Raw genomic sequence first — 113,841 nt, 5'->3', positions numbered from 1 at the left:
AGGAGTGGAACGCCGCTGAAACCGAGAACCGTTCACTGGAAGATTACCAGGCATTATTGGGTAATGATAAATAAACACCCATTGTCGTTTACTGCGGATTCGTAAAATGTACCCGCAGCCACAATGCCGTCATCTGGGCGAAAAAACTCGGGTTTAACAACGTCTACCGCTACCCGGGCGGCATTTATGCCTGGCAGGGCGCAGGCTACCCCATTGTCAGTAAATAATTAAGACCTGATCCGCGATGGTATCGGCTGTCTGCACAGTACTGCTATCAGCCTGTGCCAAGCGTGGTCGGTTAGAAGTACCCGTTTCTAACGGATATTAGCACTGACTATGGGCTAAATGGACGTAGATTGATCGTTTTTAAAAAACACCTCAGCCCTTCTCGCTCGTGGGATTGTACGTCATATAAAAGTCAGTGGAAGAATAATTGGGTTTGCCTTTAACTGACGATATTTATTTGATACTTTAGTGCAAATTTTCTGTCAGCCACGGTTAACTGCATCGTATAAATAATAATCATAAAAGTTGTTGCTGAGCTATTTCATACCCTGCTCACGGATGTCAGTAAAAGGCAGAAGTACAAGTGACGGGCGGTAGCGTGCTTTTTCAGTGATCAATAGAGTTTACTCTGTATCGATAGGGCTTCTTGCTCCGTATTGGTGCTTGCCTAAAACATGGGTATCAATCTGAGTGTTGTAACATCCTCACGGAAATTGCACACAACGCCTGGTTTGAGTTGATGCTGATACTTTTCGGTGGACTGCCAGATAAGTAAGAAACTATTCAACTTCATTCTCCCTCATATATTTTGGGTGCTGTTTATTGTGAAAATGGATGAAAAAGCGTATCCAATATAAATACGTTTTTTCGGTTCTGTAGCTGTACTGTCTGGTTCGAATGCAATGTTGAATAGACTCAATAAACGGTGATTTAAGCATGATGATTTCTATTTCTGACAATTGTATTTAAATGCAGTTCTTATGATAAACCAGAAAATTGCGAATTCTCAGCGCTGAAAAGCGCACTAATAATTCTCGATAAATACTGCCTGCCTCGCTAGTCCATTGTTTTTAATATATAAAAAATCTCTTATGAGATTTTATCGAGAATTAAAATTCTCGATAAATATTGATTCTCGCTTTGATACAGGCTTGATAGTTAATTGATGAATTTTTTAATTTAAAGAGCCTTGTTTTGCAATAATTTAGCAAATGTAAGCTGAAGAAAATTGAGCGAATGTTCCAGCTTGTAAAGGGAATTCGCACTAATAAGCGTTATATTCAACTATGAGTAATCCCAAGAATCACCATTATATTCCCCAGTCTTATCAGCTTCTATTCTCGCTAGATGGACAGAACCTGTTTTACCTGGATAAAAAGGGCTCAAGAATTCTTGGGCCAGCTGGTCCTAGGAACTTCTGCTCTGAAAACTTTCTTTACTCTTTAACGGGAGAAGCGGCAAAGGCATCTGGCTCACCTACATTGATCGAAAATCCAATGCTATCAACCATTGATGGTGCCTTCGCAGCTGAAGTGGGAAAGTTGATATCAGATAATCCCGACAAAACCGATGTCAGTTTATATAACCTATCAAGGTTCTTTGGATTTTTATCCGCAAGACATCCAAGTCTTATCAATGAGTTTAAAGATGGGTTTGATCGGTCGCTTATAAGAGAAATATTAAAACATGCAAAGGCTGATGAAACCGCCCAAGAAAAGGCGAAAGAAATGGGTTTAGACCTGAATGACGACAGCCTTTTTGAGGGGGTATCATTTTCAGAGTCACGTAATATGACGCTTGTTAAGATGATTGAGAATGCGCAAGAAAATGCAGCTTGTATCGGGTGCTCTCTCAATTTGATAACTGACTCATAGGTTAGCTTCAACCTTTCCAGTCATGAACTCAGACCAAAGTTGTTCCCAGCGCCCCTTACTCTGGATCAGTGCTCTTGTTGTCAAAAGCACTTCCGCTCCTGTTGCTTTCCACCTCATTCCAGAACCACATAATCGTTGCTTTACCAGAGTCTTACAAGCCGCTTCAGTAACTCCTGAACCTATTGGCCAATGGCGTTTAAGCGCCTGATGATAATTCATTAACTGGTGATTGTTTGTAAAATAGCTCACAGCTTTGTAGCGCTTCTCTGTCAGTGCGATTGTCTTTTTCGGGAGCTCGGCTGATTCAATTTCCTGAAGGATTTTTTTGGCTGCTCCACGCTTGTTTTTCAAACTATGTAGCCTGTCTTCAAGCCACTGGTGTCGCTTCGCCTTACTGGTTGGAAACAGTGCTTCCGCTGCTCCAGCTAAATATTCAGATGCATGATAAAAATCGAGTATCTGCCCAGAGGTATGTTGTTTCAAATAACTCCAGTTTTCTCTAGCCCCGTCAGCTACCCCGATGTATGTGGCATTTGGGTAGAGTCGTTTTAGATCTGCAATCTCCTCGTCGAGCTTGCTCATAAAGCTTTGTTTACCATACTCTGGCGAACTGGCTGTATATATCGTGTGGAGCCTGTCTCCATCTGCAGAATATAGGCTCAATGTCCCACACATGGCTTCCCTCCAGCCTTCTTCACAAAGCAGCATGCAGGTTCCATCCAGACCAATGGCTATTGTTTCAACAGGCTCTTTTAGTGGAGGAAGGTGGTAGTGAGTGTCTTGCTGGTCTTCAATTAATGCACCTACTCTGTCCGATAAATGCTTGATATAAGAATTTGAAAGCGTCCTTTGATGGTTGGTCTCAAAATCTTCTTTTACCGCAGGCGCTGGCATCTGGCTGTATTTCCAGGCGATAGACTTGGCAAATTTGGGGGTAGCTGAACCAATAATACCGGCACGAAGATCAAGTGCTGCCAGAGTACTGCCACCTCTGACACCCTGATATACGGAGCGCTCCAAAGGTATACGACCGTATAAGGTTTCATAGTGCTTAAGAACCTTTCCTTTGTAGTTCCACTTCTGCTGATTAACGACGATAGGTTCTTTATTGGGTGATTCAAATAGCCCCAATAACTCTTTTGTTCCAAGCTGCCCGGCTTCATTGAGTGCACGCTGTAAACTATCTTCAAGATTCAGCATGTTGCCTGAATCTATAGAAACTTCAATTTGCAAAACGATGCTTTTGGTAGAGCTGGAAATAACAGAAGCGGGCATGACAGTTAACTATTATGAGTGGTGTTCCCATAGTAGCTGTGAAAATAGAGCACTATTGTTTCAATCATTCAGAGAGAGCACCCCTTGTATCCATGACTCCATGGGCTGGATATTTCTTTATTCATTCGAAGCCGATGTTCTTCTTTGTGATCAACCTTTCATTATAAAAGACGATCCAATTGTAATAGATCAATTATTCAGCGATAGAGATGAATACATTATTCTTATCCCTCTGTCTCGGCAGTTATGTCTGGCTCTATCGTCAGTTAAGTCGGATATTAAACATACACACATCAATTCGAGTCAGGCGATGGCAATAAATGACTTAATAATAAACAATGCTGAAAGGTGGGTGATCGGGCCCACTAAAGAGTCTATCCATGACTAAAGAATATAACAAACGCAGGCACGGCGACGGCTTTTCCGTTGCGGCTTCGCCTTCACTACAAAGCCGCGCGTGCTGCGGGCGTTAAGCGCACCAAGGATAGACACGATGATACTAGAGACTTCTCGGCTGAGAATAAGAGAAATATCAGAATCTGATTTAGATAATCTCTCCGAAATGCTTGCTGATGAAAGAGTGATGGAATTCTCTGTTAATGGGCCCATGAGTAAACCACAAGAATATATAAAAGAATATATAAAGGACACCCATAAATAATTTGACCAGCCAGACAACTTGTCTATTTTTATTCCGGTAACCATAAAGTAAACCGGAGCAACAATGACCACCGCCCGTAAAAACCTGATCGATACAACCAGCACACCTTACTACCACTGTATGGCTCGTTGTGTTCGTCGGGCTTTTCTCTGTGGCGAAGATACATTCAGTGGCAAAAACTATGAGCATCGCAGGGAATGGGTGGTTGACCGGCTGAAAGCGCTGTCCGGAGTCTTTGCTATTGAAGTGTGCGCCTATGCCGTGATGTCGAATCATTACCATGTGGTTGTCTTCATCAATCGTGAGTCTGGGGAGAGCTGGGACACCAAGACCGTGTTACAACGCTGGACAAGGCTGTTTACTGGGCCTCTGCTGGTACAGCGTTTTCTTTCCGGGGTATCACTGGATAAAGCGGAGTTGCTGCGGGTAGAGGAGTTTGCTGAAGAATACCGCTCCCGCTTACTGGACATAAGCTGGTTTATGCGCTGCCTTAATGAGCATCTGGCAAGGGAAGCGAATAAAGAAGATGGTTGCAAAGGACGATTCTGGGAAGGTCGCTACAAAAGCCAGGCTTTATTGGATGAAGCGGCATTGCTGACCTGTATGGCGTATGTTGACCTTAATCCTATCAGGGCAAAAATGGCCAGAACGCCGGAAACTTCAGATTATACTTCCATAAAAGAGCGGGCTACAAAAGCCAGTGGTGGTCGGCTCAGAAAACAGCATGCTCACCTCAAACCCTTGCGTTCACAAGGACAGAACCCGGAAACGGCTATTCCTTTTGCCCTGAGCAGTTATCTGGAGTTGGTAGACTGGACGGGGCGTATAGTTCGGCAGGATAAGAGAGGTTCTATTCCGGAGAATCTCCCATCCATTCTCGACAGATTGAAAATCGATCCGGATGAATGGCTGAAAACCATGAGTTGGAATAACCGTTTCCGTCGTGTGGTTGGCAGGCTGGGTGCTTTGAAAGCCTATGCAAAACAGAGTGGCAAACGGTGGCTTCATGGCATGTGCTGCAGTCAATCTCTGTATCTGCAATAGCAATAAGGCTGGAGCGTCTTCAAATTACTTTACTCAGGCTGATCTTAGCCTGAAACGTTTGACAGGATTTGACGTTCACCTTTTCGCACCGACGTTAATTTAATCCTTTGACAAAATAATATTCGAGCCTGGCTGCATGGGGTGATGTTTCGTCATGTGTTGAGCATCTGGGAATAAACTCGATTTTCTTATGTGTTTGTTCTCTGTACTTAATAGACCCTCTTTTTCTTTGGTCATTGTGACTCCGGCATTATTTATAGTTTCGAGAGTAAAGTTAAATTGGCTGTATTAATGGTCAAATAATTTATGGGTGTCCTTTATAGATTCTTTATAGATTATGGGTGTCCTTTATAGATTTCTCTTTATAGATTTCTTTATAGTACGTCAGTGCCAACACCTAGCATCACGATAACGTGTAAAAAATAATAAAGATGATTTCTAAAAAAACAAGTGAAACATGGAAAAGCATTCAATCGGAACTTATATCAGCACAGGATAAAATTAATAGAAAATTTTTAATATCAAAAAATCATCAAGAATTCTTAAGGTTTCTAAGAAACGATATTGAGAAATTGAATATATTGAAAGTTGATTTTCTTGACCAGAATTATTCTCGCTATGGGAAAATTATTACTACAAAAACAATAATACCAGAAAATGGAAGGCTATATTTTGAGACAGTATATTATCCTTTGTCAAAGAAATGCTTTCGGATGAAAAGAATAGCAATTTTAAATGGTTTTGTTTATAGCAAGCACTATATGGAGAGATTGATCGAAAGAAAAAGCACAAATTCAATGAAGAAAATAAAAGAAGAAATACTAGAAAGGTTCATTGAGATAGAAAATTACAAATTCACTCAAGAAATTGGTGGCTTAGATATATCAAATGATTTTATATTAGTGTATAAAAACTCAATTTCATTTTGTGTTTTAGAAATTCAAGATAATGATATTTTCGAAGCTGTAATGAAAACCGTGATAACAGAAAATGAATTGACATCCAACCAAAGAATGATGATTGACTATATACTAGGAAAAACAAATTCCGATTCATGCTTCTTAGCTGCTTATGATATGCCAAGAACCTTCAATGAAGCTGATAATGTCATTGAGGATACGAAAAAACGAACTTCTGGATCAAAAAGGGGGTACGTAGGAGATAAAATACATGAAAAAGTTGGCGATGCTAAATTTAAACGGGATAAAAAGGTAATTAAAGCCTTTGCCAATTATCTGGAAGCATATGACCCTGAATCACCTAAATTCCAGTTCTCATAATAGTCGAATGAGGCCCTCTTAATCCTTGAAGGCACCTAACAAAAATTTCCAGTTCTTTCCGGGGCTTCGTCCCTCCAACCGAGGTGTCTGGCTGCGCGTGGCTGAAATTGGCGTTACATGCTCGAGTTACCCACGAATACCAAAAACTTATTATTGAGTTTTATTAAAGATATCAACAATAGGCGTCCAGTTTTTGTAGGCAACACCATTTATATGCTGAATATATTCACAATGAAGTCTGTGTAAGGCAGAAAATGAAATCCTGTTTTAATAACGTAAGGGACACCAATGACTGACCAATACCAATTTATCGGTAACGAAAGCAATGGGCTGTTATTAAAAGGCTCGATTCCTGCCGGTAAAGCCATTGAATTGGCCGGAAAGGACTTCCATTTTGCCACGTCAAACATGGAAGGTTGTGTTCGCTGTGCCCTAATGGTCGTGCAGATTGACGATATTACCCCCTGGAAACTCCGCCTGTTCAAAACTTCATACCCAGAAGCCGTCTGGTTACTGGATTTTGGTAACGGTGAATTTATGGCGGTAAAAGCACATACCATTCCCCGTATGGTCAACATCCTGAGGCTTTTCGATAATTACAATACGGTCTCTGGGCAGATGGCATTGTCAAAAGAGGGGGATCGCGCTACGGTTAATATCTCTTCAAAGGACGGTCGCTTTAACGTTGAGCTTAATGGCTCAATACCGGGGGATACTACGCTGATTAATAAACTGTGGACTCGCAATAAAAAAGGGAAGTATTACCGTATTCCATGGGGAACATCCGATTGTGAGGTTATTTCGCGAATGAACTGTGAGGTCACCAGCGGTGATTTGGGTGCACAGGTGTTTGGCGATCAGGTCGTGTGGGATAACGACGCAGTCTATTTCACTAATCGTACTCACTTATGTGGCCCATCCTACGCTCAGGAGCCTCTGTAGTCGTCTAATTGTTAATACAGGCGAAGGTCTCTCTTCTGAATGCGGTACGTCAATCACAAGCCAGACATCACCAGTGATTGCGCTGATTCAAACTCATCCCCCTATACCCTCTACCAAGCGTTAGCTCCTGCCTGATGTAATACCCATTGCACTTTCTAACTCCCTGTTGCGCTGATGGCCTGAAGCGTAATCCTGCGTTAAAGTTCCTCGCCATAGCTATGGCTATGACTCGTCGCTTCACCTTTATGCCCTTTCGGGTATTGTTTTACTCTCTCGTCCCTCATGCTCATTACGGGTTTAGAACGTTTAATGGGTATAACGTCTACAACAGTCTGATTTTTTATTACCGCTTTGATGACAAACTCACTCAATGCAAGAACCGCTTCGGGCTCAGGCATTTTGGTGCTTCTACTGATAACCGCTCTGTCCAGGTAACTTCGCTGTAAGGTATAGATAATTCCGGCGGTGTGAACCGTATCCATTTCCCGGTCAAATACGTTGTGGGCGATGCCGTCCTTGAGGATTGCCATGATCCGGCTGCGCCAGCGGCGTCGAAGTCGGCGAAATAGTGGCTGATAGCGTGTTAAGGTTTCGGTGTCACCGATGAGCAGTGTCTGTAAAACGGGCTTATTGCGCAGAATATCAAATGGCGCGCAGATCAGGCTTTGCAGATCCGCCATCGGGTCGTCCTTATGGGTAGCAATGTGTGCGCTTTCTTCCAGCCATTGCGATAGCTCCCTGCGTAACGTGGCTTCATAGAGTGCCTGTTTGTTTTTATAGAAGCGGTAAATCAGTCCTTTCGATACTCCAGCATCCTGTGCAATGTCATCCATGGATGCACTCTGGTAACCGAAACGGGCAAACCGATGGCTGGCGGCCTGCAAAATGCGCTGATGACGGATTTCACTCTGCTGCTGTCGTTTGTTCATGACACGGTTCTTCTCTCTTCTCTCTTCTCTCTTCTCTCTTCTCTCTTCTCTCTTCTCCTTCCCACATCCTTTGGCTATCAACCTGAAGAACGCCTCACGGTACCTCGAACCGGCGCTGGAGTATAGGTTCAGGCTTTCAATCGCGCCTGGAAAGTAAGCACACGGTAATATCGGCCTCTGACCCTTTGTAGCCCCTATACTTTGTGTGGTTACCACATCACATTATTGATGTATGGAGGTCAGATATGCCTGAGAATCCCTACCTTACCGGTAACTACGCCCCCGTTGATGATGAATTAACGACATTTGACCTTAACGTTACCGGTTCTATTCCCCCAGAGTTGAATGGCTGCTTATTGCGTATTGGCCCAAACCCGATAAACCCTGATCCTGATGATTACTTCTGGTTTCTCGGTAATGGCATGGTTCATGGTTTATGCCTTCAGGAAGGGCGGGCAACGTGGTATCGCAGCCGATATGTGCGGGATGACCAGGTTGTGGCAGCCAAACAATGGCCACCGGTGGCTGGGCCGGATAATCCTTTACAATTACTCGGTGGCATTGTGAACACCAATATCATGGCTCATGCCGGAAGGTTATGGGCACTGATTGAAGCGGGTAACCTGCCGGTCGAACTGGATAGTGAGCTTGAAACCGTAGGCAGAACGAATATGGACGGCACGCTGCCCGGTGGTTTTACTGCTCATCCTCACCTTGATCCAGAGACGGGTGAGCTGCATGCTGTCGTTTATTCCCTGTTCTGGACGCATATTCAGTACCTGGTCGTTGGTACGAATGGCTGTGTACGAAAATCCGTCAATATCCAGTTGCCGGGTTTGCCCATGATTCACGACTGCATGTTCACAAAGCACTACGTCATTCTGCTCGACCTGCCGGTGGTGGCTGATGAATCCATACCAGCAAGCAGTGGTGAGCTGCCATTTCGATGGACACCCGGCTATGGTGCCAGAGTCGGCTTGCTTCCCAGAGAGGGGACGCCGGAGCAGATATCCTGGCATGAGCTTGAGCCCTGTTATGTGTTCCATATCATGAACGGTTTCGAGGATGATCAGGGCCGAGTCATACTGGATGTGGTTCGTCACAGCAGCTTTTTGGATTTAAGTACCCAGGGAGAGGGGAGTGGTAAACCGCCGACTCTGGTGCGCTGGACCGTCGACCCTCAACAGACAACCGTTCAGGAACAGTGCCTGGATGATCGCCCCCAGGAGTTCCCAAGGATTGATGAACGTCTGACTGGAAAACCCTACCGTTATGGTTACACCTCACCATTGCCTACCGTTCCTGAAATCGGATTGACAAAATACGATTTGAAGACGGGCCGTTCTGAAACTCACCTTGAAGGCAGGCACCGGACCTTTCTTGAGCCGGTATTTGTTCCCTGTGCTCCCGATGCCGCTGAAGATGATGGCTGGGTTATGGCGTTTGTTTACGATCAGGAAAAAAACAGCAGTGATGTGGTGATTATCCAGGCCCGGGGCTTTGCCGCTGAGCCGGTGGCCATCATCCACCTTCCACGACGTGTACCTTTTGGCTTCCATGGGAACTGGGTACCTTCGTCGTCTTTCGGGTAGCCTTTCCTTCGGTTTCGCTGACTTTTCAATATTTCATAGTCACTGAGTGCCATTTACTATCGATCGTGCTGCCCGGCATGGTTCCGGGTATTGGCATGGACAATAAATGGAGGTGGGTATGGGACAGTGGACAAAAGAACATCTTCTTGATGCCTGGCAGCACTACGAAGCGGTGGTGGAGCGGTGTGGTAAAAGCAATGACTGGAACGACTACGCAGACCTGTTTACGGAAGATGGCCGTTATGTGGACGATGTCGACCCTGATCGAAACAGCCGGGAAGAAATCCGGGACTGGATTAACGGTATTTACACCAATCCGGTTGCCAGGGCAGTCAGAACCTTTGTGACCAAGTGGTTTATTGTGGATGAAGAAAGAGGCTGGGTGATAGCGGAGTTTGACAATATTTGGGACGATCCGGGTAATGGTCAGGTGTTCAGTTTCCGTAACTATACGCTGATGAAATACGCCGGTGATTATCAATGGTGCTTTCAGGAGGATCAGTACAACCCTCAAAAGCGAATGGAAGCCGGTATGGGGTGGATGCAGGCACGTCAGGCGTTGAAAAAGAGTGTGAAGGAAACGGTTTAACTAAGGGCTTTTTATTGTCGATTGATCCTTTTAATGAACATTCTTTCCTTACGCCGGTCTTAACCAAATAGCGACTTCTTAAGAATAACGAGGGAGGCAGTAACCAGCAAATAGCGTGTTTGCTGCTATAACTTTGTAATAAGTCTTGGTTAGACCCTATTGATGAGGAAAGAATGTCTGACAAAAAAGTGATGGTAAGTGCCTGTTTGCTGGGTGAAAAATGCCGGTTTGATGGTGGTACCTGTACGAATCAGCTACTAAAGGACGACCTTGAGGATGTTCAGCTGATTCCGGTCTGCCCGGAAGAGATGGGCGGGCTGTCCACGCCACGGCCCAGGGCCAGGATTGTTGGCAGGGAAGGTAATGCTGATGGAGCGGATGTACTTGGCGGTGAGGCTCAAGTTCTGACCCATGAGGGGAAGGATGTTTCCGATGCCTATATTCGAGGCGGCATCAAAACACTGGATCTGGCCAGGTCATCCGGAGTCGAACTGGCGATTTTAAAAAGCAACAGCCCATCCTGTGGGTGCGGTCAGGTGTTTACTGAAGACTTTCAGAATCTTAAATCAGGTGATGGCACCACCACCGCCATTCTGAAAAAAGCGGGCATTCAGGTCGTTAATGACGCTGATTACCATCAGGCGTTGAATGACTACAAAAAGAAGTAGTTCTCTTACCCAAATAGCTTCTGCCCCACTACTTTTCCAATAACACCAGGTGTCATAAGTACTGCCGGGCTTTTTAAAAAAGAGAAGGCGTTAATAAAGCGTTGATGAATATCCTCGTCTTTACCAGCCAGTTTCATAACGGCTTTGGTATATCCATTTATGATTCCAATGCCCAGCGGCTTTTTCCCCGTTGTTCCTGTATGCATAAAGTCTGGACTGGCAGCCATCAGCCATGGCAAAAGTTTTGACTGACTGATCTTTCTCTGTAACTGCCCAATGTGTCTGGCAGTTGGGTTGATCTCCCTCTGCTTAAGAAAAAGCTCAAGCTTTTTCAGGTCAAACAGCATCATGGTGATACCCTGGCCGTAGATTGGGTTAAAACTGCAGACGGCATCGCCTATCACCAGAAAGTTATCTGGCCACGGTTTAATATGGTCGAATCTACGCCATAAACTGCCGGGGCACCGGTAGTTCATTGTTTCACTGACAGCAGTGGCCTGTTGTAAAACGTCATACAGGTCTGGCTGAGGAAGCGATTGCGCGTACTCCATGAAACCATCCATATCGATGGGAGCCGCTTCACCATTGATACCGATTAATGTTGCCATCCATTCACCATTACTAATGGGATAGATCAGGCCTCCTCTGGAGGTCAGCGGTGGCTCGGGATAAATGGCAAGTACTTTCCAGTCCAGAGTCTTTATCAGGCTGTCTGGAAGTTTGAAGCGCGATGTAGTGTATGAAAGCTGAGCACGGACCTCGTCTTCTCTGATATGGGTGATATTTGCTTCACTGAGCCATTTGGGGGTATGGGTTCCCCGGCCAGAGGCATCAATGATCAGGTCAGCTTCCAATGCATTTATTTCCTTTTTATCCGTGCCAGTCTGGTAACGTACACCGCTGATGTGGCTGCCTTCTTCAGCCACCATAAGCCCAATAACACGAGATTTGCTGTTCAACAGAATGTTGTCGACCGAGAGCACGTCCTGACGAACACGCCACTCAAACTGTGAACGTTGACACCAGCCCATATTCACACCGGAGTGAAACCGCTTTTTCCAGACGCCAAACTGAAACCATTTCAGGTCTTCAGCCGCATCTGCCGGATAGATGCCATATTCCCGAGGGTTGAGTTCAGGGGAGTCTAAGAGCTGTTTCAGTATTTCCATACCACTGGGCAATAGAACGTGAGAGTGTGGCCCCTGGCCAACCCCTTTATGGAGGCCGTTCTCGCTGTTGAGCGTATCCTTTTCCAGAATGACCACTTCCCGGAAAAAGGGTGACAGGGTTTTCGCTGTCATCAAACCCGCGATACTTCCACCAATCACCACTGCTCTTTGCATAAGCCCTGTCTCACTATCTCCCGAATGGTTCTATTACCATGATGCATAACGGTAAAAAATCAAGCCGCTGTTTTTTATTGACCGGCATGGTTTTGAATCTTTTCCCTTAGCCACTGGTGAGCAGGACTGTAGTCCGTTCTTGAATGCCAGATCATCACGTGCTCAATCGGCAGGGTTTCAAAGGGTTGCTCAATAACCTGCAGATTAAACAGTGGGGCGTACCGGCTGGCCAGGCTCCGCGATGTGCTGCCGATGCTGTCTGAGCTGGAAACCAGTGCCAGCATGGACATCAGGGAGTCGCATTCGGCGCTGATTTTCCGGGGTTTCAGTGGTGTTTTGGTGAAGTAGTCAGCGGCGTACATATTACTTCTACGTAAACGGATAGTGACGTGTTTTTCCTGGTAGTACTGTTGCTCAGTCAGTGCCCTGTTTATTCGCGGATGATCTTTTCTGGCAACGATGACGATTTCATCCTGAATGATGGGATGACTTTTATAGGACAGGCTCTGGTGGCCTTTCACATCCAGAGCCAGATCGGCTTTCTGCATGCTCAGGGCCTGTAACATCTCTTCTTCATGACTGGGAGCGATGACAAATTCAACACTAACGTTGCCCATGGTGGTGTCATGCTCAATCTCCGGGTGAAAGTGCAGAAGCGCCATTTCGTTACAGAGCACTTTGAAGGTGCGAGGCTGCTGCGGATCGAACTGTTTTATATTGCTGATGGCGTTACTGACATTGTTCAGGGCCGGTGAGATCTCACTGGCCAGCTGAACGGCAATATGAGTAGGGGATATCCCACGGCCTTCCCTGACAAACAGCTCTGCGCCTAACTGCTGCTGCAGGCGTTTAAGGGCTCCACTGACACCAGGCTGTGTCATCTCCAGGGCATCGGCTGCCAGCGTAATAGAGCCCAGACGATAGACTTCAAGGAAAACCGAAAGCAGGTTCAGATCAAGGGAAGCGGCTGTTTTTGTAATCACAATACATAACCATTCGTGATGTTTTGAATAAACATTACTTTATTTTTTGTTATGAGTATTGCCCATAAACTGGCTTCAACAAAACGACAGATGATTTAAAGAATATACCCAAAGGATTTCAAGTTGCTACGCGACGGCAAGAGAGCGAATCCCCGTGAGCGAATGCTGCCAACAAAGTAGCAGCTTGAAAGGCGAAGGGTAACAGTTGGAGAGACAGTTATGAAAACCCAGACTCAAACCAAATTCACCGCACTTGCCCTGGCTATGTCCATTGCGCTGCCAGCAGGAGCCGCCGGTCATCACTATCATGACCACGTTCATGGTGATCTTACCGTTCACGGAAAGCCCGCCAGTGTGCACACGCTAGCCGCTAACAAAGCGTTGAGTGAACAACTGAACTGGCAAGACCGTGATGCCTTTGAGCGTAATGAAAAAGGGCTGATCGTTCCCCTGGATTTCAGAACCGCCAACATCATGAGAAACAGTTATGACTTTATCAGTCAGGATGAGATAGCCGACACTGTTAATCCATCACTGTATAGACAGGCTCAGGTAAATAATACGGCGGCAGGTCTCTATGAGGTGCGCGATGGCATTTACCAGGTGCGGGGAACAGACCTTTCAAATATTACCTTTATCCGGGGTGAGACTGGCTGGATTGTTTACGATGTTCTGGTGACCCGGCAGGCGGCGGAACTCTCTACAAAGTTTTTCCTGGAAAATATACCGGAAGGTGGCGACCTGCCCATTGTGGCGATGATCTATTCCCACAGCCATGCAGACCACTTTGGCGGCGCCCGTGCGATTCAGGATATGTTTCCCGATGTGAAGGTTTATGGCTCCCATAACATCACCAAGGAAGTGGTGGATGAAAATGTGCTGGCTGGCAATGCCATGTCCCGACGGACGTCTTACCAGTATGGTTCCACGCTCGGGGCTCATGAACACGGGATCGTCGATGCGGGTCTGGGAAAATCAACGTCGACCAGTTCGCCTGAGTATGGTAAGGGCGAAATCACGTATGTGGTGCCGGATTACACCTTCAACGGCCAGGGAAAGTATGAGCATTACCGTATCGATGGCCTTGAGATGATTTTTATGGACATCTCCGGTACTGAGGCGCCTTCTGGCATGGTGACGTACATTCCATCGATGGATGCCCTGTGGACCGGCGAAATAATGTATCACGGTATGCACAATATCTACACGCTGCGCGGTGCCAAGGTGCGTGATTCGCTGAAATGGTCCAAAGACATCAATGAGATGATCAATGAATGGGGCAGTGATATTGATGTGCTGTTTGGCTCCCACTCATCACCCATCTGGGGCAATGATGAAGTCCTCGATTTCATGAAGCTGCAGCGGGATAACTATGGCTTTGTCCACAACCAGACGCTGCGTCTGGCGAACAATGGCGTGGTGATGCAGGACATTGGTGATGCAGTGGTTGAGGCGCTCCCTGATACCCTGGAAAAGGCATGGCATACCAATGGCTATCACGGTTCTTACAGCCATAACGCCAAAGCCGTTTACAACATGTACCTGGGCTATTTCGATATGAATCCGGCGAACCTGAATCCACTGCCAGTGAAGCAGGAGGCCTCCAGAATGGTGGACTACATGGGTGGAAGTGAGGCCGTGTTCAAGCTGGCCCAGGCGGATTATGAAAAGGGAGAGTACCGTTTTGTTGCCACGGTCATGAATAAGGTGGTGCAGGCTGAACCCGATAATAAAGCGGCCCGTCAGTTACTGGCCGACACCTATGAACAGCTGGGGTATCAGGCGGAAAATATGGGGTGGCGAAACACCTACCTGACCGGTGCCCAGGAATTGCGTGTGGGCACTTTGCCTGGAACACCCAAGACGGCATCACCGGATGTATTGTCTGAAATGTCCATCACCAACCTGTTGGATTACATGGCCGTGAAGGTGGACTCAACCATTGCACAACATGTGCCTTTTACCATGAATGTGGTGGTTCCGGATATTGATGAAGTGCACTTTGTGGAGATGTCCAACGGTAACCTGAATAACGGCCTGGTGGATAAAGCCCGTGACGCGGATGCCACACTGTTTATCAATAAGTCCGATGTGACTCAGATCCTGCTTGGCAAAACAACGCTGGCTGAGTTGTTTGAAAGTCGTCAGGCCGGACTGGAAGGGGACGCCTCTGTAATGGATAAGCTGAAGCAGGCTTCTGTTGAGTTCGACCCTTCATTTGAAATCGTGCCCCGTCCTGTGAAAGGGCAGACCGTAGACGCCCACCTCTACAACCTGGGTTAACCGTTCACATTTTTCCTTTCAGTGGGGAGCCTGGTGCTCCCCTTTTTTTACGCTTTTTCTGAGAATACGTCATGTCTACAAAAATGCAGTGGGCTGCTTTTGCTTTGCCATTTTTTCTGTTGGGGGTATCGCTTCCACATTCCGTGAAAGCTCAGGAGTCGGACGAGGTTCAGGATATGTCGGATCCCATGGCGGTTTACACGCAGGCCGGGGCGGGTCTGAGTAACGAGGGGTTAAACCTGAAAATTGGTCACGCTTATGACACCGGGAATCCTGACACCATGGCGATGAACCTGATTGAACTGAAGGGGTTTCTGGGGGACACGCTGGGGCTGGATGGGAATGATTCCGTGAATACGTTTCGCTATCGACATTTTTCCCTGGATACAACCACCGGCCGGGGAGCCCAGATTGATATCAACTGGAACTTTAATAACGACATGGGCAGTGCATCGTACAGTTTCATCCAGGCGTTGCCTGAGATGGGCGTCGTGCAATTTTATCCACTGGCCGGTGTCGGTATTACGGTGAGGGATACCGGAAAAATAGTGGATCAGAAAGATCCGGACTTTGGCAGTGTCGGTTATGCCATTCCTTCCAGTTTTGCCGTGATCGGTACCTACACAGCGATTGAGATCAGTGAGAAGGTCTGGCTTAACTACAACCCGATGTATGTAAAAACGATCAATGACAATACCCGAATGAGTGATTTGTCCGATGGCTTTCATCATGAGCTGGCGGTTAGCTATCAGTTGAATCCTCGGCAGAATGTGCGCTGGTTTGCCAACTATAACGATACTGAGGTGAATATTGAGAATGACTGGGACTGGCGGCTGGAGTTTAATCACCAGTTTTAGGCCCTGTATACCCGTCGTCTTTCAAGTTGCTACTTTGTTGGCTACTCTCGCTCACTGGAGCGCCAGTCCGGCATGGTCACATAGTATTTCTATGCTCCCATGGATTCGCTCATTTGCCGCCGCGCAGCAACTTGAAATCCATTGGGTATAAATGAAGGCTGTACATATGCCCGGCCTTCTTATATGATGCACGCCGCTGACGAGAGCTGGTTTGCCGATGTAAACCTTTCTGCCAGTGAGTTGAACGATTGTTGTTGACTCCTGCAGGAAATTGAGTATGATTCGCCCTCGTTGACGTAACGCGCTCGTAGCTCAGCTGGATAGAGTACCTGGCTACGAACCAGGCGGTCGGAGGTTCGAATCCTCCCGAGCGCGCCATATCAGAAAAGCCCATCTCGATGAGATGGGCTTTTTTTATGCCTGTAAAACTAGCGTTCAACTTCTTCCAGACTGTTAATGAAAAGACTCTTTGTTTCTGGGGAGAGGGAGTACGTAAGATAAGAACTAAGGGACAGCACTATTCATCACTGTCCCTTTTTTGAAATGCGATTAAGCGTTGGCAGCGGCCATCGTCAGGCCTGGCTGTTGAGTGGTGCCCAGCTGCTCTTCAGTCTGCTGTGCCAGGTAAAGATCGCGATAGTGCCCTTCCTGTTGCAGCAGTTCCTCATGGGTTCCACGCTGCACAATCCGTCCTTTATCCATCACCAGAATCTGGTCGGCATCCTGAATCGTGGAAAGACGGTGAGCCACCGCGATGGTGGTCCGGTTTTCCCGCAGAGTAATCAGTGCCTCTTTAATATGATGTTCTGTTTCACCATCGATATTGGCAGTGGCTTCATCCAGCAACAGAATTTTTGGATTCTGGGCAATGGTTCTGGCAAACGACAATAGCTGTCTTTCACCCGTGGACAACGCTTTGCCTCCGGGGCCAGGCTTGTGTTCATAGCCGTCATCCAGCCCCTGGATAAACGGATCGGCGTGTACTTTTCTGGCTGCTGCCTGAACGTGCTCATCAGTGATCTGGTGATGGTTCAGACTGATGTTCTCAGCCATTGTTCCACTGAAAATATAGGGTTCCTGGAACACCAGACCTAAACCCTGACGCAATGTGTCTTCCTTCAGGCTGGTCAACGGCTGGTTGTCAATCAGAATCTGGCCTTCCTGATGCTGGTAAAAACGCATCAACAGATTGATTACGGAGCTCTTGCCGCTGCCACTGTGGCCCACAATGGCGACAAACTGCCCTGGCTCAACGGTGAAGCTGACATTATCCAGCGCCCGATTTTTGGAGTCATAAGACAGTGTTACGTTATTGAATTCCAGCTTGCCGCTGTGGATCTCAGCACTGTCAGTCTGGTTTTTACTCTGGCCATGCTGACTGTCTTCTGTCTCTTCATTCAATACCTGGAACAGTCTTTCGGAGGCAACCAAGGATTGCTGCAGGCTGCTCATCTGCATGGTGATCTGCCTGAACGGTTCAAAGAAACGGCCCAGGTAATTAATAAAGGCGTAGAGTGTACCGACTTCGACCAGCGAAAAACCGGACTGGTAGCCAAACCAGCCCACCACAACCGCCAGGGCAATACCATTCAGCAGGTGAGTGAAAGGCATCAACAGCAGGCTGTCGATATTGATGTTCTTGCGCTTGAGCTGGCTCCACTCTTCATTGTCCTTGTCAAACTGCTGTTGCAGGTGTGCTTCCTGCCCCATGGCCTGGATGATGCGCATGCCATTCAGGGACTCATTGACGCGGGTATTAATGTTGGCCAGCTGACTGCGTACTCCGTGAATCACGGGGTGACTGATTTTCTGGTAGAGGTGAATCGCCAGCAGCATGACGGGAATCAGCATCGCGGTCATGAACATCAGGCGGACATCCAGCAGGGCCATGGCGATAAAGATACCCACCACCCGAAAAAAGGCCTGAAGAATTGCCGGGATCACGCCCACAAACATCTGCCGCAGAACTTCAGAGTCATTGGTGATACGGGACACCAGACGACCAGTAGGCTCACTGTCGAAGTAGCTCATGGGCAGTCTCAGAACATGGGCAAACAGCATGCGTCGGATGTCATGAACCACCTTAAGTGCATTTTCCTGAAACTTCACATTCTGGATGTATTGAAGGATGGCCGAGCCCAGGTAGGTGCCGAACAGGGCAGAGCCCATCATGGCCAGGCCCATCGTATCATTCACTCCAGGGGCGATGTGTTCATCCAGAATGATCTTCATCAGCCACGGTGCCAGCATTTCCAGGCTGGTGGCCAGCAGCAGGATCAGAAAGGCACCCAGAAACTGCCATTGATAGGGTTTGGCGTAACGAACCAGCCTGGCCAGTCCACGGTAGCCTGATGTTTTTTTCTCGTCGTTTGCTAACACTGCATTGTTCCTCAGGCTACATCGGGCCGTTTAATCACGGCGTCTGGTTTCACTTCCAGAGGGTGCAGCAGTGTTCTGGCCTGCTGTCGGAAGATTTTTGCATACCAGTGTTCGGTCGTATTCTCTTCAGGCTGGTCAGAAGACATCAGTCGATCATGGTTGCCCTGCTCGATAATGCGGCCGCGATCCAGTACCAGAATATGGTCAGCAGTAATCAGCTCCGGTAGCCGCTGAGTGACCAGAATGATGGTTTTCTTACCTTTCATGGCCATCAGGTTCTTCAGAATACGGGCCTCGGTTTTCATATCCAGGGCACTGAAGGCATCGTCCAGCAACAGGATTTCAGCGTCAGCCAGCAGGGCACGGGCCAGTGCCAGGCGTTGCTTCTGGCCTCCGGACAGGTTGATGCCGTTCTCACCCAGCAGGGTGTCGTAGCCATCCTTAAAACCCATGATCTCTTCATCGATAGCCGCCAGTTTTGCTGCTTTTTCAACCGCTTCCAGACTGGCATCCGGTGCGGAAAAGCGAATGTTGTCTGCGATGGTGCCGGAGAACAGCATGGGTTCCTGGGGCACCCAGGCCAGTTTTTCCCGCAGCGATTCCACGGTCAGCTGTTGCAGTGGAATATTCCCCATTTTGATGAATGAGCCTTTAGGAAGATCAAACTCACGCAGGATCAGCCTGAGCAGGGTACTTTTGCCACTGCCGGTACGACCGGTAATCCCGATAAAGGCACCCGCAGGTATCTCAGTAGAGATACCTTGCAGTACCGGCTTCTCGTCAGACGCAGCGTTATAGCCAAACGACTGGATGTTTATCGAAAGGCTTGTGTCGCCTGGAGCCTGTTGGGCATCGGGGGCATTACTCACCTTTGGCTGGCGGGACAGCAGTTTTTCGAGACGTCCCCAGGACGCACTGCCGCGCTGGAAGACATTGAACTGCCAGCCAAACTGCAGCATAGGCCCCAGCATCTGACTCAGGTACAGGGTGAAGCTGGTTAACAGACCGACGGTCAGCTGACCATGGCTGATCAACCAGGCTCCACCCACCAGTGCCAATACGAAAGAGAGGCCAAAGAACAGGCTGATACTCGGGCCAAACAACGCATCGACTCTGGCAACGCTGGTATTGGCCTCGACAGCTTCCATGGATAGCTGTTCAAAGCGTTGAGTTTGCCGTTCGGTCAGCTGATGTGCTTTGACCGCACGAATGCCGGTGATGGACTCACGGGTTTCTTCGTTCAGGTTGGAAAAGGCTGCCTGTGAGCGACCAAAGCGTGAGTACAATGCAACTCCGTAGCGTTTGGTCACCCAGACCAGTACCGGGAACGGCAACATGGCCAGCAGGGTCAGTTGACCACTCACCAGGAACACCATGGCAAACAGAACGGTAAAGCCGGCGATCAGGGAGTCCACCAGGGTCATGATCCCGACACCAACGCTCTCCTCAACCGCATTGAGGTCGTTGGTGGCATGGGCCATCAGGTCACCGGTGGTGTGGTGCTGGTAAAACTCCGGAGAGAGCTGGGTGAAATGGGCAAACAACCGACTGCGCTGCTTACGGATCAGCTCAATGGAGGCACCGTAAAGCTTGGCTCTCCAGACGTATCGGAAACCATATACCAGCACACCAGTGATCAGTATCCCGGCAACATAACCGGCCAGTTCCCGGTTTGTAAGGCTATTGTCTTTTATGCCGTCAACCACATGACCAATCAGCCAGGGGGGCAGCAGGTTCAGGGCTGAGACAATCTGCAGACAGATAAAGGCCAGCAGGTATTGCGGCCAGTAGTCCTTCAGGAGTAACTATTCAGCACCCAGCAAAGGCGTATTGTTGTAATTTCGAACCGCTTTAAGAAGCGCCTGAAATATGTTCAACCCCTGCTTTTTAGCAGATGATAAATAGCTTCGGATTCGGGTAAACATGGTACCTCCGTCTTCGCTTCTGAAGCAGCCTGAGATCTTCTGCTCAAGTTTGGCCATCCTGGCATCACGTTCACTGCCATTGTTATCGAAGGGAATTGAAAAGTCCGACATGAAGCGCAACGTTTCAACCTTAAACTCAATAAGCCTTTTGAACAGGTTGTAGGCCTTGGTATTCCTGACCTTCTTACGTCCAAGCACCTGTCGTTGTTTTTCCATATAAGCGGTTTCCTTCGTGAGAGCCCTTTGAAGGATTTGGTCGTATATCGTCTCAATGCGAAGCTGTATTGCACCAGGCATTTGAGTCAGACCGGCTGCTTTGTATTTCTTGCAGAAGTGCCAGGAGAGCGTAAGCAATTTCATCAGCCGCAGAGCCAGCTTATTCGCATCCCTATCGACAACTCCCTGAAGCTCTCTCAGATGATGGGCATTACAAAGCACATGCACTGCCGCATAGGCAAAGTAGGACTTCCAATGATCGTGAACCAGAATGCCTGCAAAAGTCAGCAGGATGCCCATTGCATCCATTGCTTCACAACCTCGCCTTTCTGAGAGGTAGTAAAGCGTCCATTGGTCATCTCGCATAATGTGTAACCACCACAGTGAACCGTCAACCCGCATGCCAGTTTCATCCGCTCCTGCAACCGGACTTTCTTGTAAAGCATCGCGGATACTCTGCTCAGTAGAGGCCAGGTTCTCATGGGTATAGGCAACAAAATTGGCAACAGAGCCTGCGCTGACACTCATGCAATAAATAGTATTGAAATACTCAGACACCCGGTGATATGGGATGAAGTGATACTGGTTTAAATGAACAGCCATTGCCTGAGTCACTTCTCCGTATTGAGCAGCGGCTTTCACTCCTTGGGGAAACTCAGCGGTGTTCCGTTTACCACAAGGACATACTTTAACGTCTGCCCAGTACGCGGTAACTTCAAATTCTCCGGGTCTACCTGGATCAAAAACCTGTCGCTCAATGTATTTGGTGGGTTTAATATCGATAAGCGAAGACTGGCAACAGCAACATTTTTCAACCTTCAGATGCCTGACATAATCGGGTAAGGCGACACGTCTCAAACAAGAGCCTTGATGACCTTTCTGGCCACCTGGTTTATTGCCTGAAGATGGTCTAAGGCTTTTGGGGTTCGGTGTTTCCTGTGAGGAGCAGGGGGCTTCTTTGGAAGATGTATCACCTTTATCACTCCCTTTTTTACTGGGCTTTTGATAACCATCTGACGATGGTGGCTTACTACTGTTTTGACTGTTTTTATTAACCCTTTCTTCCAGTTCGCTGCAACGTTCCCGTAAAAGCGCATTCTCGGTCCGAAGCTCTTCATTCTCTTTAAGGAGAGCTTCGGTAAACGGAGTAGCTGGGAAGTCTGGTTCCATACTGGAGATTTGTTAGAAAAATTGAGTATAAGATGATGGTCGAAAAATCAGAAAATTCCAGATTTATATGAAGGGTGCTGAATAGTTACAAATTGAGTATAAGATGATGGTCGAAAAATCAGAAAATTCCAGATTTATATGAAGGGTGCTGAATAGTTACAATTCCAGAATACTGATTATGAATAAAGTGATAGGGTGGGGGCTGTTGCTGGTTTGGAAATGCCGTGCCACCACTCAATTGGCTTTGAAATGCATGTTGGTTTGCAGGTGTCATGAGTGAGCCTGAAGAAACTTTTTTATCTGAAGTAACTATGTCATCAAACTTTCCTTTGCTGTCTTCTGTTGGAAAGATTGGAGTTGTCTGCTGGGTAACAGCGTGACGACTTTGAGAGTAACGGGAATGCTGGTCATAGGGAGCAAACCTGAAGTGTTGCTGGTTATCCCTGAGCCTGTGTTGATGAGTATATGGAAGAAAGCTTTGGCTTGCTGCTAGAGTATTATAACCTTGACTAAACACTTGATCGTTTTGGTCATAATATCTTCCATGGTCGTTGTTACTGTGACTTGAAATTATTTCGTTGCAGAAGGGGTTGCTTAAGGGTTGATCGATGTATTGCTTGCAGGTGGTACCTGCTGGAATTTTCGGCTGAACTTTTTGACAGCTGGCCGGAGCTGAACTCTGAGGATTGAAATATTGTGTACCAGCAAGATATTCTGCGTGATGCTGGCGGCAGGCTAGAGAGTAAAGCCTGCCCGATGCACTTACTGGACTCGAAAAATCGCTTGCGCAAAAGCTGGTGACATTATCTTTGGATGGGGTATGTTGCTCAGGGTTGGTTGTGGCTGAATATGAATGACCCGCTGGAGTGGTACCCTGTGCATGAGATCGAAGTGTTTCTATGGCCAGGTCAAGATCATCTATGACGTTTTCATATGTATATTGTTGATGAGTGTCCGGATGACGGGTATTAATTGTCAGTAAACTCTGATCATTATTCCCTGTGGTATCAGGCGTATTCTGAACTGAAAAGTTGCATGGAGTGGCACTTGTTAAAGGCTCGACATGTAGCTCTGGTTTTCCAGAAGCACGAGAGCCTAAAGTATAGCTGGCAGGCTTTTGGTAAGCTGATTTAACAGGTAATGCGATGCCACTATCCGGTGTTCCTCGATCCTGTTTACCTGTTTGCTGATGAACACCTGCCACATACCTGCAGTGTTTCTTCAATAACCTTTTTGCCAGAGAGGTATGAACTGGTTTTGTAACAGGGTCGGTATCATCTGGGTTTGGGGTTAATGCTATTTGTGAATCATACCCGCTTTCATTACCGCGAAGAAAAGGTTCAGAAGGAACCATGATGGAATCTTCATCACTGTAGTCAGAAGTATCTAATATTGAACCTGTAGGTCTTGGAGAACTTGAACTATTGAGTTGCATAAACTTCATATTCTCAAGCGACTGTTCCTGCGGCATTGACGACTGACAGTGAGGCTGGGGACTTTCTTTTGGGAGAGGAACGGCTTTTTGAGCTAGTTGTGCAGCTTGTCTATGGAGGCCTTGAATGGCCGGATGGGGAGAGCTTTTATTTTTTTGACCATTGCCTGTCTTTGCTTTTTTATTTGGTCTGGCTTTTTTCTTCCTTTTGACTCTAATATTAAATTTATCCAGAAGCGAATCGGGTACATCTTCCCTAAACAATAAATCTTCGGGAATCACTCTTTTGGATTCAGGGTTCTCAATAGTAATAAAATATCTGGGAATGGAAGAAGCATCGCTATCTCCTGCTTCTTCTGTTTCAATACTTGCCATTTCCTTGTTTCCAGTTGATTCACCTGTCTGAATATCTGATGTTTCAGGGCAATCTTCATGGCTTAAGCTATTTGCTGTTACTGCTGCTGTTTCATGGCTGGGCTGAAGAGAGTCTGGTGGTATCCATGTTTTTGCTTTCACCTTGGGTGTACCAGAAACAGTGCGAGGCGCAGTATTATTACCCTCTGGAATACTTGATAATATAGGGGAGTATTCTGAAAGCTGGTATTGAGTTACATGATTATTAAGTTCTTTAACCGGTAATGGCATGCGTTGACTTAAAGCATTTTTCACCTCCTGAATTTCTTGTGGATTTCTTTTTATAACAGCACCGCCTGCTAACTTATGCTGAACACAAAATCGGTTCTTGGTTTTTTGCCAGACTGCGTTGGTTATTACTGCTTTATGCCACCGGACTATTTCCTCAGCCTTTGATAGTAGGTTGCAAACATCAACTGCTTCATCAGGAAATAGCATTTTTGATAATTTGGTGAAAGCTGCAGACTCATCGGGATACTCAGGATCGCTGTTTACGTTCACAGTTTGGTGACGTACATGACCCGTAACCTGTCCAGAATTCAGTGGTGCGGTATCCCTCTGGTAATGAGCAAAGTACTTGATAGTTCTATCGAGTATGCAGACAGTATCATCATCCTGTATACCCAGCTCTTCCTTGATCAGCTTAAGATGATGCATTCCGACGTCATCAATATCTACCTTAGCTGCTTTGGGTCCATTACACTGCGCCCTACCGGAGTTACGTTTTCCTGCCACGACAGGATCTGGGGCTTCGTTTATTCCTTGGTCCTGTCTATGTTGACCGTGTACTCTCGGTTGTTGTACTCCATACATCAGAAGCACTATTCATTCAATTATTCAGTAGTGTTTGGATACACATATCAGCAAGATAGTTCAGAAGTAATTTGAGTTTTTTATACAGCGCTGTTTCTCGGGTGGCTGCTTGCCTATCCAGCTGTGCTTTGATAGAACCACTATCCACATTCAGTGTCCGTATAGGATACACGTCAGACAGCCTTTATGACCAAGCCGTTAAAACAGAACCTTTCCCGAATAGACCTGAATCTGCTTACTGCACTTGAAGCCCTGCTGGAAGAGCATAGTGTCACCAGAGCCGCTTCACGCCTGTTTATCGGTCAGCCTGCTATGAGTCACCATCTGAGCCGGCTCAGAGAGCTGTTTGATGATGCATTACTGGTGCGGCAGGGCAGTCAGATGAAACTGACTCGGCGGGCAAGGGAGTTGGCTCCCAAGGTAAAAAAGATCCTGGACCAGGTAAGGAATGACCTGCTGCTTGTTCCGGAGTTTGACCCAGCCAGTTTTGATGGACACCTGAATATTGGACTGACCGACTATGCCGAGTCGCTGTACGCTGAGGTGATTGTTCAGGCTCTATTACAAAGCTCACCAAACTGTACCGTCAGTTTTATCCTGGTGGATCGGGACAGCGCGTTTACCCTGTTTCGTAATGGCCGGCTCGACCTGGCTATTGGCAGCCTTGGCGATGGTCCGAATGAATTGGCTGTTGATAAGCTCTATACCGAAAAACACGTTTGCCTGTTTGATAATGAACGACTTCAGCTGGATATACCGCTCTCCTATGATGACTTTCTCTCGGTTGACCATGCACTTATTAATAACACGGGAAATGTGAAAGGCGTGGTGGATGACTTGCTGGCTCAACGAGGTGATCGAAGAAAAGTTCGTGTGACCTGCGGACGGTTTACCTCATTGTTACGTCTTCTGCCGGAGCAGCCGCTGATCAGTGTGGTGCCTCAGGTTCTGGCAGCACTGGGACGTCCAGACCAAGGGCTGACCATGTCTCCCTGCCCGGTTCCCGTGCCGGATTTTGATATCTACGTTGCCTGGCGTAAGGAAGATAATGATGCGCCGGTGCTTCAGTGGCTCAGGGAGCTGGTGGCTGTTACGGTGAAGCAGCGAAGGCTTTCAATACTGCCATAAACCCTGACGATATGAGCTCCTGACCTCTGACCTATACTAGAAGGCTAATAACAAGCCCAGCAGAGGAGAGTGCATTTGGCAAACATTCGAATAATCAATGCCCATATTTTGGATGTCGTCCAAGGTTTCCTGTTGCCAAAACAGTGCCTCCTTATCAAGGATGGCCTTATAGAAGCTGTTGGTAATGACCTGCCCGAAGAGCCTGTAGATATGACACTGGATGCGGCGGGTCGCGTGGTCATGCCGGGGCTGTGTGATGCCCATGTGCATATTACTGCGGGTACTCCGGATTTTGTGGCATTGCGCCACTGGCCTCCCTCCTATGTTGCAGCCCATGCCAAACATATTCTGGAAGGCATGCTGATGCGCGGTTTCACCACGGTACGTGATGCCGGTGGGGCTGATTTTGGTTATGCACAGGCCATCGAGGAAGGACTGCTTACAGGGCCCCGGCTGCTGTTTTGTGGCCATGCACTGTCTCAGACCGGAGGGCATGGTGATATGCGCCTTCCCGGTGATCACCAGACTGATCATTGCTTCTGCTGTGCTGGACTTGGCAAAGTCTGTGATGGTGTTGCCGAGGTTCGCAAAGCCTGTCGGGACGAAATCCGCAAGGGCGCCCATCAGATCAAGCTAATGGTGTCTGGTGGTGTGGCATCACCCACGGATCGAATTGACAGTACCCAGTTTGCAGAAGATGAAATTCAGGCAGCTGTTGAGGAGACGGAAGCTGCCAATATCTATGTGATGGCTCATGCCTATACCAATCGTGCCATTAAGCGGGCCCTGGAGGCCGGAGTCCGTTCTATTGAACATGGCAATTTGATTGAGTTTGATGGCATCGAACTGCTGAAAAAGAAAGGCGCTTTTCTTGTACCCACGCTATCAACCTATGATCAGCTGGCGCTGAGAGGGGTTGAAGCAGGAATGCCGGAAGCGTTGCAGAAGAAGGTCTACAGTGTTCTGGATGCAGGCCTGCAGGCGTTGGAGGCGGCCTGGAAGGCGGATGTGAATATTGTCTTCGGTACCGATTTGCTGGGCAGTATGCACGATGCTCAGTTAAAAGAGTTCGCTATACGTGGTGAAATCATTCCACCAGATGAGTTGATCCGGTCGGCGACAGTGAAAGCGGCAGAGCTCTTTAACCTGTCTGGGCAGATCGGTGTGCTGGCAGAAGGTTATCGGGCGGACCTGCTGGTAGTGGGCGGAAATCCACTGGATGATCCTGGTGTTCTGCAACAGCCTGAGAAGCACCTGAAACTCATTATGAAAGACGGTAGGATTTATAAAAATCAGCTGTAGGGAGCGGATCATAGAAGTTTGCAGGCAAAGATCTCATCTTTGTACCACAAAGGCACGAAGTCACAGAGAAGCGCTGTTTACTGAATAGTCTTTCTTTGTGTCTTAGTGCCTTTGTGATGATGACAGGCTCAGGGTTTTACTTCTTCTCTTTGGCTTCAATCCGTTCCTTGATCATATTGTAACGTTCCAGTGGCATACCATTTTTGGCCAGTACCATCTCTTTAACCAGTGAGTTGTCTTTGGTCACGATGGTTACGTTATAGCCGTCTTTTGTCGAGGTGACTTTGCCTACTTTAACGTTGGGGTTACCCTGCATGATCAGCCGGGCTTCATTAAGGGTTCTGATTTCATTTGCAGAGAACTCGCGGTTCATGTGCTCTTTGAAGTTTTTGCCCATCATGCCACGCTTGCCATGCTCTCCTTTCATGAACTGGCCTGAGCGGCTTCCTTCCATGCAGTGTCTGTTATCGCCTTTGTCATTGTCCCACCAGGCAAAGGCTGAGGAAGCAGTAAATACAGTGACCAGGGCGGTTGCAATCAATGTTGTCTTTTTCATGGCTTTTGTCCTCAATGGGGTTCCACGTTGGTTTGGTGAAACCCTGGTAATCATTTCGGGTTTCGATGGACTCATTAAAAACCATGAATTTCTCAGAAATATCCCGAAGCCATGGGAGTTTGTCTCAATTTGTCTCAATTGTTCGCAGCCTATCCAAAGCAACGGTACTTAAGCTTTATAATATTTTGACCGGCAACCTGAACAGTGTGGAACGCCATGAAAAAACACATTCTTGTGGTTGATGACCACGATGACATTCGCGATCTGTTAGGGCGCTATCTGGATCAGCATGGCTATCTTGTTTCTCTGGCCGATGGCGGGGAGGCTATGCGTGGAGTTCTTGAGCGGGAAGCCATTGATCTTGTGGTTTTGGATATCATGATGCCGGGAGAGGACGGGCTGACATTATGTCGATATCTTCAGGAAAATGATGGTCCGCCAGTGATCATGCTGACCGCCATGAGTGAGGAAGCCGATACCATTGTCGGGCTGGAGATGGGAGCCGATGACTACGTCACCAAACCGTTCAGCCCAAGAGAGTTACTGGCACGTATCAAGGCCGTTCTGCGTCGTCTGGAACATGTCTCAGCAAAGGAACCTGCTGCGAGTGATCATTCAGCATTGACCTTTAAGGGCTGGAGCCTGGACGTTCATCAGCACCAGCTGACCCGGGAGGATGGCTTACTGGTGGATCTGAGCGCTGCTGAGTTTCGTTTGTTAAAGGTTTTTCTGGAACATTCACGGCAGGTACTGAGTCGGGATCAGTTGATGGATATGACCAAAGGGCGTGAAGCGCTGCCATTTGACCGGAGCATTGATAACCAGATCAGCCGGTTGAGGAAGAAGGTTGAGAAAGACCCGAAAAATCCAACACTGATTAAAACCGTCTGGGGTGGGGGATACATGTTTACAGAAGAATCAAAAGCGGTATGAAGGACTCATTGGATCTGGATGCTAAGCCTAAGGCAATAGGCAGGCCTGGGGTATTTAAACGTTTTTGGTCCAGTATGGTAACCCAGATGGTTCTGGCTGTTCTGGTTGCTCTTGTCATTGCCCAGGTTTTCAGCTTTGTTATTCTCGGGAATGCCTACAGAACTGTTCTATCGGATATCAGTCAGAAGTCTCAATTTCAGCAGATAGAATCCCTGGTCTGGTTACTGGAAAACAACCCGATCAGCGACTACTCGGCCATTCTGGCTGCAGCGCGAACCAAAAACGCCTGGTTTACCGTTGATGATCGCAGTGAGCTGGCCAACAGAGAGATGAATGTCCGTGATAAACGTCTGATGCAGCGTTTGTTGCACTTGATGGGGAATCAATACAAGGGGCGCATACTGGTTAAGGTGGATCACTCTCGTGATGAGGGCTTGATAAAAAGTGTTGTTTCCAAAAGCCCGGCCTTCAAGAGCAATGATTCGGAGTATTGGAAATCTACCAAGTACTGCAGTGATGGAGACCGTTGTCAGAAGCCATGGCATCAGCATCGCCCGACGACTGACTCCCGGCATGATGGCGACCGCCGTTATTATCGGGAAGGCTGGAGGCCACCAGTGGTCACCAGCCTCCAGGTCTCAGTGCATATGCTGAACGGCTACTGGCTGAATCTGAAGGCAACGGCTCCTGCAGCCCCCCCACTGGCGGCAAAACAGACCGTTATTTTCCTTGTTACAGCAATGGTACTGGTTCTGGCAGCCCTGGCGGTAATGGTAAGGCGTATTACCCGGCCCCTGCGGATGCTTGCAAAAGCTTCTACTCGTTTGGGGGTAGGGGAGCTGGTAGAGCCTCTGCCTGAGAAAGGTCCTGCCGACCTGAAGGAAACTATTAGGGCATTTAATCAGATGAATGATCGCCTGCAGCGGTTTGTGTCGGACCGAACCCGCATGCTGGCAGCGCTCTCCCATGATCTCCGAACCCCGATTACCAGTATGCGACTTCGGGTTGAGCTGATGCCGGAAAGCAAAGACCGTGATCAGCTTCTGGCCACTCTGGAGGAGATGCAGCAGATGTCAGAGGCCACGCTGGCCTTTATGCGCCAGGCATCGGACAACGAAGTGACTCGACAGGTTGATCTGAACGCCATGACCGGCAGCTTGTGTGATGATTTGGCGGAGCTTGGGCAGGATGTGAGTTTTCAGGAAACCAGCGAGGTTATTATTCGCTGTCGCCCAGTGAGCCTGAAACGGGCGCTGAGGAACCTGATTGAGAATGGCGTTAAATATGGTCAGCGTGTTGATGTAATCCTTAAGCTGTTTGACAGGGCCGGTCAGCATTTTGTGGCTGTGGAGATTCAGGATCATGGGCCGGGTATTCCTGAAGATAAGATGGAACAGGTGTTTGAGCCCTTTTTCCGTCTGGAAGGTTCAAGGAACCGGGATACCGGCGGAATCGGTCTGGGTATGGCCATTGCCCGAAATATCGTCCGTAATCATGGTGGAGAGATCTATTTGGAAAACAGTGATGAAGGGTTAAAAGTAACTCTGGAGTTACCTCTGAACGCTGTATAAATGACAGGTTGCATCACTGCCTGTGTGGTTACCATTATCTGATGCCCCCAGAGTGGCTCTGGGGGCTTTTTGACCCTTCTAGCCCTGTTAACTTTGTTAGTAACTATTCAGCACCCTTCATATAAATCTGGAATTTTCTGATTTTTCGACCATCATCTTATACTCAATTTTTCTAACAAATCTCCAGTATGGAACCAGACTTCCCAGCTACTCCGTTTACCGAAGCTCTCCTTAAAGAGAATGAAGAGCTTCGGACCGAGAATGCGCTTTTACGGGAACGTTGCAGCGAACTGGAAGAAAGGGTTAATAAAAACAGTCAAAACAGTAGTAAGCCACCATCGTCAGATGGTTATCAAAAGCCCAGTAAAAAAGGGAGTGATAAAGGTGATACATCTTCCAAAGAAGCCCCCTGCTCCTCACAGGAAACACCGAACCCCAAAAGCCTTAGACCATCTTCAGGCAATAAACCAGGTGGCCAGAAAGGTCATCAAGGCTCTTGTTTGAGACGTGTCGCCTTACCCGATTATGTCAGGCATCTGAAGGTTGAAAAATGTTGCTGTTGCCAGTCTTCGCTTATCGATATTAAACCCACCAAATACATTGAGCGACAGGTTTTTGATCCAGGTAGACCCGGAGAATTTGAAGTTACCGCGTACTGGGCAGACGTTAAAGTATGTCCTTGTGGTAAACGGAACACCGCTGAGTTTCCCCAAGGAGTGAAAGCCGCTGCTCAATACGGAGAAGTGACTCAGGCAATGGCTGTTCATTTAAACCAGTATCACTTCATCCCATATCACCGGGTGTCTGAGTATTTCAATACTATTTATTGCATGAGTGTCAGCGCAGGCTCTGTTGCCAATTTTGTTGCCTATACCCATGAGAACCTGGCCTCTACTGAGCAGAGTATCCGCGATGCTTTACAAGAAAGTCCGGTTGCAGGAGCGGATGAAACTGGCATGCGGGTTGACGGTTCACTGTGGTGGTTACACATTATGCGAGATGACCAATGGACGCTTTACTACCTCTCAGAAAGGCGAGGTTGTGAAGCAATGGATGCAATGGGCATCCTGCTGACTTTTGCAGGCATTCTGGTTCACGATCATTGGAAGTCCTACTTTGCCTATGCGGCAGTGCATGTGCTTTGTAATGCCCATCATCTGAGAGAGCTTCAGGGAGTTGTCGATAGGGATGCGAATAAGCTGGCTCTGCGGCTGATGAAATTGCTTACGCTCTCCTGGCACTTCTGCAAGAAATACAAAGCAGCCGGTCTGACTCAAATGCCTGGTGCAATACAGCTTCGCATTGAGACGATATACGACCAAATCCTTCAAAGGGCTCTCACGAAGGAAACCGCTTATATGGAAAAACAACGACAGGTGCTTGGACGTAAGAAGGTCAGGAATACCAAGGCCTACAACCTGTTCAAAAGGCTTATTGAGTTTAAGGTTGAAACGTTGCGCTTCATGTCGGACTTTTCAATTCCCTTCGATAACAATGGCAGTGAACGTGATGCCAGGATGGCCAAACTTAAGCAGAAGATCTCAGGCTGCTTCAGAAGCGAAGACGGAGGTACCATGTTTACCCGAATCCGAAGCTATTTATCATCTGCTAAAAAGCAGGGGTTGAACATATTTCAGGCGCTTCTTAAAGCGGTTCGAAATTACAACAATACGCCTTTGCTGGGTGCTGAATAGTTACCTTTGTTATACTCTGATTCTAATAAAAATATTTGCAGGGAATGAGTTCATGGAAATTTCTACCATTGTCTTTCTTGGCATTATTGTCGGCGCCATTTTCTATGTTGTCGGTATTTACAACAGCCTGGTCAGTAAGAAGAATAACTACGAGAACGCTTTTGCTCAGATTGAAGTGCAGTTGAAGCGCCGTTATGACCTGATTCCAAATCTTGTTGAAACCGCCAAAGGGTATCTAAAGCACGAGCAGGATACTCTGGAGAAGGTGATCAGCGCCAGAAATCAGGCGGCCCAGTTATTAAAAGGTTTGTCTGGCAAGCTGGATGCTTCTGGTATCAAAAAGCTACAAGGGGCTGAACAGGCGTTAATGGGAGCCATGGGTGGGCTGAATGTGGTTATGGAGAACTACCCCGACCTGAAAGCCAATGAAAATATGATGCAGTTGACTGAAGAGCTGACCAGCACCGAGAACCGAGTATCCAGAGCTCGCCAGTTTTATAATGACTCGGTTACTGACTATAACAGCTACCGCCAGTCTTTCCCCCCTGTGTTTTTTGCCAATACTTTTGGTCACAGTAAAGATGCCGCTTTGCTGGAGTTTGAAGACAGCGCAGCCATGCAGAAAGCACCGAAAGTCAGCTTTTAAGAGAAGTTCAGGGTATGAATTTCTTTGAACATCAGGAAAAAGCGCGTACTCAGACCCGCTATTTGCTGGCATTAATGTCATTGGCAGTGTTAAGCCTGGTTGTGGTGATCAATGCTATATATGCGGGATATGCTGCATTCCAGAGGCAGGAACCTTTCTTAAATCATTTCACTTGGGAAACGTTCATTATTTCCTCTGCTGTCGTTGTTTCCACGGTCTTACTGGGCAGTGTGACGAAAGCCGTCATATTGGCTCACGGTGGTGGTAAGGCGGTTGCTGAATCCCTTGGTGCCATGAGAATCAAACCTTCAACCAATAACCGATACGAACGCAGGTTATTGAATGTTGTTGAAGAGATCGCCATTGCCTCAGGCACTCCGGTTCCTCCTGTTTATTTGCTTCATGGAGAAAGAGGCATTAATGCTTTTGCTGCGGGAGTGAGGCTGAATAATGCAGTGATCGGTATCACTAAAGGGGCTATGGAGCAACTGAGTCGTGAGGAGCTTGAAGGGGTTGTTGCTCATGAGTTCAGTCATATCATCAATGGTGATATGCGCTTGAATATGAGGCTGATCGGCATTGTTTTCGGTATCACGATGCTGACAGATGTTGGGTATCATCTCTATCGCCATGGTTATTATTCGCGTTCAAAACAGGCGGGTTACTTCTATATAGTTGGCATTGGCATGATGCTGGTGGGCTACATTGGTGCTTTCTTTGGGAATATCATTCGGGCCTCGGTTAATCGTACACGGGAGTATCTGGCCGATGCTTCCGCTGTTCAGTACACACGGGATAACGAAGGTCTTGCCAGTGCTTTAAAAAAGATCGGTGGTGCGGTCTATGGCTCCAACCTGGATAGTGGCGCGGCGATGGAATGCAGCCATATGATGTTTGGCTCTGCTTTTACGGGATCGTTCTGGAATTTATTCGCTACTCACCCTCCTCTGGATAATCGAATTCGAAAACTGACTCCAAACTGGAATGGTCAATATATTACACCCAAAGCGATTGATATTGAGGATAAACCTGAAAATAAAGCGTCATCACAGGAAAAACCTGGCCCAGAAGTGGCTGTTGCCGGAGTTGCTACTGCTCTATCTGCCTCAGTAAATTCGATTGGTGCTCCAAGGGCTTCTCACCTCAAGTATGCCCGTAACATGGTTGATCATTTACCGGTAACATTATCTGAGGCTATCCACCATAGTAACGGAGCATGTCGCGTCGTCATGGCACTGTTGCTGGATGATGCCCCTTCTGTTTTGAAAAAACAGTGTGATCTGATTACCAGAATTTTTCCCCGGGAAGTATTAACCAAAACGCTTGAGCTGCATGAGCTGCTTGACAATGCCAGACTGCTAACAGATCGGCTGTCGATTCTTGAAATGACGTTGCCAGCGTTAAAAATGCTAAACATTGATCAGCAGGAGCTATTGCAGAAGGTGCTGCTAAAGCTGGCGACGGCTGATGGCAAAACAACGGTGATGGAGTGGTCCCTGATTACCATTGTTGATCACACTTTGCCTAAAAAGAAAAAATCAGAAAATGTTTTCCGCTATGAAAAGTATCGGAATGTTAATCAGTTATCCGATGAAGTGGCACTATTGATAAAAGCCCTGGTTGGCATGTCTGGAATGTCCGTTGAAGAGAAGCGACGTTGTTTTAGAAAGACAGTAAAGAGATTAAACATCACTACTTCTGGAAAAACGAAGGTATCGTTCAAGGCATTAACTCAGGGCTTGAAAAAAATTGCCTTACTGCGCGCGGATGCCAAAGAGCAGCTGTTAAAAGCACTTTGCAAATGCATTGAACACGATGGTGAAGTAGTGATGGAAGAGGCTCAGGCACTCCGAGCCATTGCTGTTGTAATGGAGTGCCCGGTGCCACCACTGGTGCCTGAAAATGAAAAACAGACATAATCCTCTAAACTCTATGGTAGGCGTTACGGATAAGTTGCACCTGCCCGGCAGGAATAACTGAGCGAAGGGATGTTTCTTCTAGTCTTGCTTGTTTGCTATTCAGGCGAGCACCATTTTCGTCTGAATAGATATCACGAAGACATCTCATTGTTGCGTCTCTTCTACGCCTATCCTGATGCTGAGCATCAAAATTATCGATGGTTCCACGATGCTGATCTCTATGCCGTTTTATCGCGTCGTATACTTGTGCATGGTTTAAGCGATCTAAATTTAATCTTGAGCCAGGTAACAATATGGGACGCCAGCCTTTCATGGCATCAAGAGCACTGGCTAGATCTGCACCTAGCCGGCCATCATTTAACTTATTCAATGCTGAGGCTTTCACGGGAAAAAGCTGGTATGTCTCTTCTCCATCAGGTCCTGTAAACATTGCGTGAAAATCACCAAGCAGCTGTCCTGGTTCACCAATCTTTTGATTGATAAGCCAAGTACGAAAGTTTGCTACCTGCTGTTGCCGCTCTTGTGCAGTACGTCCTGGTGGATTCATGCGATTGTTGTATTCATCAACACAAAGTTGCAGGGCTTCAGTCAGTTTTTTTGCAAGTTCAGCCTGCTCCAGATACTCATCAGCTTTCATGGTATTGTCAACCAGCTGTTTAGCTTCGTTCCGAATATCTTGTGGAATCCTCTGGTATGGGTCTTGTTGCCTTGGTGGAGGTGCTGCAGGCCCTGCTGCTCCAGCAGCCCCTGGTGGATTTGGTGCTCCAGGTCCAGCGGCTCCGGCCCCTGGTGGATTTGGTGCTCCTCCGGCTCCTGGCGGATTTCCTCCTGGTAAACCACCTCCTGCTCCTGCTGGCATCATAATAACGTACCTCCCTTACATCTATCATCTATGAGTTTTGATGTAGATTTCGACAGGCTTAGCCTGACTAAGTTCCAGTCAGGCTCTTTGGACTTTTGTCTAATGTCGGGGATTACAGGCGTCGAACTTTGAATTTTCTTCCCTTTATTCTGCCTTTTTCCAGTCTGTTCAGTGCAGATCTGGCACTTTCACGTTTAACGGCAACATAGGCCACAAAGTCAAAGATATTGATCTTTCCCACCTGGTCTCCGGGAATCCCTGCCTCACCGGTCAGGGCGCCGAGGATATCGCCTGGGCGGACTTTGTGCTTTCGGCCACCATCAATGGCGATTGTTACCATGGGGGCTGGGACTGGTTGTTGGGTACCAGTGAGCGCTTTAGGATCACCAAATACCAGGGGAGCCTTGAGATAATCGCTGATATTATCCAGTTTGTACTGTTCCCGCTGGGTATGAAGGCTGAGAGCCAGGCCTTTTTTACCAGCCCTTCCGGTGCGGCCAACCCGGTGAACGTGCACCTCAGGATCCCGGCTCAGATCGTAATTGATCACTGCTGCCAGATTTTCAATATCCAGTCCCCGGGCTGCAACATCAGTGGCAATCAGCAGGTTTGAGCTTTGATTGGCAAAGCGAACCAGCATTTGGTCACGCTCTTTCTGCTCCATATCCCCGTGCAGTACCACGGGCTTGTAGCCAGCTTCATATAGCTCAGTGCCCACCTCTTTACAGATTTGCTTGGTGTTACAGAAAATGACGCTGGATTCAGGCTGGTAGTGTTTGAGCAGCTTGATCAGCATTGCTGGTTTGTCAGCATTTTCAGCATGATAGAAGCGCTGCTCGATGTGCTCATGGCTATGGGTGCTCTCAACGGTCACTTCAACAGGCTGTTGTTGAAAGCGTTCGCTTAAATCCCGGATACCCTTTGGGTAAGTGGCTGAGAAGAGCAGGGTTTGTCGCTGTTCAGGCAGGTGATCAATGATATTTTCAATGGCATCAATAAACCCCATGTCCAACATGCGATCGGCTTCATCAAGCACCAGCGTATTTACTCGATCGATTGACAAGGTTTTTTTCCGCAAATGATCCTGGATACGCCCCGGCGTACCGACAACCACATGGGCGCCATGTTCCAGTGAGCCAATTTGTGGGCCGATAGGCTGGCCACCACAAAGTGTGACGACCTTTATATTCTGCTGGTATCGAACCAGCCGTCGAATTTCCTGGGCAACCTGAGTTGCCAGTTCCCGGGTCGGGCACATCACCAGTGCCTGACATCCAAAATCCCGCTGTTTCAGCTTCACTATCAGCCCAATGGCAAACGCAGCGGTTTTACCACTGCCGGTTTTGGCTTTGGCAATGACATCTTTGCCTTCAAGAAGCTCAGGCAGGCTCTGCTGCTGAATAGGTGTCATTTCCTTATAGCCCAGACTGTCCAGGTTATTGATGAGGGAGTCAGGCAAAGAGAGATCACTAAAGCGGGAAGGCGCTGTTGCGGAGAGAGTAGGTGAAGTCAAATCAAGCTCTTGGCATGTGCCATGGTACAGAAGAGGTCAATGATTATAACAGAGTCTACTCTTAATGACGGTGAATCATTACAGCAGTTCATCAGGAACCCGGTGGTTTGATGAGGTCCCTGGGCTCAATACACGGTGTGTTTAACCGATTGTAACTATTCAGCACCCTTCATATAAATCTGGAATTTTCTGATTTTTCGACCATCATCTTATACTCAATTTTTCTAACAAATCTCCAGTATGGAACCAGACTTCCCAGCTACTCCGTTTACCGAAGCTCTCCTTAAAGAGAATGAAGAGCTTCGGACCGAGAATGCGCTTTTACGGGAACGTTGCAGCGAACTGGAAGAAAGGGTTAATAAAAACAGTCAAAACAGTAGTAAGCCACCATCGTCAGATGGTTATCAAAAGCCCAGTAAAAAAGGGAGTGATAAAGGTGATACATCTTCCAAAGAAGCCCCCTGCTCCTCACAGGAAACACCGAACCCCAAAAGCCTTAGACCATCTTCAGGCAATAAACCAGGTGGCCAGAAAGGTCATCAAGGCTCTTGTTTGAGACGTGTCGCCTTACCCGATTATGTCAGGCATCTGAAGGTTGAAAAATGTTGCTGTTGCCAGTCTTCGCTTATCGATATTAAACCCACCAAATACATTGAGCGACAGGTTTTTGATCCAGGTAGACCCGGAGAATTTGAAGTTACCGCGTACTGGGCAGACGTTAAAGTATGTCCTTGTGGTAAACGGAACACCGCTGAGTTTCCCCAAGGAGTGAAAGCCGCTGCTCAATACGGAGAAGTGACTCAGGCAATGGCTGTTCATTTAAACCAGTATCACTTCATCCCATATCACCGGGTGTCTGAGTATTTCAATACTATTTATTGCATGAGTGTCAGCGCAGGCTCTGTTGCCAATTTTGTTGCCTATACCCATGAGAACCTGGCCTCTACTGAGCAGAGTATCCGCGATGCTTTACAAGAAAGTCCGGTTGCAGGAGCGGATGAAACTGGCATGCGGGTTGACGGTTCACTGTGGTGGTTACACATTATGCGAGATGACCAATGGACGCTTTACTACCTCTCAGAAAGGCGAGGTTGTGAAGCAATGGATGCAATGGGCATCCTGCTGACTTTTGCAGGCATTCTGGTTCACGATCATTGGAAGTCCTACTTTGCCTATGCGGCAGTGCATGTGCTTTGTAATGCCCATCATCTGAGAGAGCTTCAGGGAGTTGTCGATAGGGATGCGAATAAGCTGGCTCTGCGGCTGATGAAATTGCTTACGCTCTCCTGGCACTTCTGCAAGAAATACAAAGCAGCCGGTCTGACTCAAATGCCTGGTGCAATACAGCTTCGCATTGAGACGATATACGACCAAATCCTTCAAAGGGCTCTCACGAAGGAAACCGCTTATATGGAAAAACAACGACAGGTGCTTGGACGTAAGAAGGTCAGGAATACCAAGGCCTACAACCTGTTCAAAAGGCTTATTGAGTTTAAGGTTGAAACGTTGCGCTTCATGTCGGACTTTTCAATTCCCTTCGATAACAATGGCAGTGAACGTGATGCCAGGATGGCCAAACTTAAGCAGAAGATCTCAGGCTGCTTCAGAAGCGAAGACGGAGGTACCATGTTTACCCGAATCCGAAGCTATTTATCATCTGCTAAAAAGCAGGGGTTGAACATATTTCAGGCGCTTCTTAAAGCGGTTCGAAATTACAACAATACGCCTTTGCTGGGTGCTGAATAGTTACGATCTGACCATTGACGGTGGTGATGCAACGGAGACATTGATGGCCATGGGTGGCTTCAATGAAACCCTGTCACTGACGTCCGATGCCAGAAGCTACTATCAGAACCTTGAAGCCGCTGCATTTAAGCCTGGCAGCTTTGCCAATGATGTCCGGGTAGATATCAACAATACCGCCCAGCTGCACATCACTGATCTGCTGACACAAGGGGGTGACCTGAGAATGACCGGTGACCTGCTGATTGATGCGGCTACGGTTAACACCGGACAGGGCTACAACATGAGGATGGTAACCGGCTATCAGACAGTGGATGAATTATCTCTGGACCTGAATAACTCAGATGGTTCAGCTCTACCAGTAGATGGCCAGTTTATGACGCCCTATGGTGAATTCTGGATGTCGGTCGACGATGTGAATGTCACCACTAATGCACAGTTCACCCGTTATAATCTGCCTCTGCTACTGACTTATAAGGGCAGTCAGGATGACCTCACTACTATTGGTTTACCAGAGTCGTTCTACCGTTTGAGTCTTGAATACCAGAATGAGATAACGAACCAGACACTGGAGCAGATTACCCAGGGTAACCCTGTTACAGAGCAGTTGAGTGGTGATGCCGATCCTGTATCCTTATCGGCCAGCTGGGTAGCTGCTAACCTGCCTGCTTCTGAAGGAAATCAGGCGGGTAGTGGAAACTTTGATGGGGATCTTGAGTACGAAGCAGAACAGTCGGAAGAAGAGGAAGAGTACTGGTTGATTTCTGAACCGGGCGTTGAAGAGGAGTCGTAAATGAACACCTGGACCAAGAAGAATAAGAATATAAATCAGGAAGGTCTTACAGGGCAGGGAATGATGTCAGGATCTCGATGGAAGAGTGAACTACACGCTTTGTCCTTTGGGGCCTTACTTGCCTGTGCTCCACTGTCGGCACAAACACCGCCAGATGACTATGACTACGCAGGTCAGACCAGTAAAGACCTGTTTGAGCGAGAACTCCGTCTTCGGGAAAAAGAAAAAAAGCCGAACTTGCCCGCAATCACTGAACAGACCGAGCCGACTGAAGAAGTCACCGGAGGACCAACATTTATCCTCCGGGGAATCCGATTCACCAAGTCGGCCCACCTGACTCAGGAAGAGCTGCAGAACATTGTTCAGCCAGCTCTGGGCGAAGAGATTGATTACAACGGACTCCAGAAAATTCTGGGAACCATCAATCAGCTCTATCGGCAGAAAAACATCTATACGGCGGTTGCCGTTTTTCCAGAGCAGCAGGTCTCCGATGGTGTTGTCATTATCCGTCTGGTTGAAGGCTCTATTGGGGAAATTGTCTTTGAAGGTAATAAGTACACAGAAGATGGTTATTTCCGCGAGTGGATAGATTACGACAACCAGCTGGCCTCCATTGATATTGAAGCTCTGGAAAAGGACATTCTGTTTTATAACCGGATACACAACCAGCGTCTGCAAGCTGAGCTTAGAGCCGGAAAAGCCTTTGGTCTGACGGATATTGTTATTAATGTACCTGAGCCTGGCAGGGATAGTCTGGAACTTTATCTGGATAACTATGGCTATGAAAGTTCGGGTGAAGCACAGCTCAGTGCACTCTACCAGCGCAATCAGCTGTTTCGTCCTTCAGATAAAGCCATGGCTTATGGGTTGGTATCCAGTGGTTTGAAGTCCTTTGTTTCCAGTTACAGTACCGTGGTAGGAACGGATGGGCTTCGGTTGGGTGGCAGCCTGCAATTTACCAATGCCACTGTTACCTCCGGTGACTTCAAGGATCTGGGCTATACCGGTGACACCCTTCGGCTTGGTCTGGAGGGCAGTTATCTGGTGTATTCTGATGCTGACCTCTGGGTAAATCTGGTGGCGGCCATCAGCAATTCAAGTTCGAAGAACAGTGTTACCGGTGGTGATCTTTCCGACTATCAGACAGGGCGTTATCAACTGGGCGCTGAACTGAGCTGGCTGGGCAGTCAGTGGCAGTTCAGTGGACGGCAGCTCTACAGCTCTGTGAACAGCAAAGAGAAGCTGCAGGGCATTACTCGTAAGTTTAACCTGTTCAACACCCGACTGACGTTTATCTATAACTTTGATAATCCTTTCTATGCACTGTCTACCGTAGAAGCGCAGTTTACTTCGGAGCAGGCACTGCCGGGGGCTGTGTCGTTTACCCTTGGTGGCCCATCAACCCTGCGGGGATACCAACAGGGTGTTGCCAGTGGTGACCAGGGCTGGTATCAGCAGATTGAAGTGCACTACAATGGTTTCTCATTTAATGAGTACCTGTTTGACCTTTATGGGTTCTACGACCATGGTGAGGTTGAATCCCTGAATCCAAAACAGACCCTGTCTTCCGCTGGAGTAGGGATCAATGTTTCTGGGAACGAGTGGTTCAGTTTTGACCTGACCGTTGCCAATGCAATGGAAGAGGTGGCGCCGGATCAGGACAATACCAGCCTCTATGCCCGGATTACCTGCCACTGTATAGACTAAGAGCTATAAGACACTGGCAATTTCACCTGGCTTACGCAGCATTTTGTCGATATCACCAATATGCTGCTCTTCTTCCGAAATTAGCCGACGGGCATACTCTTCAATAATGATCTGGTGAGATTGTTCCGCCAGTTGCAGCAACTCATAGTAATGCTTTACACCTGCTTTCTCGAATTCCAGAGACTCAATCATGATGTCGTGAATATCATGCTTTGAGGTTTCTAACAGTTCACCAATACCCAGTGACGGATGTTCTCCCATCAGTGTAATCATCTCTCCGGCTTCATGGGCATGTGTCAGTGTTTCTGTCGCAGCACTTCGCAGCCAACCAACAATAGGAATACGACTGTAGCCAAACACCATAAAACTGTAATGGGTATAACGGACAACACCTGCCAGCTCGTATTCAAGAATAGTATTCAGCTTGGCAACGATGGCCTGTTTGTTATCAGTCATAGATACTCCGATTCTGATTACAGATCGGAGTATTAGTATAGATGGGGAATCGTTATGGAGAGAGTGGTTATGGGGGAACCATAGGGTAGGTTCCATTCGTTCTCCGGTTGTTGTTCACTGGTTAAGCAGTTTCAACGGCTTTTATTGGATGATAGTATCCCTGGCGCCAAAATGGCCACACCCTGCTCCTGCTCACTTTGCCATCCTGCCTTAATCCGGGCATGTGTATAGGTGTGAATGCGCTGATTAATGCCAATGTTTTCTTCTCGCTTTGATCGTTATATTGACGAGTCCAAAGCACTGCTCAGTCTTTCTTTACCCATCATTGTTACTCAGCTGGCCACCAATGGAATGAATTTTGTGGATACCAGTATGGCCGGACAGGCCAGTGCCAGAGATCTGGCGGCGATTGCTGTCGGAACCAGCCTCTGGTTACCGGCCAGTCTGTTGCTGCGTGGTATCCTGATGATGCTGACACCAGTAACGGCCCACCATCGTGGGGCTGGTAATAATCCGGGTATTAGTAAAGATCTTGGACAAACGCTATGGATTGCTTTGTTGTGCTCTGCCATTTTGATCGGGTATCTGAATGGCAGTGAGGAGATTCTTGTTTATATGAAGGTTGCACCGGAAATTATTCCAGTCGGTGTTGGTTACCTTCATACCTTAGCGTTCGGTCTGCCAGGCATAGCTCTGTTCTATATGCTCAACAGTTTTCTGGAAGGCATGGGCAATACCCGTGCACCCATGGTGATTTCGGTATTGGGGCTGCTGGTCAATATTCCGGTGAACTACGTTCTGATCTATGGGAAGTTTGGCCTTCCGGCACTGGGAGCTGTTGGGTGTGGTTGGGCGACCAGTATTGTGTACTGGCTGATGTCATTGTTGATATTTCTGTATATCTGCAAACATCATCGGTATGAACACTTGCTTGATCTGAAAGCGACGTTTCCTGATGTTTCCCGAATACAGGCATTGTTTCGCCTTGGGCTACCTATCGGTATCAGTATCTGTGTTTGTGGCAGTATTTTTGCCGTAATAGCGCTGCTGATTGGCAAGCTTGGGGCAAATAACATTGCTGCTGCCCAGATTGCTCTGAACTTTTCCAGCATGACCTATATGATTCCTATGAGTCTGTCGTTTGGTATTACCATTCGTGTGGGGCACTCACTGGGTAAAGGGCTGAACAATGAAGCCAGAATGCAGGCAATCTGTGGCATTTTGACAGCCGCGTTGATAGCTGTGCTGTCAGTACTGTGCATATTGCTGTTCCGGCAGCAGATTATCAGCCTATATACGAATGACCCTCTTATTGTCAAAGGGGCTTCGGTATTGCTGGTGTGTGCTGCGATGTATCAGGTGAGTGATGCGGTACAGGCATCGACCAGTGGAGCGCTGAGAGGATATAAAGACACTCATGTACCCATGTTGCTCTCCTGTGGGGCTTATTGGGGGGTTGCCTTACCACTCGGGTATGCATTTGCCATGACGGATTTTTTTGGCACCCCATTGGGTACTGAGGGTTTTTGGGTTGGTATCATCACCGGGCTGACATTAGCTGCCGCACTATTGCTTGGCAGGTTGATTCATCTGATGAAATACAGCATGGCTGCAAAACAATAATATTAAGTAGCTGGCCCTATGGAATCGAATATTTCTGGGTGACTACCCACTTACTCAGAAAATAGGATTTCATAGGGTCAGTTACTTAGGTAATGGCTGAGTCTATGTTGTGGTCCAGCCATCATCAAAATCCCCTGAATGGGTTAAGCCCTTTCCTGCCAATCTTATTAAGCTAAGGAACCGTTACTCATCCGGAAGCATAACAATAATGAAAAAACTATCGGGAAAGGTAGCTCTGGTGACTGGAGCGGGCCAGGGTGTTGGCCAGGGAATAGCACTTTCTCTGGCTAAGGCGGGGGCTTTGGTGGCAGTCGCTGGTAGAACACTGGCAAAATGTGAATCAACCTGTGAACAGATTCAGGAACTGGGTGGTAAAGCCATTGCCATCTCGATGGATGTAAAAGATCCTGAATCTCTGTCTGCTGGTGTAGAGCGTGTGGTCAGTGAGTTGGGTGGGTTGAATATTCTGATAAACAATGCCCAGGAAATTGCGCTTGGCACCCTGAACAAAATAACCGATGAAGCGTTTGAAGCGGGCTGGCAGTCAGGGCCATTGGCAACGTTGCGACTGATGCGCCTCTGCTACCCACACCTTAAAGGTGATGGCGTTATTATCAATCTGGCTTCTACAGCGGCCAAGCGCTGGGATATGTCGGGTTATGGGCCTTATGCCGCAGTAAAGGAAGCGACTCGTTCCCTCAGCCGGGCAGCGGCCTGCGAATGGGGGCCGGATAATATCCGCTGTAACGTGGTGCTGCCCCATGCAAAATCCCCAAGTCTTGAGTGGTGGATGAATACCAATCCGGAAGAAGCTGAAGCATTTGTTAATGCTATTCCAATGCGCCGCGTAGGGGAGTGTGAAGACGACATTGGCAGGGTTGTTACCAATCTCTGCTCTGATGATATGCGTTATATCAACGGCCAAAGTATCGCTGTTGATGGTGGTCAGGCGTATATGGGGTAATAATACCAACGCCACCTTCTAAACATGAACTGCGCAGCCATTTTTCACAGCTGATTCTTCGTTGGAATTCCTCGCAATAGCCCCGCTATTACTCGTCATTTCGCCTTGCCCAGCAGTCCAAAATGACTTGCTCGATACCATATTTAGAAGGCGGAATTTGTATAATAGGCAGCAAATTTCAGAGAGAACAAACCATGCCATTCAGTCTGGAGATGAAGGTTCGCGACTATGAGTGCGACCTGCAGGGAATCGTAAACAACAGTGTCTACTTCAACTATCTGGAGCATGCACGGCATGAGTTTCTGCACGCTAACGATATCGATTTTGCCAGACTGGCGGCAGAGAAGATTAATCTGGTGGTGCTGAGAAGCGAGATGGATTACAAAATGTCGCTGGTACCCGGGGACGAGTTTTATGTGGAAGTAGAACCGGTGCGGCTTTCCAAACTGAAATTTGGTTTTAAGCAGAGAATCTTCCGTAAACGGGATAACAAGCTGGCCATTGATGCTCTGGTTATTGGTACTTCGGTGAATGCTAAAGGAAGGCCTTTTCTTTCTGACGACATTGACCGGGTGTTTCCACTGGTCGAAATGGCATGAGGATCAAATGACAAAACGTCAGAACTTATCTGACGTTTTGTCTTCAGCTTATTTTTTCAAAAACTTTCTTCCCAAAAAGTAGTCCACGCTGACATAGCGTCCGGCTCCCTGGAAAAAAAAGCACCAGCAGCATCACCAGATAGGTTGCCGCAAACTCAATCCCATTGTTCAGAATCACCGGTTTGCCAAACTCGGTAATGTAGTGGTAGCGGCCTGGATGGTTCGACTTCAGCCAGCCCAGAAAACCATTCAGTCTTTTTGTCGCTTCAGCAGCGTGTTCATTAGGGGCAAAGCTGCCAGTATCAGCAATAGCCTGCCAGCCATGGGGCCAGTGCACCGCGAAAATAGCAACCAGCATGGTGATGATCAGTGGGACTGAAATCAATCGAATGCCCAGACCCGCCACCAGTAGTACCGCACCGATAATTTCTGTCCAGGTTGCCAGTGCCGCCATCAGCCAGGGGAAGGGGAGGGCCAGACCGTGCTCAAACCACATCACAATATCGTCAAAGTGTGCCAGTTTATGGGTGCCGGCAATCCAGAAGATAGGGGCTAGGTAGAGGCGAAGAGCCAGCAACGGTAGTCCATCAGCGTGATGGAGATAATCCACTGTTTTTTGATAGAGTGACACAATCTTATTCATGGCTGTCTCCCTGGGCCTTTTATTGTTGTTATTCATTCAACGCACCAAGGAGAAGATTGTTACAGTGTGCAGGTCATTTTTTTCATTCCCGGGTTTGTAACGGTATGGACGATGAAGCGTTATTAATTAAACAGGCTCAAAACAGTGATCAGCAGGCGTTTACGGTGTTGGTCAGGCATTACTATCGCTTGATGCGCTTTGTTGCTTTGCCTATTGTGGGTGAAAGCGATGCTGATGAAATTGTTCAGGAAGCCTGGTTGACGGTGCATCAGAAACTGCCGGAATGGGAGCCCAGGGGCAGCTTTAAAGGGTGGCTGCTGACCATTACTGCCAATGAAGCCCGTTCCAGGTACCGCAGGCAGAAGCGGGAATTCCTGTCCGATGCTCCGGAAGAGGAACCGATGGCTCACCGCTTTAAGGCCAACGGCCATTGGCAGCAGCCTCCGTCTAACTGGGATCTGGGAGGGCCAGAGGCATTATTGGACAAACGTGAACTGATGGATTGTCTGAACCATAAAATCACCACGTTGCCAGAAAAGCAGCGTCTGGTGTTTGGCCTGAAAGATCTCAGCCAGATGTCACTGGAAGAGATCGCTGGCTTTATTGACGAATCGGCGGCGAATGTCAGGGTTCTCCTGCATCGGGCGCGGGCAAAGCTGTATTCCGGTATTGAACATTTTCAGGAGACAGGCATATGTTGAAATGTCGGGATATCGAGCGCATGGCGGGTCAGCTTCAGGATGATGAGCTGAACTGGCGACAGCGCCTGAGCATGCGGATGCATCTGATGATGTGTCACCACTGTCGCCGTTTTGTCAGACAGTTTGCGGCGATTAAAAAACTGGCCGAGCGCTCTGTCAGTGAGCAGGCTTCTGATGATGAAGTACAGTCAGTAATGGATAAAATTAACAGTTCACCCAAAGGGTAGAATACCCCTTGGGTTTTCAGTCAAAGGTAAAACTGTCAAAACCTGCCATTGGATCAAAACCTTCCCTTAGCATCATTTGTCGTTCACGAAGATCCATCAGCAGCGTTACCAGCGTCCCACCGTTACCGGTCAACTCATGGTAGCTGTAAGGGCGCAGAATCGGGTAAGGCTTCTCATTTTCGTTGAGTAGTTGCTGCATAGCGTTCAGGTCTAATTTGGCCGTTTGCTGAGTCGCCTCCCTCAATTTTTCCAGCCGGGTTTCTGTACAGTGGCGAGTTGAAGTAGGCTGAGCCTGACCAGGTTGAAGGTAGTGATTGGTATGGAGGTAAACTGGCTGTTCTGTTGATAGAAACCAGGGTTGATCCGGTGCCAGTTCTACGGCAATGATTGTCTTTTTATCGGCGACTAAGACATGGCTGGCCTTTCCGGCACCATGGCTTTTGATCAGCGCTCTGGCCTCCTGTAAGGATTGGCATTCAAGCAGTGCCCTGAGCAGGAAATGCACCGGCAGACCGGTTAATTTCTGATTGGCGGGCAGAATATTCAGACAGACACCAAGTCCGCTAGAATTCATTCCAATCTTGGCCAGCATTCCCGGTTCGGTCATGGTCAATAACCGATGACCCGATTCCAGTTCAATATCTGCCAGGGCTAATTGACCTTCCAGAGCCTGAGCCCAGTCCCAGTTTTGTCCCAGCAGGCCCTCCTGAGGAAAGGCAATGGAGGAGCATTCGGTGGGAGCGGGGGATGACATGAGTTCACTGCGGCCGTTGATGCAGTAAATCCAGAATGGCTCAACACCCGACGCTTCGGCTATGGCATCCATTTCAATCTGGTATTCAGGCTTGAATGCCATCAGCCGTTGCATCAGCAGGTCCACATGGCTCTGCAGCATTGTTCTGTCGGTTAGAAAGCGGGAGCGATAATAGTCCAGTACGGTATGGATCTCTTCACGCATCAGCTCACCATGAAGGTGTCCACGTTCTCTGGCTGATCCGGTTAGCTGCAGCTTTTTCATTGTTGGTCACCCTGCACGTTGTCACTGCCTAGGAGGCTGTCCGGGAATAGCGCCCGTCTGGGCGACCCCGTAGCGAGGCTGCAGGAAATTGAGCCTGAAAATTTACGGGTTTTCAGTCCAATTTGCTGCTGCCGCATTAGGGCAGTCTATTCCCCGGACAGCCTCCTATTATTGCCTCTCTTCCAATGACGTTGACAAGAGCTGGAATCAATTTTCTTCAACAATCGGCAACCGCTCCCAGAATCAGGCCCAGTTGATGATAGTTCACCAGTGCCTGCTCAGCGTATGGCTTAACCTGAACTCGCTCGGCCGTTGTCAGGTGTTGCAGTGTCTGGTTGATCAGCAGCTCCCGGTTCAGTGGCTGATCAAGGGTGGAGGCTGTTTGAAACAGCTGCCAGGCCAATGCATCCACAGTAAGAAACCGGGTTTCATTTTCCTGACGGTAAATAAGCAGCAGGGTTGGTTGTTCTGGAGCGGTCTGTGGCTGAAAGTCACGGCTGATTTTATGGACCGGGTATTGATAGGCCACGGCTACGGCATTGACTGACCATATCAGCTCGTTTTCACAGTCTGAAAAAACAGCGATTGCCTCGGCTGGCGGTTCGTCCTGTTCATTGCCCAGCAAATGGGTTTCCAGCCATTCATAGTGAGCTAGCTCCTGAAGGAATGGTGGCAGAGTGTGCGATTGATCAGACATTGAACCGGTATTAAGCCAGGCCAGGAACTCCCCGGAGATATCAATAAAATAGGGAGAGCTGGCATGGTGCTCAACCATAAAGCGATCCACCAGATGATTGAACTGTGCTTCCGTCAATAGCTTTGTCAGCACCGGAAAGCCCTGGCTGACAAAGTTGACGATATTGTTTCGTATCAGCCGGAGATAAACGGCAAAGCGCTCCGGCTTTATCTGATCAAACGGATTATCAGTCTGATGACGTATAGCCTCAGTGAACTGCTGTTGCACTACCTGAAAATCATCCACAGGCATACTCCTTCTGCTGATTCATCACAGACTGCTGAATTCGGTGTATTGAATCAAGCTCTGCAACCAGCTCATCTAATGGCGGAATGTTAAAGTCCCGCTCCAGCAGCGTTGGGAAAACACCATGGTATTCATACGCTTTACCCAGCAGCTGCCAGACATCATCGCGAACCGGCGCTCCATGACTGTCGATAATAAGATCTGGCTGCTCAACATAATGACCGGCAATATGCCCATAGCTGATACGCTCGGAGGGTAACTGCCGTAAAAACGCATCCGCGTCATAACCATGATTGATGCTGTTCACAAAAATATTGTTGATATCCAGCAGCAACTCACAGTCCGCCAGCTCCAGCACGGTGTTGATAAACTCAATTTCCGGCATCTGCTGCCCGGGAGCGCAATAATAGGAGACGTTCTCTACCGCAATGGGTTCACCCAGAACGTCCTGGGTCTGCTTAATGCGGTCTGCAACGTAGCGGGCAGCGGCTTCCGTAAACGGGATTGGCATCAGGTCATAGAGGTGTCCCTGGTCAGAGCAGTAACTCAGGTGCTCGGTATAACGAACCACCTGATGCTCCTGAAGAAAACGTTTAATCGCTTTCAACAGATCCATATCCAGTGGGGCAGGACCTCCCAGTGACAGAGAAAGCCCATGGCAGACCAGTGGTGTCTTTTCCAGAATCTGTGCCAGTAGCTGACGCCTCTGTTTTGGGGCTTTAATCCAGTTTTCCGGGGCTACCTCCAGAAACTGAACGGTGGATGGCACCTCGCTGGCCATGCTCTGGAGGTGCTCCCGGCGCAGGCCAAGGCCTGCACCGCAGAGTGAATGAAGAGGCTTCATTAGGCGGCTCCACACTTGCCTTCGCCGCATTTGCCTTCTTCATCCTTGCTGGCTGATTCGCCGCACTTACCCTCACCACACTTGCCTTCATCCGCTTTGACGGCAGTGTCACCACCGCATTTGCCCTCACCACATTTACCGTCGTCCGCTTTTACCGGTGCTGATGAGGCTCCGCATTTGCCTTCACCACAGCGTCCTTCATCCACTCGCTTCTCGGCCAGTACAATGCCTTCATAGCCATGGTTCAGTGAGGTGATGGAACCGGTCATGTCGGCGCTGACGGTGACAGACGCTGCGGAAACCAGGGTGGCAGCAAGCAGATTGGTCAGTTTGTTGGTTTTTGTTGTCATGGTGACTCTCCTGTCGTTTTTACCGACCGCAAATTGCGGACTTATCAATACAACGAGGGAGTCGATGAGATGTTACAGGTCAGTTGAAAAAAATTAGAAAATAATTTCAGGCCGGAGGTTCCGGCCTGAAGAGAGGCTTAGAGAAGGCCAAATCGGAACACTGTTTTTTCCTGATAGGTGTCACCTGGGTTCAGCTGAGTCGATGGAAAAGTAGGCCTGTTTGGAGAGTCCGGAAAATGCTGCGTCTCCAGGCAGAAACCGGCCCGCATACCGTATTGGCTGCCACCACGCGCTGGCTCGCCTTCCAGATAGTTACCGGTATAGAACTGCACACCTGGTTGAGTGGTCAGTACCTCAAGAGTTCGGCCACTTTCTGGTTCTTCTACCCGGGCGACAGGGTTCAAAGGGTGGCCATCGTTTCTCTCCGTCCAGATAACCCAGTTATGATCGTACCCTCTGGCCTGTTTCAGCTGAATAAAGTCGTCTCGAATATCACGACCTATCGGCTTCATGGTGGTGAAGTCCATTGGTGTGTTAATGACCGACGCAATCTCACCATAAGGAATGGAAGTTTCATCCGTTGGGGTGAACTGAGTGCAGTGAAGTTGCAGCTGGTGGTTCAGGCAGTCTTCACTGTCACTGAGATTAAAATAGGCATGGTTGGTCAGGTTAACCACGGTGGGAGCATCGGTTGTTGCCTGATACTCAATACCCAGTTCATTCTCGTTATTCAGGGTATAGATGACCTTCACATTGAGTTTGCCAGGGTAACCCTCTTCACCATCTTTTGACTCGTAATAAAGGGACAGTGTGCAGAGGCCATCTGTCGTGTGAGACTCTGCACGCCATAGATGGTGGTCAAACCCTACTTTACCGCCATGCAGGTGATTTGGGGCATTGTTGCAGGCCAGCTGAAACTGTTCACCATTCAGTTCAAACTCTCCCCTGGCAATGCGGTTGGCGTAGCGGCCAACAATGGCGCCAAAATAAGCACCGGACCGCTCGTAATCGGCAACCGAATCGCAGCCCAGGGTCACTTCGCCCATATTGCCGGCTTTATCCGGAACGCGAATGCTCTGGATAATACCCCCCATGGTCAGAATGGTGACTTCCATCCCTTTCTGGTTACAGAGCCGGAAGGCATAAACCGGTTCACCGGAGCGAGTGGCTCCAAACACTTCCTGAAACATTTTCATAAATACGCCATTGCTCTGGAAAACAAATCTCCAACCTTCGCCGAAAGTGGAGTGAGGCTTCGTACGTAAAGAAAAATTTACGTACGAAGCGGTATCACCAAAGATAGCTATAGTATCCAGAGCTTGTATATCAATTCACTGTCAGGCGTCATGGCAGTGGTGATTCATCGTGTAGTGTCCAACCAGCGTGCAGTGAACGTCAGGAAGGTCGGCGTCCTTAAATACGGGTTGCGAAGTAACAGGGTATGACGTTACCAGATATGAAGAAAAAAAGATCACTTGAAGACAGTGAGCGGGAACTTCGGCTGGACCTGGCCGCTTGCTATCGCTTAATTGCCCACTTCGGTTGGGACGATCTGATCTATACCCACATAACCTGCAGACTAATGCAGGACACTTCTCATTTCCTGATCAACCCGTTTGGCATGATGTTTGATGAAATCACCGCGTCCAGTCTGGTTAAAATTGATATGGATGGGAATAAAGTTGAGTATTCCGAGTGGCCTGTGAATCCTGCAGGCTTTGTTATCCACAGTGCCATACATCAGGGAAGGGAAGATATCCGCTGTGTTCTCCATGCTCATACGGTAGCGACCGTTGCAGTCTCATCTCTGGCTTGTGGGCTGTTGCCGCTGAGTCAGCATGCCATGCTCTTGTTTCAGCGTATTGGCTATCACGATTATGAAGGAATATCGGTTAACGAGGGCGAACGTCAACGCCTTCAGGACGATATGGGACTGAATAATGTCATGTTCCTGCGAAATCATGGTGTGCTGGTTGCTGGAGCCACGGTTGCTGAGGCTTTTCAGACGTTCTACTTTTTACAGAGGGCTTGTGAAATCCAGGTAAGAGTGATGGGGTGTGTTTCTGAAACAGTGACCATCAAACCAGAAGTCCAAATGGCCGTAATCGAACAATACTGGCAGGCAAACCTGGGAAAAGGGGCACAGCTGGCCTGGCCAGGGTTGCTGCGCAAACTGGATCGTATTGACCCGACCTGGCGTGAATAAAACCGGATATGGCAACAGATTATGCGCCAGCCATTGCGACATCGGGCTCCGTGCTCTATAACTATTAGATCTGGGGGCGATTCGGATTCGACGACGGTATCGATCCCTGAGGTGCATGCCGAGGACGTAGTGGTTCTCGTTAATCAAAACACTACAAACCTATTAGTTGCCAAAACGACAACTATCGACGTAGATGCTCTGCCAGTTGTAGCTAACAGCGAATTCGCTGCTGCTGCCGCTGCCTAAAGAGCCCTGTCGTAGCTAACTACTACGAATCTACCAGTCTGTCCGGCTCGTCTGCTGGCTGGTTTTTCAGACTGTCATCGCAAGCAGGCTCGCCACGTTCAGCAGGTCTCTGGCTGACGGGTTAAAACTTGTGGGAATCGCATCGCAGAACCCCGACCACTGGGTCGCTGTGGTGTTAAATTAAAGGTGGATCTAAGCATGTAGAGCCGAAGGCTGAGAACTGGCGGACGCGGGTTCAAATCCCGCCGCCTCCACCAATTTTTTGTTAAAAATCAAGGTGTTGCGAAAAACCATAGTACAAACTGTCCAGTAAATACCGCGTTTTTCGGGTAGAAATGACAGCTTTTTTGACAGCATTTTTGAGTAAAATCCAGCAGAAGCCTGTATAGACGGTGACGTTTATACAGGCTTTTGTACATGAGTTGGAAAAATTAGTTTGAAGGGCTTTGAATAGACTGCTTTTTGGTAGATTTTTCAGGCGTTTTTTCAGCTGAGCTGGCGTACAAACTGATGGCTTTGCCACCACTGTCCGGATTGGCATCCGGCATCCATTTTCCATACCTTCGGGCGATCATCGTCCAGTCTGCATGTCCCATTTGCTGCGATACCCACATGGGATGTTCACCGGAAGAGAGCATCATTGAAGCGTATGTGTGCCGCGTCTGGTATGGGTTCCGATAGGTGACGCCTGCTTTTTTCAGGGCGTGAATCCAGAGTGTTTTCCGTATTGGCTGATCACCTTCCCAGGGCAGGTTGGTTCTTGGATTGTGGAAGATGTATTCATTGGCCAGGTAGGTCCAGCTTTTCTGTTCCAGTAATGCCTCACGGGCAGGATCAAGCATTTTGACATCGCGACGGCCTTTGTAGGTTTTGGTGGTTTCGTCCTTTTTAGCGGCCTGGGTTCGGGCTCGGCGTACCCGGATTAATCCATTTTTGAAATCGATATCGGTCCATTTTAACGCCACCAGTTCCGATGTCCGCAGGCCAGACCAGAAGGCAAACCGGATCAGGTTTCTGCCCTGGCCGGTAAGCACTGCCAAAATATCGGCCTGCTCCTGTTTTGAGAATGGATCGATGTGATCTTCCGAGGGTTCTTCTTTTCGAGTGTAAGTCCAACCCTGCAATGGGTTGTTTTCAATCATTTCATCTTCAACCGCTTCCGTCAGGGCTGTGCGTAACGGGCTGAGAATGTTGCCGATCCGTTTGTTGCTGCACGTCTGTGTTCTTCCCCACTCCTTGATGTGTTTTCGTTTCAGGTCGCTCAGCTTCAGGTGACCAAAGGCAGGTATCAGGGTGTTGTTGACGATCTTTTTATAGTCGTTGTAGGTACTGGCGCTGATCCCCTCTTGTTTGTGATGCAGCCACTGGCTCAGGTACTGTTTTATGGCGTAAGCATCGCCGGGTTGTGTCGCCAGCTCACGGGCATTGTTTGAGTTCGGGAAGGTGACCGCGTAGTTGAATGTCCCTTTTTCAATGGCATCAATGATGGCGGCCCGGTGTCGTTCCGCCCGTTTCAGATTAGCGGGGGTGGGCTTAAGCTTGAGCCTTTCACGGCAACGCTGTCCCTGATAGGTAAAACTGATTTCGACGGTGCTCTTGCTGACGACTCTAACGCCTGTCCCTTCTCTACCCATTCTTCGTAACCTTTTATACTGATGACGATGCGACCGTTGGGGAGTTGGATGTATTCACGCCCCGGCACCCATTTCAGTTCGTTTCTGCCGCTGATCCGTTCGTAAACCCAGCTTTTTGACCAGCCGGTGATTTCACAAAACTTCGTAATCCGTATGTAATTGATCACTGGGTTTCCCTCCCAACGGGCGTGGTTGATTCAGTGCAATCGTTCACCATCAATGGCGTGGCGACATGAGGTGTTTTCACCGTGCAGCGTCATGGCCAGCTGGATGACGTAGGCCGCCACCAGATAGTTCTGCACGTCGCGGTCTTCACTGTCGGCATCCTCGGGCAGTGTCAGGCAGACCAGTGCATGAATCGTGGCCTGAATCAGGCAGCTGGAGCAGGCCTGACTGTTTTGTGGGGACTTCAGAAATGCCAGTGCCTGTTCCGCTTTTTCCCGGCGCTGGTCGAAGTGCTTGCTTGCCTGGTGGATGTCGCCCTGCTCAATCAGCAGGGCTATCTCGCGGCTCAGTTGCAAGTGGTCCAGGGTGAATTTGTTCATGGCAGCTCCCGGCCTCAGAAAGGTATCGAATCATCAAAGTCGTCATAACCGCCCGCTGTCTGGGCAGGCTGCGATGGCTGCCCTGTGGGGGCGTTCGGGTATGAGCTCTGCTGCGGCTGTTGAGACTGGGGCGGCGATGCCGGGTTCTGTTGCTGCGGTTGCTGCGGATAGTGCTGGGCAGGCTGGTCGTTCAACTTGTCCAGAATCTGCATCTGTCCGTTAAAACCATTGATGATGATTTCGGTAATGTAGCGATCCTGTCCGTTGTTGTCCTGCCATTTCCGGGTCTGGAGCTTGCCCTCGATGTAGAGCTTGCTGCCTTTGCGCACCAACTGCTGGGCAATCTCTGCCAGTTTGCCGAAGACAACAATGCGGTGCCATTCGGTTCGTTCCTGCTGTTGACCCTGCTGGTCTTTCCACTTTTCCGAGGTAGCGAGGCTGATATTCGCTATGGCATCACCTCCGGGGGTGTATCGAACGACGGGGTCCTGTCCGACATTACCCACAAGAATGACTTTATTGACGCCTCTGGCCATGGTGGTATCTCCTGATGTTGTTATTGGTTAGCCGGTACCCGGGTATTAATCACGAACGTACCGGCATGGGTTATCCACAGGTTGGAGTCTTTTGCTGGGGGGCGGTTCCCCTACAACGTTTTAACCGTCCATGTGATGGACTCTCCGCCTCGAAAGGGTTCCAGGTCTTTGGCTGAGGCTTCTGGCAGCATCGCTTTAAACGCGGCTTTCCATTTAATGGAGCCCTCTTTGTGGGTGGGATAGAGTTGCAGTTTTTCGCCTTTGGTTTTCAGCCCGCCGGTCAGGTTGATCAGGGTTTCTCTGGCTTTTTCCAGCTCGGCCTCAGCGGTTTTCTTCTGGCTCATGGCCTGAAGGTATTCCTGTTCGGCATGGCGGAACGTGGCGTCGTTGCGGTTAACGGCCTCCTGATAAGGGGACTGGGTCTTCCCCGATGCCAGCTCACGCTGGTATTGCTCAAGGTCCGCCTGGAATTGCTGCCAGCCAGAGATCAGGGCGGCACGCCGATCCTCCTGTGATTCGTAGTAGACCGTGCGGAAGTTGTCCGCCGTACCGTCGGAGCAGACCAACAGGGCTCGTTCGGCTTGTTCAGCCACCAATAACTGGTGTTCCAGCTGCCAGTAGTAAACCGGCTCCAGTCCTTCCCCCTCAATTTGGGCAATCAGCTTGTTGTTCCAGAGCTTGTGTTCGAAGACCAGGGTTTTATCCAGATTCAGTCCATCAAAACTGGCCAGCAGGGGCAGTCCGTGCACCGTGCGAATGCCGGTAACCGGAAACAGCTCCTGTCCTTCACGACGTTCAACCAGGGGGCGGGCTTTGGCTTCAGCCGCATGCCCCTGATCAAATTTCTTCTGCTGATATGGGGTGACGACGGGACGGTAGCCGGTGGCTTTCTGATAAAGCAGCTCAATCCGTTTGGTATAGGGGCTGTCGCCCATCATGGCCGGTGCTTCACTGGCGGTGAAATGTCCCAGCCGGAAAGCCAGCCATTCAGTCGAACCCTGTTGTATATCGATCAGTTGCATTTAATGACCCTTTCTATGGATGGATTGCAGGTGTTTGACCTGTTGGGGCGTAGCGGGAGCCTTGCTGTTCATGCTGATGATGATGTCCTGCACGGTGTTTCGGCCGGACTCGATTCGCGCAGTCCAGTCCGGCAGGTTCAGTTGGAAGTCTCCATCGGGATAGGCTGATGGTTTGTCCTCTTCTTCCGTTTTGATATCCGGGGAGAAGCCATCCACGTCCTCATCGGTGCAGGCCACGCCGAGGATGCCCACCAGGGCAATACGACGCAGATAGGTGACGGCCGATGACATTTGCTGGATCGGGTTTTTCTTGCCACTGCTGTCCATCGGGCCGGAAACGGTATTGCTGATGGAGTGGCCGGATACGTGACCCAGATGGCAGGTAATCGAGATCACGGTAACCGTCACTGGTCGTGTTTCCGTGATGCCGGGTTGCAGTTCGACCTCCTTCTGTTTCTGCACCTCTTGCTGCGACTGTTCAAACCAGTAACTGAGCCCCACCTTATGCAGCACCGGCTGGACCGCCTGCACCACGTCATCCATGGAGGCATAGCGATAGGACATCGTGCCGCCTTTACTGGTGGTGAAGCTGGCCATTTTGCTCTTTTTGACCACCGGCAGTTCTTTTTGAAAGGCGGCAAAGGCGTGGTTGAACTGCTGCCTTGCCAGGCCTTCCTGACCCTGTTCGTAGAGTGTCATCACCCGTTCCAGGGTTTCTATATCCGAGCCTTTTTCCAGTGCCCTGTTAAGCAGCTGGCCTATTTCGGTGAAGGTCGTGGCATCCGGCGTCACCAACGGTTCGGCTTCACGGGTGATCATCGTCTGTTCTTTCTTTTTAGCAGGCACGTTGTCGCTCCTTATCGTGATTGATCCGCTGCTGCAGAGCCGACAGTCGGTCTTCGAGGTCACGGATCAGGTTGTTGTAATCGGTGAGTGTGCAGTTCATTGCCCGCTCTTCACGCCATGGGGTCACTTCTCCCTGGATCAGTTCTTTCAGGCTGTCAGGGTGGGTGCGAATACTCAGTACTTCAGTCAGACGACGGATCAGATTGTTCATGTGGGTCAGGTTGTAGGAGAAGCCATTGAACTCCAGCCATTCAGTGACCCCGTCTTCGATACAGCTCTCCAGTGGGCTGTCTTCACACTGTTGGTTAACCACGGCAGTAGCCTCGCTTGCTGGCATAGTTGATAATGTCCCAAGCGGAGAGCCGGGCGTGTTCGTCGTTGCAGTCGTGAGCCAGTTGTTTAACAGCCAGCCAGCGATACCCCTGCATGGGGTGGTACTCTTCCAGGGTGAGAAACTTCAGGAAGTCGATCAGGTGTATGACACCTAAGCCGCTGATGGCGATGGGTTGCTGCTGTTCAAGCCGTTGCTGAAAGTCGGACTCGATGTGCTCAAGTCGGGATTCGATGGTGTCTTCGAGGGCTTGCTGGGCATCAATGGCGTTGAGATGCCGATTGAGGTCGCGGGAAACGACGTCCATGAAGGCTCCTTTTTATTGTTAATAGGTAGATAACAAAAGTTATATATAAAATTAGACAGACTAACAAATGTTAGTTTCATGTTATTTTTTAATTGCATTTAATTTAACGATTGTATTTATCTATTATTGTTTGAATGTCATACAGGAATTGCAGGGCAGATAGGTAGAGACCGGTGAGCCAAAGATCAGCCAGTCAGGGTTTGGATGTACCATTCTTGAATTCACAAAAACGAGAGTTGATCTTCACAAATATGAAAAAGTTGGTTTTGATAGTCCAGTACGGCTGGGGAAGGTGAAGCGGGATGGGTAGCTTTTGAAAAAAGAATATTGGGACATGAATACCATGGTTATAGTATCGGAAGGCTTAATTATTACCCATCAAATCCCATTTTTTGTTTTTTTGCTTCAAATGAATTTTTAGCATCTTGATAGTCTTTACCGATAATAAGGTCACTTGTTAGTTTTAAATCATCATAAGATACTTCTGGCTTGCTATTTTGAGTTTCTGTGGCACTGAATAGAATGTCTTTTAACTTTCCTACTTTCGTTGCGTCTGTTACCCCCTTTGTATGAAGATAAATGTTTATTTGATTGAGTAATTCTTCGGACGTCTTGAGCTGCTTTCTTAGTAGTAGGTTCTCCTGTTGCAGTTTATCTCTATCAACCTTGGCTCTATATTCATTATCCCTAATGACTATAATCTCTCCAGGTTTGCTCACTGAATAGATTTCATAGCTTGATGTTCTGACATGTCCCTTTGTAGTTTTTTCAGCATGCCAACCCTCATGGTCACCAGCAACAGTAAGAATCGCAGGTCGAGTGTTAAGCTCCTGGTGCTTGTGAATGAACTGTGCGACAGCCTGATATCTGTCTTGATCAAGTGTGTTTAAAGAGCTGTAATTAGAGTTCATTAATTCATCCCAGTCATCGTCATAATCCGGTGTGCTGGGGTATTGTGCAAATAAATTAGGATGATCGTCCTTGAGCTTTTTCGCTGCATACTCATTCAGCAATCCGCCGCCATTACTGTAACCAGTAGCCATCAAAAAGCAGGGTGTCTTATCGGATTCATGAAATTCTGAATGAGGCACCTCTGGAAAATTTAACATTAACTTCCCAATGGGTGTAGTCTCAGCTTTTTCAATTTTCCTTTTTGTAATCGATACATCAGAAGAGCTTTTGGGGTCAATGTCATGGAGTTTAGAATTATCATCATTCCCTAATAGCGTTCGGTTGTCAGACTGGTCATTAGCAGCGGTGATGTTTTGAGTCGGATTGTTTGAAATATTCAAAATTCTTACATAAATGTTTTGTAGGAGTCACTAAGACAGTTTATTTTAGTAATTAGTTTCATACTTTGATCTGCGAAGAAATAGTTATGATGAATAGCGATAAAACGCTCGGTTTGCCCCAATTTTTATGCTGATTTGAGGCGAATAGTGGTTCTATTCAACGAAAAGCAGTATAAAAAATGGCCAAATCCGGCTTTTTCGCAGTAGGTCAATGTTAAGTCCGACAGGCTCCTAGAAGCAGTAGTGCAGCTTTTAATATTAAAAGGCGTTCAGGGCACGAATGCCCTTTTGTGGTTGGAGTTTAGGGAGCTTAGCGTTATAACGGGCAACTGAATCCAACGGCAGTGCCTTTGTACAGCTCCTTGAAATCGCCGGTGTAGGTGATTTTCAACTCTGTATAGAGGGGGTTAATCACTTTAAACACATGTTGATTGGCTCCCAGCCGTTGCCAGACCCGCAGCAGCATCTGTCCATCCAGTTCAATGAGTACGATTTTACCGGGTGTGGGTTCCATCTCCTGATCGATTTGCACTGTGCTGCCAGTGGGTATGTGCACTTTCTCAGCATTGGTCGGATCGATCATTGAGTCATTGTCCAGCCGGATCAGAAAACTCTCACGATCCGACTGAATAAAACGAACACCGGAATCTTTCTGAATGGCTTTCTGCTTGTCGTTAATCTCTTCGTAAAAGGCATTGATATCGTCAAGACTGATGACCGGCAGTGCGTTGGGATCAGGTTCTTCTTCACCGGTATCCAGCCAGTGAACGCTGACATCCAGTACCTTGGCGATGGCCATCTTCTTTTCCAGTTTGGGGTTTCGGCCCTTATTCATCCACATACTGTACAGGGCAGAGCTGCAGCCAATCTCCCGGGCGATCTGGGCGTCGGTCAATTTCAACGCTTTGGCTTTCTGTTTTACGCGATCTGTCCAGTGTGTTGACACGTTATTCCCACCGTTTCGTTATTCCATGTTTGGTGAAAATTTATCACAGATGCGGACTTTGAGAATCCCTTCATAAAGCGATCTGTTGAATTAAGGCTTTACAAAAATTAATAAAACTGGTTATTGTTAAGCGCAAGACTAACAAAAGTTAGTTTAAGATCGATAAATAATTACAAAATGGAAGGTTGATCATGGAACTGCCTGACAATAAACCCTGGGAAAACCTCCACAGAACCCGCGAATCCGCCAGCCTCACCCAGACCCAGATGGGGTTTCTCATCGGTACCTCCAGTTCACAGTACGGAAAAATCGAAGCGGGACACATCAGTATGGACCTGCATCGCATCCGTATCTGCCACCTGCTGGGCGTGAAGTGGCCCCAGCTGAACGTGGCACCGGACGCATACCACCAACAGTATCTGGATCGTGCCGTTAAGGTTTTGCTGCATCGGCTGGATTCGATCCTTGAAGTGATTGGCTGTGATGCGGATCAGCTGGATGACCGAGCTGTGGTGGCTGTCCCTGAACCATTAACGGAAAACGCACCGGACATTATTCCCCGGGACACGGCTTACCCACGTCCCGACCATTCTCCCATCGCGTTGCGTATCGATGCCCAGGGGCTACCTGTGCTGATTCGCAATGACGTGGAAGTGGTGATCCAGAATACCGACGCCCCGATCATCGGGCTGGCATTGAAAGCCATAGGAGGCACAGCATGAATCAGGAACGTCAAAACACGACGGTGAGTGAAGAGAGTGTACCGGAGACCTGGTATGACATTCCGTGGCCTATTCGGGGGCACCATCCTCACTTTGAGATGACCCACGATATCTACGATGAGCTGGTGAAAACCTATCCCAGCATCCATGTAGAACAGGAACTGATCAGTGCTTATCTCTACATGAAGGATCGTTTTCCGGGGTGCAGTGAGGGGCGATTCACGCGGTTTATCACCAACTGGATGGAGAAGAACGAGCAGGTCAAGCGCAAGACCAACCGGTGGTTTGGTGGGGCTGCAGATGGGAGACGTCCTTGAAAGGATTTGGAAAAGTCTCCGGCCAGTTTTGGATCAGTGATGATATTCAGTCGCTGTCGGATAAAGCCAAGCTACTGGCTCTTTATCTGCTTACCACCGGTCACGGGAATCTGATTGGTATCTTCAGGATGCCCAAAGGGTACATTGCAGCTGACCTTAACTGGGATGAGCCGAGCGTTGAGCGAGCGATTACCGAGCTAACGACGAGCGGTTTCCTATTGGCCTCTGAGCATTGCCATTACATCTGCATTCCCCAGTTCATGGAACACAATCCCGTGGACAATATCACTCAGATTGATGCCCGGCTGAAGCTGCTGGTAAGGCTTCCCGAATCGCTACTGGAAGACCTGCCGGAAGTGACCTCCGTTATTCAACGGGCGGTGTCGAAAGCCAGTGATTACAGGGGGTCGAAGCAAACCGATGTTTTACTGAAAACCGCTCGGGAGATGCTCGGAAAATGCTCGGCAGAATCTCGCCTAGAGAATAAGAGAAATAGAGAAGAAGAGAATAAGAGAAATATTTACAAGACATATGTGCAGTCTGACGACCGCACGCCCCCCAGGACGGGGGAAGTGCCCTCAAGTATCGGGAGCACGACTGGTGCGACCCCCAGGACGGGGGAAGTGCCCTCAAGTGTCGGGAGCATAACTGAGCAACCCAGTCCGGTGACTCAGAAACCCGCTGAAAAACCGGATGAGCTGTCAGCAGATTTTGAGCAGTGGTGGACGAACTTCCCAAAACGTGAGGGCAAAAAGGGCTACAAGCAGAAAACCTTCAACAAGTACCGGAAGCTGATTCGGCAAGGGGGCTTCACCCCTGAACAACTGCTGGCCAACCTGATGGCCTACCGCCGCTACTGTGACGAAACCGGCACCACCGGCACCCAGTACGTGATGACCACGGAACCCTACCTGAATAATACCGACAACCTGACCAATCTGTGGACGGTGAACCATGAAGCAAGGCAAAGAACTTCTGGCAGACCCAGCGTGCTTGATCAATTCCTCGAAGCCAACGCAGAACACTACGCAGCAGAAAAAACGTCAGCCACAGGGTATGACCCCGAAGCAGATTGCGGACCTGTTTGGGACCATGATCGGTCTGTACGGAGCGAAGTGGACACGGGAGCACGGTCTGGCGGATCGGACGGGGCAGTGGCTGGATACCCTGATCGACCTGCATCCGAACCAGCTGGAGCTGGGCATTCGCCGGGTGAAACGGGAGGGGAACGATTGGCCTCCCTCGGCGCCGGAGTTCCGCCGGTTCTGTCAGCCGAAGCCGGAGGATATGGGGCTGCCGGAAATGGTGAAAGCCTGGCAGGAAGCCAATGACCATGCCGGTTCACCAAACCACCACCCATGGTCCCATCGGGCGGTGTATCTGGCAGGGCGGGCGGCAGGCTGGCATGAGTTGCGTTCTGCTGGCTCAGCACAGGAGTGTCGCGATGTGAAGGTGAAATTTGCCAATGCCTATCAGGCACTGACCAACCGGGTGTTGAAAGGTGAGCCACTGGAGGAGCAGCTGGCCATCGAACACCAGTTTGATCCGGCGATTTACTCCAGCCAGTTGCAGCGGGAGACCATGAGCGACCAGGGAATTGATCCGCTGGATGGTCAGGGAGCCAGGGCAAAACTGAAGGGGATGTTCTGATGGCCGTTGCTCTGCAACTGGTACGCAGCTATCAGCCGCAACCGGTCCTGTTGCCGGTCTCGGCCAACGATGAGGCCTTCGTCCTCAAGCTGAAACCGGGGCAGGTGATCAGCGGCGAGTTTCGCAAGGCACGTAATGCCCTGTTTCACCGGAAGTTCATGAAGTTGTGCCGCATTGCCTATGACGTCTTTGAGCAGCTGCCACAGGCACCGGTCAGGATGGCAGGGGCCAACCAGTGGGTGACACCTCAGCCGGACTTTAACGAATTCCGCTACTGGGCCATGGTCAAGGCCGGTTTTTATGATGTGGTGGGCTATCCGGATGGCAGGGTGCGGGTACGGGCAAAAAGCGTGTCGTTCGTGAATATGGAACAGGTGGAGTTTGAGAAAGTCTACTCCGCCGTGCTGGATGTGGTTCTCCGGTATGTACTGAGCCCCCAGAGGGGATGGAGTCGGGAACAGGTGGACCAACTGGTGGATAGGCTGGTCAATTTCGATTAAAGCATGGTGACAAGGAGATCATGATGGGATCATTTTCAGGGTACGAGGAGAGCCCTGCGTTTGATGACGAAAGCCCCTGTCGGAACTGTGCCTGGTATGAGTATTGCCAGAGCAAACGCGCAGCCTGTGGTCGTTTTTTTCAATACGTGGAATCGGGCGAGAACCGTCGCTACCCCAAAAGTACGAGCAGCATGGCAACGCGGAAGGCGCAGGGGAAAGCGCAATTACCGATGTATGACTTTTACTGGGCGTATCCGACTCGTGGTATCTATTACAAAGTGTTTGAAGCGACGTTTAAGGAGGACGTGCTGGCACTTTCCAGAGACATGACACTGACCGAAGCTGCCTTTGAACTGAAGGTCAGCAAAAAGTATCTGGCCCGCAAGCTCAGGGATTGGAAAGAGGCCGATGACCAGTAAAGAGCGTGATTATCTGCAGGCTGTCGCACAACTCGGTTGCATTGCCTGTCGTAAGAATGGATTGCCCGGTACCCCTGCCGAAGTTCATCATCAGCGCAGTGGCACCGGAGCGGGAAGACGGGCCAGTCACTTCGACACCATGCCACTGTGTCCTGGCCATCACCGGTTTTACGACGATGCCATTCATCGCAATGCCACCCTGTTTATCAGCCGCTATGGATCGGAGCTGGCGCTGGTAAAACAGACACGGGACGAGGTGGCGCTATTCCGTCAGAGCTTTATTGGGTGAACATCGAATAAGAACAGAACAAGAGGGACGCCATATGATACCGAAAAATGCCAGCGGATTTTTGATGGGCAGTTATTACAAAGTGGGCAGGCACAACAGGCTCTACTACTGGGATGATGAGTGGAAACGGAGCCACCTCAGTACCGATGAATTTCTAAAACAGCTGTCTAAGAAAAAAAGCCCCTTTGATACAGAGCATTAGAAGAACAGACAGGAGTGTGACATGTATCTGGTACTGGAACAGGCACTGAAACGGATCTTCGGAACCCCTGAGCTGATGATCAAGAACCCGGGCTGGCATCAGGAAGTGAATTCAGGCTACCGCACTCTGTCTTTGAATCATGAGACCAGCACCCGGGATGAACGATTGGCTGGTGATGGCGCATGCCAGCGTTATCTGCGCCAGACCATGCGACCAGAACTTCATGGCATTCTGATCATTCGTTATGGCGAAGAACATGACCACAGTCGCAGGGCCACGGCATGGCAGCAGGTGCAACACCATTTTCGCAGCGATGAGCGATTACCGGAACCGATTCGCTGCAATCCAGTCTTGTTGAGACTCTGGATGATGCATGAGTTACAGCTACCGGAGTTGCGAGGCCGTAAAGGTAAGATCGAGATCAAGGGCAAGAGTGAGCGAACGGTTTATCGCTGGAAGAACGCCTGTCATCGGGTTGGCAATGAGTGGATACATCTGGCGGAAGATCAGGCTCAGGAGATATTGGAGCAGGCAGGTTTACTTCAATACGGCTGGTAATCCGTCATCAAAAAACACACGTCAGCCCCGTCGGCTTGAAGTTGGATGTCAGTAAATGTACGGTAAAACCTCATGTTGGGGAAGTTCCCGATAACACAATCTCAAGCTTGAAATTCTGTAAAAAAGCCCGGCTCTGATGTCGGGTTTTTTTATGTCCATGGATGGACGGTATCCCGGAAATGTCGGGAGCCATTTTCAGGACATTCCACCGCCAAACTGAACCACTAAAAAAAGGGACATCATGTTTCACTTTTCCGCTTCATCAAAGCGACAGTTGTCGACTTGTGATGAGCGGCTTCAGCGTGTGTTCAATAAAGTGATCGAGCATTACGACTGTACAATTATCTGCGGTCATCGAAGTGAAGCTAACCAGATGCTGGCGTTTGAGAGTGGCAAGTCGGAATTGCAGTGGCCTGACAGTAACCACAACGAGCTACCCAGTAAGGCGGTGGATGTGATGCCTTATCCCATCAACTGGTTCGACGATCAACGAGCTGCCCACTTTGCCGGTTTTGTTCTGGGCATTGCACAGGGAATGGGCATCAAACTGCGCTGGGGTGGTGACTGGGACCGGGATGGTGAAATCAAGGATCACCGGTTTAAGGATTACCCTCACTTTGAGCTGATGGACGATGATTAACCTGAACCCGATGGCAGGGATAGCCAAAGAGCTGATGGGTGGACTTGATGCTTTGTTCACATCCGATGAAGAGCGGGCCAAAGCCGAATTGTCGTTGAATCATCAGTTGCAACAACCCCATATCCTGCAGGCGATGGCCACTATCGAAGAGGCCAAACATCCCTCGGTCTTTGTCTCTGGCTGGCGGCCTGCACTGGGTTGGCTCTGTGTATTGATTCTGGCCTGGACCTGGATTGTTCGTGATGCAGTGATCATCGGTTTGATGCTTGTGGATAAAGCCGAAGTGGTTCAGCAGTTACCCACAGCCGACACCAGTACCGTGATTACTCTGTTGCTCTGCTTGCTGGGGCTGGGTGGTGCCCGGACGTTGGAAAAACTGAAAGGCGTGGCCAGGAGATAGTCATGGCAGACGAAGAACGGTTCAATCGGATCGAGCAGAAGCTGGATGGCATTACCCAGATCCTGCAGACCCTGGCCAAACACGATGAGCGCATGGTTAATTTGGCGCTGCGGGAAAAGCGCAGTGAAGAACGGTTGGATTCCATTGAAAAAGCCGTGCTGAAGAACTCCACCATCAGCAGTGTGATTCAGTGGATCGCGGCTACCACCACGGCAGGCATCATCGCCTTTGCCATCAAGCAGTTTTTCTGATCATGGCCAACCACAGTAAATACACGCCGGACATGTGCGACCAGGTGAAGGAGCTGATGAGCACCGGTTTAAGCCGAAAGGCCACGGCTACAGAAATGGGAATCAGCTATAACACGTTCCTGTCGTACATCGATAAGCATGATGAATTTGCCGAAGCTGTGGCCCAGGCGGATGTGCTGGCGGAGGTGTTCTGGGAAGAGAAGTATATGCAGGGCGCGTTGGGTATGAACAAGGATGTCTCCCCCGCCATGCTGATCATGTACATGAAAAACCGCTACCACTGGCGTGATCGGCACGAACAGACCGTGGTAGCGGAAAAGATACCGACGCTGGACGAATGGCTGGAAGAACAGGACGGGTAGCTCTCGGTAAAAAGCCTGCCAAGGAGCGGCTGCTCACCGAGTTTACGTTCTACGCCCGCAAATGCCTGAAGATCCGCACCAAAAGCGCCAAAGTCATTTCCTTCCAACTCAACAAAGCCCAACTTTACCTAGACAGCCGGATCGAAGACCAGCGACAGCGCACCGGTAAGGTAAGAATCGTGGTGCTTAAAGGCAGACAACAAGGCTGCTCTACCTATACTGAAGGCCGGTTTTACTGGTTGGTGAGCAATCGCAAGGGATTAAGGGCTTATATCCTGACCCACGAAGCGGATGCCACCGCCAATCTGTTTGATATGGTGCAGCGGTATCACGACAATCAGCCACCGTTTACCCAGAGGGAACTGAAAAATAAAAGCTCCAAACTGTTGGAGTTTTACCACGATTCCGGGTATCGGGTGGGCACCGCTGGCAATAAAGGAGCAGGTCGATCATCCACGGCACAACTGTTTCATGGATCAGAAGTGGCATTCTGGCCCAATGCGGATGAACACCTGGCGGGAGTTTTACAGGCAGTACCCAATGAGAAAAATACTGAGGTCATTCTGGAGAGCACTGCTAACGGCGTTGGTGGTGTGTTTTATGATTATGTTATGGACGCTGATGCTGGGCGCGGTGATTTTGAACTGGTGTTTATACCTTGGTTCTGGCAGGACGAGTACCGCAGCAAAGTCCCCGCCGACTTCACGACAGATGCCGACGAACGATACCTGAAACGTAACTATTCAGCACCCTTCATATAAATCTGGAATTTTCTGATTTTTCGACCATCATCTTATACTCAATTTTTCTAACAAATCTCCAGTATGGAACCAGACTTCCCAGCTACTCCGTTTACCGAAGCTCTCCTTAAAGAGAATGAAGAGCTTCGGACCGAGAATGCGCTTTTACGGGAACGTTGCAGCGAACTGGAAGAAAGGGTTAATAAAAACAGTCAAAACAGTAGTAAGCCACCATCGTCAGATGGTTATCAAAAGCCCAGTAAAAAAGGGAGTGATAAAGGTGATACATCTTCCAAAGAAGCCCCCTGCTCCTCACAGGAAACACCGAACCCCAAAAGCCTTAGACCATCTTCAGGCAATAAACCAGGTGGCCAGAAAGGTCATCAAGGCTCTTGTTTGAGACGTGTCGCCTTACCCGATTATGTCAGGCATCTGAAGGTTGAAAAATGTTGCTGTTGCCAGTCTTCGCTTATCGATATTAAACCCACCAAATACATTGAGCGACAGGTTTTTGATCCAGGTAGACCCGGAGAATTTGAAGTTACCGCGTACTGGGCAGACGTTAAAGTATGTCCTTGTGGTAAACGGAACACCGCTGAGTTTCCCCAAGGAGTGAAAGCCGCTGCTCAATACGGAGAAGTGACTCAGGCAATGGCTGTTCATTTAAACCAGTATCACTTCATCCCATATCACCGGGTGTCTGAGTATTTCAATACTATTTATTGCATGAGTGTCAGCGCAGGCTCTGTTGCCAATTTTGTTGCCTATACCCATGAGAACCTGGCCTCTACTGAGCAGAGTATCCGCGATGCTTTACAAGAAAGTCCGGTTGCAGGAGCGGATGAAACTGGCATGCGGGTTGACGGTTCACTGTGGTGGTTACACATTATGCGAGATGACCAATGGACGCTTTACTACCTCTCAGAAAGGCGAGGTTGTGAAGCAATGGATGCAATGGGCATCCTGCTGACTTTTGCAGGCATTCTGGTTCACGATCATTGGAAGTCCTACTTTGCCTATGCGGCAGTGCATGTGCTTTGTAATGCCCATCATCTGAGAGAGCTTCAGGGAGTTGTCGATAGGGATGCGAATAAGCTGGCTCTGCGGCTGATGAAATTGCTTACGCTCTCCTGGCACTTCTGCAAGAAATACAAAGCAGCCGGTCTGACTCAAATGCCTGGTGCAATACAGCTTCGCATTGAGACGATATACGACCAAATCCTTCAAAGGGCTCTCACGAAGGAAACCGCTTATATGGAAAAACAACGACAGGTGCTTGGACGTAAGAAGGTCAGGAATACCAAGGCCTACAACCTGTTCAAAAGGCTTATTGAGTTTAAGGTTGAAACGTTGCGCTTCATGTCGGACTTTTCAATTCCCTTCGATAACAATGGCAGTGAACGTGATGCCAGGATGGCCAAACTTAAGCAGAAGATCTCAGGCTGCTTCAGAAGCGAAGACGGAGGTACCATGTTTACCCGAATCCGAAGCTATTTATCATCTGCTAAAAAGCAGGGGTTGAACATATTTCAGGCGCTTCTTAAAGCGGTTCGAAATTACAACAATACGCCTTTGCTGGGTGCTGAATAGTTACCCTGAAACAACAGTATGAACTGGATGATGGGCAGCTGCAGTGGCGTCGTCAGAAAATCTATGAGCTGAAGTCGGAAGACAAGTTCAAACAGGAATACCCCTGCAATATTCAAGAGGCGTTTCTATTCTCTGGGCGGCCTGTCTTTGATCCCAAACATACCGAAGCGGCGAAGCTGGAGTGCTATTCGCCCAAGTGGCAGTGCGAGTTATCACCCAATGGCTTGAACCGGAAGAAACCGGGACTGTTAAAAATCTGGTATCCACCAGATGGTGCCCAGCAGTATGTGATTGGCTGCGATGTAGCTGAAGGGTTAGCCCCGATCAATGACAAACACAAGCATGGTGATTTTTCATCCATCGACGTATTGGATCGTTCCGGTTATCAGGTTGCCCACTGGTCTGGCCATGTGGCACCGGATGACCTGGGCAAGATGTTGAACCACTTGGGGCGTTACTACAACAATGCCCTGATTGGTGTGGAAAGAAACAACCACGGTCTGACCACCATCACCAAGCTGAAAGATCTGAAGTACCCCAATCTCTATATGGAAACTACCGTGGATCAGCGGACCCAGAAACGCACCAAGCGGATTGGTTGGCTCACCACCACAAAATCAAAACCACTGATGATTGACCATCTTGCGGCATTGCTCAGGGATGGCGATGCGGGTATCTGCAATGTAGAGACGGTGAAGGAATGCCAGACCTACGTTATTGAAGATAACGGCGCCACCAATGCTCAGGAAGGTTGCTTCGATGATCGAGTGGTCAGCTATGCCATCGCCCAGCAGATGGTGCTAAAGCTGCCCCGCAGGAAGATCAATATCAATGAGCTGAAATATCGCTCACCAGGGAAATCGGCTTACTGATGGAACGGACAATCATTCTTTTTACCCAGCAGATGGTAGGGAGCTGGCCAGCCATTATGGCCGGACATCGCCTTGAATGGCAGCGACGCAGAGGCAAGAAGGTCAAGTGATGGAACACGGACTGGTAATGGTCGCTACCCCGGATGAGGTGACTCAAGCTGAGATGAACTCTTCTCTGGACAAAGAACGTCGTGAACAAGCGGTACGTGATGCCTTTGCTTCAGATCTCTACAGCCGCTGGCAAGGCTATCGGGAAGCTCGCCGGGAAGTGGAAGACGAGTGGCTGGATGCCCTGCGTGCGGTAAAAGGTGAATACGGTCCCGAGCAAGAAAAGGTGATGGAAGAGCAGCAGGCGTTAAGCCGGGTATTTATCAAGATCACCGCCACCAAGGTTAATGCCGCTTATTCTCGACTGGTGGATCTGCTGTTTCAAAACGTGGACAGTTTCTGGGATATTGTGCCCAGCCCAATGGCCGACATTCCGGCGTCGATTAAACGACAGATCCGGATGATGGCCATTCAGGAACTGCTCCCCTATCGACTTGATCCCCACACCCGTAACCAACTCATCCAGGAACGAAACGATGAGATGGAACGGGCGCTGATGGCCGAAGCGCTGGAACGCGCCAACGAAGCCGCTATGAAAATGAAGCGGTTGATCAAGGACTACCTGATCAATGCCAACGCGCTCACCGAAATCAAAAAGATGGTGAAGGAGCAAGTCACCCTTGGCACTGGCTGTATCAAGGTGGCCACGCTGAATATCCGCAACCATGAGAAGTGGGAGAGCGAGGGTGATGAGTGGAAACTGATCGAGCGCCAGAGCATTGAGCCGGATATTGAATGGGCCAGTGTCTTTGATCTGTTTCCCGATCCCTATTCCCACGATCCCGGCAAGCCGAACGATCTGTTCCGCCGCCATGTGCTGACCAAACATGAGCTACGGGAACTGGCAGGCAGTCACGGTTTCGAGACCGAGACCATTCACGCCATTCTGATGGAGTCTCCCCAGGGAAACCATGTCCCTGAAGATTACGAACGGGAGCTGCGTAATATCAACGACAACGATGAGCAGCATGTGACACCTAACCGTTTTGATGTCCTCGAGTACTGGGGGGCGGTGGATGGCCAGCAGCTGCAGGAGTATGGGGTTGATGATATTGATGAGCAGGCCGAGTACCAGGCCAACATCTGGATCTGCGATGGCCGGATGATCATGGCACGGCTCAATCCGCTAAAGCCGGAAGCGATCCCCTACAAGTTTGTTCCTTATGAAAGTGTGCTGCACCGGTTCTGGGGCATCGGCATCCCCTACATGATGAACGACAGCCAGGATGTGATGAACTCCACTGGCCGGGCGCTGCTGGACAATGCCGCTCTCACCGCTGGCCCCATGTTCCAGATGGATGTGAGTAAATTTCCGGAAGGGATGAGCCTGGAAGATGCCAAGAAGATCTATCCCTATCGGCTCTGGTTTTATGATGGTGAGGCCGGTGAGGGGCCAATGATTCAGGCCATCAATATCCAGAGCAACCAGAAGGATCTTTCCGGTATCTTTGAACTGTTCCGGCGCTTTGCGGATGAAGAAACCTCACTCCCCAGTTACACCCACGGCGAACAGACCCAGAACCTGAACAAAACCGCCAGCGGCATGAGCATGCTGATGACTGCTGCCAATGTGGCTCTGAAAAGCGTGGTGAAAAACATTGACGACTACGCCACGGTGCCACTGATCGACAGCCTGTTTAATTTCGCCATGCGCTGGAGTGACAGCGAAGATGCGAAGCGGGGCGATCTGGATGTGGTGGCGATGGGCAGTGCGGCACTGGTGGCCAAAGAGCTGCAATCGGAACGGATGATGAATGCCCTGAATGTCAGTATGAACCCGGTACTGGGGCCGATGACCGACCACCGCTATCTCTATAACGAGTACCTGAAGTCTCTGGATATTGATCCGGATAAAGCCCTGCGCCCTGAGGAAGAACTCTATGCCCAATCCCCTGCACCTGACCAGCCAGGAGGCGGACGCGATCCTGCGGCTGGAAGGCAATCCGGATTACCAGACACTGGTCGAGCACCTGCAACGTCGCCGGGCGGAACTGCTGGAGAAAATGTCCCACGCCCGGGATTCAACGGAATTGCGCATCCTGCAGGGTAAGACTCAGGAGCTCAGTGATCTGATGCAGCTGTCGCAGCGATCGCGAACCTATTTACGACAATAACTTTCGTCGCTACCCGCTGTCCGCTCCCCGTTTCCCGTAAAAGCCAAACCAGTATCGTCTTTTACGGGTGGCGGGCAGCGGGAGGCGGGCGGCGAACAATGCCTGAAAGAACATGGACAAGCCCAGAGCCCCACGGACTTTCACAGGCGCAACCAAGTGGACAAGCCAACGAGCCCCACAGGGAGAGTGAAGATGGCCATAGATGCCGAAAAACTGGATCAGGAAACCGATGCCGAACTGGCAGCCCTTATGGGTCTGACTACGGACGCCCCTGCCGCTTTTGCAGAGCAAGAGGATGAGCAGGACAAGCAAACCGATCAGAACCCACCCGCTGATGAGCTACCCCCGCCACCCGAACCGGAGTCGGACGCTGATGACGAACCGTCAGAGCCGCCTGCTCCAGCATCCAATGACGATAACGGTGAAGACTGGCAGGACAAGTACACCAAGGCGGAAGAGTCCCGCAAGAACGCCCATGCCCTGATGACTCAGGCCACACAGAAAGCCGCTGATCTGGAGCGAAGCAATACCGAGCTTCAGCAGCAGATGGCGCTGCTGAAGGCCAAGGTGGATCTGCTCAGTCAGCAGGGTACTGCTCAGCCAAACAGTGAGCCAGAGCCGTCCGACCAGTTCCAGGAACTCCGCAAGGACTACCAGGAGCTGGACCCGGTGTTCAACAAGCTGGATGAGTCGGAACAGCTCAACCGCAAACTGGAGCAGCGGCTGGCCGCCATTGAGAAGGCTCGGCAGGAGCAGGAGGCGGAGCGGGCACAACAGGCATTCTGGAACAAATTGCGCAGTCTGCATCCGGATGTAGAGCAGATCTCTGCCAGTGAGGATTTTAAAGGCTGGTTTGCACGACAGACAGCGGATGTTCAGGAGTTGAGTCGTGTCAGCCCACTGGGTGCAGCGCAGGTCATGAGTCTCTATAAAGAGGCTGCCGGTCTGAGCAATCAAGCCAAGACCCCGGCACCCAAACCGGCACCTGATCCAGCGCAAAAAATACAGCAGGCAAAACAGATGAGCGAACCGCCGGTGCGGTCACGCTCAAAACCAACCACTCAGGGTCGCCAACCCGCTATGACACTGGACCAGATTGCGGCCATGCCGCAGAAAGAGTTTAACGACAATGAAGAAAAACTCGATGAAATTCTGGCCCAGTGGATCAAGCAGGGAGGCAGGCTCTAACCGTTTCTCGAAAGAGATTCAAAGGATCTGAATCATGGCAACGACCACGTTTCCAACAGGGGCTATGGCCAATGCCCTGTCCGTTATTTATTCCAAAAAGCTCAACGCCAAGTTCTATAAACGAACCGTGTTGTCGGCTATCTGCAACACCAACTGGGAAGGCGAGATCCAGTCGGAAGGCTCCAAGGTAGTAATCCGTACCCGGCCTGATATTACGGTCGCGGATTATGACCGTGCCGTGGGGGTTGAGTATCAGGATCTGGAACCACCCAAGGTGGAAATGCCCATCGACAAGACCAAGTACTACGCCTTTGTGGATGACTACATCCAGAGTGTCCAGTCCAATATCGAGCTGATCAACGAGTCTTCTGCGGATGCAGCGGAAAACGTGAAGATCGCGGTAGACGGCGATGTACTGGGAAATATCTACACCGATGTGCATCCGGACAACAAGATCGACGGCGGTGGTACCGGTGTGGTGGTGGATAAGACTAACGTGCTGGATTACATCGTTGATATGGGCACGCTTCTGGACGAGAAGAACATTCCCGAGTCCGACCGCTGGCTGGTACTGCCACCCTGGGTGTGCGGGATGATCAAGAAGTCCGATCTGAAAGACGCCTCTCTGGCCGGTGATGGTACTTCCATCGTGCGTAATGGCCGACTGGGCATCATTGATCGCTTCACGCTTTATTGCAGCAACAACCTGGCCACCGCGTCGGGGGTGACTCAGTGCCTGGCGGGCGTGAAAGATTTCGCCGGGTTTGCATCGCAGTTTATCAAGCATGAGAGCCTGACGCTGGAGAAGCACTTCGGCATGGGACACCGTGGCCTGCAGGTGTATGGGTACAAGGTCTTGAAGCCGGATGCTGGTGTTTTGCTGGCAGCGAAGCGTTCTTAACTTTTTTTGAACCACAAAGTCACAAAGACACGAAGAAAAAGACAAAAAGCTTTTCTTTGTGCCTCCGTGTCTTTGTGGTGAAAAGCTTTTGTAACTATTCAGCACCCAGCAAAGGCGTATTGTTGTAATTTCGAACCGCTTTAAGAAGCGCCTGAAATATGTTCAACCCCTGCTTTTTAGCAGATGATAAATAGCTTCGGATTCGGGTAAACATGGTACCTCCGTCTTCGCTTCTGAAGCAGCCTGAGATCTTCTGCTTAAGTTTGGCCATCCTGGCATCACGTTCACTGCCATTGTTATCGAAGGGAATTGAAAAGTCCGACATGAAGCGCAACGTTTCAACCTTAAACTCAATAAGCCTTTTGAACAGGTTGTAGGCCTTGGTATTCCTGACCTTCTTACGTCCAAGCACCTGTCGTTGTTTTTCCATATAAGCGGTTTCCTTCGTGAGAGCCCTTTGAAGGATTTGGTCGTATATCGTCTCAATGCGAAGCTGTATTGCACCAGGCATTTGAGTCAGACCGGCTGCTTTGTATTTCTTGCAGAAGTGCCAGGAGAGCGTAAGCAATTTCATCAGCCGCAGAGCCAGCTTATTCGCATCCCTATCGACAACTCCCTGAAGCTCTCTCAGATGATGGGCATTACAAAGCACATGCACTGCCGCATAGGCAAAGTAGGACTTCCAATGATCGTGAACCAGAATGCCTGCAAAAGTCAGCAGGATGCCCATTGCATCCATTGCTTCACAACCTCGCCTTTCTGAGAGGTAGTAAAGCGTCCATTGGTCATCTCGCATAATGTGTAACCACCACAGTGAACCGTCAACCCGCATGCCAGTTTCATCCGCTCCTGCAACCGGACTTTCTTGTAAAGCATCGCGGATACTCTGCTCAGTAGAGGCCAGGTTCTCATGGGTATAGGCAACAAAATTGGCAACAGAGCCTGCGCTGACACTCATGCAATAAATAGTATTGAAATACTCAGACACCCGGTGATATGGGATGAAGTGATACTGGTTTAAATGAACAGCCATTGCCTGAGTCACTTCTCCGTATTGAGCAGCGGCTTTCACTCCTTGGGGAAACTCAGCGGTGTTCCGTTTACCACAAGGACATACTTTAACGTCTGCCCAGTACGCGGTAACTTCAAATTCTCCGGGTCTACCTGGATCAAAAACCTGTCGCTCAATGTATTTGGTGGGTTTAATATCGATAAGCGAAGACTGGCAACAGCAACATTTTTCAACCTTCAGATGCCTGACATAATCGGGTAAGGCGACACGTCTCAAACAAGAGCCTTGATGACCTTTCTGGCCACCTGGTTTATTGCCTGAAGATGGTCTAAGGCTTTTGGGGTTCGGTGTTTCCTGTGAGGAGCAGGGGGCTTCTTTGGAAGATGTATCACCTTTATCACTCCCTTTTTTACTGGGCTTTTGATAACCATCTGACGATGGTGGCTTACTACTGTTTTGACTGTTTTTATTAACCCTTTCTTCCAGTTCGCTGCAACGTTCCCGTAAAAGCGCATTCTCGGTCCGAAGCTCTTCATTCTCTTTAAGGAGAGCTTCGGTAAACGGAGTAGCTGGGAAGTCTGGTTCCATACTGGAGATTTGTTAGAAAAATTGAGTATAAGATGATGGTCGAAAAATCAGAAAATTCCAGATTTATATGAAGGGTGCTGAATAGTTACCTGGTGGTTATACCTTGGCTGAGATAGCCGACCATGTTGGGCTGCACTATACGACGGTCAGTCGTATTGTTCGCAAACATAATGAAGCTGGCTTGCTATAAAGAGTCAACAATTGTGGGTCTAGGAGCTGGTCTGCATCGGTACTTTTGCAAAACCCACACTACCGTCCCTCAACTTTTCGGTTTTTGCTGAAACAACCAGGTTTGCGTTGTGGTATGTAGCTATCTCGCTGCGGTTACGGACTGTATATGCACCGTCAACCACGCTGCCTGCCACATAAAAATTCACCATTGAAAACAAGCAAAATGGTGTAGATATGAACAGACAGGGAAAATAAGAGAGGCTTGTCAGCCTGATAATAACGGCGTGGTATCTTACGACAGTGATACTGCATTGCAAGCTCGGATCTCCGGGGGGGCAGTCGTAGATTTACGACGGTTTGCTGTAATTGCCGCAACAATGGGTGCTTTGAAGGGTATGTGCCCCAGTGGCTGGCGGTACGAGGGTTGGTTTTTGGTTGGTCGATATGACTTGAAAGGTGTGAATTTCAGGTTTCGTGTTTATTAGACGATGTTTTTCTATTGAGTGATGAGTTGTGTGTTATGGGTTATTGTCTCTTCAAGCGCTTCCCTGAAAAGATCGCTTTCCGCTTCCCTTAAAAGAACGCCTCCCGCTGCCCGCTTCCAGCTGCCCGAAAGACAAGACCTTTCTTGTATCTGCGGTTGTCGATGAGTGCCGGTTTACTATTGCGTTGTAACCGTTTAGATTTATCGGTTTCCCCGCAGAGGTGGGGGTTAGTGAGGCGTTGGCACTGCTATGAGAAATGCCTCTGTTTTCCCCGCAGATGTGGGGGCTTTTAAGACCGCTTTCCGCTTCCCGCCGCCCGCTTCCCGTACAAGAAGGTATTGTGCTTTTACGGGCGCCGTGCAACGGGTTGCGGGGTGCAGGCGGCGGGAAGCGTCAAACCTTGTATACGCTGAAATCCAACCCGTATTCCGCAGGGTTGGCAAAGGCCGCGTTGGCCTGCTTCAGCGCATTGTTCAATGTCTCGTTATCGCCTTCCGGGATGATTTCAAACTCCAGCAACGCCACTTTTACCCGGCCCAGGGTGATCGGTGCTTTTAATTCTTCTCCCCAGGTGCGTACCTGCCAGTCCAGGGCGAATTCGCCTTTGCCATCGGCGTAGTGGGCTCCCACGTAGGGGTGCTGGCTGATATGGCGAAGGGCGTAAAGGATAAAACCCAGGTCCAGCTCGGAGGCGCGGGCGATGTCGAGGCCACTGTGCATGACGGTGCCGGGGATGATGGCTTCGTACCCTTCCAGCGGTCGCTCCAGGGTTTCGGTGGCACCCTCTTTGCTGGCTTTGACTTCGGCGCGTCGGGCTTCCAGCTGGTTGATCTGTTCCCCCAGTTTTTTCCGTTCGGCGGTGGATGCCTCGGCGTAGGCTTTTTTGATGGCTTTAACTTCGTCGTCTATGGCTCGCACCTGGCGGGCGATGTCGCCATCTTCGGTCATGATGCGTTTGAGTTTGCTGATGTCCGGTTCGGCCACATAGTCCACCAGAGCCGGGTTGCGTTTGTGGGGCATGGCGCGCATGCGGGAATGGATGTAGTGCACCGGTTGATCGGTGGTTTCCGGCAGCCAATCATCCACACCGAGGGTTCCGGCGTGCTTCCAGAAGCCGCCCAGGCTGATCAGCGGGTTGATGGTGCGCAGCCCCTGTTCCCGTTCGATCACACCCTCCATGGCGGTTGGGCTGAGTTCTTTGGCCAGCTCACCGATGGGTACGCCCTGAAGTAGCATGAAGTGGTCTTTTAATGGTAAACGACCACCGGCAGATTGGCAGGCGCCCAGCAGCAGAGCTTCGCGGATACGGTGGCGCAGCTGGGTGCCGGGAAAGAACACCGGCGATTTGTCCAGCTTTGGGCCGAGCCGTGGGAGGCGCTGAAGGTCTTTGCTGCCGGTGGGGCTGGCAAAGTTGTCGTCGGGGCGGTTGACGGCCAGGGCTGAGATGGCTTTTGTTGTGCCACGGAAATAGTAGGCTCTTCGTTGGGTTGGGTGCATTTTTTGACCTTTTTCAAAGTCGCTACCCGCTGCCCTTAAATGCCGCTCCCCGCTTCCCGCCGCCCGCTACCCGAAAAAGCTTTGCTTGTTCTTTTACGGGTAGCGGGGAGCGGGCAGCGGGTAGCGCCTTCAGATAGGCGGGAAGCGATAGATTCAATTCATAATGACTCGGCGGATTTTGGATACCGCTACGCCTTCTACCGTTTGGTACTGCTCATGATCTTGCCAGTACGGGGCTTTGACCGGGAGTTGGGTGGCGCGGGTGTAGTCGGGTATTTGGGTTCCGGCTTCGGCCTGTTCCTGCAGCCAGGTTAAGGGCAGGTTGCGGGCGATCTGGCTGTGGGCGTCGATCAGGGAGTAGTCCTGGTCGATGGGGTTGATCCAGCGGTTGCGGATGGTGCCGCTGCCGGAGTTGGCATTGACGCCGATGCGGGTACAGTAAAATTGCACCAGTGGGGCAATGCGCTGGATATCGCCCACACCGTGGAACACCAGGTAAGGGGCGTGCCAGGCGTGGTAATGGTTCAGTCGGCTTTTTTCCGGCCCACCGGCGGTGATGATTTTGCGGTAGTGTTCGGTGCCATCGGGCTGGGTTCTGGATGGGGTGATCCTGTCATCCCGCAGGTGTTTGCCGTGGCGCATATTCCCCACGTAGTGCCGGTGCTGGGCGGTGATGCCCTGTTCCGGCGTGACCCCAAAGGCCAGGGCGCTGGCGTGGTAGATGCCGTGGTGCTGGTCGTAGTGCAGCAGCTCTGGCAGCAGACTAAGCGCCCGGGTTGGGCAGCTGGTGTGTTTGTAGAGGATGTACGAGAGCAGACCGTCCAGGTGGATGGGGTGTTTTCTTAGGGTGATTGGGGAGCCGGTTTCGAAAATTAATTCGAAAGGTTTGAAGACCGCTGCCCGCTTTCCGCTGCCCGCCTCCCGAAAAAGATCGCTTCCCGCTTCCCACTGCCCGCTTTCCGTTATTGGTTGGGCGGAAGTTTCAGTTATTCCGTCATTCCCGCGAAGGCGGGAATCCAAGGCTGCCATGGATCTCCGCCTTCGCGGAGATGACGAGTTAATTCTTTCCGGAGTTGACGATGGGGTGGCGTTTCCTTCAGCGTTAAAAAGGTCAAACTGGCTCATGACTGCTTCTCGTCTTTTTCGGGCAGCGGGAAGCGGGTAGCGGTCTTTCCAGGGCGGCGGGTAGCGCGATCAAAGCCATATCACTTCCTCCTTCTCCGTACCCTGTAAGCGGGTTCCATCTACCTGAAAGTATTCAGCCTGTTCGTAGAGGGGGTAGAACCGTTCCGGGATCACACCCTGCAACCGAAAACGGCGATCTGGCCCGATGCGGGGGTCGGCTACCCAGGCGGTGACGCTGTCCTGGCTGTTGCGGATGCCCCGGCCGATCAAGCCCTGCCGCAGTTTACGCAGACCTCTGTCCCGCACCCGGCCGTAGAGCACCTTTTTGGCCTCATCGGTGGTGCGGCCGCTGCTGACGTAGCGGGCGGCAAAGGCGTTCTCGGTGACGCGGCTGGGGGGCTGGATAGGGATGCGGGTGACCATGATATTGGTCAGCAGTTGCTTACCTTCTTTCGTCCGTATGCTGACCCCTTCCCAGGCGGAGGGGGTGACGATGGCGGTGATGGTTCCGGCCTGGAGTTGTTCGATCAGTTCATCCAGCCGGGTGCCTTTCAGGTGAAAGCCTGCTTTGGGGGCTGTGGCTGTTTCGCTGGTTGTTTTCTCCGCAAAAAGCGCCTGCAGTTCCGCCACTTCGGCAAAGGAGGGGCAGAGGCAGAGGGTGGGGCCTTCGGCCATTGCGGTGGTGAGCATGCGGGCGGCAAAGGCCAGCCACTGGGGGTTGTAGGTGGCCTGTTCCTCTTCGTTGTCGGCATCGCCGTGGAAGGGTCTGGCGACCTCTCCGGCCAGTACAAACCGGATATCACCATAGTGCCGTGGGGCGTAGCGTTGGCAGGCCGCTTGATTGAGGTCCGCCTCATTAATGCCCAGCATGGCGCGCAGGGGGGCGAAACGGGCAGGCCCCTGTTGGGCGGAGATGCCCAGGGTACCGCTGGTGAGCAGCACCGAGACCGGTGGTTGCGTTTCGCCGATGCCCCGCACCCAGCGGCTGAAGGCCAGAGCGGCAAAGGGGTTGTCGATGGCGACGGAGCCGATGCGGTTGACCGGCGACCAGGCGAGGCAGCTGGGCTGGTGCTCATCGGTGAGGATACTGTTGAGGGACTGGTAGAACCCTTTCAGGGTGTTGAGCTTGGTAAACGACGCCTCGATGGTGGGCTGGATGGAGTCCACCAGGAGTTTCAGTGCTGCCAGTGAGCGTTTGACCGCCGTTGTGTAGCTGGCACCGAGGCTGGCGGGCAGGTCCCGGGAGAGCAGGCAGGGCTGGTCACGGTAGAGGCCACCGGCGTCGTCCACCACGGTTTGCATCTCTTTCAGGGCGGTGCAGGCGGTGTTGATCTGTTGGGCGGGCCAGCCACAGGCGTCTTTCAGCTCGCGGCAGAGGCTGGCGATGCGCTGGGGTGAGCTGCGCAGGCGGGTGAGGCTTTCGGCGGCATCGGGCAGGCGGTCCGCTTCGTCGGCGATCAGGTATTGGAATGGTTTTTCACCGGTGTCGAACAGGGCGATGTTGCGGGTGGCCAGCATGGTGACAGTGTGGGAGGTGAGCACCAGGTCGGCGTGGTTGGCCTGTTCGCAGTCGGCCTGGTACCAGGCGGCATCGTCGGGGTTGCAGTGTTCGGTAAGGCCGAGGTAGATCTCTCTTCCTTCTTTTAAATAGCCCATGTTCGTGGCGGCGTTTTCGTACCACCAATTCAGGTAGACGTGGGGGCCGTAGCTTTTTTTGATCTTCTCATACCATTGCAGCAGGGCGCGGCGTTCTTTGGGGTTTTCGGTGCTGTCGGCCAGCTCCAGCACTTTGCTGGCGGAGACGTACTGGGCTCGGCCCAGCCGGTTGCAGACGACGATGGGGGGCAGGCCCAGGTGACTGAGCAGTTCGGTGATGAGGGTGCGGTCCCGCCCCAGTTGCTGGATCAGGTGGACGGTGTAGGTGGAGATCAGCGCCCGCTGGCCGGTGAGGGAGAGCTGGATGGCCAGGGGCAGCAGGTAAGCCAGGCTTTTGCCGATGCCGGTTTCCCCTTCGAGCATGGCCACGGCGGGCTGGTCGCCGGTGAGCCAGTCGCACACGGCCAGGGCGTAGTGGTACTGTTGCTCGCGGTATTCGAAGCCATAGAGCTGGTTGAGCAGGCCGGTGGGGTGGAAGATTTGTTCTGCCAGTGGTTTTAAGTCAGTTTCTTTTGCCACGGAGGCACGGAGACACGGAGTTTTTTCTTCCATGTCTTTTCTCCGTGACTCCGTGCCTCCGTGGCTAATCATGATTTTCATCTTACAGCCTCCAGAAGCAGCCCAAAGCCGAACGCTTTTTTGCGGCCAAGCCCCTGATTGTAAGCCTGTTGGGCAGCGGTGGCATTGTGCACTTTGGCCTGGAAGACCACATCGGCACCGTTGATCAGGTGGCGGCGGTTGAGGCGCACCCGCAAGGGTTCTACCAGATCCAGCTGTTGCAGCTCGAAGCCGTGGCGATGCAGCAAACGGGTGAGCCAGGCTTCGGTTTCTGCTTCTGGCAGGGCGTATTCGATGGCTTTGCGGCTACTACGGTTTTCCCCCGGTTCGCTGACCCGTTTGGTGAGGTCGAGTCGGCAGTGGAAGGTGCGCTGCTCCCCTTCGGTCAGGGTGAAGGTGCTGGTTTCGATGGGGCCGATGATCTCTTTGCTATTGGCCGCTTTTGTGTTGGCAGCACTTGAGTTGGAGAGCGCTGCCAGCGGTTTTTGGGTGCTGCGAATCAGCAGGATGCTGCCCTCCTTTTCCCCCTGTGGATAAGGGTAAGAGCGCCAGAGAGGGCGCAGGTGGGTTTTATCGGCCCTGTGTTGATTACCGCACATGACCGCCATCACCCGCTGATGCAGTGGGTAGACCTGATGGAATGGAAGGTCGGTGGTCAGGGAGAATTCATACATCAGACGGTTCTCATTTGTCTCATTAGCTGACGGCTCTCATCAGCTGCAGTTTTTCATGGGGGTCCACCGGTAAGCGCTGGGCCAGGGCGCGGGCCTGTGGATGGTTGGCGAGAAAGATTTGCAGCGGTTTGTCGTTGGGGGCGATGCGCCCATAACAGTGGTCGATAATCAGCAGGCGCAGGGTAGTCCAGGTTTTTTTATCGCGGGTGGCCAGGCTGCGCAGGTCGTCAATCAGGCGCATATCCAGCTTGATGGGGGGCTCCGGGGAGCAGGCGATGATCAGTTCCCGCGATGGGGTGTATTCCAGCTGTTGCACCAGTTCAGTCTTCTTGCGGCCAATGTCGTGGATGTAGACCAGGGGGAATTCCGACTCCGGCAGTTCGCGGATGGTCTCAATGGCGTATTCCATGGCGGCTTTGCCGCTGGCCTGCACGACGTTCTCAAACAGTGGCTGTTCGGCGGATTGCAGCCGCTTCGCCCAGCCGGGGTTGGCCAGCAGTAACGTTCGTGTTTGGCTGACGATCAGCCCGCAGCCGACCAGCAGGCCCAGCTTGCCCGGTGCGATGGGTTTCTCCACCGTGCCACGGTCAATACCCAGATAATGATAGCTGCCATGAAACAGGGCGTTGCAAGGGGCGCAGATGGGCACTTCAAGCCGTATGTAGCTGTCTACACGGGATTCATACAGCGGCACCGCCCAGTGCCGGGAGCGCCGTGCGCAGCAGTAGCAGGTTTGTTCTTCCGTCACCGGTTGCAGCGACATCTCACCGGCCATGGCATGGGTGACTTTCATCCATATAAAGTCGATGCAGTCCATCGGTGGCTCCATGGCAGGTGGTTGAGGTGGCAGGAATTGGGGCGGGAGTTTACGGAATGGGGGTGGGGGTGTCAAAGAGGGGCTGGTGGTTATACCCGTCGGCTTTCAAGCTGCTACTTTGTTGGCTGCATTAGCTAACCATGGTCACATAGTATTTCTATGCTCCCATGGCTTCGCTCATTTGCCGTCGCGTCGCAACTTGAAATCCTTTGGGTATCCTCGTCATCCTGTAGCATCTGAACTTTCAGGGGGAAGGCAAGTCCAAATAAGGAGTTACGGATGATGTATTGAAGGAGCAGAGCGATGACCGATAGGGAGGTTCTTAATCTTATTATACTGGCCGCCACCGTGGGCTCAGGGTGGGTGATCATCGGCTTTTCTGATTATGCCTTTAAGAAAGGGCTGGCTGTTGGGCGGTTGTTTCTGAATGCGTTTTCACTTCATCTGGTAAATGCCTACGCAGCCGTTCTGATTGGCCTTTGTGTTGCCTATTCGGTTGGGCAGTGGTGGTTTGTCGGATGCGTTGCCTTCAGCTCTTTTGTTTTTGTTGAACTGCTTTATGCCTTTGCCCCCGTCCATTCGCTGGTGATTGCACTGCCGGTTTCTGTTGTCGGGCTGGTGTTTTCGGCGTTTTATGTGTGAGCGGTGAGTGTCTTGAAGTGATGGGCTGTTAGAGGCGTGAAGGGGGGCCTTCACTCACTGAAATCGACAGCTGCCTGGGTCTCGTCACTGAACATCGCCAGTTCCTCCTCGGTGATCAGGTGCTGTCTCTTCCAGGTCATGATCATCATGGTGGCCTGGCCTCTACTGAACCCATCAAATAGGTGACCGATGTTTTTATTCCGGTCTCGCACTAATTTGTACAGTTTCAGATAAGCCGCCTGGTAATCGCATTCATCACCTTCGGTCAGGGCGTGCACATCTTCGAAGACCTGCTGACAATAGCGTTGCAGTAGAATCGGGTGTAGCTTTTTGACCACTTTCCAGTCACGTTCGGGGAGCTTGTACATGTTGGTGTTCTTACCAATGGTGGATAAACCACTGGATGCTATATCAACCCTTTCAGCTTTGCCAAGCCGTAAGCAGCAACGGTAACGCAGTCTTTGATGTCACCATCTATGATCATCTGCTCAAAGGCTTCCAGCGGGAAGGATTGGGAGATCAGATCTTCTTCTTCAGTATCCAGCTTTTTACCAACGTTCGTCAGGCCAGTGGCCAGATACACATGGCAAGTCTGATTGAGGAAACCATAGGCAATAAATTGTGCGCCAACGTACTTCATGGCAGTGGCCTGCAACCCGGTCTCTTCTCTCAGTTCACCTTTGGCCAGTTCCAGATGATCCGCATCCGGATTGGATTCCCAGGCACCCTGTGGGATTTCCCAGCACCGCTGTTGCACGGTATAACGATACTGCTGCACCAGATGGATAACGTTGTGGTCGACGGCAAGGATGGCAGCGCAATCGGGCTTATCCACAACACCATAAATGCCTTCCGCTCCACTGGGCCGAAGGATCTTGTCTTCCCGGACGGACATCCATTTATTCTGGTAAACGATCTTGCTGTCGAGCTGTTTTATCTCACCCATGAGTTCTCCAGAGGAAGGGGTTATTGCGGTAAGTTGACCTGTCAAAAGTCCGGATTATGATAAACTACTGTCGTATGAGCGAGTGTCGTATAGCAAAATACTGGGATTTAAGTACGAAAACCGGAATGACAGCATTACGACAGCCTGTATTTATAACTTACTGATATATAAGAAGGTGACGCGGGTTCAAATCCCGCCGCCTCCACCACTATAAAGACCTCGTAGGTTACTGATCTACGGGGTTTTTTTATGGCTGAGGGATTGGGGTATTTGTCGAAGTGTCCAAAAAGTGTCCAACTGCTTTGTTGGCATACTTGTCGGAGGTATGGAGGTTGCACAGGTGGGAGGAAAGCGGGTTGAGTCTGGTGGCATCTTTCAGGTGTTCAGGATCAAACTTTGCGTACCTCATGGTCATGGCAATGTCTGAGTGCCCCAGTATTTTTTGCAGTACCAGGATATTGCCGCCATTCATCATAAAGTGGCTGGCAAAGGTATGCCTCAATACATGGCTCGCCTGTCCTTTGGGCAGTTGGATTCCGGATCGCTTTAACGCCCTTCTGAACGCGCCTATTGATGACTCAAAGCGTTTGTAGACTTTCAGGTGTGCTGAAATCTCGTCAAACAATTGAGGCTCTACAGGGATTGAGCGTATTCGCTTACCTTTGGTATTGGAGTACTGAACACGGTAGTCCTTGAAGTGATAAAGCTGCCTGCTTTCGACTTCTCCCCATCGAGCACCGGTACTCAAACATAAACGGGTGATCAGTCCTACATGGGGGTTACTGCATCCCGTGTCGATGTGGAAAAGCAGTGTTTTGATCTGATCATTCGTCAGATAGGCAAGCTCCGGCTGTTGCGTCTTGATCATCTCGGCTTCTTCCAGAGGATTGCGATAACGGATGTCTTTGCTTTTGATCAGCGTGTTATACATCGCTCTCAGATAGCCCAGATGATTGTTTACGGTTTTATCCGCAATGGGCTTGTCTGTCGCGCTCCCTGCCTTCTTGATGTTTTTGTATTCGTGGAAGTCCTTGATAGTCAATGCACGGGCAATAGGGTTATCAAGAATGTCTGCCATCGCCAGTAAAAGCCGTTTTCTGGGTTCTCCATCGGATAAATCGCAGCCTTTGGCTTTGTACCAGATGTCGATCAGTTCAGTTAACCGGCGATTGTCAGCGGCTTCGGCCTTCCACGGCTTCCCTTCCTGATATTTGGCTTTGAGAAAGTCGATGTACTCAATGCATTCCCGTTTTGTTGTGCAGGTTTTTCGGTAACGCCTTCCGTATTTTCCTACCCTGACATCAACTTTCCATAATCCTGATACTTTGTCTTTTGTTATGCTCATACAGTTCCTCGCTTTTTGCCTTGTTTTAAAGGCTATTCTTTAAGTGGGTTTTTTCTATACGCTCTCCGACGTTTAGATATTTCCGTATCTAAATCTTCAATAGATTCAACTTCTTGGGCTAATTGCTTAATTTTCTCCTTCTCTTTTTTGGTGAATTTAATTTCGGCTTTGCCGGTGATGAGGTAATTGCTGGCAAATGGGAAAAGAATACAAAGCTGCTCCACCAGGTCAGCCGGTGTGCGCTGTTTTCCAAATTCAATGTTCTCCAGCGATTGCTCTGAAATTCCACATTTTTGAGCTAATTCCCCTCTGGTTAGACCTTCTAATTTGCGAATTAGTTCGATTCTCTTGTTTATATTACTCATTGATTTTAAACACCATTTTAATTTTTTAATAAATATATTTGTATACTGTACGGAAATAAAGTATACCTTCTAATCCGTATATATAACGGATTATATATACATTTGACTAATACTATCCTGTTTCATGGAGGAAATGGCAACTATGGAAAACTCTGGATTGTTCCAGACTGCTGAAGGCTTTGCCGCCGATCTTGGTGTGACTGTGCGCACGGTGGAAAGTTGGATGGAGCGAAATCTTTTACCTACCCAGAAAATCGGCAAGCGCCGATTGATTAACCTCTATCAGATCAAAAAGAATCTTGATTCGGGTGAGCCAATTAATAAAACGACAATAGCGAAGTTCTTAAAGAAGTCTAAAAAATAACGCCGCGACGTTCAGCATTTCGGTAACTCATTAAAAAATCAAAGTCATTACTTTGGTAGGGGAGTCTTATGTTTGAAAAAAATAAATCTATGATAGAGGTGTCAGAGCTGTGTAGACAGATTCAATTGATCTGCTACTGCTTGAAGCTTATCAATGATGAGCGGGAACGAATTAAAAAAAGTATTTCCGCATTTAATCAATACACCAGCGATGAGGATCGTGGGCTTTGGCTTTCGGAATTGAATGAGTGTGATCTCAATTATGGGTGATGTATCAAAACTGTTGATAGTGGTTTCGGGAGATAAATTCCCCAATAACCTTATCATGAATGTCTAGGGTGCTCTCTCAATTTGATAACTGACTCATAGGTTAGCTTCAACCTTTCCAGTCATGAACTCAGACCAAAGTTGTTCCCAGCGCCCCTTACTCTGGATCAGTGCTCTTGTTGTCAAAAGCACTTCCGCTCCTGTTGCTTTCCACCTCATTCCAGAACCACATAATCGTTGCTTTACCAGAGTCTTACAAGCCGCTTCAGTAACTCCTGAACCTATTGGCCAATGGCGTTTAAGCGCCTGATGATAATTCATTAACTGGTGATTGTTTGTAAAATAGCTCACAGCTTTGTAGCGCTTCTCTGTCAGTGCGATTGTCTTTTTCGGGAGCTCGGCTGATTCAATTTCCTGAAGGATTTTTTTGGCTGCTCCACGCTTGTTTTTCAAACTATGTAGCCTGTCTTCAAGCCACTGGTGTCGCTTCGCCTTACTGGTTGGAAACAGTGCTTCCGCTGCTCCAGCTAAATATTCAGATGCATGATAAAAATCGAGTATCTGCCCAGAGGTATGTTGTTTCAAATAACTCCAGTTTTCTCTAGCCCCGTCAGCTACCCCGATGTATGTGGCATTTGGGTAGAGTCGTTTTAGATCTGCAATCTCCTCGTCGAGCTTGCTCATAAAGCTTTGTTTACCATACTCTGGCGAACTGGCTGTATATATCGTGTGGAGCCTGTCTCCATCTGCAGAATATAGGCTCAATGTCCCACACATGGCTTCCCTCCAGCCTTCTTCACAAAGCAGCATGCAGGTTCCATCCAGACCAATGGCTATTGTTTCAACAGGCTCTTTTAGTGGAGGAAGGTGGTAGTGAGTGTCTTGCTGGTCTTCAATTAATGCACCTACTCTGTCCGATAAATGCTTGATATAAGAATTTGAAAGCGTCCTTTGATGGTTGGTCTCAAAATCTTCTTTTACCGCAGGCGCTGGCATCTGGCTGTATTTCCAGGCGATAGACTTGGCAAATTTGGGGGTAGCTGAACCAATAATACCGGCACGAAGATCAAGTGCTGCCAGAGTACTGCCACCTCTGACACCCTGATATACGGAGCGCTCCAAAGGTATACGACCGTATAAGGTTTCATAGTGCTTAAGAACCTTTCCTTTGTAGTTCCACTTCTGCTGATTAACGACGATAGGTTCTTTATTGGGTGATTCAAATAGCCCCAATAACTCTTTTGTTCCAAGCTGCCCGGCTTCATTGAGTGCACGCTGTAAACTATCTTCAAGATTCAGCATGTTGCCTGAATCTATAGAAACTTCAATTTGCAAAACGATGCTTTTGGTAGAGCTGGAAATAACAGAAGCGGGCATGACAGTTAACTATTATGAGTGGTGTTCCCATAGTAGCTGTGAAAATAGAGCACTATTGTTTCAATCATTCAGAGAGAGCACCCAATGTCTATTGATCTTGAGAAGCAAATAGTCCTTCTGGCTAACCGTTTCAAGCAAGTTCTCAAGGTCAGATTCTGCCGCTCAATCCGCTGAGTAAAGTACTTTCCAATGATATGTTTATCTTCTGATAAACAGGATGTATATGGTTGCCAGTCATCTGTGCAGTAAAAACTAACTTTGAAGCGGGCCAGAAGCTCCAACAGCTTTTTGAGCGTCTCTGTGCTTCTGGGGCCGAACGCATGGGCAATGATCTTCTTGAAACGTGGCTCCCATGCATAAAACAGCCAGCGTTGCTGCTTCTTGCTACCAACAAATGACCACTGCTCATCCATTTCGAAGATAATCTTGACCTGGGCATTTTCGAAGGGGAGTTGTGTTACTGTTGGCGGGTCGAGTTTTTTAAGCGAGCCAATACAGTCGTTGGACTGATCTCAAGGACACGTCCGATATCTCTGACCCCGGAGCCATTCATGGTCATCTTTATGATCTGCTCATGAGTACCAGGCAGATTGCCATTATAGCGATACTCGAGTTGGAAGCTCTTATTACAGTCCTTGCATCTATACCGCTGGTGACCCGTCTCAGCTTTCCCGTTCTTAACAACATTGAACGTTTGTTGACAATGGATACAGGCAACTTGAACTTCAGCCATAGATGACTCAAAAAGACAGGAATGTATCAGATCAACAGCTTTGGCACATCACCGAAAATAGCGTATTACTGCGTGAAATAGCGGGAAAACGGCTATTTCTTGATGCCTGAAACTAGTTAACTTACTGAAAAAAAAAGAGAACCCTAATTTAAAACTAGGGTTCAAATCATATCTTTTTAATAAATACCAACTGTCTAACTTATTGATGCTTGTTGCTTTTATTCTGGTAATACCGTTATCGAAGTTTATAAAGTCCAGGAAGTGTCCAACAAATTTAACCTAAGCGATAGTTAACGGAAGTATTCGCTCTCAGCCTGCAAGTTTGAATCACTTATCTGACAGCATTCCAGTTGTCTGAAATCATAGGTAACCCCATTGCCTTGTAAATGTAGTTACTTCCTTTTTCCTGGTTGAGGCACTCAATAGCCAGTCGATTTACCACCTTTACAGGGAAAGCCTGCCCCTTGTTTCCTGCGCTTTTGCCAATTACCAGGAAGTACCCACCCTTTCTTCTGTCGTTAAACAGTGCGACGACCATGCTGTTGATGTGTTTGACTCTGGCTCTTTCAACAGATTCGTCAGGCAGCGTTGTTTTCGTTCTGACTCCTTCTACGATTATCTGTTTAAGCGTAGACATCACCTCTGTGCCAAAGAGTGTTTCCAGAAATTTGTGCTTTTGCTGATCTGTGAATACATCCAGACGCTTACAGTCTCTAAAATCAAACAGCGGCTTGCCAATAAACCTGTCGTACATGACGTTAGCCATGAGTTCGAATTCTTCGTCAGCCGGTGTTGCTTTGCGCTCCCTGTCAAATCCCCAGCCGAATGGATACTGCTTCAGCTTGAAGAGCTTTAAAATATCATCAGCGTACCTGCGAACACATTGTCGCTGACTTTCCGAATGCATTGAGGCTCCTTTTTCAAACTCAGCCAAAAATTCCCTGCGTGTCCATTTTGCTGGATCACCTTTTACATCCCAGCTTTTTGGAAAGACTACTGACTGTTTTAGCAGGTGCAGCATGGTGCCATCAATATTGCCGTCCTTACTGGGGACTTTTTCATTCTCTGCTATTTCAGAGAGTTTTCTTGCTGAGGGTGGAGCAATCTGTTCGGCAATCTGGCGGTAGCCTACGGTTTCTGAAAACTTGTGGACAGATTCACTGGGTTTCATCGCCTGCTGTTTGACCTGGTTAAGATCACTGACAATGGTTTTTGATTTTTCTGCACAGCGCTCTTCCAGAAATTTATCAAGCTGTTGTCTTTCACGCTCGCTTTTACAGCTTTCTACAAATTTCAGCACTGCATCTGCAATAGCCATGTCTTCCTTAAGCTTGCGGATGTCTGCGATTGATGGGTAGGTTTTAGTGACAACAGCAGGAGTAACAGGCTTTGGTTTTTCCTTTGCCATAGGTGGTCTGCTGGCAACAGGTTTAGGTTTTGCTTCAGGCCTTGGAGTAAATGGTTTTGATATAACTGGTTCTGGCTTTGTTTCTTCTTCTTTTTTCTTTTTGGACTGTTCAAGGAATTTACGGCCTTCTTCAAGTATTCTATCTACTTCCTCCATTCCTTTTTCTGTGTCTTCCCGGTGCTTTCTTTCCAGTTCTGATAGCTTTGAGCTTGAGCGTTTATTAGTAGTGTCTGTGTTGTCCTGCTTTTTATGACTTGTTGATGGTTGATTAAGAGATCCAGCTACAGGCTCTTTTGTGTCTTCATCGTCAGATTTTGGTTCATCGAGACCAGAATCACATCCAGGATCTCCATCATCGGGAGCTGAAGGTGCCGAAACTCCAGAATCTCTTGCCAGTGCGTTAACCTCATTTTTCATAAAGTTAAAAGCGGAAAGTGCCTGTAGCCTTCTGAGAAGAGACTTATCGGTATCCGACTCTACCTTCTCCTGAGCATCTTTAAAGGTAGGATTACTGAAGGCTTTGGCTATGCAGGCAGTCCTGACATCATCCATGAGCATATCCATTTTGTCAGTCATTTGCTCAATGGCATGCCGGACAACCTCACTTTTCGCTTCCATACTTGCTGGCATTAGCTTGTCGAGCTGATAAACACGTCGAACATACTCAGTAAAGTGGTGTGTGGCTTTTGTTTTGTCAGGGGTAACAAAGTCATGGGCACTATTTCTGAAAAATGCTTTTAATTTCTCTGTGGCCTTTTCTCCATTGCCCTCTCTGATTTGTTGTAAGTCTTGCTGCAGTTCTTTATCAAATCTCTGGTAGCGAACATCAGGTGCTTCCCAAACTTCTATGGGTAGTTCCAGATCCATCTCTAAAAACTCGTCCATTTCTGAGTCTGAAATTTGAAGGTCATCTAATAGCCTTTGAGAGTTCGGTTCTTTAGGCTTTTCTGACTCTTTGTTTTTCTTTTTTTCTGCCGGTTTTTCCATTTCTGGCATCATCATTCCAAGCAGTTTTTCATGTTCCAGATGGGGAGTCTTTTCAATATCAGAGAAAAAAGGGTGTACTTGTATAACAGTCTGAAGATTGTACTTGTTGAGGCTTTTGTGGGGAGGAGTAGGCGCCAGGTTATTAGTGAGAATAGATTTTTGGCCAAGCAATTCATCTCTTTGGTGGCAAGTCCATCGCCCTGTATGTGCAGAGTTATTGTCATGGAGAGCAGCAGAGGAATAGTGTGAGTTAAGGGGGTATGGTAAGAGTTGGTTATTAGTATCCACTTGATGATCCCTGACTTTAAATAGCTTGATTCAGTGAAGTTGGAGTTTTATCAATCCAAAAAATTCAATGCCAGATCAGGTAATTCGTGATTATTTCGTAAATTACTGAATAAAAAAAGTTATTTTATACTTCTTTAATGCATGCATTGTTAGGAATGATAGTGCCTATTAGCTGTTGATTTAGTCGATCTGAAGTGTCCAAAAAGTCTCCAGAAAATAGCGTATTACTGCGGGAAATAGCGGGAAATAGCGGGAAATAGCGGGAAAACGGCTATTTCTTGATGCCTGTAATTAGTTAATTTATTGAAAAATGTAGAGAACCTTAATCTTAGACTAGGGTTCAAATCATATCTTTTTAATAAAGGCTAACTTTCTAACTGGCTGATATATTGTGATTTTTTGGTTTGTAAAACAGTTAGAGAAGTTTTAATAGTCCAGAAAGTGTCCAAAAAGATGTTCTTACCTATATTTTGGGGTGTGGGTTCTTGTGATAAAGCTTTGTTGAAATGATGACTTACCCTAGGCCATTCATCTTTGGCTTTAACTGCAATCTACTATAAAAAATACTGTTTAAATGCTTCGATAAATTATCAGTTAAATATAATCTGTCGTATATATGTATGATGAGAGCAAATGAACTTTTTGTTTTTAATAGATCTCTAAGCTTTTAACGAGTATTTGACAATAAAAAATAGAGGTCTTTTTGATGAATGTCGGTGGCCAAACTGTATCATATAGTAATCAAGTCTATAACAGACTTACAGAGGACGTATCATTCCAGGATGCCGACAATTCAGAGCAACAGAGTGAACGCAGTAAGCCAGGCTGTTTTACCCGTGCTATGAAGTGGGTATGTGAGCATCCCTGTAAATCATTTTTCATTGCAGTCGGGGTCGTAGGTGTTACATCAGGTACGGTGAGTCTTGGAGTGGTTTTGGGTCTTGGTGGGGCTGGTGTAGCCTTGTCTGCTAGAAATACAACATTGGCACCTAATGTCACTAACTTCATGACAACTAATGGATCGGCAGAAACCTCTCAATCAACAACTACTACTTCTGACTTTGCGCCATCAACATCACCGGCTCCTGTTTCGCTTAAAACAACACAGGAACAAACAACCACAGATTCAGGTAGGGTCGAGAAGTACAGAGGTGCATATTGTGAAGGGCAGTATGTTGAAACTTGGCATTATTGTTGTGAAGATCCTGAAGATACTTCAGGGCAAAATAAACATTACTTCAGGGATGCAAACTCAACATATACCAACCCATGGGGGGCATCGTGTCCAGGCCATGAAGAATATTGGTTCCCAGGAGAAACTGAATGTACGAAAAATGATAGGGCCGAAGAGGCAGCATCAATGACAGAATATTGCAAAGATCAGCACAATAGTACCGCTAAATTTGATGATTAATATTTTTATTAAGAAAGTTGCAGCAGTAGGCTCTAAATACTTTTTTAATTGTATTCTCTAAGTATTAATTTCCGGCAATTTTTTATAGTGAAAGGTTTTTGGTTGATGGTTTATATGACTACTAGCCATTCTGACTCTGGATTAAGGGTCTAGGGGCTGTTTTGTTGTAATGTAAGTGTCCAAAAAGTGTCCAGAAAATTGAGTATTACTGCGTAAAATAGCGTAAAAACGGTGATTTCTTAATCTAGGATCTTTCATAACTTACTGAAAAATATAGAGAACCCTGATCTTAGACTAGGGTTCAAATCCCGCCGCCTCCACCAAATAGAAACCCGGTTGGTCCTGGATCTTCCGGGTTTTTTTATGGCTGGACAGAAGCGGTTTTTGCCGAAGTGCCCAACTGGATTCTCGTTGTTCCACGAATTCGGCGGTTGGGCGCTGATTTCCGTATTCAATATTTTCCAAACGCTGTTCGCAAATACCTCATTCTTTCATCAGACACTCTGCTTGTTTTTCGTGAAATGGTAGCTTCTCGACAATCTTCTCAAGCAAATTTTTATAGGTTCATATAGGTCAACTCGGATTCCGAAACTAAGGTAGGGTCTATATCCGCTGCATACAATACGCTTTGAGCCGTTCTGTCTATTTGCTGGGAGGCTTGGGACGAGCTTGTGGCATGTTGAATCATTATTTGTGGTGTGGATGCCCAGCTATCAAAAGGCGGAAGTGTCGTCTTTGGCTCACATGAGCTGAGGATCACTGGATTATTACTAAAAGTTGGTGTGTTTAAAGAAAAATGGGGGAGGGGAAAGCCATCCTGCCCTGGGGTTAAAACGCCCTCGGAGTCGGTAGACCCATTTGATGCGCTATCCGGTGCTGGTGATTGTGACTGATAGTTCAAGTCTGCCGATGAGTGATAGGCTGATAAACGTGAATTTCGTCTTGGACCTAAATCATCAACTCGATATGAGTGTTCACCAATCTCTTTATACCCCTGCTCTGGTTTATGCTGCTTTTTACACTTTTTAATTAATGAGATGGTCTCATTTAGTATTCTCTGTTTGGTGCGCACATCCGTTAAAAGCATTGATCTTGGATGGGTGCTCTCTCAATTTGATAACTGACTCATAGGTTAGCTTCAACCTTTCCAGTCATGAACTCAGACCAAAGTTGTTCCCAGCGCCCCTTACTCTGGATCAGTGCTCTTGTTGTCAAAAGCACTTCCGCTCCTGTTGCTTTCCACCTCATTCCAGAACCACATAATCGTTGCTTTACCAGAGTCTTACAAGCCGCTTCAGTAACTCCTGAACCTATTGGCCAATGGCGTTTAAGCGCCTGATGATAATTCATTAACTGGTGATTGTTTGTAAAATAGCTCACAGCTTTGTAGCGCTTCTCTGTCAGTGCGATTGTCTTTTTCGGGAGCTCGGCTGATTCAATTTCCTGAAGGATTTTTTTGGCTGCTCCACGCTTGTTTTTCAAACTATGTAGCCTGTCTTCAAGCCACTGGTGTCGCTTCGCCTTACTGGTTGGAAACAGTGCTTCCGCTGCTCCAGCTAAATATTCAGATGCATGATAAAAATCGAGTATCTGCCCAGAGGTATGTTGTTTCAAATAACTCCAGTTTTCTCTAGCCCCGTCAGCTACCCCGATGTATGTGGCATTTGGGTAGAGTCGTTTTAGATCTGCAATCTCCTCGTCGAGCTTGCTCATAAAGCTTTGTTTACCATACTCTGGCGAACTGGCTGTATATATCGTGTGGAGCCTGTCTCCATCTGCAGAATATAGGCTCAATGTCCCACACATGGCTTCCCTCCAGCCTTCTTCACAAAGCAGCATGCAGGTTCCATCCAGACCAATGGCTATTGTTTCAACAGGCTCTTTTAGTGGAGGAAGGTGGTAGTGAGTGTCTTGCTGGTCTTCAATTAATGCACCTACTCTGTCCGATAAATGCTTGATATAAGAATTTGAAAGCGTCCTTTGATGGTTGGTCTCAAAATCTTCTTTTACCGCAGGCGCTGGCATCTGGCTGTATTTCCAGGCGATAGACTTGGCAAATTTGGGGGTAGCTGAACCAATAATACCGGCACGAAGATCAAGTGCTGCCAGAGTACTGCCACCTCTGACACCCTGATATACGGAGCGCTCCAAAGGTATACGACCGTATAAGGTTTCATAGTGCTTAAGAACCTTTCCTTTGTAGTTCCACTTCTGCTGATTAACGACGATAGGTTCTTTATTGGGTGATTCAAATAGCCCCAATAACTCTTTTGTTCCAAGCTGCCCGGCTTCATTGAGTGCACGCTGTAAACTATCTTCAAGATTCAGCATGTTGCCTGAATCTATAGAAACTTCAATTTGCAAAACGATGCTTTTGGTAGAGCTGGAAATAACAGAAGCGGGCATGACAGTTAACTATTATGAGTGGTGTTCCCATAGTAGCTGTGAAAATAGAGCACTATTGTTTCAATCATTCAGAGAGAGCACCCTCTTGGATCCCGTTCTATAGTCAATATTAAGCCGCGTTTTGCTTGAGAAATCTTTTCCCGTCGTTTTCTTTCTATCCCCCTGTGGGCAATTTTTTGGGGATCAGATGAGGTTTTATAAACCTGTTTATGCACTCTTGACATCTCTGGTAGGGCTGTAGAAGGGAGGCTGTTGTCTGGTTTCATTTTCTGATGTTGCTTCTGGCATAACTGAATATAGCAATTGGCAACGGCAAGAACTTCGGCTTTGGGCAGCGCTTGCAGATTTAATAAAGATCGAATTTCATCGTAGCTTTCTTTTTCTCTGGCCGTGGCCTTTCGGGTGGATTCATTGTGCTTATGGCGTTCAAGTTCGTTTCTGCTCATTGGGTGGTCTGTAAATACTTCTACTGAGCTCGCTTCTCTGGCTGCGGTGTTTGTTCTGGGCGTATTGTGTGCTTGTCGTTCAGGTTCATTGTCGCCTGTTAGCTGGCCCTCTGGTAAGCGTTGAAGACATGCTGCTAAGGTCGATGTTCGAAAGCTATAGCGTTGGGCCGGATGTGTTTTGGGAGGGGCTCGACGCTTTCTAGACGTTTGCTGATCTGCTAGCTGAGTCATTTCCATCACATCGTCGAGCGTCGTTTGATCAACTGCCCTCAGCGAGACTTCGCCTGTTGTGATTTTTTCAATAACGTCTGATGAAGATTGAGTACTGCCTGTGTGTAACCCCACCGCCAAACCAGTGGCAGCAGCATTTTGAGTTGGGAAGGGGGCAGAGTTGCTGCTCTGACTGGTTTCTGTTTCCATCATTGAATGAGTGTTGGTGGTTGCGGTGAGTGCGTGTATCAACGTGGTTGCTGATTGCACGACTTCCACACGGGTCGAGCCTGACCTGAATGGGGTGGGTATCGCTTCTCTTAGCTGCTTTAATGCAGCATCAAGTGCATCCATATCTTCGTAGTAATTGCGAATGAATGTATCGGGTGCTGGTACGTTCCTTACTGCACTATGAACCCCCGGGTAATAGCCGCATGGCTCAATAGCATCACCTTCTGCATTGTGGGACGAAAGGTAACTGGATTCATTGGTATTCAGGTGATGATTATTTATGCTTCCAACTTGCGAGCTGTTCATTTGATAAATCCTGTCCCAGATTTATTCTGGTGTCGAAAACTTAAGGAGAATAGTTGGCATTCAGAAAGAACAAATACAAATATGGGTCAAGTCTTTCATTGTGCATTAGAGAAGAGGATAGACTTGAATCTCATGTACTTTTTTTACTGCACGACGAAAGACCTGACACCCAAGTCCTGGCAGTACCTGCTTGATAGTCACCCGTTCTTCCACTTCTGAGTTATAGCTCTCACGAATCACCTTGCTGGTGTACTGAGAGAGATTTGCGATCTCTTGTCTTTTGACTTCCAACTGGTTCTTGGTCAGATGTATCAGTGTGCAGAGCATTGAGTTAGTGAGTGTTTCCATGATGTGTTACCTCTTTTTTTGAATGTAATTTGTCCAGGAATAACAGGAGGACGTGTCCAAAAAATGTTTTGTTCACAGGGCAATAGATTTTTTTGAGTAAGTACGATGTTGTTCAAAATTACGGCAATTCAAAAACAGGAGGGGCAGTAACATGGAAATTACTACCTTAACGTCTCTGTGGTCGCTGATTCAGACTGATCAAAGCTGGAAGAAAATAGACTGACTGCCTCTAGTTATTCACTAGATGCACAGAGCATAGACACATAGAGGGCAAGGGTTGTTGTTGTGTATAACTGGATAGGTAGATCCACTCTAGTGGACGCAGGAAAAAGTGATAATAAGCAATGTAAAGTTTTGTGGATCGATGGTACTATTTTCAGCTTATGAAATTATACACTATGTGTCGTACAAAAAGAGCGTCATCTGACTATTCCTGAAAATGTCCGGACGGGCGGTAGCGTGGGTTTTAGTACTGAGAAAATGACATAACTCAAAGCCCTAGAAATCAAAATCGCCATTCCTATCAGCTCAATCTATTGATATTGAGATAATGCAAATAACTCAACTGAGAAATATTGGCGAGGAAATAGACTTTGAAGAGATTCTTTATTTTTTTTTCAGTCGGTTAAGTGATTCAAGACGGCGGGTTAATATGACTCACTTGAGTTCATAAGAAACGTTTATGGAGAATATGACTTAACTGAGTTCAATAACCAATATTACTCGGATGAGATCTAATAGCTGTTAAATGCTTATGGAAGTTATGTTCATCTTTCTAATAATTCTTTTAATTCCAGTTGGCATTTTTCATCTTAATGCTAAGGCCGCTGAACTTTTTAGAGCCCTTGAAGGAAGCCATCATGAGGTTTGGGTACGTCTAGGCTCACCTAAAAGGCTTCTAGGCATAGTCAATGGTGCAAAAGAGCCAGCCTTTAGCTTTATATACGGGGTGCTCTCTCTGAATGATTGAAACAATAGTGCTCTATTTTCACAGCTACTATGGGAACACCACTCATAATAGTTAACTGTCATGCCCGCTTCTGTTATTTCCAGCTCTACCAAAAGCATCGTTTTGCAAATTGAAGTTTCTATAGATTCAGGCAACATGCTGAATCTTGAAGATAGTTTACAGCGTGCACTCAATGAAGCCGGGCAGCTTGGAACAAAAGAGTTATTGGGGCTATTTGAATCACCCAATAAAGAACCTATCGTCGTTAATCAGCAGAAGTGGAACTACAAAGGAAAGGTTCTTAAGCACTATGAAACCTTATACGGTCGTATACCTTTGGAGCGCTCCGTATATCAGGGTGTCAGAGGTGGCAGTACTCTGGCAGCACTTGATCTTCGTGCCGGTATTATTGGTTCAGCTACCCCCAAATTTGCCAAGTCTATCGCCTGGAAATACAGCCAGATGCCAGCGCCTGCGGTAAAAGAAGATTTTGAGACCAACCATCAAAGGACGCTTTCAAATTCTTATATCAAGCATTTATCGGACAGAGTAGGTGCATTAATTGAAGACCAGCAAGACACTCACTACCACCTTCCTCCACTAAAAGAGCCTGTTGAAACAATAGCCATTGGTCTGGATGGAACCTGCATGCTGCTTTGTGAAGAAGGCTGGAGGGAAGCCATGTGTGGGACATTGAGCCTATATTCTGCAGATGGAGACAGGCTCCACACGATATATACAGCCAGTTCGCCAGAGTATGGTAAACAAAGCTTTATGAGCAAGCTCGACGAGGAGATTGCAGATCTAAAACGACTCTACCCAAATGCCACATACATCGGGGTAGCTGACGGGGCTAGAGAAAACTGGAGTTATTTGAAACAACATACCTCTGGGCAGATACTCGATTTTTATCATGCATCTGAATATTTAGCTGGAGCAGCGGAAGCACTGTTTCCAACCAGTAAGGCGAAGCGACACCAGTGGCTTGAAGACAGGCTACATAGTTTGAAAAACAAGCGTGGAGCAGCCAAAAAAATCCTTCAGGAAATTGAATCAGCCGAGCTCCCGAAAAAGACAATCGCACTGACAGAGAAGCGCTACAAAGCTGTGAGCTATTTTACAAACAATCACCAGTTAATGAATTATCATCAGGCGCTTAAACGCCATTGGCCAATAGGTTCAGGAGTTACTGAAGCGGCTTGTAAGACTCTGGTAAAGCAACGATTATGTGGTTCTGGAATGAGGTGGAAAGCAACAGGAGCGGAAGTGCTTTTGACAACAAGAGCACTGATCCAGAGTAAGGGGCGCTGGGAACAACTTTGGTCTGAGTTCATGACTGGAAAGGTTGAAGCTAACCTATGAGTCAGTTATCAAATTGAGAGAGCACCCTATATACGAGAAAGGCTACGAAGATCTGGATGACAAAAGGATTAGTAAAATGTGCTACAGCATCGACGTTACCTCTAAGGTATTTGTTTTAATATTTGTGGCATTGTTTATTTTAACTGGTATCTGGCATGGCATTTAACAAGCGGCAGCAATCGGACACGGAAAAAGCTGTCACCTTTTTTGCTTGCGCAAAAAAGCCGCCAGTTTCACCGCGCCGTTGTGCCGGGCGTTAGCTGCTCGAGTTACCCACGAATACTGGACACTTCATTAAGTTAGATTATCTTCTAACGATGAGGTGAGTCATGAGTAAACACAGACATCCTGCTTATACTGAAGAATTCCGCAAAGAAGCCGTTCGCATGGCGGGATTACCTGATAGAAAAGCTTCAGAGGTTGCTGAACAGCTTGGGATCAGTGTTCAGCAGATCTATAACTGGAAACGACAGTTTTCCCGTCTTTCAGAAAAACAGTTCAATTCACTTGAAGGTGTCGACTATTCTCGCAAAGAATCCGATGAGGTAAAAAACCTCAAACGTGAGAACCACCGCCTCAAGCAGGAGAATGAGTTTCTAAAAAAGGTGTCTGCGTACTTCGCGAAACACCAAGAGTGAAGTACGCCCTGATTGCCAGATATCGCGGTTGCTACTCTCTGGTGTTGATGTGTCGCGTTCTGAGCGTCTCTCGTTCTGGGTTCTATTATTGGCAGATGTCCGGTGAAAGCGTACGAAAGCAGCGCTCGGATAAGATCAAAACAGCCATTGTTAATACGTTTAAGGTTTTCAAAGCTCGCTACGGTGCACCCAGGATCACACAGGAGCTGAAAGCCTCAGGAACACAATGTTGCTTGAATATGGTTGCCCGGCTGATGAAACAGGTTGGGCTCAAGGCGCGTAATGGACGCGCATTTAAATATTCGCCCAGTGCTGAAGCGCTGTACGGTGTTGCTGAAAATCGCTTGCGCCGCTGCTTTCAGGCCGATAAGCCAAACCAGAAGTGGACAACTGATATCACCTATATCCGGGTAAAAAGCCGATGGTTGTATCTCGCAACTGTGATGGATCTTTATTCTCGCCGGATCATCGGCTGGGCTTTAGATACCACCATGGTTGAGTCGTTGGTCACCCGGGCACTTGAGATGGCTTTTGCCCAGCGATCAACAGAGCCTGGGCTGCTTATCCATTCAGATCGTGGTGTTCAATATCGGGCTACTCGTTACCAGAGTTTGATTCGGCGATATGGTGGAGAGCCCAGTATGAGCAGACCTGGTAACTGCTGGGATAATGCAGCTATGGAGTCATTCTTTAGCCGGTTAAAAGTTGAATTAGTTTATGCCGAACGATTTCAGAGTATTGAAGAAGCCAGATCTGGAATCTTTGAATACATCGAAATATTTTATAACCGAATCAGACGGCATTCATCACTGGGATATTTAAGTCCTGTTGAGTTTGAGCGTAGAAACCAACAATAGGTGTCCACTTTTCGTGGGTAACACCACTGCAGAGTCCAAAGATCAATAGCAGGTGAAATTTTGAGATTGAAGAGTTTTTTATTTGCACTAATTAGCGCATTATTAATTTTAGGAATCCTTGAATTAATATCAGGCTTTTATATTTTTGAAATTAAGGTGTCTGAGCATCTAACATTAGCATCCAGAAGCGCTGCATTTTTTATCACACTTGTTTTGGGTTGTTTTTATTATGATTATATCGAAAAGAATGAATCACTAGATAATTGGGAAACATATAGGGTGTTATTGACAAACAAATATCTGCTTTTTTTAATATCGCTGTCTTCAGGAATCAGTTTTATATATCGGGTTTTACCTGAAGCAATCAGTAAAGAAGGATTTCCCGTTACACTTCATTTGTATTGGGTTTCAGGACTATTAGTTCTTGTTTCATATTTTCTATTTTTGTGCCTGTCGCCAAAAATATTCAGCTATAAAAATTATGTTGATTTCTACAATAAAGACAGAACAAATCTCTCTATATGGAATGACATTGAAACCTCAAAAGAAATAATTAATAAAAAAATAAGGCTGGATAGTGAAAATAAAAGCAAATATTTGAAGAGCTGGAGAATTTTAACTAAAGCAGAACAATATAATGCTTGTCCAAATGTTTTTTTCATAACAAAAAATGGGTGCTCTCTCAATTTGATAACTGACTCATAGGTTAGCTTCAACCTTTCCAGTCATGAACTCAGACCAAAGTTGTTCCCAGCGCCCCTTACTCTGGATCAGTGCTCTTGTTGTCAAAAGCACTTCCGCTCCTGTTGCTTTCCACCTCATTCCAGAACCACATAATCGTTGCTTTACCAGAGTCTTACAAGCCGCTTCAGTAACTCCTGAACCTATTGGCCAATGGCGTTTAAGCGCCTGATGATAATTCATTAACTGGTGATTGTTTGTAAAATAGCTCACAGCTTTGTAGCGCTTCTCTGTCAGTGCGATTGTCTTTTTCGGGAGCTCGGCTGATTCAATTTCCTGAAGGATTTTTTTGGCTGCTCCACGCTTGTTTTTCAAACTATGTAGCCTGTCTTCAAGCCACTGGTGTCGCTTCGCCTTACTGGTTGGAAACAGTGCTTCCGCTGCTCCAGCTAAATATTCAGATGCATGATAAAAATCGAGTATCTGCCCAGAGGTATGTTGTTTCAAATAACTCCAGTTTTCTCTAGCCCGGGTGCTCTCTCAATTTGATAACTGACTCATAGGTTAGCTTCAACCTTTCCAGTCATGAACTCAGACCAAAGTTGTTCCCAGCGCCCCTTACTCTGGATCAGTGCTCTTGTTGTCAAAAGCACTTCCGCTCCTGTTGCTTTCCACCTCATTCCAGAACCACATAATCGTTGCTTTACCAGAGTCTTACAAGCCGCTTCAGTAACTCCTGAACCTATTGGCCAATGGCGTTTAAGCGCCTGATGATAATTCATTAACTGGTGATTGTTTGTAAAATAGCTCACAGCTTTGTAGCGCTTCTCTGTCAGTGCGATTGTCTTTTTCGGGAGCTCGGCTGATTCAATTTCCTGAAGGATTTTTTTGGCTGCTCCACGCTTGTTTTTCAAACTATGTAGCCTGTCTTCAAGCCACTGGTGTCGCTTCGCCTTACTGGTTGGAAACAGTGCTTCCGCTGCTCCAGCTAAATATTCAGATGCATGATAAAAATCGAGTATCTGCCCAGAGGTATGTTGTTTCAAATAACTCCAGTTTTCTCTAGCCCCGTCAGCTACCCCGATGTATGTGGCATTTGGGTAGAGTCGTTTTAGATCTGCAATCTCCTCGTCGAGCTTGCTCATAAAGCTTTGTTTACCATACTCTGGCGAACTGGCTGTATATATCGTGTGGAGCCTGTCTCCATCTGCAGAATATAGGCTCAATGTCCCACACATGGCTTCCCTCCAGCCTTCTTCACAAAGCAGCATGCAGGTTCCATCCAGACCAATGGCTATTGTTTCAACAGGCTCTTTTAGTGGAGGAAGGTGGTAGTGAGTGTCTTGCTGGTCTTCAATTAATGCACCTACTCTGTCCGATAAATGCTTGATATAAGAATTTGAAAGCGTCCTTTGATGATTGGTCTCAAAATCTTCTTTTACCGCAGGCGCTGGCATCTGGCTGTATTTCCAGGCGATAGACTTGGCAAATTTGGGGGTAGCTGAACCAATAATACCGGCACGAAGATCAAGTGCTGCCAGAGTACTGCCACCTCTGACACCCTGATATACGGAGCGCTCCAAAGGTATACGACCGTATAAGGTTTCATAGTGCTTAAGAACCTTTCCTTTGTAGTTCCACTTCTGCTGATTAACGACGATAGGTTCTTTATTGGGTGATTCAAATAGCCCCAATAACTCTTTTGTTCCAAGCTGCCCGGCTTCATTGAGTGCACGCTGTAAACTATCTTCAAGATTCAGCATGTTGCCTGAATCTATAGAAACTTCAATTTGCAAAACGATGCTTTTGGTAGAGCTGGAAATAACAGAAGCGGGCATGACAGTTAACTATTATGAGTGGTGTTCCCATAGTAGCTGTGAAAATAGAGCACTATTGTTTCAATCATTCAGAGAGAGCACCCTCTAGCCCCGTCAGCTACCCCGATGTATGTGGCATTTGGGTAGAGTCGTTTTAGATCTGCAATCTCCTCGTCGAGCTTGCTCATAAAGCTTTGTTTACCAGTAACTATTCAGCACCCAGCAAAGGCGTATTGTTGTAATTTCGAACCGCTTTAAGAAGCGCCTGAAATATGTTCAACCCCTGCTTTTTAGCAGATGATAAATAGCTTCGGATTCGGGTAAACATGGTACCTCCGTCTTCGCTTCTGAAGCAGCCTGAGATCTTCTGCTTAAGTTTGGCCATCCTGGCATCACGTTCACTGCCATTGTTATCGAAGGGAATTGAAAAGTCCGACATGAAGCGCAACGTTTCAACCTTAAACTCAATAAGCCTTTTGAACAGGTTGTAGGCCTTGGTATTCCTGACCTTCTTACGTCCAAGCACCTGTCGTTGTTTTTCCATATAAGCGGTTTCCTTCGTGAGAGCCCTTTGAAGGATTTGGTCGTATATCGTCTCAATGCGAAGCTGTATTGCACCAGGCATTTGAGTCAGACCGGCTGCTTTGTATTTCTTGCAGAAGTGCCAGGAGAGCGTAAGCAATTTCATCAGCCGCAGAGCCAGCTTATTCGCATCCCTATCGACAACTCCCTGAAGCTCTCTCAGATGATGGGCATTACAAAGCACATGCACTGCCGCATAGGCAAAGTAGGACTTCCAATGATCGTGAACCAGAATGCCTGCAAAAGTCAGCAGGATGCCCATTGCATCCATTGCTTCACAACCTCGCCTTTCTGAGAGGTAGTAAAGCGTCCATTGGTCATCTCGCATAATGTGTAACCACCACAGTGAACCGTCAACCCGCATGCCAGTTTCATCCGCTCCTGCAACCGGACTTTCTTGTAAAGCATCGCGGATACTCTGCTCAGTAGAGGCCAGGTTCTCATGGGTATAGGCAACAAAATTGGCAACAGAGCCTGCGCTGACACTCATGCAATAAATAGTATTGAAATACTCAGACACCCGGTGATATGGGATGAAGTGATACTGGTTTAAATGAACAGCCATTGCCTGAGTCACTTCTCCGTATTGAGCAGCGGCTTTCACTCCTTGGGGAAACTCAGCGGTGTTCCGTTTACCACAAGGACATACTTTAACGTCTGCCCAGTACGCGGTAACTTCAAATTCTCCGGGTCTACCTGGATCAAAAACCTGTCGCTCAATGTATTTGGTGGGTTTAATATCGATAAGCGAAGACTGGCAACAGCAACATTTTTCAACCTTCAGATGCCTGACATAATCGGGTAAGGCGACACGTCTCAAACAAGAGCCTTGATGACCTTTCTGGCCACCTGGTTTATTGCCTGAAGATGGTCTAAGGCTTTTGGGGTTCGGTGTTTCCTGTGAGGAGCAGGGGGCTTCTTTGGAAGATGTATCACCTTTATCACTCCCTTTTTTACTGGGCTTTTGATAACCATCTGACGATGGTGGCTTACTACTGTTTTGACTGTTTTTATTAACCCTTTCTTCCAGTTCGCTGCAACGTTCCCGTAAAAGCGCATTCTCGGTCCGAAGCTCTTCATTCTCTTTAAGGAGAGCTTCGGTAAACGGAGTAGCTGGGAAGTCTGGTTCCATACTGGAGATTTGTTAGAAAAATTGAGTATAAGATGATGGTCGAAAAATCAGAAAATTCCAGATTTATATGAAGGGTGCTGAATAGTTACGTTTACCATACTCTGGCGAACTGGCTGTATATATCGTGTGGAGCCTGTCTCCATCTGCAGAATATAGGCTCAATGTCCCACACATGGCTTCCCTCCAGCCTTCTTCACAAAGCAGCATGCAGGTTCCATCCAGACCAATGGCTATTGTTTCAACAGGCTCTTTTAGTGGAGGAAGGTGGTAGTGAGTGTCTTGCTGGTCTTCAATTAATGCACCTACTCTGTCCGATAAATGCTTGATATAAGAATTTGAAAGCGTCCTTTGATGGTTGGTCTCAAAATCTTCTTTTACCGCAGGCGCTGGCATCTGGCTGTATTTCCAGGCGATAGACTTGGCAAATTTGGGGGTAGCTGAACCAATAATACCGGCACGAAGATCAAGTGCTGCCAGAGTACTGCCACCTCTGACACCCTGATATACGGAGCGCTCCAAAGGTATACGACCGTATAAGGTTTCATAGTGCTTAAGAACCTTTCCTTTGTAGTTCCACTTCTGCTGATTAACGACGATAGGTTCTTTATTGGGTGATTCAAATAGCCCCAATAACTCTTTTGTTCCAAGCTGCCCGGCTTCATTGAGTGCACGCTGTAAACTATCTTCAAGATTCAGCATGTTGCCTGAATCTATAGAAACTTCAATTTGCAAAACGATGCTTTTGGTAGAGCTGGAAATAACAGAAGCGGGCATGACAGTTAACTATTATGAGTGGTGTTCCCATAGTAGCTGTGAAAATAGAGCACTATTGTTTCAATCATTCAGAGAGAGCACCCCAAAAAATACAATAAAATTCTCCAGAAAAAAAAGACGTAATTGTGTTGGGATTATTCTGATGATAGCTTTAATAACAATCTTTGGGATTCATTTGTCAAACTTTGTTAATCATATTGGTGAAGCAATATTTACTATCACAGAGCAGCTAACGAATGGTTCCAAGTGACGCTGTACTTCCCCCGTTTTAGTGGACACTGAAATCCAACTTAAACTGGGGGCTTTATGCCTGCATATAAGACTGGTAAAAAGACCAGACAATACACCAATGAGTTTAAGGTCAGTGCTGTGCTGCTGACCTATAAACCCAACAAAATGATTAAAGATGTAGCCGAAGATTTGGATATACATCCTTTCATGCTGTCTCGCTGGCGAAAGGAATATCGAGAAGGAAAACTTGTGGCAGATAAGCGTAAGTTGCCAAAGCAACTCTCTAAGATAGCTCGTCCTGAACCTCAAACCGACAAACAACGAATGCGTCAGCTTGAAGCTGAGAATGCTGAACTCAGGCTGGAGATCGACTTGCTAAAAAAGTGGCAACGATTTCTAGCGGAGGAACAGCGACGAAGTTCAGGTTCATAAAGCAGTATCGATTTCGCTTTGGGATCACCAGGCTATGTTCCCGTCTTAATGTCTCCCGAAGTGGGTACTACGCCTGGTTAAGGAGAAAGCCTAGTGCCAGAGATCAGCAGGACTTATGGCTGAAGGAGCGTATTACTACATTGTTTCAGCAAAGTCGGGAAGTTTATGGCAGTCCTCGAATTCATAAAGCTTTGCTTAAACAAGGTATCAGTGTTGGTAAGAAGCGTGTTGAGCGTTTAATGCGTGAAGAAGGGTTAAAGGGACGTGTTGCACGAGTATATCGCCGGGTACCGGGGTTACACCGTTTCTTTCAGAGCATTAAAAACAGGCGAAGAGAGTTACCGAAGCCAAGTCGCCCAAATCAACACTGGGCCGCTGATGTCACATACATCAGAGTAAAGAAAAAGTGGATGTACCTGTCTGCGGTGCTGGATTTGTATTCTAGACGAATTGTGGGTTGGTCACTGGGTAGCCGAAGAACGGTTGACTTGACGAAGGCTTCACTGATGATGGCTATCCGTAATAGAAGGCCGGAAAAGGGTTTGCTCTTCCATACTGACAGAGGGATTGAGTACAGAGCTAATGAGATACAAGCGGTACATCAGCGTTACGGAATTATCCCGAGCATGAATGTACTTCCCCCGTTTAAGTGGACACTAAAATGGTGAGGTATGCCTTCGTATAAGCCTGTTAAAAAGACCACATAATCTGCCATGTCAAGTGGTGTCTATTTTATGGGGGGCATAACCTTGGCCAAACCATTAGTCTGCCCATATGGTAATTTGTCAGGCTAATTCATCAATTATTAGCCACCATTGCTACGATTGATGTATCGGGTAGGGGGTCACCGTAAGGTTCCTCATAGCAATACTCCGCTAAATATGCTGCCCGATGCCAAATTTTACCTGAAACGCAATTTTTGTGGTCTACATGAGCTTTTAGGCAGATTGAACCCTATTTGAGCCAAATTGCCAGACACTTGTCATTTACTGGCTATAAAGAGTGTCGAAGCATCTTGCGAACAGTGGCTAACAGCTGCAAAGAACTGCACATTAGTGCATCTGAAACTCTCTGAAAGCACTGTAAATTACTGATTTATAAAGACTAAGGCTGAGCCGGGGTGCGAATTCAAATCCCGCCGCCTCCACCAAATAGAAACCCGGTTGGTCCTGGATCTTCCGGGTTTTTTATTGCCTGACATTTTTCAGGTATCAAGAAGGGAAAACCTTAGCCTCCTTTGGCGTTTGCTTTATTGCAATAGCTCGTCGAGCATGGCGTTCGAATACAGGTTCATTGGATCATACTCCTGCATAATGCGAACGGTGCTGGCGAAGCTTCGTGGCGTTTTTGCAAATGATGCCGGGATTTTAGTGCGCAAAATATCACTATCCGTCCATGGACCTTTATCATCGGTGTAGCCCCACCCCTTTGACCATTCCGAACGCATTTCTGCGGTTGGGTATCTGTCGTATAGCCATTGCTCAATTTCCCGATAAAGGGCATTTGATGCAGGGGCACCGGGCAGTGTCAGTAAATCAAGCCACACCGCAGTATCAACCTTTGAGTCACTGGTGCTGGATTTTGTTAAGGCTGAAATAGCGGGCGGTTTGGGCTTTTGCCCATTGCGGGTTTTCAGGCTGCCCGTTTCTTCCAGCCCGGTGACCCGGATTTCCATAGGGCCAGCCATGGGGTATAGCCCCCGCTGGGCGTACTCTTTTGCCAATGACTGATACTTCTGAACAAAATCATGAATCATTTTCTGGACATCAGCCCTTGGGAGGTGAATGGCATAACCATTGGCGGTCACTCTCAGCGTCGATTTTTTCACATAAAGCAACGTGTGCCAGGCAGGGCCCCAGAGGTCATTCAGTCGGATTACGCTGGCAGGCGTAGTGGATAAATCAAGCTCTGAACTGTCTGCGTCGTTCTTAGACATGGCATTTTTCAGCTCGACACTGGTCAGTTTTCCATCAAGGGCAAGGTCAACCAAACAGTATTGAAACTGTCCAAAGCTCGGCACCAGGTTGGGGCTATCGTTGACGATAGCTTTGATCAGGCGGCTTCCTATCACCGGTATTTGATCGGCAAAGGCATAGTTATAAGGGCCCGTTGTTGCTTTTGATTCCGGTGGTTTGGTCGGGCTGTTTTCCCAGATTTTCAACCATGGGTATTCTGTGAATGGGAACCAGATCGTTTCCATCCGCCCGTAGCGGTCAAGAATACTGGCAACCGTTAATGCACTGTTATTGGCATTTTCATGAAACAACTCTTTCCAGCTGACGTTGGTGTAACTTCGACAGCGCAGGTTGAAGTTTGGCACAGCCTGAAGCGTTACTTCCGTAATTAACAGGCGACCCATGTGGGTGAGGAAAACATCGGTATCTTCCTCGTCTCTGTGAAAGGTTTTGGCTTCATACTTCCCGGTGCCTCGATTGTAAACGATGGCTCTCAGTGACAGGACCGTATTACTTAAGCTGCCATGAAAGTTAGGGTCTTCATTAGAGTTATTATATTCAACACCGGTTCCATGGCCGTTAATCGCCAGTATGCCTGCAATGGTAATATCACCGGGTGCCGGCGTATTTTGGAATGCGTATCCCTGGCTGGCTCCACCGGGCGTGCGGTTGTCCGATAAGAAACGATACAAATCTTCAGCAAGGGTGCCAGAGCCCGCTCACACAACACCATAATCTGGGAGTGCTTTTACCATCTCCAATTGGTTGAACAGGGATGTATCCACCAATAATATTTTGTCGTCTTTCGTGGTGCCCTGGGTAATGATGAGGGGTGACCAGTTATGCATTTCCCCAAGAGGCCTTACCTTATACCCATTTTCAGCCGCCCACTGCACGATGGTGACCGCATCACTCTCATTGGTGGGTTTGGTTGCCAGCATATCTTTGGCCTGTATGTTTTCAGACCAATTGATAAAGTTGATTTTGTAAAAGGTCGCATCACAGCCTGTTAATAAAGCAGACATGGGTAAAGCGGTGGTGACCAGCGCGGTAAAGGTCAGGGTTGATGAATGTTTCAGGAATTGACGCCGGCTTTTGTTGACTTCAGGAGAGATTGCTTCGCTGCGATTTTTCTTCATTGAGACCGATCCGTGGACAAATGGAAGTTTACAGCTACCAGTTTCTGAAGGTATCGAAGATTGTTGGGAAAATGAACCGTTTCAAGAAACCTTCACAAAAAAATTGATGCGCTGGGTTATCCATTTATCCGTCATCAATTCTCATTTCACGGGGTTAACTGTTGTACCCTCACCGGCATTAATAATGAGCAGCAGCGAAACTTTCCCATGGTTAAAATGTAAAGCCCACACGATCAATGATCCCTGCGACCATCGCCAGATACATTAAAAAGCCCAGACCATTTCCGACCCAGATCGTAGGGTTCTTATGGTAAAGGCCGTAAATTGTCCACAGAAGGGCGATGAAGGAATACATTGACCAGGTTGTGAGAGACAGTCCCAGGGCGTATTGTCCATGGGAGAAGTAGAGCTTATAAAGCTGGGGCAGTGTGGCGACAGGGCTGATGAGTCCCATAAGGAGCATTACGGGTTCGAGTGCTTTTCCAATGCGTTCAATCAGAGTCATCGTAGCCTCTTTCCTGTTGTGCAATGCGCTCCATTAATGGGCTGGCTTTTCTGTTGCTGGAGAGAAAGCGTCTTTCAGAAATGCTTTCACGACACTGAGTGCTTGCTGGTGGGTTCCTGGATCGGAGTTTTTATGGCGGGAGACATCAAAACCGTGCCCGACTGCCGGGTAGGTAATGCTGTGCACAGGCAGGCCTTGAGTTACCCATTTATCGGCCATCGCTTCACATTCAGCGGGGTTAACCGTTGTGTCCTCACCGGCATTAATGATGAGCAGCGGCGTAGGGTTGTTGTAGGTATAGCGTGCTCTGGAAGGAAGCCCGCAATAAGGATAATAAACAATGGCTGCTTTGACTGACTGCAATACCTGTGGAGGTGTCGAGGCTAAAGCGTACGATGCATTGCCGTTATAGGACAGGGCATCGTGAATGGTCCAGCCTCCATGGGAATAGCCAAGTAATGCGATGTTGTCGGTGTCCGCCTTTGGGTGCTGGCGGATAGCTTCCAGAGCAACATAAATGTCTCCGGCTCTTTCAGGTCCCCAGAGCGCATGGCCTCCACACACGGTGTCTTCATCAAGCCCACGCCCTTTATGGCTATCCACCATGACGGCCATGTATCCCTGTTCGACCAGCCAGTCCATCCTGGGCTTTGCCCTTTCCGGCTTAACCCCCTCACAGCCGGGTATGATCAACACCACAGGAAAGGGACCACTGCCTGAAGGTGTCTCAAGAGTCATATATGGAATGACGATATCCTTTAACTGCTGCCAGCTTTGAGCGTCAGCAAGAATTGCCTTTTTGTAGGGCCATAGCCCGATGAAAATCAGCAGTGTGACAAACAGCAAAAGACAGATGGACAGCCGAAAGGCCAGCTTTCGAGTACGGTTGTTTTTAGCAGACATGTTTTTTACTTCATACTCAATAACTGTGAATGCACAATTAACACTGTTTTTTTAATGAAATATTGGCCCTAAGCTGATCAATACCCTGAGCCTGTCCTGATAGCAAAGGCGTAAGCCAAGTGTAGGACAGGGGGTGCTGTTTGCACACAGGAAGTTTTATTTGAAATAAAAAAGTTATTTATAACTTTGCTTTTTTACCTTAGTTAAATGATCACTGGCTCCTGTTTTTACCTGAACCGAATGGTTAAGGGTCTTCTATTGAATGGTAGGGAATGTGTCGAATGTAGGTGGGCGATTCTTATCGGCTTTGCACCGATAAAGATTTTTTAATTCATTGATTTACTTGATTTTAATGGTGAGGTATCAGGGCGAGGGTAGAATGAAAAAAAACTGTGGGTAATGCGGAGTATGGCCCTGTATACCGCCCGAACACCTGTGCTGCACAGTGGCTGATCTCCGTTATATCGCGTGGCTGAGGTTAACTAACCATCTGGTTAGTCATTTAAACAGATAGCAGTGGTAATGTGCGGTAAATCGTTTATGGATTATTCGATATGACCAGACGTTACCTTTTTGAAGAACTGTCACTGAATGGCATCTATCGCGGGTACAGCGATAGTATTCCCAGCCATCTTATGAACCCGGATATTGAGAAGGCTTTAAAGATCTTCCTCCAGGTGAAAGAATTCCAATACATCGAATTCAAATTGGGAAAGCCCACTTACGTATTTTTGATGCAGGATACCTGTCCATACACACGATATGATTGGGCAAAGGTCTCGATAACGGATCGCAGTGATATGAAGTATGTGTTCATCTACAACGATCCTCACCCTGAAGAGCGGTGGTGGATTGATTACCAGTCCGTTGATGAATCAGGTGCGCCGGTCAGTACCGAACGGTGTGTCGGCTGGTTTATTAATGAGTTTACTGCCTTGAAAAAGGCCCGTGAGATCCTCGCGCAGCCGGACAGAACGAGCAAGGTCAACTGATAGTGTCTGTTGAAAAAACATGGGCCTGAATTCCAGGCCTTTCTGCCTTATCCCCATTGCCACTATGTATTTCATTTCCAGATTGTTCAAGACTCACAGAATTAACATATAAATAGTGTCGTTTATTTCTGTGCGCAGGAAAATCAACGCTTTGTTGATTGTGAATGGATAACGTACCGGAAATAAAAATCCGGTAAAACTAGGGATCAAACCCATAGGTAGACTCTTGCTGCGCAGCTGCGTGTGATTGATGGAGTTTTACGCTGTTCACAACTGGCTTAACATATTTGTGGTTATATTAAATTTCACTGCTTTGATCGATTTTTGACTTCTTAACCTGTTAAAAGTAATTGAAAGTTCAGTCTTTTTTGTAACAGAAAGTGTTATGGCTCCATTAAAAAAGCCCCGTAGCTCATTGAGCTATGGGGCTTTTTGTGGGTGCCTTTCAGCAGTTACTTTTCAGTAGCTGGCAATACTACTTCCAGACACGCTCTGCATAATCACTAATGGAGCGGTCAGAAGAGAATCGTCCCAGTCGGGCGGTATTCAGAACCGCCTTGCGCCACCAGAGCCTTGGCTTACGGAAAGTTTCGGACACTTTCTGCTGAGCTTCTCGATAACTCTCAAAGTCAGCCAGCGCCATGAACTGATCACGATGCATCAGGTCTTCCGCAACGGGCTTCAGCAGGTCGGGTTTGTGCTGGCAGAAGGAGCCATTCATCAGGGAGTCAATGGCCCGCTTCAGTACAGGATTGCTCTCATAGTAATGGTACGGGTTGTAACCCTGCTGTTGCAGCGCGGCAATCTCATCAACGGTTTTTCCGAAGATAAAGATATTGTCATCACCCACCGCTTCGGCAATTTCCACGTTGGCGCCGTCCAGGGTTCCGATGGTCAGCGCGCCATTCAGGCCCAGCTTCATATTTCCGGTACCGGAGGCTTCAAAGCCTGCAGTGGAGATCTGTTCGGAAAGGTCGGCAGCAGGAATAATCTGCTCCGCCAGACTGACGCGATAATCCGGTAGGAATACCACTTTCAGGCGGTCATCCAAACGACGATCGTTGTTGATAACCTGGGCGATTTTGTTGATGGCCAGAATAATCTGCTTCGCCAGCACATAGCCGGGTGCGGCCTTGGCGCCAAAGACAAATACCCTTGGGGTATGGTCTGCGTCCGGGTTATCCAGCATTTCGTGATACAGACTGATGATGTGCAACAGGTTTAACTGCTGACGCTTGTACTCGTGCAGTCGTTTAATCTGGACATCAAACAGTGCGTTCGGGTTAACGGTGACCTTGCACTCTTTCTCAATCAACCGTGCAAGTCGTTCCTTGTTTTTGAAACGGACATTGGCGAAGGCATCCAGGAAGTCTGGAGATTCAGCCAGAGGCGTCAGTTTTTCCAGCTGATCAAGGTCAGTACGCCAGTCGGTGCCGATATTGCGGTCCAGCAGTCGTGCCAGGCCAGGGTTGCAGTGAGCCAGCCAGCGTCTTGGGGTGACACCGTTGGTAACGTTTACCAGCTTGCCGGGGTATAGCGCATCAAACTCGGGGAACAGATTGGCTTTTACCAGTCCACTGTGCAGCGCGGCAACGCCATTGACCCGGCGACTGCCAATCACAGACAGGTTGGCCATGCGGATCATGCGATCACCATTGTCCAGCTCTTCGAAGATACTGACTTTCTGGATGATCTCGAGATTATCTCCCCACTGCTCTTTGGCTTCGCCGTTCAGGAAGACATAGTTGATCATCTCAATGATCTGCAGGTGTCTTGGGAGAATGCGACCCAGCAGAGAAGCAGACCATTTCTCCAGGGCTTCTGGCAACAGGGTATGGTTGGTGTAGTGACACATTTCCTGGGTGATGGCCCAGGCCTGGTTCCAGACCATGCCCTCTTCGTCCATCAGCAGACGCATCAATTCAGGAATGGCGATGGCCGGGTGCGTGTCGTTCAATTGCAGGGCGTAGTGTTTTGCCAGGCTGCCCATTGGCAGGCCACGCTGTTTGTGCTGGCGGATAATATCTTTCAGGGAGCAGGCAGTGAAGAAGTACTGCTGGATCAGCCGCAGGTCCTTACCCTGTGGCGTTGAGTCTTCTGGGTAGAGAACGCCGGAAATGGTGTCACCATCCACTAGGTTGCGGCAGGCTTCCAGGTACTCACCCTGGTTATACTTGTCCAGATCAATCGGGTAGGCGCCGACCAGACTTTCCCAGAGACGCAGGCGGTTTACATATTGGCCACCAAAAGATGGAATGGTGATATCCCATGGCACACCGAAGAGTTTTTTGCCTGGTACCCAGCGATTATTGCCATCGTGATCCATTTCCATATGACCGAACAGGCCAATTTCTACGGTTTCTGATGGACGACAGGTTTCCCAGGGGCTACCAAATTCACGCCAGACATCGGGCTTTTCTTTCTGGTAACCATCCACAAAGACCTGACGGAACAGACCATAACGGTAGTTGATACCGTAACCGGTGGCTGGAATATTCCGGTTGGCCAGAGAGTCCATAAAGCAGGCGGCCAGACGACCCAGACCACCATTGCCCAGCGACATGTCCCGCTCCTGATCCAGCACATCAGAAATGCGTACACCGTGGGATTGCAGCAGAGTGGCTGCGGTTTCGTAAAGACCAAGGTTCATCAGGGCGTCGCCCAGCAGGCGTCCCATCAGGAATTCCATGGAGAGGTAGCAGACATGACGATCCTGCTGGCTTTCATCCAGGCTGCTCTGCTGCAGCTGGTCAAGATTGATGTCACGCAGCGTCAGTGACAGTGCCTGCCACCAGTCGCGGGCGGTTGCGCGCTTTGGGGTAGTGCCCAGCTCACGACGCAGGTGTTTTTCCAGTTCTACAGTGAATGTGTTGTGATCCATTAGTGGGGTTTCGCTCTTTTTCTGACTCACAAAGAAGTTCCCTGGCAGTGGTTATTTCTGTTGTTAGTTGAAACACCAGCACTGTTTAATAAGGTTAGCGTTGGGCTGGCGTTACTCTGGCTTATCGTTGTTTACTCAAAAGCCCTGTCCATTTCACTGGCGA

Annotated in this window: 115 protein-coding genes, 1 tRNA gene and 1 other RNA gene (2 of these 117 only partly in view); 61 read left to right on the top strand and 56 right to left on the bottom strand. The window is 48.5% G+C overall.

Features of this window, described 5'->3' with window-relative positions:
* Positions 1-74: the end of a hypothetical protein gene (locus tag ACOCLE_RS17475; protein ID WP_419533539.1), read on the top strand. The gene continues 109 nt to the left of window position 1, outside the view; only the last 74 of its 183 coding nucleotides appear in the window; the start codon falls outside the window, past its left edge; the stop codon is at positions 72-74.
* A 6-nt stretch (positions 75-80) separates the two neighbouring features.
* Positions 81-227, top strand: a complete 147-nt coding sequence (locus tag ACOCLE_RS17470) for a rhodanese-like domain-containing protein (RefSeq protein ID WP_419537226.1) — start codon at positions 81-83, stop codon at positions 225-227.
* Positions 228-785: 558 nt separating this feature from the next.
* Here ACOCLE_RS17470 and ACOCLE_RS17465 read toward each other — a convergent pair.
* Entirely contained in the window at positions 786-944 is a 159-nt protein-coding gene (locus tag ACOCLE_RS17465) for a phage integrase N-terminal SAM-like domain-containing protein (protein ID WP_419533538.1), read from the bottom strand.
* Positions 945-1,292: 348 nt separating this feature from the next.
* On the opposite strand from ACOCLE_RS17465, the gene ACOCLE_RS17460 reads away from it, so the two are divergent.
* Positions 1,293-1,880 (top strand): DUF4238 domain-containing protein, encoded by a 588-nt coding sequence (locus ACOCLE_RS17460; RefSeq protein ID WP_419533537.1) that lies wholly within the window; start codon positions 1,293-1,295, stop codon positions 1,878-1,880.
* Here ACOCLE_RS17460 and ACOCLE_RS17455 read toward each other — a convergent pair.
* Positions 1,875-3,155 carry an ISKra4 family transposase gene (locus ACOCLE_RS17455; protein WP_419532972.1) on the bottom strand — a complete coding sequence of 427 codons (1,281 nt, stop codon included), beginning with the start codon at positions 3,153-3,155 and terminating at the stop codon, positions 1,875-1,877. The two genes, ACOCLE_RS17460 and ACOCLE_RS17455, sit on opposite strands and share 6 nt — an antisense overlap.
* Between ACOCLE_RS17455 and ACOCLE_RS17450 the strand changes: the two genes are divergently transcribed.
* The 4 genes from ACOCLE_RS17450 (at position 3,079) to ACOCLE_RS17435 (ending at position 7,082) form a co-directional block, all read left to right on the top strand.
* A complete protein-coding gene (locus tag ACOCLE_RS17450) occupies positions 3,079-3,543 on the top strand; it encodes a DUF4238 domain-containing protein (protein WP_419533536.1) in 465 nt (154 codons plus the stop codon). The two genes, ACOCLE_RS17455 and ACOCLE_RS17450, sit on opposite strands and share 77 nt — an antisense overlap.
* A 336-nt stretch (positions 3,544-3,879) precedes the next feature.
* On the top strand, positions 3,880-4,860 hold the full coding sequence (locus tag ACOCLE_RS17445; RefSeq protein WP_419533535.1) for a transposase: 981 nt from the start codon (positions 3,880-3,882) through the stop codon (positions 4,858-4,860).
* Between the two features lie 431 nt (positions 4,861-5,291).
* Complete coding sequence (locus tag ACOCLE_RS17440; RefSeq protein WP_419533534.1) at positions 5,292-6,140, top strand: hypothetical protein; 849 nt, start codon at positions 5,292-5,294, stop codon at positions 6,138-6,140.
* A gap of 288 nt (positions 6,141-6,428) precedes the next feature.
* The gene (locus ACOCLE_RS17435) at positions 6,429-7,082 is read left to right on the top strand and encodes a hypothetical protein (protein ID WP_419533533.1); all 654 of its coding nucleotides are present in this window, start codon (positions 6,429-6,431) and stop codon (positions 7,080-7,082) included.
* A 197-nt stretch (positions 7,083-7,279) separates the two neighbouring features.
* Here ACOCLE_RS17435 and ACOCLE_RS17430 read toward each other — a convergent pair whose 3' ends face one another.
* Positions 7,280-8,011 (bottom strand): TetR/AcrR family transcriptional regulator, encoded by a 732-nt coding sequence (locus ACOCLE_RS17430; protein WP_419533532.1) that lies wholly within the window; start codon positions 8,009-8,011, stop codon positions 7,280-7,282.
* Between the two features lie 245 nt (positions 8,012-8,256).
* Here ACOCLE_RS17430 and ACOCLE_RS17425 point away from each other — a divergent pair, with 245 nt between their 5' ends.
* From ACOCLE_RS17425 to ACOCLE_RS17415, 3 genes are all read left to right on the top strand, one after another.
* Complete coding sequence (locus ACOCLE_RS17425) at positions 8,257-9,603, top strand: carotenoid oxygenase family protein (RefSeq protein WP_419533531.1); 1,347 nt, start codon at positions 8,257-8,259, stop codon at positions 9,601-9,603.
* A 118-nt stretch (positions 9,604-9,721) separates the two neighbouring features.
* On the top strand, positions 9,722-10,192 hold the full coding sequence (locus ACOCLE_RS17420; RefSeq protein WP_419533530.1) for a nuclear transport factor 2 family protein: 471 nt from the start codon (positions 9,722-9,724) through the stop codon (positions 10,190-10,192).
* Positions 10,193-10,365: 173 nt separating this feature from the next.
* Positions 10,366-10,860: a DUF523 domain-containing protein gene (locus ACOCLE_RS17415; RefSeq protein ID WP_419533529.1), complete on the top strand. Its 495-nt coding sequence runs from the start codon at positions 10,366-10,368 to the stop codon at positions 10,858-10,860.
* A 5-nt stretch (positions 10,861-10,865) separates the two neighbouring features.
* Here ACOCLE_RS17415 and ACOCLE_RS17410 read toward each other — a convergent pair whose 3' ends face one another.
* Both ACOCLE_RS17410 and ACOCLE_RS17405 read right to left on the bottom strand, forming a co-directional pair.
* Positions 10,866-12,203, bottom strand: coding sequence for an NAD(P)/FAD-dependent oxidoreductase (locus ACOCLE_RS17410; protein ID WP_419533528.1), 1,338 nt, complete (start codon positions 12,201-12,203; stop codon positions 10,866-10,868).
* 74 nt (positions 12,204-12,277) lie between these two features.
* Entirely contained in the window at positions 12,278-13,186 is a 909-nt protein-coding gene (locus ACOCLE_RS17405; RefSeq protein ID WP_419533527.1) for a LysR family transcriptional regulator, read from the bottom strand.
* Between the two features lie 219 nt (positions 13,187-13,405).
* Here ACOCLE_RS17405 and ACOCLE_RS17400 point away from each other — a divergent pair, with 219 nt between their 5' ends.
* From ACOCLE_RS17400 to ACOCLE_RS17390, 3 genes are all read left to right on the top strand, one after another.
* The gene (locus ACOCLE_RS17400) at positions 13,406-15,469 is read left to right on the top strand and encodes an alkyl/aryl-sulfatase (RefSeq protein WP_419533526.1); all 2,064 of its coding nucleotides are present in this window, start codon (positions 13,406-13,408) and stop codon (positions 15,467-15,469) included.
* A gap of 71 nt (positions 15,470-15,540) precedes the next feature.
* Positions 15,541-16,326, top strand: coding sequence for a hypothetical protein (locus tag ACOCLE_RS17395; protein ID WP_419533525.1), 786 nt, complete (start codon positions 15,541-15,543; stop codon positions 16,324-16,326).
* A 301-nt stretch (positions 16,327-16,627) separates the two neighbouring features.
* Positions 16,628-16,704: transfer RNA gene (locus tag ACOCLE_RS17390), tRNA-Arg, on the top strand.
* A gap of 171 nt (positions 16,705-16,875) precedes the next feature.
* Here the strand turns inward: ACOCLE_RS17390 and ACOCLE_RS17385 are convergent.
* The 4 genes from ACOCLE_RS17385 to ACOCLE_RS17370 form a co-directional block, all read right to left on the bottom strand.
* Positions 16,876-18,705, bottom strand: coding sequence for an ABC transporter ATP-binding protein (locus ACOCLE_RS17385; RefSeq protein WP_419533524.1), 1,830 nt, complete (start codon positions 18,703-18,705; stop codon positions 16,876-16,878).
* An 11-nt stretch (positions 18,706-18,716) separates the two neighbouring features.
* Positions 18,717-20,477, bottom strand: coding sequence for an ABC transporter transmembrane domain-containing protein (locus tag ACOCLE_RS17380; RefSeq protein ID WP_419537225.1), 1,761 nt, complete (start codon positions 20,475-20,477; stop codon positions 18,717-18,719).
* A 33-nt stretch (positions 20,478-20,510) separates the two neighbouring features.
* A complete protein-coding gene (tnpC, locus tag ACOCLE_RS17375) occupies positions 20,511-22,016 on the bottom strand; it encodes an IS66 family transposase (protein ID WP_419533523.1) in 1,506 nt (501 codons plus the stop codon).
* A 118-nt stretch (positions 22,017-22,134) separates the two neighbouring features.
* Positions 22,135-24,675, bottom strand: a complete 2,541-nt coding sequence (locus ACOCLE_RS17370; protein ID WP_419533522.1) for a hypothetical protein — start codon at positions 24,673-24,675, stop codon at positions 22,135-22,137.
* A gap of 186 nt (positions 24,676-24,861) precedes the next feature.
* Here ACOCLE_RS17370 and ACOCLE_RS17365 point away from each other — a divergent pair, with 186 nt between their 5' ends.
* Entirely contained in the window at positions 24,862-25,803 is a 942-nt protein-coding gene (locus tag ACOCLE_RS17365) for a LysR substrate-binding domain-containing protein (RefSeq protein ID WP_419533521.1), read from the top strand.
* Positions 25,804-25,878: 75 nt separating this feature from the next.
* Positions 25,879-27,105, top strand: coding sequence for an amidohydrolase family protein (locus ACOCLE_RS17360; RefSeq protein ID WP_419533520.1), 1,227 nt, complete (start codon positions 25,879-25,881; stop codon positions 27,103-27,105).
* Between the two features lie 136 nt (positions 27,106-27,241).
* Here the strand turns inward: ACOCLE_RS17360 and ACOCLE_RS17355 are convergent, their stop codons facing one another.
* The gene (locus ACOCLE_RS17355; protein WP_419533519.1) at positions 27,242-27,661 is read right to left on the bottom strand and encodes a hypothetical protein; all 420 of its coding nucleotides are present in this window, start codon (positions 27,659-27,661) and stop codon (positions 27,242-27,244) included.
* A 216-nt stretch (positions 27,662-27,877) separates the two neighbouring features.
* Between ACOCLE_RS17355 and ACOCLE_RS17350 the strand changes: the two genes are divergently transcribed.
* From ACOCLE_RS17350 to ACOCLE_RS17330, 5 genes are all read left to right on the top strand, one after another.
* Positions 27,878-28,594: a response regulator gene (locus ACOCLE_RS17350; protein WP_419533518.1), complete on the top strand. Its 717-nt coding sequence runs from the start codon at positions 27,878-27,880 to the stop codon at positions 28,592-28,594.
* Positions 28,591-30,165, top strand: a complete 1,575-nt coding sequence (locus tag ACOCLE_RS17345; protein ID WP_419533517.1) for an ATP-binding protein — start codon at positions 28,591-28,593, stop codon at positions 30,163-30,165. Before ACOCLE_RS17350 ends, ACOCLE_RS17345 begins: the two co-directional genes overlap by 4 nt.
* Positions 30,166-30,353: 188 nt before the next feature.
* A complete protein-coding gene (gene tnpC / locus ACOCLE_RS17340; protein WP_419532963.1) occupies positions 30,354-31,859 on the top strand; it encodes an IS66 family transposase in 1,506 nt (501 codons plus the stop codon).
* 52 nt (positions 31,860-31,911) lie between these two features.
* The gene (locus tag ACOCLE_RS17335) at positions 31,912-32,505 is read left to right on the top strand and encodes a LemA family protein (RefSeq protein WP_419533516.1); all 594 of its coding nucleotides are present in this window, start codon (positions 31,912-31,914) and stop codon (positions 32,503-32,505) included.
* 14 nt (positions 32,506-32,519) lie between these two features.
* Positions 32,520-34,424: a M48 family metallopeptidase gene (locus ACOCLE_RS17330; RefSeq protein WP_419533515.1), complete on the top strand. Its 1,905-nt coding sequence runs from the start codon at positions 32,520-32,522 to the stop codon at positions 34,422-34,424.
* Positions 34,425-34,428: 4 nt separating this feature from the next.
* Here ACOCLE_RS17330 and ACOCLE_RS17325 read toward each other — a convergent pair whose 3' ends face one another.
* Positions 34,429-35,061: a hypothetical protein gene (locus ACOCLE_RS17325; RefSeq protein ID WP_419533514.1), complete on the bottom strand. Its 633-nt coding sequence runs from the start codon at positions 35,059-35,061 to the stop codon at positions 34,429-34,431.
* 56 nt (positions 35,062-35,117) lie between these two features.
* Between ACOCLE_RS17325 and ACOCLE_RS17320 the strand changes: the two genes are divergently transcribed.
* A complete protein-coding gene (locus ACOCLE_RS17320; protein WP_419533513.1) occupies positions 35,118-35,288 on the top strand; it encodes a hypothetical protein in 171 nt (56 codons plus the stop codon).
* A 110-nt stretch (positions 35,289-35,398) separates the two neighbouring features.
* On the opposite strand, the gene dbpA is transcribed toward ACOCLE_RS17320, so the two are convergent.
* Positions 35,399-36,799, bottom strand: coding sequence for an ATP-dependent RNA helicase DbpA (dbpA, locus tag ACOCLE_RS17315; RefSeq protein WP_419533512.1), 1,401 nt, complete (start codon positions 36,797-36,799; stop codon positions 35,399-35,401).
* Between the two features lie 240 nt (positions 36,800-37,039).
* Here dbpA and tnpC (ACOCLE_RS17310) point away from each other — a divergent pair, with 240 nt between their 5' ends.
* Genes tnpC (ACOCLE_RS17310) through ACOCLE_RS17300 form a run of 3 tightly spaced genes read left to right on the top strand, consistent with a single transcriptional unit; the run spans position 37,040 to position 41,042 of the window.
* Positions 37,040-38,545, top strand: a complete 1,506-nt coding sequence (gene tnpC, locus ACOCLE_RS17310; RefSeq protein ID WP_419532963.1) for an IS66 family transposase — start codon at positions 37,040-37,042, stop codon at positions 38,543-38,545.
* Positions 38,535-39,335, top strand: coding sequence for a hypothetical protein (locus ACOCLE_RS17305; RefSeq protein ID WP_419533511.1), 801 nt, complete (start codon positions 38,535-38,537; stop codon positions 39,333-39,335). Before tnpC (ACOCLE_RS17310) ends, ACOCLE_RS17305 begins: the two co-directional genes overlap by 11 nt.
* On the top strand, positions 39,336-41,042 hold the full coding sequence (locus ACOCLE_RS17300; RefSeq protein ID WP_419533510.1) for a ShlB/FhaC/HecB family hemolysin secretion/activation protein: 1,707 nt from the start codon (positions 39,336-39,338) through the stop codon (positions 41,040-41,042).
* A gap of 3 nt (positions 41,043-41,045) precedes the next feature.
* Here the strand turns inward: ACOCLE_RS17300 and ACOCLE_RS17295 are convergent, their stop codons facing one another.
* Positions 41,046-41,498, bottom strand: coding sequence for a ferritin-like domain-containing protein (locus ACOCLE_RS17295; RefSeq protein ID WP_419533509.1), 453 nt, complete (start codon positions 41,496-41,498; stop codon positions 41,046-41,048).
* Positions 41,499-41,753: 255 nt separating this feature from the next.
* On the opposite strand from ACOCLE_RS17295, the gene ACOCLE_RS17290 reads away from it, so the two are divergent.
* The 3 genes from ACOCLE_RS17290 to ACOCLE_RS17280 all read left to right on the top strand — a co-directional run bounded on the left by ACOCLE_RS17290 (position 41,754) and on the right by ACOCLE_RS17280 (position 44,684).
* The gene (locus tag ACOCLE_RS17290; RefSeq protein WP_419533508.1) at positions 41,754-43,121 is read left to right on the top strand and encodes an MATE family efflux transporter; all 1,368 of its coding nucleotides are present in this window, start codon (positions 41,754-41,756) and stop codon (positions 43,119-43,121) included.
* A 208-nt stretch (positions 43,122-43,329) separates the two neighbouring features.
* Positions 43,330-44,085, top strand: coding sequence for an SDR family NAD(P)-dependent oxidoreductase (locus tag ACOCLE_RS17285; protein WP_419533507.1), 756 nt, complete (start codon positions 43,330-43,332; stop codon positions 44,083-44,085).
* A gap of 194 nt (positions 44,086-44,279) precedes the next feature.
* Complete coding sequence (locus tag ACOCLE_RS17280) at positions 44,280-44,684, top strand: acyl-CoA thioesterase (protein ID WP_419533506.1); 405 nt, start codon at positions 44,280-44,282, stop codon at positions 44,682-44,684.
* A 43-nt stretch (positions 44,685-44,727) separates the two neighbouring features.
* Here ACOCLE_RS17280 and ACOCLE_RS17275 read toward each other — a convergent pair whose 3' ends face one another.
* Entirely contained in the window at positions 44,728-45,327 is a 600-nt protein-coding gene (locus ACOCLE_RS17275; RefSeq protein WP_419533505.1) for a DoxX family protein, read from the bottom strand.
* A gap of 104 nt (positions 45,328-45,431) precedes the next feature.
* Here ACOCLE_RS17275 and ACOCLE_RS17270 point away from each other — a divergent pair, with 104 nt between their 5' ends.
* Both ACOCLE_RS17270 and ACOCLE_RS17265 read left to right on the top strand, forming a co-directional pair.
* Positions 45,432-46,028 carry an RNA polymerase sigma factor gene (locus ACOCLE_RS17270; protein WP_419533504.1) on the top strand — a complete coding sequence of 199 codons (597 nt, stop codon included), beginning with the start codon at positions 45,432-45,434 and terminating at the stop codon, positions 46,026-46,028.
* Complete coding sequence (locus ACOCLE_RS17265; RefSeq protein ID WP_419533503.1) at positions 46,022-46,255, top strand: zf-HC2 domain-containing protein; 234 nt, start codon at positions 46,022-46,024, stop codon at positions 46,253-46,255. The genes ACOCLE_RS17270 and ACOCLE_RS17265 overlap by 7 nt, the downstream gene beginning before the upstream one ends.
* Positions 46,256-46,271: 16 nt before the next feature.
* Here ACOCLE_RS17265 and ACOCLE_RS17260 read toward each other — a convergent pair whose 3' ends face one another.
* The 5 genes from ACOCLE_RS17260 to ACOCLE_RS17240 form a co-directional block, all read right to left on the bottom strand.
* Positions 46,272-47,273 carry a C45 family autoproteolytic acyltransferase/hydolase gene (locus tag ACOCLE_RS17260; RefSeq protein ID WP_419533502.1) on the bottom strand — a complete coding sequence of 334 codons (1,002 nt, stop codon included), beginning with the start codon at positions 47,271-47,273 and terminating at the stop codon, positions 46,272-46,274.
* A 217-nt stretch (positions 47,274-47,490) separates the two neighbouring features.
* Positions 47,491-48,255, bottom strand: a complete 765-nt coding sequence (locus tag ACOCLE_RS17255; RefSeq protein ID WP_419533501.1) for a DNA-binding domain-containing protein — start codon at positions 48,253-48,255, stop codon at positions 47,491-47,493.
* Positions 48,248-49,099, bottom strand: coding sequence for a DUF692 domain-containing protein (locus tag ACOCLE_RS17250; RefSeq protein WP_419533500.1), 852 nt, complete (start codon positions 49,097-49,099; stop codon positions 48,248-48,250). Before ACOCLE_RS17250 ends, ACOCLE_RS17255 begins: the two co-directional genes overlap by 8 nt.
* Complete coding sequence (locus tag ACOCLE_RS17245; protein WP_419533499.1) at positions 49,099-49,449, bottom strand: hypothetical protein; 351 nt, start codon at positions 49,447-49,449, stop codon at positions 49,099-49,101. The genes ACOCLE_RS17250 and ACOCLE_RS17245 overlap by 1 nt, the downstream gene beginning before the upstream one ends.
* 137 nt (positions 49,450-49,586) lie before the next feature.
* A complete protein-coding gene (locus ACOCLE_RS17240) occupies positions 49,587-50,645 on the bottom strand; it encodes an aldose epimerase family protein (RefSeq protein ID WP_419533498.1) in 1,059 nt (352 codons plus the stop codon).
* Between the two features lie 260 nt (positions 50,646-50,905).
* On the opposite strand from ACOCLE_RS17240, the gene ACOCLE_RS17235 reads away from it, so the two are divergent.
* Both ACOCLE_RS17235 and ssrA read left to right on the top strand, forming a co-directional pair.
* A complete protein-coding gene (locus ACOCLE_RS17235) occupies positions 50,906-51,655 on the top strand; it encodes a class II aldolase/adducin family protein (protein WP_419533497.1) in 750 nt (249 codons plus the stop codon).
* 72 nt (positions 51,656-51,727) lie between these two features.
* Positions 51,728-52,158: a transfer-messenger RNA gene (gene ssrA / locus ACOCLE_RS17230) on the top strand.
* 174 nt (positions 52,159-52,332) lie between these two features.
* Here the strand turns inward: ssrA and ACOCLE_RS17225 are convergent.
* The 9 genes from ACOCLE_RS17225 to ACOCLE_RS17185 all read right to left on the bottom strand — a co-directional run bounded on the left by ACOCLE_RS17225 (position 52,333) and on the right by ACOCLE_RS17185 (position 59,360).
* Complete coding sequence (locus ACOCLE_RS17225; RefSeq protein WP_419533496.1) at positions 52,333-53,535, bottom strand: Arm DNA-binding domain-containing protein; 1,203 nt, start codon at positions 53,533-53,535, stop codon at positions 52,333-52,335.
* Positions 53,536-53,732: 197 nt separating this feature from the next.
* A complete protein-coding gene (locus ACOCLE_RS17220; protein WP_419533495.1) occupies positions 53,733-54,080 on the bottom strand; it encodes a hypothetical protein in 348 nt (115 codons plus the stop codon).
* A gap of 14 nt (positions 54,081-54,094) precedes the next feature.
* Positions 54,095-54,616 carry a single-stranded DNA-binding protein gene (ssb, locus tag ACOCLE_RS17215; protein ID WP_419533494.1) on the bottom strand — a complete coding sequence of 174 codons (522 nt, stop codon included), beginning with the start codon at positions 54,614-54,616 and terminating at the stop codon, positions 54,095-54,097.
* 110 nt (positions 54,617-54,726) lie between these two features.
* Complete coding sequence (locus tag ACOCLE_RS17210; RefSeq protein ID WP_066017759.1) at positions 54,727-55,638, bottom strand: YqaJ viral recombinase family protein; 912 nt, start codon at positions 55,636-55,638, stop codon at positions 54,727-54,729.
* Entirely contained in the window at positions 55,639-56,484 is an 846-nt protein-coding gene (locus tag ACOCLE_RS17205; protein ID WP_419533493.1) for an ERF family protein, read from the bottom strand. It abuts the gene before it with no gap.
* The gene (locus ACOCLE_RS17200; RefSeq protein WP_419533492.1) at positions 56,474-56,821 is read right to left on the bottom strand and encodes a hypothetical protein; all 348 of its coding nucleotides are present in this window, start codon (positions 56,819-56,821) and stop codon (positions 56,474-56,476) included. The genes ACOCLE_RS17205 and ACOCLE_RS17200 overlap by 11 nt, the downstream gene beginning before the upstream one ends.
* Positions 56,790-57,122: a hypothetical protein gene (locus ACOCLE_RS17195; protein WP_419533491.1), complete on the bottom strand. Its 333-nt coding sequence runs from the start codon at positions 57,120-57,122 to the stop codon at positions 56,790-56,792. The genes ACOCLE_RS17200 and ACOCLE_RS17195 overlap by 32 nt, the downstream gene beginning before the upstream one ends.
* 371 nt (positions 57,123-57,493) lie before the next feature.
* Entirely contained in the window at positions 57,494-58,414 is a 921-nt protein-coding gene (locus ACOCLE_RS17190) for a hypothetical protein (RefSeq protein WP_419533490.1), read from the bottom strand.
* A 316-nt stretch (positions 58,415-58,730) separates the two neighbouring features.
* Positions 58,731-59,360 (bottom strand): LexA family transcriptional regulator, encoded by a 630-nt coding sequence (locus ACOCLE_RS17185; RefSeq protein ID WP_066017763.1) that lies wholly within the window; start codon positions 59,358-59,360, stop codon positions 58,731-58,733.
* A 191-nt stretch (positions 59,361-59,551) separates the two neighbouring features.
* Between ACOCLE_RS17185 and ACOCLE_RS17180 the strand changes: the two genes are divergently transcribed.
* Together ACOCLE_RS17180 and ACOCLE_RS17175 are read left to right on the top strand one after the other, a co-directional pair.
* Positions 59,552-60,082, top strand: a complete 531-nt coding sequence (locus ACOCLE_RS17180; RefSeq protein ID WP_419533489.1) for a helix-turn-helix domain-containing protein — start codon at positions 59,552-59,554, stop codon at positions 60,080-60,082.
* The gene (locus tag ACOCLE_RS17175; protein ID WP_419533488.1) at positions 60,079-60,399 is read left to right on the top strand and encodes a hypothetical protein; all 321 of its coding nucleotides are present in this window, start codon (positions 60,079-60,081) and stop codon (positions 60,397-60,399) included. The genes ACOCLE_RS17180 and ACOCLE_RS17175 overlap by 4 nt, the downstream gene beginning before the upstream one ends.
* 701 nt (positions 60,400-61,100) lie before the next feature.
* On the opposite strand, the gene ACOCLE_RS17170 is transcribed toward ACOCLE_RS17175, so the two are convergent.
* Positions 61,101-61,355 carry a hypothetical protein gene (locus ACOCLE_RS17170; protein WP_419533487.1) on the bottom strand — a complete coding sequence of 85 codons (255 nt, stop codon included), beginning with the start codon at positions 61,353-61,355 and terminating at the stop codon, positions 61,101-61,103.
* Between ACOCLE_RS17170 and ACOCLE_RS17165 the strand changes: the two genes are divergently transcribed.
* The 15 genes from ACOCLE_RS17165 (at position 61,354) to ACOCLE_RS17095 (ending at position 73,183) form a co-directional block, all read left to right on the top strand.
* Positions 61,354-62,049, top strand: coding sequence for a replication protein P (locus tag ACOCLE_RS17165; protein WP_419533486.1), 696 nt, complete (start codon positions 61,354-61,356; stop codon positions 62,047-62,049). The two genes, ACOCLE_RS17170 and ACOCLE_RS17165, sit on opposite strands and share 2 nt — an antisense overlap.
* Positions 62,049-62,549, top strand: a complete 501-nt coding sequence (locus ACOCLE_RS17160) for a DUF1367 family protein (protein WP_419533485.1) — start codon at positions 62,049-62,051, stop codon at positions 62,547-62,549. Before ACOCLE_RS17165 ends, ACOCLE_RS17160 begins: the two co-directional genes overlap by 1 nt.
* 23 nt (positions 62,550-62,572) lie before the next feature.
* A complete protein-coding gene (locus ACOCLE_RS17155) occupies positions 62,573-62,968 on the top strand; it encodes a hypothetical protein (RefSeq protein WP_419533484.1) in 396 nt (131 codons plus the stop codon).
* Complete coding sequence (locus ACOCLE_RS17150; protein ID WP_419533483.1) at positions 62,958-63,257, top strand: Ref family recombination enhancement nuclease; 300 nt, start codon at positions 62,958-62,960, stop codon at positions 63,255-63,257. The genes ACOCLE_RS17155 and ACOCLE_RS17150 overlap by 11 nt, the downstream gene beginning before the upstream one ends.
* Before the next feature lie 223 nt (positions 63,258-63,480).
* Positions 63,481-64,017 (top strand): hypothetical protein, encoded by a 537-nt coding sequence (locus tag ACOCLE_RS17145; RefSeq protein WP_419533482.1) that lies wholly within the window; start codon positions 63,481-63,483, stop codon positions 64,015-64,017.
* Between the two features lie 241 nt (positions 64,018-64,258).
* Complete coding sequence (locus ACOCLE_RS17140) at positions 64,259-64,657, top strand: hypothetical protein (protein WP_419533481.1); 399 nt, start codon at positions 64,259-64,261, stop codon at positions 64,655-64,657.
* The gene (locus tag ACOCLE_RS17135) at positions 64,650-65,057 is read left to right on the top strand and encodes a 3TM-type holin (protein WP_419533480.1); all 408 of its coding nucleotides are present in this window, start codon (positions 64,650-64,652) and stop codon (positions 65,055-65,057) included. Before ACOCLE_RS17140 ends, ACOCLE_RS17135 begins: the two co-directional genes overlap by 8 nt.
* A gap of 2 nt (positions 65,058-65,059) precedes the next feature.
* Complete coding sequence (locus tag ACOCLE_RS17130; RefSeq protein ID WP_066017877.1) at positions 65,060-65,308, top strand: hypothetical protein; 249 nt, start codon at positions 65,060-65,062, stop codon at positions 65,306-65,308.
* Positions 65,309-65,310: 2 nt separating this feature from the next.
* Positions 65,311-65,670 carry a hypothetical protein gene (locus tag ACOCLE_RS17125; protein WP_419533479.1) on the top strand — a complete coding sequence of 120 codons (360 nt, stop codon included), beginning with the start codon at positions 65,311-65,313 and terminating at the stop codon, positions 65,668-65,670.
* The gene (locus ACOCLE_RS17120) at positions 65,646-66,431 is read left to right on the top strand and encodes a hypothetical protein (RefSeq protein ID WP_419533478.1); all 786 of its coding nucleotides are present in this window, start codon (positions 65,646-65,648) and stop codon (positions 66,429-66,431) included. The genes ACOCLE_RS17125 and ACOCLE_RS17120 overlap by 25 nt, the downstream gene beginning before the upstream one ends.
* 63 nt (positions 66,432-66,494) lie before the next feature.
* Positions 66,495-68,000, top strand: a complete 1,506-nt coding sequence (tnpC, locus tag ACOCLE_RS17115; RefSeq protein ID WP_419532963.1) for an IS66 family transposase — start codon at positions 66,495-66,497, stop codon at positions 67,998-68,000.
* Between the two features lie 224 nt (positions 68,001-68,224).
* Positions 68,225-68,872, top strand: coding sequence for a hypothetical protein (locus ACOCLE_RS17110; RefSeq protein WP_419533477.1), 648 nt, complete (start codon positions 68,225-68,227; stop codon positions 68,870-68,872).
* A 109-nt stretch (positions 68,873-68,981) separates the two neighbouring features.
* Positions 68,982-71,030, top strand: coding sequence for a portal protein (locus ACOCLE_RS17105; protein WP_419533476.1), 2,049 nt, complete (start codon positions 68,982-68,984; stop codon positions 71,028-71,030).
* A gap of 256 nt (positions 71,031-71,286) precedes the next feature.
* A complete protein-coding gene (locus tag ACOCLE_RS17100; protein ID WP_419533475.1) occupies positions 71,287-72,282 on the top strand; it encodes a hypothetical protein in 996 nt (331 codons plus the stop codon).
* 34 nt (positions 72,283-72,316) lie between these two features.
* Complete coding sequence (locus tag ACOCLE_RS17095) at positions 72,317-73,183, top strand: hypothetical protein (RefSeq protein ID WP_419533474.1); 867 nt, start codon at positions 72,317-72,319, stop codon at positions 73,181-73,183.
* Positions 73,184-73,277: 94 nt separating this feature from the next.
* Here the strand turns inward: ACOCLE_RS17095 and tnpC (ACOCLE_RS17090) are convergent, their stop codons facing one another.
* Complete coding sequence (gene tnpC / locus ACOCLE_RS17090) at positions 73,278-74,783, bottom strand: IS66 family transposase (RefSeq protein ID WP_419532963.1); 1,506 nt, start codon at positions 74,781-74,783, stop codon at positions 73,278-73,280.
* A 103-nt stretch (positions 74,784-74,886) separates the two neighbouring features.
* Here tnpC (ACOCLE_RS17090) and ACOCLE_RS17085 point away from each other — a divergent pair, with 103 nt between their 5' ends.
* Positions 74,887-74,973 (top strand): hypothetical protein, encoded by an 87-nt coding sequence (locus ACOCLE_RS17085; protein WP_419537224.1) that lies wholly within the window; start codon positions 74,887-74,889, stop codon positions 74,971-74,973.
* An 859-nt stretch (positions 74,974-75,832) separates the two neighbouring features.
* Here ACOCLE_RS17085 and ACOCLE_RS17080 read toward each other — a convergent pair.
* The 5 genes from ACOCLE_RS17080 to ACOCLE_RS17060 all read right to left on the bottom strand — a co-directional run bounded on the left by ACOCLE_RS17080 (position 75,833) and on the right by ACOCLE_RS17060 (position 81,766).
* Entirely contained in the window at positions 75,833-76,936 is a 1,104-nt protein-coding gene (locus tag ACOCLE_RS17080; RefSeq protein ID WP_419533473.1) for a hypothetical protein, read from the bottom strand.
* 153 nt (positions 76,937-77,089) lie between these two features.
* Positions 77,090-77,965 carry a hypothetical protein gene (locus tag ACOCLE_RS17075; RefSeq protein WP_419533472.1) on the bottom strand — a complete coding sequence of 292 codons (876 nt, stop codon included), beginning with the start codon at positions 77,963-77,965 and terminating at the stop codon, positions 77,090-77,092.
* Between the two features lie 165 nt (positions 77,966-78,130).
* Complete coding sequence (locus ACOCLE_RS17070) at positions 78,131-80,269, bottom strand: helicase C-terminal domain-containing protein (RefSeq protein WP_419533471.1); 2,139 nt, start codon at positions 80,267-80,269, stop codon at positions 78,131-78,133.
* A gap of 44 nt (positions 80,270-80,313) precedes the next feature.
* Positions 80,314-80,949 (bottom strand): type I-E CRISPR-associated protein Cas6/Cse3/CasE, encoded by a 636-nt coding sequence (locus ACOCLE_RS17065; protein WP_419533470.1) that lies wholly within the window; start codon positions 80,947-80,949, stop codon positions 80,314-80,316.
* A 22-nt stretch (positions 80,950-80,971) separates the two neighbouring features.
* Positions 80,972-81,766: a hypothetical protein gene (locus tag ACOCLE_RS17060; RefSeq protein ID WP_419533469.1), complete on the bottom strand. Its 795-nt coding sequence runs from the start codon at positions 81,764-81,766 to the stop codon at positions 80,972-80,974.
* A gap of 303 nt (positions 81,767-82,069) precedes the next feature.
* Here ACOCLE_RS17060 and ACOCLE_RS17055 point away from each other — a divergent pair, with 303 nt between their 5' ends.
* The gene (locus ACOCLE_RS17055) at positions 82,070-82,408 is read left to right on the top strand and encodes a hypothetical protein (RefSeq protein ID WP_419533468.1); all 339 of its coding nucleotides are present in this window, start codon (positions 82,070-82,072) and stop codon (positions 82,406-82,408) included.
* Between the two features lie 50 nt (positions 82,409-82,458).
* Here ACOCLE_RS17055 and ACOCLE_RS17050 read toward each other — a convergent pair whose 3' ends face one another.
* The 4 genes from ACOCLE_RS17050 to ACOCLE_RS17035 all read right to left on the bottom strand — a co-directional run bounded on the left by ACOCLE_RS17050 (position 82,459) and on the right by ACOCLE_RS17035 (position 85,064).
* Entirely contained in the window at positions 82,459-82,776 is a 318-nt protein-coding gene (locus ACOCLE_RS17050) for a hypothetical protein (RefSeq protein WP_419533467.1), read from the bottom strand.
* Between the two features lie 38 nt (positions 82,777-82,814).
* Positions 82,815-83,354: an NUDIX domain-containing protein gene (locus ACOCLE_RS17045; protein WP_419533466.1), complete on the bottom strand. Its 540-nt coding sequence runs from the start codon at positions 83,352-83,354 to the stop codon at positions 82,815-82,817.
* A gap of 247 nt (positions 83,355-83,601) precedes the next feature.
* A complete protein-coding gene (locus tag ACOCLE_RS17040; protein WP_419533465.1) occupies positions 83,602-84,699 on the bottom strand; it encodes a phage integrase in 1,098 nt (365 codons plus the stop codon).
* A 32-nt stretch (positions 84,700-84,731) separates the two neighbouring features.
* Positions 84,732-85,064 (bottom strand): helix-turn-helix domain-containing protein, encoded by a 333-nt coding sequence (locus tag ACOCLE_RS17035; RefSeq protein WP_419533464.1) that lies wholly within the window; start codon positions 85,062-85,064, stop codon positions 84,732-84,734.
* A gap of 142 nt (positions 85,065-85,206) precedes the next feature.
* On the opposite strand from ACOCLE_RS17035, the gene ACOCLE_RS17030 reads away from it, so the two are divergent.
* Both ACOCLE_RS17030 and ACOCLE_RS17025 read left to right on the top strand, forming a co-directional pair.
* A complete protein-coding gene (locus ACOCLE_RS17030; RefSeq protein ID WP_419533463.1) occupies positions 85,207-85,428 on the top strand; it encodes a hypothetical protein in 222 nt (73 codons plus the stop codon).
* A gap of 68 nt (positions 85,429-85,496) precedes the next feature.
* Positions 85,497-85,697 (top strand): hypothetical protein, encoded by a 201-nt coding sequence (locus ACOCLE_RS17025; RefSeq protein WP_419533462.1) that lies wholly within the window; start codon positions 85,497-85,499, stop codon positions 85,695-85,697.
* A 93-nt stretch (positions 85,698-85,790) separates the two neighbouring features.
* Here the strand turns inward: ACOCLE_RS17025 and ACOCLE_RS17020 are convergent, their stop codons facing one another.
* The 3 genes from ACOCLE_RS17020 to ACOCLE_RS17010 all read right to left on the bottom strand — a co-directional run bounded on the left by ACOCLE_RS17020 (position 85,791) and on the right by ACOCLE_RS17010 (position 90,370).
* Entirely contained in the window at positions 85,791-87,071 is a 1,281-nt protein-coding gene (locus ACOCLE_RS17020; RefSeq protein WP_419532972.1) for an ISKra4 family transposase, read from the bottom strand.
* Between the two features lie 68 nt (positions 87,072-87,139).
* Positions 87,140-87,804 (bottom strand): IS1 family transposase gene (locus tag ACOCLE_RS17015; protein WP_419533461.1). Its coding sequence is split into 2 segments (ribosomal slippage): positions 87,140-87,561 and positions 87,561-87,804, totalling 666 coding nucleotides; the frame shifts between segments, so codons are not numbered across the junction.
* A gap of 331 nt (positions 87,805-88,135) precedes the next feature.
* Positions 88,136-90,370: a hypothetical protein gene (locus ACOCLE_RS17010; RefSeq protein ID WP_419533460.1), complete on the bottom strand. Its 2,235-nt coding sequence runs from the start codon at positions 90,368-90,370 to the stop codon at positions 88,136-88,138.
* 823 nt (positions 90,371-91,193) lie between these two features.
* Between ACOCLE_RS17010 and ACOCLE_RS17005 the strand changes: the two genes are divergently transcribed.
* The gene (locus ACOCLE_RS17005) at positions 91,194-91,901 is read left to right on the top strand and encodes a hypothetical protein (protein ID WP_419533459.1); all 708 of its coding nucleotides are present in this window, start codon (positions 91,194-91,196) and stop codon (positions 91,899-91,901) included.
* A gap of 556 nt (positions 91,902-92,457) precedes the next feature.
* Here ACOCLE_RS17005 and ACOCLE_RS17000 read toward each other — a convergent pair.
* The 4 genes from ACOCLE_RS17000 to ACOCLE_RS16985 form a co-directional block, all read right to left on the bottom strand.
* Positions 92,458-92,988: a hypothetical protein gene (locus ACOCLE_RS17000; protein WP_419533458.1), complete on the bottom strand. Its 531-nt coding sequence runs from the start codon at positions 92,986-92,988 to the stop codon at positions 92,458-92,460.
* Between the two features lie 38 nt (positions 92,989-93,026).
* Positions 93,027-94,307, bottom strand: coding sequence for an ISKra4 family transposase (locus ACOCLE_RS16995; RefSeq protein ID WP_419532972.1), 1,281 nt, complete (start codon positions 94,305-94,307; stop codon positions 93,027-93,029).
* A gap of 68 nt (positions 94,308-94,375) precedes the next feature.
* On the bottom strand, positions 94,376-95,500 hold the full coding sequence (locus tag ACOCLE_RS16990; protein WP_419533457.1) for a hypothetical protein: 1,125 nt from the start codon (positions 95,498-95,500) through the stop codon (positions 94,376-94,378).
* A gap of 105 nt (positions 95,501-95,605) precedes the next feature.
* The gene (locus ACOCLE_RS16985) at positions 95,606-95,848 is read right to left on the bottom strand and encodes a hypothetical protein (RefSeq protein WP_419533456.1); all 243 of its coding nucleotides are present in this window, start codon (positions 95,846-95,848) and stop codon (positions 95,606-95,608) included.
* A gap of 754 nt (positions 95,849-96,602) precedes the next feature.
* On the opposite strand from ACOCLE_RS16985, the gene ACOCLE_RS16980 reads away from it, so the two are divergent.
* The 5 genes from ACOCLE_RS16980 (at position 96,603) to ACOCLE_RS16960 (ending at position 100,359) form a co-directional block, all read left to right on the top strand.
* On the top strand, positions 96,603-96,818 hold the full coding sequence (locus ACOCLE_RS16980) for a hypothetical protein (protein WP_419533455.1): 216 nt from the start codon (positions 96,603-96,605) through the stop codon (positions 96,816-96,818).
* A 60-nt stretch (positions 96,819-96,878) separates the two neighbouring features.
* Positions 96,879-98,159, top strand: a complete 1,281-nt coding sequence (locus ACOCLE_RS16975; RefSeq protein ID WP_419532972.1) for an ISKra4 family transposase — start codon at positions 96,879-96,881, stop codon at positions 98,157-98,159.
* A 329-nt stretch (positions 98,160-98,488) separates the two neighbouring features.
* On the top strand, positions 98,489-98,797 hold the full coding sequence (locus ACOCLE_RS16970; protein ID WP_419533454.1) for a transposase: 309 nt from the start codon (positions 98,489-98,491) through the stop codon (positions 98,795-98,797).
* Positions 98,794-99,654, top strand: a complete 861-nt coding sequence (locus tag ACOCLE_RS16965) for an IS3 family transposase (RefSeq protein ID WP_419533453.1) — start codon at positions 98,794-98,796, stop codon at positions 99,652-99,654. Before ACOCLE_RS16970 ends, ACOCLE_RS16965 begins: the two co-directional genes overlap by 4 nt.
* 60 nt (positions 99,655-99,714) lie before the next feature.
* The gene (locus ACOCLE_RS16960; RefSeq protein WP_419533452.1) at positions 99,715-100,359 is read left to right on the top strand and encodes a hypothetical protein; all 645 of its coding nucleotides are present in this window, start codon (positions 99,715-99,717) and stop codon (positions 100,357-100,359) included.
* On the opposite strand, the gene ACOCLE_RS16955 is transcribed toward ACOCLE_RS16960, so the two are convergent.
* From ACOCLE_RS16955 to ACOCLE_RS16940, 4 genes are all read right to left on the bottom strand, one after another.
* Complete coding sequence (locus ACOCLE_RS16955) at positions 100,354-100,842, bottom strand: hypothetical protein (protein ID WP_066018864.1); 489 nt, start codon at positions 100,840-100,842, stop codon at positions 100,354-100,356. The two genes, ACOCLE_RS16960 and ACOCLE_RS16955, sit on opposite strands and share 6 nt — an antisense overlap.
* A gap of 50 nt (positions 100,843-100,892) precedes the next feature.
* A complete protein-coding gene (locus ACOCLE_RS16950) occupies positions 100,893-102,173 on the bottom strand; it encodes an ISKra4 family transposase (RefSeq protein WP_419532972.1) in 1,281 nt (426 codons plus the stop codon).
* Positions 102,174-102,360: 187 nt separating this feature from the next.
* Complete coding sequence (gene tnpC / locus ACOCLE_RS16945) at positions 102,361-103,866, bottom strand: IS66 family transposase (RefSeq protein ID WP_419532963.1); 1,506 nt, start codon at positions 103,864-103,866, stop codon at positions 102,361-102,363.
* Positions 103,867-103,929: 63 nt separating this feature from the next.
* Positions 103,930-104,640, bottom strand: a complete 711-nt coding sequence (locus ACOCLE_RS16940) for a hypothetical protein (RefSeq protein ID WP_419533451.1) — start codon at positions 104,638-104,640, stop codon at positions 103,930-103,932.
* Between the two features lie 306 nt (positions 104,641-104,946).
* Here ACOCLE_RS16940 and ACOCLE_RS16935 point away from each other — a divergent pair, with 306 nt between their 5' ends.
* Complete coding sequence (locus ACOCLE_RS16935) at positions 104,947-105,303, top strand: transposase (protein WP_419533450.1); 357 nt, start codon at positions 104,947-104,949, stop codon at positions 105,301-105,303.
* Positions 105,255-105,971: an IS3 family transposase gene (locus ACOCLE_RS16930; RefSeq protein WP_419533449.1), complete on the top strand. Its 717-nt coding sequence runs from the start codon at positions 105,255-105,257 to the stop codon at positions 105,969-105,971. Before ACOCLE_RS16935 ends, ACOCLE_RS16930 begins: the two co-directional genes overlap by 49 nt.
* A 581-nt stretch (positions 105,972-106,552) precedes the next feature.
* Here the strand turns inward: ACOCLE_RS16930 and ACOCLE_RS16925 are convergent.
* The 4 genes from ACOCLE_RS16925 to ACOCLE_RS16910 form a co-directional block, all read right to left on the bottom strand.
* Complete coding sequence (locus ACOCLE_RS16925; protein ID WP_419533448.1) at positions 106,553-107,950, bottom strand: cholesterol oxidase substrate-binding domain-containing protein; 1,398 nt, start codon at positions 107,948-107,950, stop codon at positions 106,553-106,555.
* Positions 107,951-107,977: 27 nt separating this feature from the next.
* Positions 107,978-108,397, bottom strand: a complete 420-nt coding sequence (locus ACOCLE_RS16920) for a hypothetical protein (RefSeq protein WP_419533447.1) — start codon at positions 108,395-108,397, stop codon at positions 107,978-107,980.
* 211 nt (positions 108,398-108,608) lie between these two features.
* Positions 108,609-108,902 carry a SemiSWEET transporter gene (locus tag ACOCLE_RS16915; protein WP_419533446.1) on the bottom strand — a complete coding sequence of 98 codons (294 nt, stop codon included), beginning with the start codon at positions 108,900-108,902 and terminating at the stop codon, positions 108,609-108,611.
* Positions 108,903-108,935: 33 nt separating this feature from the next.
* Complete coding sequence (locus ACOCLE_RS16910) at positions 108,936-109,805, bottom strand: dienelactone hydrolase family protein (protein WP_419533445.1); 870 nt, start codon at positions 109,803-109,805, stop codon at positions 108,936-108,938.
* A 554-nt stretch (positions 109,806-110,359) separates the two neighbouring features.
* On the opposite strand from ACOCLE_RS16910, the gene ACOCLE_RS16905 reads away from it, so the two are divergent.
* Positions 110,360-110,797 carry a hypothetical protein gene (locus ACOCLE_RS16905; RefSeq protein WP_419533444.1) on the top strand — a complete coding sequence of 146 codons (438 nt, stop codon included), beginning with the start codon at positions 110,360-110,362 and terminating at the stop codon, positions 110,795-110,797.
* 475 nt (positions 110,798-111,272) lie between these two features.
* On the opposite strand, the gene ACOCLE_RS16900 is transcribed toward ACOCLE_RS16905, so the two are convergent.
* Positions 111,273-113,708, bottom strand: coding sequence for a glycogen/starch/alpha-glucan phosphorylase (locus tag ACOCLE_RS16900; RefSeq protein WP_419533443.1), 2,436 nt, complete (start codon positions 113,706-113,708; stop codon positions 111,273-111,275).
* Positions 113,709-113,809: 101 nt separating this feature from the next.
* Positions 113,810-113,841, bottom strand: partial view of a MalM family protein gene (locus tag ACOCLE_RS16895; RefSeq protein WP_419533442.1) — the 3' end only. It continues 1,021 nt past the right edge of the window; the window shows 32 of its 1,053 coding nt (coding positions 1,022-1,053); its start codon lies off the right edge, out of view — the gene reads right to left on this strand; the stop codon is at positions 113,810-113,812.

It is taken from the genome of Endozoicomonas sp., from assembly GCF_965196975.1.
Taxonomy (GTDB): domain Bacteria; phylum Pseudomonadota; class Gammaproteobacteria; order Pseudomonadales; family Endozoicomonadaceae; genus Endozoicomonas.
This window is presented reverse-complemented; position numbering and strand designations above follow the sequence as displayed.

Excerpts from the sequence above, each read along its gene's own strand:
- ACOCLE_RS17465 (WP_419533538.1), bottom strand. The coding sequence starts at position 944 with ATGCTTAAATCACCGTTTATTGAGTCTATTCAACATTGCATTCGAACC.
- ACOCLE_RS17460 (WP_419533537.1), top strand. The coding sequence starts at position 1,293 with ATGAGTAATCCCAAGAATCACCATTATATTCCCCAGTCTTATCAGCTT.
- ACOCLE_RS17450 (WP_419533536.1), top strand. The coding sequence starts at position 3,079 with ATGTTGCCTGAATCTATAGAAACTTCAATTTGCAAAACGATGCTTTTG.
- ACOCLE_RS17455 (WP_419532972.1), bottom strand. The coding sequence starts at position 3,155 with ATGCCCGCTTCTGTTATTTCCAGCTCTACCAAAAGCATCGTTTTGCAA.
- ACOCLE_RS17445 (WP_419533535.1), top strand. The coding sequence starts at position 3,880 with ATGACCACCGCCCGTAAAAACCTGATCGATACAACCAGCACACCTTAC.
- ACOCLE_RS17440 (WP_419533534.1), top strand. The coding sequence starts at position 5,292 with ATGATTTCTAAAAAAACAAGTGAAACATGGAAAAGCATTCAATCGGAA.
- ACOCLE_RS17435 (WP_419533533.1), top strand. The coding sequence starts at position 6,429 with ATGACTGACCAATACCAATTTATCGGTAACGAAAGCAATGGGCTGTTA.
- ACOCLE_RS17430 (WP_419533532.1), bottom strand. The coding sequence starts at position 8,011 with ATGAACAAACGACAGCAGCAGAGTGAAATCCGTCATCAGCGCATTTTG.
- ACOCLE_RS17425 (WP_419533531.1), top strand. The coding sequence starts at position 8,257 with ATGCCTGAGAATCCCTACCTTACCGGTAACTACGCCCCCGTTGATGAT.
- ACOCLE_RS17420 (WP_419533530.1), top strand. The coding sequence starts at position 9,722 with ATGGGACAGTGGACAAAAGAACATCTTCTTGATGCCTGGCAGCACTAC.
- ACOCLE_RS17415 (WP_419533529.1), top strand. The coding sequence starts at position 10,366 with ATGTCTGACAAAAAAGTGATGGTAAGTGCCTGTTTGCTGGGTGAAAAA.
- ACOCLE_RS17410 (WP_419533528.1), bottom strand. The coding sequence starts at position 12,203 with ATGCAAAGAGCAGTGGTGATTGGTGGAAGTATCGCGGGTTTGATGACA.
- ACOCLE_RS17400 (WP_419533526.1), top strand. The coding sequence starts at position 13,406 with ATGAAAACCCAGACTCAAACCAAATTCACCGCACTTGCCCTGGCTATG.
- ACOCLE_RS17395 (WP_419533525.1), top strand. The coding sequence starts at position 15,541 with ATGTCTACAAAAATGCAGTGGGCTGCTTTTGCTTTGCCATTTTTTCTG.
- tnpC (WP_419533523.1), bottom strand. The coding sequence starts at position 22,016 with ATGGAACCAGACTTCCCAGCTACTCCGTTTACCGAAGCTCTCCTTAAA.
- ACOCLE_RS17370 (WP_419533522.1), bottom strand. The coding sequence starts at position 24,675 with ATGTATGGAGTACAACAACCGAGAGTACACGGTCAACATAGACAGGAC.
- ACOCLE_RS17365 (WP_419533521.1), top strand. The coding sequence starts at position 24,862 with ATGACCAAGCCGTTAAAACAGAACCTTTCCCGAATAGACCTGAATCTG.
- ACOCLE_RS17355 (WP_419533519.1), bottom strand. The coding sequence starts at position 27,661 with ATGAAAAAGACAACATTGATTGCAACCGCCCTGGTCACTGTATTTACT.
- ACOCLE_RS17350 (WP_419533518.1), top strand. The coding sequence starts at position 27,878 with ATGAAAAAACACATTCTTGTGGTTGATGACCACGATGACATTCGCGAT.
- ACOCLE_RS17345 (WP_419533517.1), top strand. The coding sequence starts at position 28,591 with ATGAAGGACTCATTGGATCTGGATGCTAAGCCTAAGGCAATAGGCAGG.
- tnpC (WP_419532963.1), top strand. The coding sequence starts at position 30,354 with ATGGAACCAGACTTCCCAGCTACTCCGTTTACCGAAGCTCTCCTTAAA.
- ACOCLE_RS17335 (WP_419533516.1), top strand. The coding sequence starts at position 31,912 with ATGGAAATTTCTACCATTGTCTTTCTTGGCATTATTGTCGGCGCCATT.
- ACOCLE_RS17330 (WP_419533515.1), top strand. The coding sequence starts at position 32,520 with ATGAATTTCTTTGAACATCAGGAAAAAGCGCGTACTCAGACCCGCTAT.
- ACOCLE_RS17325 (WP_419533514.1), bottom strand. The coding sequence starts at position 35,061 with ATGAAAGCTGATGAGTATCTGGAGCAGGCTGAACTTGCAAAAAAACTG.
- ACOCLE_RS17320 (WP_419533513.1), top strand. The coding sequence starts at position 35,118 with ATGGGTCTTGTTGCCTTGGTGGAGGTGCTGCAGGCCCTGCTGCTCCAG.
- tnpC (WP_419532963.1), top strand. The coding sequence starts at position 37,040 with ATGGAACCAGACTTCCCAGCTACTCCGTTTACCGAAGCTCTCCTTAAA.
- ACOCLE_RS17300 (WP_419533510.1), top strand. The coding sequence starts at position 39,336 with ATGAACACCTGGACCAAGAAGAATAAGAATATAAATCAGGAAGGTCTT.
- ACOCLE_RS17295 (WP_419533509.1), bottom strand. The coding sequence starts at position 41,498 with ATGACTGATAACAAACAGGCCATCGTTGCCAAGCTGAATACTATTCTT.
- ACOCLE_RS17290 (WP_419533508.1), top strand. The coding sequence starts at position 41,754 with ATGTTTTCTTCTCGCTTTGATCGTTATATTGACGAGTCCAAAGCACTG.
- ACOCLE_RS17285 (WP_419533507.1), top strand. The coding sequence starts at position 43,330 with ATGAAAAAACTATCGGGAAAGGTAGCTCTGGTGACTGGAGCGGGCCAG.
- ACOCLE_RS17280 (WP_419533506.1), top strand. The coding sequence starts at position 44,280 with ATGCCATTCAGTCTGGAGATGAAGGTTCGCGACTATGAGTGCGACCTG.
- ACOCLE_RS17275 (WP_419533505.1), bottom strand. The coding sequence starts at position 45,327 with ATGAATAAGATTGTGTCACTCTATCAAAAAACAGTGGATTATCTCCAT.
- ACOCLE_RS17270 (WP_419533504.1), top strand. The coding sequence starts at position 45,432 with ATGGACGATGAAGCGTTATTAATTAAACAGGCTCAAAACAGTGATCAG.
- ACOCLE_RS17265 (WP_419533503.1), top strand. The coding sequence starts at position 46,022 with ATGTTGAAATGTCGGGATATCGAGCGCATGGCGGGTCAGCTTCAGGAT.
- ACOCLE_RS17260 (WP_419533502.1), bottom strand. The coding sequence starts at position 47,273 with ATGAAAAAGCTGCAGCTAACCGGATCAGCCAGAGAACGTGGACACCTT.
- ACOCLE_RS17250 (WP_419533500.1), bottom strand. The coding sequence starts at position 49,099 with ATGAAGCCTCTTCATTCACTCTGCGGTGCAGGCCTTGGCCTGCGCCGG.
- ACOCLE_RS17245 (WP_419533499.1), bottom strand. The coding sequence starts at position 49,449 with ATGACAACAAAAACCAACAAACTGACCAATCTGCTTGCTGCCACCCTG.
- ACOCLE_RS17240 (WP_419533498.1), bottom strand. The coding sequence starts at position 50,645 with ATGAAAATGTTTCAGGAAGTGTTTGGAGCCACTCGCTCCGGTGAACCG.
- ACOCLE_RS17235 (WP_419533497.1), top strand. The coding sequence starts at position 50,906 with ATGAAGAAAAAAAGATCACTTGAAGACAGTGAGCGGGAACTTCGGCTG.
- ACOCLE_RS17225 (WP_419533496.1), bottom strand. The coding sequence starts at position 53,535 with ATGGGTAGAGAAGGGACAGGCGTTAGAGTCGTCAGCAAGAGCACCGTC.
- ACOCLE_RS17220 (WP_419533495.1), bottom strand. The coding sequence starts at position 54,080 with ATGAACAAATTCACCCTGGACCACTTGCAACTGAGCCGCGAGATAGCC.
- ssb (WP_419533494.1), bottom strand. The coding sequence starts at position 54,616 with ATGGCCAGAGGCGTCAATAAAGTCATTCTTGTGGGTAATGTCGGACAG.
- ACOCLE_RS17210 (WP_066017759.1), bottom strand. The coding sequence starts at position 55,638 with ATGCAACTGATCGATATACAACAGGGTTCGACTGAATGGCTGGCTTTC.
- ACOCLE_RS17200 (WP_419533492.1), bottom strand. The coding sequence starts at position 56,821 with ATGCCAGCAAGCGAGGCTACTGCCGTGGTTAACCAACAGTGTGAAGAC.
- ACOCLE_RS17195 (WP_419533491.1), bottom strand. The coding sequence starts at position 57,122 with ATGGACGTCGTTTCCCGCGACCTCAATCGGCATCTCAACGCCATTGAT.
- ACOCLE_RS17180 (WP_419533489.1), top strand. The coding sequence starts at position 59,552 with ATGGAACTGCCTGACAATAAACCCTGGGAAAACCTCCACAGAACCCGC.
- ACOCLE_RS17175 (WP_419533488.1), top strand. The coding sequence starts at position 60,079 with ATGAATCAGGAACGTCAAAACACGACGGTGAGTGAAGAGAGTGTACCG.
- ACOCLE_RS17165 (WP_419533486.1), top strand. The coding sequence starts at position 61,354 with ATGAAGCAAGGCAAAGAACTTCTGGCAGACCCAGCGTGCTTGATCAAT.
- ACOCLE_RS17170 (WP_419533487.1), bottom strand. The coding sequence starts at position 61,355 with ATGGTTCACCGTCCACAGATTGGTCAGGTTGTCGGTATTATTCAGGTA.
- ACOCLE_RS17160 (WP_419533485.1), top strand. The coding sequence starts at position 62,049 with ATGGCCGTTGCTCTGCAACTGGTACGCAGCTATCAGCCGCAACCGGTC.
- ACOCLE_RS17155 (WP_419533484.1), top strand. The coding sequence starts at position 62,573 with ATGGGATCATTTTCAGGGTACGAGGAGAGCCCTGCGTTTGATGACGAA.
- ACOCLE_RS17150 (WP_419533483.1), top strand. The coding sequence starts at position 62,958 with ATGACCAGTAAAGAGCGTGATTATCTGCAGGCTGTCGCACAACTCGGT.
- ACOCLE_RS17145 (WP_419533482.1), top strand. The coding sequence starts at position 63,481 with ATGTATCTGGTACTGGAACAGGCACTGAAACGGATCTTCGGAACCCCT.
- ACOCLE_RS17140 (WP_419533481.1), top strand. The coding sequence starts at position 64,259 with ATGTTTCACTTTTCCGCTTCATCAAAGCGACAGTTGTCGACTTGTGAT.
- ACOCLE_RS17135 (WP_419533480.1), top strand. The coding sequence starts at position 64,650 with ATGATTAACCTGAACCCGATGGCAGGGATAGCCAAAGAGCTGATGGGT.
- ACOCLE_RS17130 (WP_066017877.1), top strand. The coding sequence starts at position 65,060 with ATGGCAGACGAAGAACGGTTCAATCGGATCGAGCAGAAGCTGGATGGC.
- ACOCLE_RS17125 (WP_419533479.1), top strand. The coding sequence starts at position 65,311 with ATGGCCAACCACAGTAAATACACGCCGGACATGTGCGACCAGGTGAAG.
- ACOCLE_RS17120 (WP_419533478.1), top strand. The coding sequence starts at position 65,646 with ATGGCTGGAAGAACAGGACGGGTAGCTCTCGGTAAAAAGCCTGCCAAG.
- tnpC (WP_419532963.1), top strand. The coding sequence starts at position 66,495 with ATGGAACCAGACTTCCCAGCTACTCCGTTTACCGAAGCTCTCCTTAAA.
- ACOCLE_RS17105 (WP_419533476.1), top strand. The coding sequence starts at position 68,982 with ATGGAACACGGACTGGTAATGGTCGCTACCCCGGATGAGGTGACTCAA.
- ACOCLE_RS17100 (WP_419533475.1), top strand. The coding sequence starts at position 71,287 with ATGGCCATAGATGCCGAAAAACTGGATCAGGAAACCGATGCCGAACTG.
- ACOCLE_RS17095 (WP_419533474.1), top strand. The coding sequence starts at position 72,317 with ATGGCAACGACCACGTTTCCAACAGGGGCTATGGCCAATGCCCTGTCC.
- tnpC (WP_419532963.1), bottom strand. The coding sequence starts at position 74,783 with ATGGAACCAGACTTCCCAGCTACTCCGTTTACCGAAGCTCTCCTTAAA.
- ACOCLE_RS17080 (WP_419533473.1), bottom strand. The coding sequence starts at position 76,936 with ATGCACCCAACCCAACGAAGAGCCTACTATTTCCGTGGCACAACAAAA.
- ACOCLE_RS17075 (WP_419533472.1), bottom strand. The coding sequence starts at position 77,965 with ATGGCAGCCTTGGATTCCCGCCTTCGCGGGAATGACGGAATAACTGAA.
- ACOCLE_RS17070 (WP_419533471.1), bottom strand. The coding sequence starts at position 80,269 with ATGGAAGAAAAAACTCCGTGTCTCCGTGCCTCCGTGGCAAAAGAAACT.
- ACOCLE_RS17065 (WP_419533470.1), bottom strand. The coding sequence starts at position 80,949 with ATGTATGAATTCTCCCTGACCACCGACCTTCCATTCCATCAGGTCTAC.
- ACOCLE_RS17060 (WP_419533469.1), bottom strand. The coding sequence starts at position 81,766 with ATGGACTGCATCGACTTTATATGGATGAAAGTCACCCATGCCATGGCC.
- ACOCLE_RS17055 (WP_419533468.1), top strand. The coding sequence starts at position 82,070 with ATGACCGATAGGGAGGTTCTTAATCTTATTATACTGGCCGCCACCGTG.
- ACOCLE_RS17050 (WP_419533467.1), bottom strand. The coding sequence starts at position 82,776 with ATGTACAAGCTCCCCGAACGTGACTGGAAAGTGGTCAAAAAGCTACAC.
- ACOCLE_RS17045 (WP_419533466.1), bottom strand. The coding sequence starts at position 83,354 with ATGGGTGAGATAAAACAGCTCGACAGCAAGATCGTTTACCAGAATAAA.
- ACOCLE_RS17040 (WP_419533465.1), bottom strand. The coding sequence starts at position 84,699 with ATGAGCATAACAAAAGACAAAGTATCAGGATTATGGAAAGTTGATGTC.
- ACOCLE_RS17035 (WP_419533464.1), bottom strand. The coding sequence starts at position 85,064 with ATGAGTAATATAAACAAGAGAATCGAACTAATTCGCAAATTAGAAGGT.
- ACOCLE_RS17030 (WP_419533463.1), top strand. The coding sequence starts at position 85,207 with ATGGAAAACTCTGGATTGTTCCAGACTGCTGAAGGCTTTGCCGCCGAT.
- ACOCLE_RS17025 (WP_419533462.1), top strand. The coding sequence starts at position 85,497 with ATGTTTGAAAAAAATAAATCTATGATAGAGGTGTCAGAGCTGTGTAGA.
- ACOCLE_RS17020 (WP_419532972.1), bottom strand. The coding sequence starts at position 87,071 with ATGCCCGCTTCTGTTATTTCCAGCTCTACCAAAAGCATCGTTTTGCAA.
- ACOCLE_RS17005 (WP_419533459.1), top strand. The coding sequence starts at position 91,194 with ATGAATGTCGGTGGCCAAACTGTATCATATAGTAATCAAGTCTATAAC.
- ACOCLE_RS17000 (WP_419533458.1), bottom strand. The coding sequence starts at position 92,988 with ATGCTTTTAACGGATGTGCGCACCAAACAGAGAATACTAAATGAGACC.
- ACOCLE_RS16995 (WP_419532972.1), bottom strand. The coding sequence starts at position 94,307 with ATGCCCGCTTCTGTTATTTCCAGCTCTACCAAAAGCATCGTTTTGCAA.
- ACOCLE_RS16990 (WP_419533457.1), bottom strand. The coding sequence starts at position 95,500 with ATGAACAGCTCGCAAGTTGGAAGCATAAATAATCATCACCTGAATACC.
- ACOCLE_RS16985 (WP_419533456.1), bottom strand. The coding sequence starts at position 95,848 with ATGGAAACACTCACTAACTCAATGCTCTGCACACTGATACATCTGACC.
- ACOCLE_RS16980 (WP_419533455.1), top strand. The coding sequence starts at position 96,603 with ATGGAAGTTATGTTCATCTTTCTAATAATTCTTTTAATTCCAGTTGGC.
- ACOCLE_RS16975 (WP_419532972.1), top strand. The coding sequence starts at position 96,879 with ATGCCCGCTTCTGTTATTTCCAGCTCTACCAAAAGCATCGTTTTGCAA.
- ACOCLE_RS16970 (WP_419533454.1), top strand. The coding sequence starts at position 98,489 with ATGAGTAAACACAGACATCCTGCTTATACTGAAGAATTCCGCAAAGAA.
- ACOCLE_RS16950 (WP_419532972.1), bottom strand. The coding sequence starts at position 102,173 with ATGCCCGCTTCTGTTATTTCCAGCTCTACCAAAAGCATCGTTTTGCAA.
- tnpC (WP_419532963.1), bottom strand. The coding sequence starts at position 103,866 with ATGGAACCAGACTTCCCAGCTACTCCGTTTACCGAAGCTCTCCTTAAA.
- ACOCLE_RS16940 (WP_419533451.1), bottom strand. The coding sequence starts at position 104,640 with ATGCCCGCTTCTGTTATTTCCAGCTCTACCAAAAGCATCGTTTTGCAA.
- ACOCLE_RS16935 (WP_419533450.1), top strand. The coding sequence starts at position 104,947 with ATGCCTGCATATAAGACTGGTAAAAAGACCAGACAATACACCAATGAG.
- ACOCLE_RS16920 (WP_419533447.1), bottom strand. The coding sequence starts at position 108,397 with ATGAAGAAAAATCGCAGCGAAGCAATCTCTCCTGAAGTCAACAAAAGC.
- ACOCLE_RS16915 (WP_419533446.1), bottom strand. The coding sequence starts at position 108,902 with ATGACTCTGATTGAACGCATTGGAAAAGCACTCGAACCCGTAATGCTC.
- ACOCLE_RS16910 (WP_419533445.1), bottom strand. The coding sequence starts at position 109,805 with ATGTCTGCTAAAAACAACCGTACTCGAAAGCTGGCCTTTCGGCTGTCC.
- ACOCLE_RS16905 (WP_419533444.1), top strand. The coding sequence starts at position 110,360 with ATGACCAGACGTTACCTTTTTGAAGAACTGTCACTGAATGGCATCTAT.